Genomic DNA, 115,343 nt, shown 5'->3' on the forward strand with positions numbered 1-115,343 from the left:
CTATTTTTCCAGCCTTGGTTTACATCAACACGAATCGCGATATCATTTCCTACACGTTCACGTACAGCTTCAATTCGTTTTACATCTTCTTTTACATTCGTACCGACTTTCATTTTGAAAGATTGGTAACCTTTCTGAATCATAGAGGCAGCTTCTTCAGCCATATCTTCTGAATCGGCGATACTTAAGACGTGAGTGACAGGAAACTCTTCATGGTAGCGCCCGCCAATTAATTGATATACAGGTTGATTTAGTTTTTTGCCCATTATATCAAAACAAGCAATATCAATTGCAGCTTTCGCTGTTGGAACACCGTAAATTGTATTGTCCATCATGTCGTGTATTTTTTCGATATTCATTGGATTTTGCCCAATTAGAGCAGGAGCAAGTATATGTTTTAAAACGTGGAAAGTACTTTCCCATGATTCACCTGTAACGTGATCATCGGCAACGCCTTCGCCGTAACCGATAATACCTTCATCTGTTTCCATTTTGACGATAATAGAAGGCATATCAGAATAAGAACCATAACTAATAACAAACGGATCTCGAAGCGGTAAACGAATTGCGTAAAGATGAATAGCTGTAATTTTCATTGAATAAAGACCCCTTCCTGTTTACAATGGTTTTGTACATTTGATATAGTTGACGTTAAATAGTCGTTAATTAATGATAAGGAGTTAGAGAAAATGATGATAAAAATTGCAGTTGTCGGTTCAAAAGAGTTTATGGAGAATCTTTTACCTATTGCTCATAAACTAGAAGAGATAGAGATTGATCCATATATTTACCTTCACCCGGCAGAATCTTCTGAAATATTAAAACGTTTAAAACCTTGTGATGTTATCTTTTTCTCGGGTGCCCTACCTTATTATATGGCAAAAGAAATAAGAGAACAATTACGAATTCCAAGTACGTACTTACAGCAAGACGAGACAACTGTTGCATCTTCACTCCTTTCTATAATATATCATCAAAGTATTCAACCTCATAGAATTTCAATTGATTTAGTAGACCGTTCGTTTATTACAAATGTGTTCCATGATATCGGTCTGAAAGAAACGCCACAAGTGATGGATTATGAAAATATGTTATGGAGTAATGATGAAATTCAGAGAATCATTGATTTTCATTTAGCTAAATATCAATCTGGAGAGGTGGATTTAGCTTTAACGAGTATTCACGCTGTCTACGATGAACTTCAAAAAATAGGTATTCCTTCAGAGCGTATGATAGATCCGACGCAATCAATTATACATGGGTTAAAAGATGCAAAAATAAAAGCTGAGTTAGCAAAAAGCCATTCAGCTACTGTTGGTGCTTGTATGATTTCTTCTTTAGAACTACGAAAAGATTTAATTGAACAACTAGATGTTATTTCAAAAGAATTACGTGGTTCATTCAAACAAGTTGATGACATGACTTTTATTTTGTATACAACTCGTGGTGATATCGAATCGATTATAAAAACAAATATGATAGATAACGTATTTACAAGTGTAGAAGGAGCGGTATCTATTGGATTTGGTTACGGAAAAACAGTAAATGAAGCGGAACAAAATGCAAAAATCGCTCAAGGTTTCGCAAAAAATAATCCGATAGAACGCTGCTTTTATATACTAACAAGTGATAAAGAATTATTTGGTCCGTTCCCGAAAGAACAGAGAGTACAAAGTTTAAAAAACGATAATCCTGAATTAATGAAAATAGCAAAAGAAACGAAGCTTAGTCCTGCAAACTTGTCAAAAATTATTCAATTTAGTCAGTCGCATCCATCATTGAAATTTACAGCGGCCGATCTTTCTGAGTACTTACAAGTGACTCGGCGATCGACGGAAAGGCTGTTAAAGAAATTAGTTGATTATAGGTATGCCAATATTTGCGGCGAGGAAATGCCCTATCAACAAGGGCGCCCTCGTGCAATATATGAGCTGAATTTACCATTGTATTCGTTTCAAAAATTTTAAGCTTCTAGTTGAGCTTTTTGTTTTTTCAGTAGGTCTGCTTTTTCAATATCCGATAGCTTCGTAATTGTGAGACCAGTTATGCCGTAAATGATGGAGATAATAGGTACGATGAAATTCAATATAGCATAAGGAGCATATTCGAATGCGCCGACTCCAAGTGTTGCGAGTATAAATACACCACATGTATTCCAAGGTACGAAAACAGAAGTTAATGTTCCACCATCTTCTAACGCTCTGGATAAATTTTTAGAATGTAGTCCTTTTTCTGTGTACGCATTTGCATACATTCTTGAAGGAACAACAATCGAAATATATTGTTCAGAGCAAGTAAGGTTTGTTGCAAAGCAAGATGCGATAGTAGAAGCGATAAGTCCCTTTGCTGATGTCGCTAATTTTAAAATTTGATTTACAATTGAGCGAAGAATTCCAGTATGTTCTAATACTCCGCCGAAAGTCATAGCGACAATTGTCATAGAAACTGTATTCATCATCGAATCTAAGCCACCGCGGTTAAATAGTTCGTCTACTAGCTTGTTTCCAGTGTCTATGACAAATCCAGTTTGGAGTGCACCGACAGCGGCTGAGACAGAACCACCTTGAATAAAGACCTGGGATAGAAACCCTAAAATGATACCTACGAGAATAGCTGGTATAGCTGGTACTTTTTTAGCGACCAATACCATAACGACTACAGGTATGATTAATAGGAAGGGTGAAATAACAAAGTTTTGTTGCAATACTTGTAATGTTTGATCGATGCTTTTTGCATCAATATTGTTATCGCCGAAGCTTCTTCCTAAGAACGCATAGACGATAAGAGTAATAATTAAACCTGGGATTGTAGTAAATAACATATGACGGATATGCGCGAATAAATCTGTATTTGTTAATCCTGCGGCTAAGTTCGTCGTGTCTGAAAGCGGTGACATTTTATCGCCGAAATAAGAGCCTGAAATAATGGCACCAGCAACCATTGGAGCTGGGATTCCCATACTTAGGCCAATACCCATTCCAGCAACACCAATTGTTCCCATTGTAGACCAGGAGCTACCAATCGCTAACGCAACGATAGAACAAATCACGGTAATTGAAACTAAAAATAGTGATGGAGTTAAAAGTTCTAAACCGTAATAAATCATTGTTGCGACGATTCCACCGCCAATCCAAGCACCGATCGTTAAACCTACAAGAATAATGATAACGATAGCGGGTAATGCAAGACGAATTCCTTTATACATTGCTTCCTCAAGGTCATTCCATTTGTAGCCATAGCGCCAAGCGACGATAGAAGCAACGGTTGTACCGATAATAAGTGGGACGTGAGGGCTTTGTTTTAATACAACAATTGTAACCATCATAACTGCAACTGTAATGATAATAGGGATTATTGCTACTCCAAAAGGTATTTCTTTTTTCATAAACTGCCTCCTCATTATGTATGTTTGTATTTTTAGAATTGTCGCAAAATAGACGTTTATTAGGTTATAATAACTAAAAATATATGTAAGCGTCAACAAAAAACAGAAAATAACGAATGTTCTTTCTGTATAAAGTGAGTGGAAATGAGTTATTAATAGTGATTGAAAATAAATAATTGACTTTTTTCTTAAAATTCAATATGTTCATAAAAACATCTGTTTTTCATAAGTATAATTAACCTGAATGGTTTGTAATTTGGGAAGGAGAATGAAACGTTGAAAACATTAGAACTACAAGAGCGTTTAACGGAAATTTTTCAGCATTTACACGAAAACCCTGAAGTGAGTTGGAAAGAGTATGAAACGACAGCATATATTACTAATTTTTTAAAAGAAGAAGGAATTTCATATAAAATATTTGATGATTGCCCAGGCGTGATTGCTGAAATAGGAAGCGGTAATCCAGTTATCGCGATTCGTGCTGATATGGATGCACTTTGGCAAGAAGTAGACGGGGAGTTTAAAGCAAACCATTCGTGTGGTCACGATGCTCATATGACAATTGTGATGGGCCTTATTTTACAACTGAAAAATATGAGATGGGATAGCGGTACTGTTAGATTTATTTTTCAGCCGGCAGAGGAAAAAGGAAATGGTTCTTTAAAGATGGTAGAGAAGGGCGCCGTGGATGATGCAGATTTCTTATTTGGTGTTCATTTAAGGCCGATTGAAGAACTGCCTTTGAAACAAGCTGCACCATCTATTCGTCACGGAGCAGCAGGGTTTTTAGAAGGTATGATTCATGGAGATGATGCACACGGGGCACGCCCGCATCAAGGGATAAATGCAATTGATGTCATCTCGATGATTAATATTGGATTGAAAAATATATGGTTACCGCCTCAGACATCTTATTCTGTTAAGATGACGAGATGCCAAGCTGGTGGTGATAATCTAAATATTATTCCAGGTAACGGGCATTTTAGTTTAGATGTAAGAGCAGAAAATAACATATTACTAGATGAATTGAAGCAAAAAATAGAGCAAGTAATTCAGTCAGCTGAATCAATGGGATCTAAACTTTCTTATGAGTGGATCGATCTCGCACCAGGAGCAGAAGTGTCAGAAGAAGCAGAGCGTTACATGCGCAAAGGTATTATCGAAGTGTATGGAGAAGAGAGATGTACAGGGCCGCTCTATACGACAGGAAGCGATGATTTCCATTACTACACAGTGAAGAGACCACATTTAAAAGCTGTCATGCTTGGACTAGGGGCAAACTTACAACCTGGATTACACCATCCGTATATGAAGTTTGATCATAGTTGTATAATGGATGGAGTAGAAATATTGAAACAAACTGTATTGAAAGTGCTGGAAGACAGGGGCTAGAGAGCTCCTGTTTTTTTTGTAGGAATTTGTCGTTAAGTCGATATTCCTTGTCGAAACGTCGATATATTCGATTTTGCGACGATATATTTTCATTTTCGACAGTATAATTTCACGTACCAATTAATTTTATGTGAAATGAGCATTCAATACGTGGTGTATAATAATAGTAATATTTCTTAATAGGAGCAAACGAATGAACGAACAATATTACGATGCTGTATTAAATATAAAAACTGTCGGTGAGCAAAAAGGATTTAATAAGTCTATGCATTACCATCGTTATGAACCGACGCCGTATAGCGGGTTGGATGAGTTATTGAATCAATACGAAATTAAAAGTAGCGATCGAATTGTAGACTTTGGATGCGGAAAAGGCCGATTAAACTTTTACATGCATCATAAGTGCGGTGCTTCAGCAGTTGGAATTGAAATGAATGAAGAGTTTTATAAAGAAGCGATAGATAATCGTGATCGTTATGCACGAAAAGTAAGAGACGGTAAAGATAAAATTCAATTTGAGTGTTGTTTAGCGCAAGAATATGAGATTGATCCGAGTGATAACCGATTTTATTTCTTCAATCCATTTTCTGTCCAAGTGTTTATGAATGTAGTAAATAATATCTTACGTTCGGTAGAAGAGACGGAGAGAGAAGTGGATATTATTTTATACTACCCTTCTGAAGATTACATTTTCTTCTTAGAGAACCAGACTGCGTTTGAATTGAAGAGAGAAATTAGATTACCGGGTGCTTATGAGAAGAATGGGAATGAGAGATTTTTAGTTTATACGTTAGGATTATAAAAAAAACAGGTGCTAAGGCACCTGCTTTTTTTATAATTAGTTACGGATTAAGTAATCAAATGCACCTAAAGCTGCGTTTGCACCTGAACCCATAGAGATGATGATTTGTTTGTACGGATTATTTGTACAGTCACCTGCAGCAAACACTCCTGGTACATTTGTAGCGCCGTGCTTGTCTGTTACGATTTCACCGCGAACGCGTTCAACAGTTTCACCTAACCAGTCTGTGTTTGGCACAAGACCGATTTGAACGAATACACCTTGTAATTCAACGTGATGAACTTCTTCAGTTTCACGATCGATGTAAGAAATACCGTTTACTTTGTCAGTACCAGTAATTTCTTTCGTTTGAACGTTTTTCAGAACAGTTACATTTGGTAGGCTGTTAAGACGCTCTTGTAATACAGCATCAGCTTTTAATTCTGGCATGAATTCAAGAACAGTTACGTGATTAACAATACCTGCTAAGTCGATAGCTGCTTCAATACCAGAGTTACCTCCGCCAATAACCGCTACATCTTTTCCAATGAATAATGGACCGTCACAGTGTGGGCAGTATGCTACACCTTTGTTTTTGAACTCAGCTTCACCCGGTACGCCAACATTACGCCAGCGAGCACCTGTTGAAACGATTACGCTCTTACTTTTCAGAATAGCGCCGTTTTCAAGTTCCACTTCAATAAGTTCTTTTTTCTCTAAACGTTTCGCACGTTGTAGATTCATTACATCGATGTCGTATTCTTTTACGTGCTCTTCAAGGCTTGCTACTAGCTTAGGACCTTCAGTGCGTTTTACGCTGATGAAGTTCTCAATACCCATAGTATCCATTACTTGACCACCGAAGCGCTCAGCAACGATACCAGTGCGGATGCCTTTACGTGCTGCATAAATTGCTGCACTTGCACCAGCTGGGCCGCCACCAACAACAAGAACATCGTATGGATCTTTATCAGAAAGCTCTGATGCATCTGGACCGTTACCCATTTTAGCTAAAATTTCTTCAAGTGTCATACGACCGCTTCCGAAAGATTCGCCGTTTAGGTAAACAGTTGGTACTGCCATGATGTCTTTACTTTCTACTTCCTCTTTAAATGCAGCGCCATCAATCATAGTATGTGTAATACCAGAGTTTAGAACGCTCATTACGTTAAGAGCTTGTACAACATCAGGACAGTTATGACAACTTAGGCTGATATAAGATTCAAAATGATATTCGCCTTGAATGTTTTTAATTTGATCGATTAGTTTTTGTTCAACTTTTGGAGCACGTCCACTAACTTGTAGTAAAGCTAACACTAATGAAGTAAATTCGTGTCCTAATGGAATACCAGCGAATACTACACCAGTGTCTTCACCAGGGCGATTTACGCTAAAGCTTGGTGTTCTCTCTAGTTCAACTTTTTCTACTGTAATCTTAGATGACATAGTAGCTAATTCATCTACTAGAGATAACATATCTTTAGATACGTTATCGTCTCCTGCGCTTACTTTAAGTAAAATATCGTTCTCCATTAACTGAAGGTATTGGGATAGTTGTGTTTTTATATCTGCATCTAGTATCATTTTGATCGAACTCCTTAGATTTTGCCTACAAGGTCAAGGCTTGGTTTAAGTGTTGCAGAACCCTCTTGCCATTTAGCTGGGCAAACTTCACCTGGGTTGTTACGTACGTATTGAGCTGCTTTAATTTTGTTAACAAGAATGCTTGCGTCACGACCGATACCGTCAGCATTGATTTCCATAGATTGGATAACGCCGTCTGGATCGATGATGAATGTACCACGAGCAGCAAGACCTTCTTCTTCAATTAAAACGTTGAAGTTGCTAGTGATTGTGCGAGTTGGGTCACCAATCATAATGTATTCGATTTTGCCGATAGTTTCTGAGCTATCATGCCAAGCTTTGTGAGTGAAGTGAGTGTCTGTAGATACAGAATATACTTCAACACCTAAGTCTTTTAGAGTTGCATATTGGTTTTGTAAGTCTTCAAGTTCAGTTGGGCAAACGAATGTGAAGTCAGCTGGGTAGAAACAAACTACACTCCATTTTCCTTTTAAACTTTCGTCAGTAACTTGGATAAATTCTCCATTATGGTAAGCATTAGCTTTAAACGGTTTTACTTCTGTGCCGATTAATAACATATTAAAATTCCTCCTAAAGGTTGGTTTTGAGCATCGGAAATTAGTTTGCTCATAAAATATATTTTTTAATTAACTATAATAATTCTAATTCGATATTAATTATCATATAGAAGTGGTTATTTTGTCAAGAGAATAAACCAACTTTATACCAATTTAATTAATATTTATTCTCAATTAAGGCTGTTAGGGAATAGAAAGGTAATTTTCAAGTCATAAATTTTCAATGAGTGTTTGAAAGAGTAGTGTGTATGTTAGAGATATGGTGTAAGTATAAATTCTTAGGAAGGAAATATTTCTTAGAAGTTGTGGATTTGAAAAGGAACTGCTTATTTCTATTTTACAAAGAATTATGCGATAAATAAAACAAAATGAATCGGAATCTTTGTGAACAATTTTTGTCATCTCAAATATATAATTAAGAAGTATATATTTGAGATGATAATTAGAAACATTGACTCAAAGTACTAACAAGATATAATAAAACCTAGATATACCTTTCAAAAAGAAGAGTATATATTATAGGATAAAACATTTCATCTATTATTTTTTATAGCTTTTAGAAAACGCTTACAATTAGTGTGGAGGGGAAACCATGTCTAAGTTCACGAAGTATTTTTTAATGGAAGCTAATGATGTGATTGCATATGTGAAAGAGAAAGTGTCTAAGTTTGAACAGGCAAAGGGGTTAAAGTGTAAAGAAATAGGTGATGGCAATTTAAATTATGTGTTCCGCGTTTGGGATGAAAAGGAGAACATTTCCATCATTGTAAAGCAAGCTGGGGATACAGCACGTATTTCAGATGAGTTTAAGTTGTCGACGAATCGAATTCGTATAGAATCAGATGTTTTGCGATTAGAGGGAGAGTTAGCACCTGGACTTGTGCCAAATGTATATTTGTTTGATAGTGTGATGAATTGTTGCGTGATGGAAGATTTATCAGATCACACAATATTACGTACAGCACTCATAAATCATCAAATGTTTCCGAGGCTTGCTGATGATTTAACTACTTTTATGGTAAATACTCTTCTATTAACATCAGATGTTGTAATGAATCATAAAGAGAAGAAGGAACTCGTGAAGAATTATATAAATCCTGAGTTATGTGAGATTACAGAGGACCTCGTATATTCAGAGCCATTTACAAACCATAATAAACGCAACGAATTGTTTCAATTAAATGAAGGATGGATTAGGGAGCATATTTATAGTGATAAAGAGCTTCGTATGGAAGTAGCAAAACTTAAGTTTTCTTTTATGACGAATGCACAGGCGCTTCTTCACGGTGATTTGCATACTGGTTCTGTTTTTGTAAAAAATGATTCCACAAAGGTAATTGATCCTGAGTTTGCCTTTTATGGACCGATGGGATATGACGTTGGGAATGTAATGGCGAATTTCATGTTTGCTTGGGTAAATGCAGATGCGACTATGCCGTCTGGAGCTGAGAAAGATACGTATATGGATTGGTTACAATCCACAATGATAGATGTAATTGATTTATTTAAAAAGAAGTTTTTAAATGCTTGGGATATTCATGTGACAGAGATTATGGCGAAGGAAGAAGGCTTTAACGAAGTTTATTTACAATCTGTATTAGAAGATACAGCTGCAGTGACGGGCCTTGAGTTAATTCGCCGTATTGTTGGGTTAGCGAAAGTGAAGGATATTACTTGTATTGAGAATGATGCAGTGCGTGCTAGAGTGGAGCGAATTTGTCTTCAGGCCGCGAAGAAGTTTATTTTACAAGCGAATCAATATAAAACAGGTGGCAGTTTTGTAGAAACGTTAAAACAACAAATGCATAGTGCGAAGTAAGGGGAGAAGATGATGGCAGAGCAATTAATACCCATTCAGTGGAAAGATGATGCTTTAGTGTTATTAGATCAAACGGTATTACCGAACGAAGTAGTCTATGAATCTTTTAAAACAGCTGAGGGTGTTTGGGATGCGATTCAAGTAATGAAAGTACGAGGAGCACCGGCAATAGGTGTTTCAGCAGCCTACGGTGTGTATTTAGGGGTAAAGGAATTTGCTGAAAGTACGGTAGAGAGATTTATTGATGAAGTAAAAAAAGTCTGTGTATACTTAGCGACATCAAGACCGACGGCAGTAAATTTATTTTGGGCGCTTGAAAGAATGGAAAGTGTAGCGAAAGAGAATGCTCACTTATCAGTTGCGCAGTTGAAAGATAGATTATTAGAAGAAGCAAAAGAGATTCATAGAGAAGATGAAGAAATTAACCGTCAGATTGGAGAACATGCATTAACATTATTCCATGATGGCATGGGGGTATTGACGCATTGTAATGCAGGTGCTTTAGCAACGACTAAGTACGGTACTGCGACAGCTCCAATGTACTTAGCGAAGGAAAAGGGATGGGATTTAAAAATCTATTCAGATGAAACACGCCCTAGATTACAAGGTTCAACGTTAACAGCATTGGAACTGCAGCGAGCGGGAATTGATGTAACGGTCATTACAGATAATATGGCAGCAATGGTCATGTCACAAGGGAAAATTGATGCAGTAATCGTTGGATGTGATCGTGTAGCAGCAAACGGGGATGTAGCAAATAAAATTGGAACATTAGGTGTTTCGATTTTGGCTAAATATTACGACATTCCATTTTATGTAGCAGCACCAACGCCGACAATTGACTTAAAAACACCGACAGGAAAAGAAATTCCGATTGAGGAAAGAGATGCTTCTGAAGTAATCAATCGCTTTGGACAATATTCAGCTCCGAAAGAAAGTAAAGTATACAATCCGGCATTTGATGTTACGCCACATGAAAATGTAACAGCGATTATTACGGAAAAAGGGATTGTAAAAGCACCGTTTACGGAGAATTTAAAAAAGCTATTTTAGTAAGTAGATATATAGTCAGTCATCATAAGCTTCATACTTAGGGGGATATATATGTTATTACAAAAAGAAAGAGAAGAAATTGTAGCGTATGGAAAGAAAATGATTTCTAGTGGTTTAACAAAGGGGACTGGGGGAAATATTAGTATTTTCAATCGTGAACAAGGTCTTGTTGCAATTAGCCCAAGTGGTCTAGATTATTATGAAACAACGCCCGTGGATGTAGTTATATTGAATTTAGATGGTGAAGTGGTAGAGGGAGAGAGAAAAGCATCAAGTGAATTAGATATGCATCTTATCTATTATAGAAATCGTGAAGATATAAATGCGCTTGTGCATACACATTCTCCTTATGCGAAGACAATTGCATCATTAGGATGGGAGCTTCCTGCTGTTTCATATTTAATTGCTTTTGCAGGCCCGAATGTCCGCTGTGCACCGTATGAAACATTTGGTACGAAGCAATTAGCAGAGGCTGCTTTTGAAGGAATGATTGATCGTCGTGCAGTTTTACTTGCGAATCATGGTTTAATGGCTGGAGCGAATAATATAAAAATGGCGTTTACTATTGCGGAAGAGATTGAGTTTTGTGCTCAAATTTATTATCAAACGAAAAGTGTCGGAGAACCGAAGTTATTACCAGAGGACGAGATGGAGAATTTGGCGAAGAAGTTTGAAGGGTATGGGCAGCAGTAAAATGAAAACACCCTCAAGAAAAAATCTTGAGGGTGTTTCTCTACGCCTTTTTCAATAACAAATACATAAAGTAAGGTGCACCAATTAAAGCAACGACAATACCAGCTGGAATACCGCTAGGTTCGACGATATTTCGCCCGATTGTGTCCGCTAGTAGTAATAACCATCCGCCAATTAAAACGGCGATAGGCATGAATATTTGATGCCTTGGTCCTACTAAAGATTTGGCGATGTGAGGAGCCATTAGTCCGATAAAGCTAATTCCCCCTGTTACGGAAACTGCTGCGGCTGCTAGCGCAACGGCTGCAATTAATAAGTATCTGCGTTCTTTTTCAATTTCAATACCAACTCCGATTGCTACTGGTTCGTTTAATGCTAGTATATTTAATCGATTTGCTTTATAGAAGACAAATGGGATTAATACGATTAGCCATGGAAGCATTGCTAAAACAAATGTCCAGTCATCTCCCCAAATGTTTCCGGCAATCCATTTTGCGATAAAGTCCACTTTCATACGATCAGCGGATGAAATAAGGACAATCATCGCTCCAGATAGTGCAAATGAAAAACCGATGCCGGTTAATGTTAAGCGGATTGGCTGAAGTCCTTCTGTTTTACTGTATGAAAATACGTAAATTAGAACAGCTGTTAGAAAAGCACCGATAAATCCAACGACTGGTAGTAAATAAAGAAATGAACCTACGTCTATTGGGAAGTATAGAAAGAAAACAGCAACTGCGACACCAGCACCAGAGTTAATGCCGAGAATACCTGGTTCAGCTAAATCGTTTCGGGTAATACCTTGTAATATCGAACCTGATAAAGCAAGAGCCATACCAGCTAATAATGTAATGACAATTCTAGGTAGCCTTAAAGAGTATAAAACGAATTCTTCTTTAAACGTACCTTGTCCCATAAGTGTTGGGATTAATCTGTCATAGGAGAGAGCGGCAGAACCGAGTCCCATTCCAATTACAATTGTTGTGATGGTAAGTATAAGTAATGCAAGTATGATAAGGCGTTGTTTTTTTAGAATAGATTGCATCATGAGAAAGTTCTTCCTCCTTTACGTACAATGAATAGGAAGAATGGTAATCCTACAATTGCAACGATTGCAGCAACTGGTGTTTCATACGGAGCGTTAATTGTACGTCCGATTGTATCTGCGAGCAGCATAAAGGAGGCACCAGCGATCGCTGACATCGGTATAACAAAACGGTAGTCTGGTCCAACGATCGGACGGACCATATGAGGTACCATTAAGCCGATAAATGCCATGTTTCCGACAAGTGCTACGGAAGCACCTGCAAGCAAGATAATAATGATAAATAAGATTGTTTTAATGACGATAATTTTTTGACCGAGTCCAACAGCAACTTCTTCACTGAAACTAAGGACTGTCAATTTTCTCGCAAGTAAGATAGCGATAAATATACTTAATGAAATAACGGGAATAATAATTTTTAACTGGCTCCAAGTAGTTCCAATTACTCCCCCGGCAGTCCACATTGATACATCTTGTGAAATTTTAAAGTAAATGCCGACTCCTTCTGAAATTGCGAGTAGAAATGCTGAAACTGCAGCACCGGCTAATACAATTCGAAGAGGAGAAAGTCCGCCTTTTTTCACCATACCAATCCCAAATACCATAATAGCGCCAATTGCAGCACCGATAAAGCAAGCTAGCGTTAGGTAAAGGTAGCTTATAGAAGGATTGAAAGCAAGTGTTAGTGCAAGTGCAGCATTTGCGCCACCAGTTAAGCCTAGTAACCCAGGATCAGCAAGTGGATTGCGTGTTAATCCTTGCATGATTGCCCCAGAAACAGCAAGTCCAGCTCCGACAAATATGGCAGCCACTTCACGTGGCAAACGTATTTCACGGATAATAGATATTTTGTCTCCTTTAGCGGAGGAAGTAAGTGCTAACCATACATCGTTTATAGAAGTATCTGCAGCACCTAATACCATTGCCACCATAAAAATAAGAAAGAATGCAATTATGCTTAAAATTAGTTTGTATGTAAAAGCCATGGAATGTGGATTGCCGTGATCTTTTGTCATTCGTTTCACATCTTTTCTGTTCATAGAATAAAGGAAGAGGAATTCTTAAATTAAGAATTCCTCATGTTTGTATTATTGACCAAGAAAGCTCTTCTTGAAGAAGTCTAGTTGGAAATCTAAAGTAAGTGGATCATTGAAATAGAATTCCATCATGTTTGCTTCATATACACGATTATTTTTTACTGCTGGAATGTTTTTATATGATTCTGTCTCTTGGAATGAGTTATCAGTATCTTTGTTTTTACTTATGATTAAGTAATCACCAGCGAACTCAGGTAATACCTCAGTAGATAATGCGTAGTAACCTTCTTTTAATGCTTTTTCTTTTACTTTTTCAGGCATTTTTAATTTCATTTCTTGGTAAAGAATTTCTGTTCCACGGCCCCAGTTTTCGCCGTATACGTAAAGCTGTTTGTTGAAGTTTTCAACAACAGAGACTGTTGCATCTTCACCGATTTTTGCTTTAATTTCTTTTCCTGCTGTTTGGGCACGTTTCTTGAAGTCATCAACCCAAGTTTTTGCTTCTTTTTCTTTGTTTAATAACTTACCGATTTCTAAATGTTGTGTTAAGTAATCAACTTTTCCGTAAGTGTATGTTACAGTAGGAGCGATTTTCTTTAACTTATCGACATTTTTAACATTTGATAAACCAATAATTAAATCTGGATTTAGTTCAGCGATTTTTTCAATATTTTCATCTGATACTTCAGCGACATTTTTAAGTTTGCTATCGAAACGTGGGTTTTGTTTAGACCATGAATCTACCCCAACAAGATTTACACCTAATGACATTACGTTACCAGCGAATGATGATAGGACGACAACACGTTGTGGGTTTGCTGGAACTTCTACTTTACCATTTTCAGACTGGTATGTAATTGTTTCTGATTTGTTATCTTTTGCATCGCTCTTTTTGTCTGTAGAGCCATTGCTACAAGCACTCATAACAAGAACGAAAAGAACTGTTAGTGAAATAAATAACTTTTTCATCGTTTTTCTCCTTTAAATAGATGGTATGTGTATACAATAATTTGTTTAACTTTAATTCTTTTGAAAGATTAGTGGTAATGCAAAATGTTTATTAAAAATCTTGAATGTGAGATTTCACAATATAGTATTGACCATATTAATGAAAGAAAATGCAATCCCAAAATTGCTAATTATTAACAAACTGATAATGATTATCACTATTGATTCTTTAAATAATATAATTATATATAGGTGCATTGTCAATAGTAATTTTGATTGTAAATTTTGCGGAAACAGGTTATATTTTATTGAGAATGATAATCAATGATTAGTAGCTGAGGAGTGAGCATGAATGAATCAAGAAGAATTGTTTGATGTAACCGTGATAGGCGGAGGACCTGCGGGACTTTATTCAGCATTTTATAGTGGACTAAGAGAGATGAAAACGAAAATAATAGAATTTCAACCACAGTTAGGTGGTAAAATACATGTTTACCCAGAAAAAATGATTTGGGATATTGGCGGATTGTTACCGGTTACTGGTGAGAAGTTAATTGAGCAACTTGTACAGCAAGGATTAACATTTCAGCCTGAAGTTGTATTGAATACAAAAATAGAATCAATTATTCGTAATGAAGATGGTATTTTTACGTTGAAAACAAGCAATGGAGAAGAACATTTTTCAAAAACAGTGATCGTCGCAACTGGGAGTGGTATATTGAATCCACAAAAGTTGTCAATTGAAGGTGCAGAGAGATTCGAAGTCTCAAATTTAAATTATACAGTTAAATCGTTAAAACGTTTCAAAGATAAAACGGTGATTATTTCAGGCGGAGGGAACTCGGCAATTGATTGGGCAAATGAATTAGAATCGATTGCGAAAAAAGTTTATTTAACATATAGAAAAGAAGAATTATCTGGTCATGAAGCACAAGTCAAACAACTTATGAACAGTTCGGCAGAATGTTTCTTTAATACATCGATTACAAAATTAATTGCTGGTGCTAACCATGAAGCGATTGAATATGTAGAATTAACGAATCATGAAACGGGAGAGGTTTCTCAGTTATCTATCGATGAAGTTATTATTAATCATGGATATGAACGTGACATTACATTATTGGAAAATAGTGAGCTAGATGTCGCAATTGTAGATAATTACTTTATTGCAGGGAATGCAAATAGTGAGTCCTCGGTAGACGGATTATATGCCGCTGGAGATATTTTAAAGCATGACGGAAAATTACATTTAATTGCAGGGGCATTCCAAGATGCTGGAAACGCTGTGAATAAAGCGAAACAATTTATTCAACCAGATGCAAGTGAATACGGAATGGTTTCTTCCCATAATGAAGTATTTAAGAAGAGAAATCGAGAGTTAATTAAGCAGATGATGAAATAATAAAGTGAAACTTTAATCAGTGGGAGGCTATCCCCCACTGATTATTAGCCTTCACCAATCGGGCTTTTACGGGCAGTCCGGCTCCCACCTAACTCCCTCGCCTTCGCTGAATTTTGAGGTGGAAGTTTTACTGCCCACAAATAGCGGGATAAAGGAACAAGTATACCCCCATTTATTTCTCTATTCGTATGGACGAGAGAGGTAAATGGGGGTTTTCCTGTTTATTATATCTTCAATCATTATCATGACACCGGTTTCATTAGTTCATGTGACATGAACGTTTTATTTGTAATCTCTCGAGAAAACAATGAATCTAGGTTTGGCTTATGCTGTTCCTTTAGCCTGTTCATTAGGAAATGGCATATTTAGTATAGACGCAATGTATTGTTTTCCGTGTTTTCGAGCTAATGACTCTAATATTTGGCGAACGCGTTTTGTAAGATGACCTTGTTTTTTTATAGCCTCACAATATGCGTCATAGAAAACGTATTTAGCCCAAAGGAAATCATCTTGTTGGAATAAGAAATGATTTTTGTACCATTCGCCAATAGTATGATAGCAATTGCTTTCATGTACTGCTGCACTTTGTGAAAGAATACGATCGGATAAAGAATTAGATAGATGAGAAATTGTGTTTTCTGTTTCAACTCGTAATGTTTTTTCTAACATTGTAATGATGTGACGAGTAGCCATATGTTAACTCTCCTTTGTGTAAATGGGTAATACCATTCTATATTTAAAAAAATACTTACTATACTATTATACAATATATGGAATGCATCTACCTGCTTTTTAATTTGTATTTACAAAATCTTTTTTATTTGTTTACAAAAATAAAGTAAGATACAGTATATATATGAAAAAATAATAAAGGAATGAACACATTGTATATAACGATAGAAGAGGCTGCGGAGTATTTGAAATTACCAAAATCGTATGTTGAAGACTTAATTCAGCAAAAGAAAGTTCGTGCACTGTTTGATGGAGAGCAATATTTAATAAACAAGGAACAGTTTAATACACATTTAGAACAAATGGAGAAATATAAGCAGTTAGTGGAAGAAATATTAAACGAACCAATTCCAGAAGATATGGATGTTAAAGACGAAGATTAAATTTATGAAAAGATCCCGTAATAACGTATACAGGAATGTATCTTATTACGGGATCTTTGTGTATTAAGATATAAAAAATCACAAGAAACCTTAGGATTCACTTAAGCGAAGGAAGTTTTGTAGGTATTAGTACTACATGTTAAAAGCATATTTTTTCATAGCGGGGACAAACATAGCGAACATAACCTGTACAGATACATATACTATCAGTGCAAAAGCTTATAAATTAATGGAAGGGGTTTTCTCGTGAGTTTATTTAATTGGGATTTTTCGGAAGATTTAATTGGATCTTATGTAAGAGTAAACAGAGGTGGACCAGAATCTCAAAAAGGAACAATAGTATCAATAGGTGCGGACTACTTCGTATTACAGAATGAAAAAGGAGAGCACCATTACTACCAGCTTTGCCATCTGAAAAGCATTACAAAAAATACGAAAGATGGTGGAATAGGTGATTTTGAATGGTCGGAAGAAGACAGTGCAGAAGACTTTGAAACGCTACTTCAAAATTTCAAATATCGCTGGGTGAAAATTAATCGTGGTGGTCCAGAGAAAATTGAAGGTATTTTACAAGATGTTTCTAGCGATTATGTAACATTAATTATTAAAGAAGAAGTTGTATTAATTGCACTATCCCATATTAAGAGTGTTAATTATAATGCACCTGGAAGTGGAGAGAGCGATGAGAGTAGTGATGAGAGTAGCGATGAGAAAAGTAATGAAAGCAGCAATAATTCAAGTCGAGCTCGCGCACTAAGACAATCAAGTAGAGGAAGATAATACAGAAAGGAGGGTATGGATTTGAAGGGTGTAGTATGCTGTGAGCAAATCAAAGGTTTAGTAGGTGAGAACGTAAAAGTAAATCTTCGCGGACCGGAAAGTCGAGTAGGTATACTGTCATTGTTAGGAAAAGATTACCTTGCACTACAATTACCTCATGGAGAAGTAGTGTATTATCAGCTGAAACATGTGAAGAGTCTAGTCAGGAAAGTGAAAGAAGCACAAGGAGAGTATGGTTCATGTTTCTACGCTGATGAAGATACTTTTTTAGATGTATTAAATGACTTGAAGTATAAATGGATAAAGATTAATCGTGGTGGACCAGAGTGTTTGGAAGGTTTATTAGGTGATATACATGATGGAAGTATTACACTAGTAAACGGTGATGAAGTTATTTATGTAATTAATTCTCATATTAAGAGTGTAAGTCAAGTAGTTAAACCTAAAAAGAATGAAGAAGAATAATGTTTGATAAATAAGAGGGGCATTATGATTGAAAGTGAAGAACGATTTCATAGTTCGCTACAATTATTAGCGATATATGAAAAGGAATTTCTTACTATTAAAAGACAGAACATTGCCCCTGATTATTTTTTTGAAATGGAAGAGAGAAAAATACAATTTCATAGAAAGGAGGATATAGATGAATGAGTTAAACAAGAACATTGGGGAAAATATATACGTTAAATTAATCGGTGAAAAAAGGTTTAAAGGTGTATTAATTGATGTAGGGAATGACATTGTTGTTCTTTACAATGGACAAGACTATGTATATATATCTTCATACCATATCCAATATTATAAATTTTTAAGACCATATGATGAAGAAATATCAAAACCAGATGTAGATTCTATAATTAAGAGGGAATCACCTTCAATTTCTTTGAGAAAAGTATTAAGCACATCCAAAGGGATTTTTACAGAAATTTATGTGGCAGGAAATGCGCCAATACACGGTTATGTTACAAGTGTAATGAACGATTATATTGTTTTTTATAGCCCGGTTTATAAAACGGTATATATATCTTTAAAGCATTTGAAATGGTTAATTCCTTATAAAGAGAACCAAGTACCTTACGCCCTCAATAAAAATGAACTCCCCGTAAATCCATTAAATATTACGTTAGCTCGAACGTTTGAAGAACAACTTATTAAAATGGCTGGGAAAATTATGGTTTTTGATTTAGGTGAGGAATATAACAAAATCGGAAAGATGGCGAAAATTGATGAAGGACATATTGAAATACTAAAAGCACGTGACGCAAAAATGTATGTGAATATTCAACATGTAAAATCTGTCCATTGTCCGTAGACTAGTTAAAGGGGCTGGCTTTTTCTTTTATATATGCGGAAGAAAAGGTCGAGCCTATTTGTTTACCGCTATTTGGGTATGAGGGGGAAAGTGAATTGAATATATAAGTATGCTACTGTTTTTTTACTTATGAAGAGGTAATCTTGTACGAAATTATAAAAAATCTGTACGAGCTACCTTTTGTTGTATTCAATTCATTTTTTGAGGAAGTACTGCTCAACTAATCTATTAAAGGGGTTTTGTTTGTGGAGCAGTTTCCAAATGCGTTTTCTATTACATTACTTGGCAGTGCTGGTGGGGCAGCAAAAGCAGTGTTAGCAATTTTGAATCAAGCGGTAGTAAATGAAAAAGATCCAATTTATGAAGTTATAAAGAATGTGAACTTCCATTTGGTGGATATAAAACAAAAAGATAAAAGTTATTATGATGAGTTGTTTCCAAATCTGAAAGAGCAATTTTTTTTATATGAAATAAATCTTCAAGATGTAGTCAAATTTAAACAGCATTTAAAAGAAAAAAGAACGAAGGTTGTTATTGATGTTTCAGGTGCAGATACGATTAGGGTACTGAGTTGTTGTAATGACCTTGGCATTTGTTATATTAATTCGGCTTTGGAAAATGAGGCGGTAGATCAAGACGATAGTTTACTTGGTTTTCAGCTTACGGAAAGGTATATGAGGTTTGAGAAGGAGAAAGAAACATTTACAAATACAAGAGCAATTATAGGCTCAGGTATGAATCCAGGTGTTGTTCAATGGATGGTTGTTGAGCTTATGAAAGAACGTCCAAATGAAAAACCAAGAGCATGTTATATTGTAGAACATGATAATTCATTTTTGAATGATAAAGAGCTTATAAAACCTCATACACTTTATGCATCATGGGCAGTTGAGCGTTTTCTTGATGAAGCGATATGGAGTTATCCTATGTATATGAGTCATCATCGTTCACTTTACTTTTATGAGGATGTATATGCTTCAGAGTATAAAGTGAAGTTAGGAGAAAAAGAATTTTATGGTTGTTTAATGCCGCATGAGGAAGTCTTAATTTTAGGAAAAACTTTTAATATGGAAGTTGGTTTTCTTTATCGGATTAATGAATATACAACAAATTTAATTAGACAAAACTTAGATAAAGTAGAGGATTTATGGAATTGGAATCGTAAAGTATTTAATCCCGCAGAAGAAGAGATTACGGGAGAGGACTTAGTTGGTGTGTTACTCGTATATGAAAATAGCGAGACATACATGTATAATGTAATGAATAGTAGTCAAGTTTTTCAAAAGTATAAAACAAATGCAACTTACTTCCAAGTAGGATGTGGGATTTATGCGGGCTTGTGTAGTTTACTTTTAGATACCTTTGGACAAGGCGCTTATTATGTAGAAGAATTATTATTAAATACTGAAAGTAAGTATGGGGAATATTTAAATTTATATATGAAGGATTTTGTAATAGGGCATAATAATTTTACAGATGGATTGCTACATGATAGGGTAAAGTTTCTGTAAAATTTGACTGAAAAGGAAGGAGTTGTATCTCCTTCCTTTTATAGTATTAGAAGGTTACATATTGCTCTGAAAGCAATTTCATATTTATAATTTAAATAATATTTGAAATGTTTTTTGGGATTGATCAAGAGGAGTTTTTATATGAACAAATACAAGAGCTTGATTTATGAAGAAAGAGAAGCTTTAAAAGTATTTATATTATTATTCTATATTATATTCTTTCTATATGACGTTATCTATTATTTCGTTTATCCTGCTATAGATATTAATGAAGCAAGGATAGGGTGGCCAGAAGGTGGTATGGGAATAGGGGTATATATATTAGTAATATCTTTATTTCCTATTTCAATATATCTTCAAAAACAAGGCTATGTATATTTTGTAAAATATTTATTTTTAATTGGGTACATGCTTATTGATCTTATTAATAACTTAATGATTTATTTACACAGTGAACGTGTTTTTGAAAATGGAAACATGGTTGAAATATTGTTAATTTTATTTGCACCGATTTTCGTGAATAGAAAATATTTTTATTTAGTTTCCTGTAGTGTAATTGGAAAATATGTATTTTTTACGTTTATATTACAAGATGTAAAAGTTGTGATTCCGCTTGTTTTATGTTTATTCTTTTTTATTATTTCACATTCTTTGTTAAAACGATTTCAGTCTTATGTAAGGACAGTTGTTGAGATGATGAACAATATGAAAGAGACAGAAAATTTAGCAGTTAGTGGGACTATGGCTACAACAATTGCCCATGAAATTCGAAATCCATTAACGGCTTTAAAAGGATTTACACAAATCCAAAAAGAAAGAAATCCTGCAGATGCGATGAGTTATGAAATTATGTTACAAGAGATTGAGAGGATTAACGGATTCGTTAGTGAATTGATGTTATTGGGAAAACCGAAGCCAACAAATTATGAATGGTGTAATATAAAGGAAATCCTTTTATATGTTGTGCAGTTAATGGAAAGTTATGCAACTCAGTATAAGGTGAAATTTCATTTGCAAGTAGATGGGAATTTACCCGCTATAAATGGTGATGATAAGCAATTAAAACAAGTGTTGTTAAACATTATTAAAAATGGAATAGAATCGATGCAAGAAGGTGGAGACATTCATATTCGTGCATTCAAAAAAGCTGGAGATAATTTGTGTATTTCTGTTGAAGATCAAGGTTTTGGTATAGAGAATGAGAAAATAGAGAAAATCGGAAAGGCGTTTTATACAACAAAGGAGAATGGTACAGGCCTTGGGTTAATGATTACATACAAAATCATTGAGGAACATCAAGGGAGTATCGCGATTCAAAGTAGTATGGGCGTAGGAACGAAAGTGGAAATTTATTTACCAACAGTGTAGTACATTTGAAGAAATTATTTTTCAGAAAAGTGTTCTTGTTGTGTAAATATAAACATTTTATAAAATGTTTAAAGAAGGGTTTTTTTTATAAAACACTTCGTTTATAATGGAGGAAAATATCGACATGCAGCTTTTAGCTCGTGTAACGGTTCGGTAGTGTTATGAAAAGAAAAGAAGGGGTGCGGGGCGCATCCTTTTTTCTATGCAGATATGATGAAAGGGGTGGTATGATGGAATTAACATTAAATTCAACTGTATGTTTACACACGATTCAATTTCGAAAAGAGCAAAAGAATTATATTGTAAAAGATACGATTACAGGGGAGACATATGAAATGCCGCCACTTTGGATTGATGCACTAGCAATGATGCGTGACGGTTTTTTATTGAGAGAAATTGAGGAGAAATTAAAAGAAGAGTATCCGGCAGAAGAAGTAAATATGCTAGCATTCACGAGGCAACTGTTAGAACTAGAACTTGTCGGAATGGTAGATGGAGAAGAGATAGCTTGTACAAAGAAGAAAGATAAAGATTATTTAGCTTGGGTACGTCCAAGGGTGGAACAATTCTTTCTTAACTTAAATAAAAAATATAAAAGCAAAGGTCAAAAGTGATCTTTGCTTTTTTAGTGCAATACAAAATAGGTATTCACCCAAATAAAGATTTTCGCATATTGTAGCTTATGTAAGTAGAATGCTGCGAAGGAGTGAGTGCAGTGACAGGGAATGTATTGAATTATTATGCCGGTGGAAATACAGCTAGAGGATTTCACAACTTATACGAAGAGAATTTGAAGGGGCTAGACAGGTTGTTTATTTTAAAGGGAGGCCCAGGAACGGGAAAATCTTCTTTAATAAAGGCAATAGGGCGTGAATGGGTAGATAAAGGGTATAATATTGAATTTTTACATTGTTCTTCTGACAATAAATCAGTTGATGGTGTGATTATTCCAAAATTAAAAGTAGGGATTGTTGACGGTACATCACCGCACGTTATTGAGCCGAAAATGCCTGGAGTTGTTGAAGAGTATATAAATTTAGGCGTTGCTTGGGACTCCGATAAATTAAGAAAGCAAAAATTAGAAATTGAACGATTTGTTTCAGAGGCGAGTAAAGCCTTTCAAGCAGCTTACGGGTATTTTAAAGAGGCGCTGGTAATACATGATGAGTGGGAGAAAATATATATTAGTAACATTGATTTTAATAAAGCAAACGAATTAACAAATCAGCTTATACAGAAATTATTTACAGATAAAAGTGGAAAAAAATCGATTGTGAAACATCGATTCCTAGGAGCTGCTACACCGAAAGGAGCAGTTGATTTCGTTCCTAATTTAACGGAAGGGCTCCCGCATCGCTATTTTATAAAAGGGCGCCCAGGTTCTGGAAAATCAACGATGCTTAAAAAATTAGCAAAGGCAGCAGAAGAAAAAGGGTTTGAAGTAGAAGTATATCATTGTGGATTTGATCCGAATAGTCTCGATATGATTATCGTAAGAGAATTGGGATTTGCAATTTTTGATAGCACCGCACCGCATGAATACTTTCCAAGTCGCGAGGGTGACGAGGTTATTGATATGTATGATCTCATTGTTACACCAGGGACAGATGAGAAGTATGCTACGGAAATTCGTGACGTATCAATTCGGTATAAAACAAAAATGAATGAGGCGATGTCTTTCTTAGCAAAAGCGAAATCAGTCCGTGATAAATTAGAAAGAATTTATATTTCTGCTATGGATTATTCAAAAGTGGATGCATTTAAAGAGGAGATTCAAAAAGAGTTTGAACGCATTGCGGCTACTGTAATGGAAAAGAAAAAATAGGTGCTTTATTGAGCTGTCAGAAATTGTCTGACAGCTGTTTTAATATATAGTAAAATCAGTCGTATATTTGTCGAATTTCCAGGGGAATAATCAAAATATGGAGATGGTATGAAATGAGAGAGAAAATTGAATTAGAACTAGAACGAATTGAAAAAGAGAATGATGTAAAAATTTTATTTGCTGTGGAATCGGGAAGTCGGGCGTGGGGGTTTCCATCGAAAGATAGTGATTATGATGTTAGGTTTGTTTATATACACCCTGTAGAATGGTATTTATCAATCAATGATAAGCGTGATGTAATCGAATATCCAATTAGTGATGATTTAGATATAAGTGGTTGGGATATTAAAAAGGCATTGCAACTGTTTGCAAAGTCAAATCCAGCGTTACTTGAATGGATTCGATCGCCGATTTTTTATTCGAAAAACTCGAACCTTCCAGAACAGCTTCAGCAAATGAGTGAAGAGGATTTTGATCCGAAAGCAACAATATATCATTACTTACATATGGCTTCAAAAAACTATCGGGAATTTTTGCAAGGTGAGAATGTAAAGTTGAAAAAGTACTTTTATGTATTACGTCCTATTTTAGCTTGTAAATGGTTAGAGGAGAAATCGACTTTGCCTCCTGTAGAATTTGATCGATTGATTACAGAATTATCATTAGAACGTAGCGTATTAGATGAAATTAAAAAGTTGTTAATAAAGAAAAAGGCGGGTACTGAATTAGATATTGGTTTGAAAATTAATGTGTTGAATCAATTTTTAGAAGAACAAATTAATTATTATCAACAATATGTGAAAGGAATTGAAAAGGGATTAGGAATGGACATAGAGAACTTAAATACATTATTTCGAAATATGTTGTTTGAAGTATATGAAAAAGAGCACAAATAAGTTTGTGCTCTTCTTTATTTTTTACTCGTTATCAACTCGTTTCAATGGTTGATCTGCTGGACCTTCGATAACGTCTCCATCGATTGAAAAACGAGATCCGTGGCAAGGGCAATCCCACGTACAATCACCGTTATTCCATTCAACTTCACAGCCGAGGTGCGTACAAGTCGTGTCGACGATATGTAATTTTCCTTCTTTATCTTTATAGGCACCTGCTCGTTTACCGTTAACATGTACAACAGAGCCCTCGCCAACTTCAAGATCTTCTGGTTTACGTAATGCGGCTTCAATTTTCCCTTCAATTAAATGTTTGGCAACATCAATGTTTTGAGAAAGGAATGTTTTTATATCTGGATTTGCATGAAAGCGTGATGGTGCAAAAAGTTCTTTATATGGACTTTGGATTTTTAGAATGGAGTCCTTCAGTAAATGGGCTGCTGCGGTTCCAGTTGTCATTCCCCATTTGCGATATCCAGTTGCAACAAATATATTTGGATTTCTTTCGTTAATATGTCCGATATAAGGGAGCTTGTCTAGAGTAATCAAATCTTGCGCTGACCATCTATAGGGAACTTCATCTACTCCAAAAGTTGCTTCAGCAAAAGAATATAGTGCTTCATAATGAAGCATCGTATTTATTCCTTGTCCTGTTTTATGACTTTCTCCGCCAATTAAAATTAATTTTTCACCATTGCTTGTTATAGAGCGTATGGAGCGTTTTGGATCATCGATACTTAAATACATGCCCCCTGGATAATCTGTTTTTGCTTTTATTGCAAGAGCATAGGAGCGTTCTGCGTACATTCGCGTAAAGAAAAAGCTATTGGCATCATAAAAAGGGAAATGTGAACAAGAAACAACATATTCACAAGTGATGCGATGGCCCTCCTTTGTAATTACTTGTGGATAATCTCCCTTTTCCACATCCATAGCTGTTGTTTGTTCATAGACCTTTCCACCCATCTCCACAAACTTTTCTAAAAGTATTTTCAAATAAAGGAGGGGATGGAATTGTGCTTGATTTTTCATTACAAGTGCAGATTGTACGGGAATAGGAATCGATAGAGATTGAACATAGTCACAAGGTATATTTAATTTTTGATAAGCTTCATATTCTTTCGATAAATTTCTTAATCCGTTATCAGTAGTTGTATATAAATATGAATCTTCATTTGAAAAATTACAGTCGATTTTATATGTTTGCACAGTGTCATTTATGAATTGTAGAGCATGATTATTTGAATCGTAGTAAAGTCTGGCCTTTTCAACACCGAAATGATTTATTAATTCGTCGTAAATAAGATCATGTTGTGCTGTTACTTTCGCCGTTGTATGTCCAGTCGTCCCGTTTAAAATAAGGCCAGAATCAATTAACACAACGTCGATGCCTTCTTTCGCGAGTAAATAGGCAGTAGTAATACCTGTAATACCAGCACCGATAACAGCAACTTTCGTCTTTATATTTTCGGATAAACGAGGGAAAGTAGGAAACGGAGTAGAGTCAATCCAATAAGATAATGGCAATTGTGGAAATGTATCACTTGTCATTGCGGAAACCTCCTGATTTTAGAACAATTTTCCTTTTAATATTTCCATATTATATGGAATTCATGTATGTTGTTTTAGTAGCATCCTATTTTTATTAAAAGAAATATAAAATTATTTTAATATAATTATTTTGTTGGGGCAGTATGAGGAAGTAGGATTTATATAAAGCTAAATTTAAGTGATGCCATTTGTGGATTATATAGAGAGTTCTTGAATAAGATAGAGTCTATGGAGTTTAATTGGATGTATATGTATAGCGGATAAAGCCTTGTGAAATCTATACTTTTTCTTTAGTGCAATAAAGTGTAATTATAAAAATATAACCAACTTTTATTACTAGGTCATAAAAGTTGTTGACAATATAGAAATTCTATTGTTATGATTCATCATGTGGAAAGGTTGATAGAGAGTAAAAAGAGAAATGTTTTTCATTGATAATAAAAGCGAAAAATAAGTGACGGTAGAGTGAGTATATTTTCCTTATAATAAATGCTTTTTGGATCACCTAGTAAAATCAATCTGGAAGCAAGAATTAATATATGCAAGTTGCGCAGGGCGCGGCATAAGAAAGGGGCAAAAGGATGAAGGAGCTTCATACGTTTGGGTGGTATGCAGCACGTGTATCACCACATTTGCCGAAAAAAGCATTTAAACCAGTGCCTACTCGTTTATTTGGTGGACTGGCTTATTTACTTGTGGCATTAGCGGGGTTAATAGCGATTGGTGTATTTGAATTGAATGTGTGGGCAAATCTAGGAATTGCGATTGTTCTCGGATTATGTTTTGCTTCACTTGGGTTTTTAGGGCATGAAATTTTACATGGAACAGTTGTAAGAAAGGCATGGCTTCGTGATTTCTTAGGCGCGATAGCATTTATGCCATTATCAACTGGCCCAAAACTTTGGAGAAAGTGGCATAATGCAACGCATCATGTTCACACACAGCATGAAGAGAATGATCCAGATGCATGGCCAACATTTGAGAAAATGAAAAAGAGTAAGTTTTTGAGTTGGGTATATCGCATGCCTCTTCATGTACGTTCATTCTTCAGTTTTCTGTCATTAACAATTCAATTTACGTTACATTCGACTCGAATGTTCTTTCATTTTATAAAAGAATTTAAGTCATCCAATCAAAAATCTGTATGGCTACAACTTCTTTTGCCTTGGACAGTTTGGATTAGTTTATTGTTTATTATGGGACCTGCAAAGTGGTTCTTTGCATATGTGATTCCGTTGTTAATTGCTAACTTTATTGTAATGGCATATATCGCAACAAATCATCGCTTAAATCCAATTGTTCCAGTAAATGATCCGTTAGCAAACTGTTTATCAGTAACAGTGCCGCGCTGGGTAGACGTTTTACATTTCAATTTCTCATACCATACAGAACATCATCTGTTTCCTGCTATGAGTTCTAAATACTATCCATTAGTAAAAGATAAAATTAAAGAAATGTGGCCGGAACGCTATCACGAAATGCCGATGACAAAAGCATTGGCAGCGCTTTGGAATACACCACGTGTGTATTATCACGGAAGTGAATTAGTGGATCCGCATAGGGAGCATTTCTATGGTTCTTTAGGAAATGGACTAGATCCTCATAATATTTCATATCGTGAGGAACATATAGAGGAAAAAGAGAATATAAAAAAAGCAAATCAATAATAGATATATTTTACGATGAAAAAGCAAGCTCTCTTAGAGCTTGCTTTTTGTTATAAAGAAACTTCTTTCTTGTTCCTTGTCTTGACGTGGACAGAGTTGTTTTCTTTCCGTTGTAGTCGTTTTTCTAGAAGACTAACAAGATAAGTAAATAGAAGAACTAGTGCGAGATAGTATACACCAACAATGATATATGTATCTAATTGCTGGAAGTTACCTGCGGCAATTGATAAACCGGATCCCCATAATTCGGACATACCTACGTAAGCGACAAGTGAAGAATCTTTTAATCCAATAATAAATTGGTTCCCTAGAGGGGGAAGAGACAGACGAAATGCTTGTGGTAATATAATTCGGCGCATCGCTAAAGGGTAAGGCATCCCTAAAGAGCGAGCAGCTTCTAATTGTCCCCGGTCAACGGATTGAATGGACCCGCGGAAAATCTCAGTAATATATGCACCGTTATGGATTGCTAAAGCAATTGCTCCTGCCCAAAAAGGGGTGAAAACAATAACAGATGTAATACCGAAATAGAGAATTGCGATTTGAACAATTAAAGGTGTACCACGAATAATGGCGATATAGACATGAGCAATACTATTTAAAACCTTATTGTTAGAGATTCGAAAGAAAGCGACTAGTAATCCAATTAGTGAACCGAGTAATAGGGATGTTAATGTTAATTGTAATGTGACAATAGTAGCCTTTAAGAGTGTGGGATAGGTAGAGATAAAAATTTCAAACATATGTGTCACCTCATATTGTATGGATTTTATTAAGGAATGAAATGCCCCACATAAAGTGAAACTTTAATCAGTGGGGGAGATCCCCCCGCTGATTATTAGTCTTCACTAATCGGGCATGTACGGGCAGTTGAGCCCCTATCTAACTTCTTTGTTTTACAACCAAATTTTGGAGTTGAGGTTTTACTGCCCGCAAATAGCGGGGTGAAAAGTGGGGCATGATGTATGAAATTTTTGAATAGCTAACTTACTTTGTTTTTGCCTCGTCTCCAAGAATATTACGCCCAAACCATTTCTTACTAATCTTTTCATACGTGCCGTCTTTAATGATTTCATCTAGCGCTTTATTTACCTTTTCGACCATGTCTTTATTGTCTTTATGAATAGCAATTCCCATTTCATCAAGGTTTAACGGTTTTCCAGCTTCTTTTATATTTGATTTACCTTCTTTAATCATACGAAGACCAACCATTTGATCAGTAATAACTGCGTCTACACGTCCTGGTTCTAAGTCCATAAGTGCAGTAATATCACTATCATATTCTGTAATTTGATCTGTATATTTTGCAACAAGGGTTTTGAAAGTACTTGCTTTTACAACCCCTATTTTTTTACCTTTCAAGTCCTCTGGAGAAGAGATAGATGTATTCTTTTTAGCTACAAAAATTTGTGCACCAGAGCGATAATATGGATTTGAGAAATTCACGGCTTTTAATCGTTCTTCTGTAATTGCCATACTTCCTAATATCACATCATATTTTTTTGATTGTAGACCTTGAATCAATGTTTCCCAAGGATTTGTAACAGGAACAGGTTTCATTCCCATCTTTTTCGCAAGAGCTTCACCTATTTCTACATCAAAACCGACAAGTTTCCCGTCATTTTCTTTATAGTTAAAAGGTTTGTATAAACCACTCATCGCATAACGAAATTCTTTTTCACCATTAGATGAAGTGGTAGAGCTTTCCTTACTACAGGCTCCTAGTATGAAGGATGTACATAATGTAATGCTCGCAACAATGGTTAATAGTTTTCTTTTCATAAAACCCCTCCTATATATTGATCATACGGATTGTGTTCAATATGTTATGGAGATATTTTATTTGGACAATTAGTTGAGCCCCGTATGAATGCATTTCTTTACGTTTGAAACAGAAGTTACATTATAAAACGTTGCGTAAAAATTGCTTTGCCCGTTCATGCGATGGAGCGGAAAAGAATTGTTCTGGCGGAGCATCTTCCACAATTTTCCCGTCATCCATAAAGATGACGCGGTCAGCTACATCTCTTGCGAAATTCATTTCATGAGTAACAATAACCATTGTCATTCCTTCTTCAGCAAGTTCTTTCATAACTTGCAATACTTCTCCAACAAGTTCAGGGTCTAAGGCTGAGGTAGGTTCATCAAATAGCATAATTTTAGGATTCATGGCAAGAGCTCGTGCGATCGCAATACGCTGTTTTTGACCACCGGAAAGAAGGTGGGGAGTTACATCTGCTTTATCTTGTAGGCCGACTTTTTGTAGGAGTTGATTTCCAATCTCCTTTGCATTTGCTGTCTCCAATTTTTTTACGTGAATAGGTGCTTCTATGATGTTTTCTAGTGAGGTCATATGAGGAAAGAGGTTAAAGTGCTGAAAAACCATACCGACATTTTCACGGACTTTGTTTAAATTTGAATGCTTTGGATCAATTCGCTCACTTTGTAAGTGAATTTCACCTTCATCGTACATTTCTAAAAAGTTAAGACAGCGAAGTAATGTACTTTTGCCGGAACCACTGGCACCGATTAAAACAACAACTTCTTTTTCTTTTACTTCTAAATCAATTCCTTTTAAAACATCAAGTGAGCCGAATGATTTTACTAGATTTCGAACTTGAATCATACAAAACCCCCAGTCAAAAATATATTTACAAATGTTGCCCCTTATTTCTGTTATTAGTCATAAATTGTCAGAATCCTCTATTTTTTTCACGGGATTTGATATTTAAGGAAATAATGGTTTTAAAAATCTCTATATCTTTCTATAGCGAAAATATGGATAATAATATATAGGTAGTACATATATTGGTTATAAAAAGGGGGAAAAAGAGATGGAAAAAGAAAGGAAAACATTTTCCTTTGGTTTACGTACACAACTTATGCTATTTACTACAGTTTTAGCTTTCATTACATATTCAACAAGTTTATTTTTTATTTACGTTATATACGATTATTTTCAAAGTTATGTAAGTCAGACTGTTTATAATATTATCGTTATGCTGTCAGGTGTAATATGGTCGGGCATTTTAGCGTATGGGGCAGCAATTTATTTAATTAAACCACTTAGGAAGTTGGAAGAAGCTGCAAGAAAAGCGGCTGAGGGTGATATTCGTGAAGATGTACCATTGCCAAAGACAGATGATGAAATTAAATCTTTAAGTGTTGCATTTAATATGATGCTAGGGAATTTAAGAGGTATGGTAAAAAATATTGATACTACATTTTCTTATACAAATAATCAAGTTCAGCAAATTAGAAAACAAACAGAGGAAGCGACCAAGCAAGCGCAAGGTGTGTCCGAAACTCTTGCAGAGATTTCTTCCGGCGCTGAGCAATCAGCGGCGTCAATCCAGGCGATTGTTTCTGCCGTTGATACGACAACTTCTATTGCGAGTGAAGTAGAAGAAAAAGCAAAACAATCTGATGAGTTGTCTTCAGAAATGGTTCAAGCTTTAGGACAAAGTACTCGTGTCTTTACTTCTTTAATTCAAGGTATTCAAACATTGGCGAAAGAAAATGAAGATTCAATGCAAAATGTACAGAAGTTAGAAGAAAGAATGAAACAAGTAGAACATATTGTGTCTGTTGTGAGTGAGATTGCTAGCCAAACTAATTTATTAGCACTAAATGCTTCCATTGAGGCAGCTCGTGCAGGAGAGCATGGAAGAGGTTTTGCAGTTGTGGCAGAAGAAGTTCGTAAGCTTGCTGATGAAAGTGATCATTCTGCCAGAAACATAGCGCAATTATTACGGAATATGCAAGATGAAGTGCAACAAGTCGCGATGAAAATGACTGAGCAAGTAAAGACAGCTAAAGAAGAGGCGAAACGCGGAGAAGCTACAGAATTAATTTTAAAAGAAATGTCATCAAGTATTATGGAAGTCGCCGATGCAACTCAGCAAATTAGTAGTTATATGAATGAACAAGTGGGTCACATTCATCAAACAGGAGCACAAACAAAGGCTGTAGCGGCAATTGCTGAGGAAACATCAGCTGGTTCACAAGAAGTGGCACGTGTGACGATGCAACAGTCTAAAAATATGGTAGTAATTGATCAATTATTAAAGGATTTAGAGAAGCAATCAGCCGATTTAAAACAAACAATTGAGAGATTTTCAATGTAAAAGGGAAGAACAGTATTCTGTTCTTCCTTTTTACGTATGAAAAGGAGGGATGCTTTGTTGAAAATGAAAAACATTGCATGGATCATATAAGGTCTTCACCTTACGTAGTCTTTGAAAATTAGAACCATAATAACTAATTTGCCAATTTTTGATGTCGATATCGGGCCAGTTGACATAGTCACCTAGTGTATAAGGATCTAAGCTTTCTCGTAAATCTTTAACCCAGCGTATATTTTTATTTTCTGCATCGTCGCATTTCCAAGAAGTAATATATTCTTGCGCAATAATCGCTTTACGATGGAAATAAGCTGTTTCAGTGGGCGGAATATTTTCAACAGCACCTACAAGTGATTGATGCCAAATACTCGCATCTTTATTTGGGGTATGAGAAAGAAAGTGCTGCATAATTTGAATACCTTTCAGGGGAATAGGTTTATATACGTAGGAACCAGAGCGCTTGAAATTTTCAGGGATATTACCGCTATTAAAAAATTGAACAGCCTCTATATAAGGAACTTCATCTATAAAGAGAGAGGGATTACCAGTTTCAAGAAGAGGAGATAATAGAGGGTAGAGTTCAGAAGGAGGCCCAACAAACTCACCTTTTACTTCGATTTTATTGCGTTGTTTGGAGAATAATTCAATTGATGAAGTGAGACGTTCATCTATATAAGGTGCCCAGTTTTGCCAAGCTTGAAATGCAGCAATAAAGTCATCCCATTCCCATGTAAGCGAGAAAATTGATACATTTTTTATAGGATGGACTCGAAAAGTTAAGGAAGTAACAATTCCAAAGTTTCCACCACCACCACCGCGGCATGCCCAAAACAGGTTAGGGTTTTCCTTTTCATTGGCACGAATGGTTTTTGCACTAAACTTTCCACATGCTTGTACCATTTCGACTTCTAGCAATTGATCACATGTTAGTCCAAATAAGCGTGAAAGCATGCCGATGCCGCCGCCAAGTGTTAATCCAACAATTCCAACACTTGCACTTGTACCAGCTGGTATTGTAACGCCATGTTTCCAAAGTTCCTTATAAACAGCGCCTAAATTTGCACCAGCTTCAATTGTTGCTGTTAATTTCCCTGTATGAACAGTAATTCTATTCATTTCACTTACATCAATAATAAGTCCACCATTTAAAAGAGAGAAATTTTCGTAACTATGACGTCCACTTCTTAAGCGAAATGGTATATGACGTTCGCGTGCCCATTTTAAGGCGTTACACACATCATTTTTATTTTGGCAAAAAACAATAATACAAGGGAGTTTTGGAATACTTAAATTTAAATTCATTCGGGCTACGTCATAGTCAGGGTCTGAGGGCACAACGATACGACCTGTTAATTTTGTTTGTTTCAATTTAACACTCCTTTCTAAAATAATCAGAGCTTTGTATTAATGTATGAGAAGTGTATGTAACGTGCGTGGACAAGAGCAGGTACAGAATGAGATTTCCCTTTGTGAGAAATAAAGTGAAACTTTAATCAGTGGGGGGGTTTTGTTCCTCCCCCACTGATTATCAGCCCTCACCAATCGGACTTTTAGGGGCAGCCCGACCCCCACCGAACTTTTTTGCTTTCGCTGAATTTTGAGATAGGGTTCTTACTGCCCGGCCAATAGCGGGATAAAGCATAAGAATAAGGAATCTACATAGAGTTCAATGAAAACAGTTGCAAACTATTCATATTTTGTTATGATAGTGTTACGAAAACGTTTGCATAAAAATTCCGGTGGGATGCAAAAGGAGAGAATGGTTATGAATAAGACATGGTGGAAAGAAGCGGTTGCTTATCAAATTTATCCACGTAGCTTTATGGATTCAAATGGTGATGGTATTGGAGATTTACAAGGTATTATTGCAAAACTGGATTATTTAAAAGATTTAGGTATAGATGTAATTTGGATTTGTCCAATGTATAAGTCACCTAATGATGATAATGGTTATGATATTAGTGATTATCAAGATATTATGGATGAGTTTGGTACAATGGCAGATTTTGATGCTTTACTAGATGAAGTTCATAAGCGTGATATGAAGCTTATTATTGATTTAGTTATTAATCATACGAGTGATGAACATCCATGGTTTATTGAATCTCGTTCATCTAAAGACAATCCGAAGCGTGATTGGTATATTTGGCATGATGGTAAAGACGGCGTAGAACCAAACAACTGGGAAAGTATTTTTAATGGATCGGCATGGGAATACGATGAAGTAACAGGTCAATATTATTTACATTTATTCTCGCGTAAACAACCAGATTTGAACTGGGAGAATAAAGAAGTTCGCGAAATATTATACGATACGGTTAATTGGTGGCTTGATAAAGGTATCGATGGTTTCCGTGTTGATGCGATCAGCCATATTAAAAAAGAAGAAGGCCTCAAGGATATGCCAAATCCAAAAGAGTTAAAATATGTGCCATCTTTTGATAAGCATATGAATGTAAATGGTATTCAACCTTTATTAGAAGAGTTAAAAGAAAATACATTTTCTAAGTACGACATTATGACTGTTGGTGAAGCTAACGGCGTTAAGATTGAAGATGCTGAGCTTTGGGTTGGAGAAGAAAAAGGTAAATTCAATATGGTATTCCAGTTTGAACATTTAAGCTTATGGGATGCAGAAAAGAAGAAAGACCTTGATGTTGTAGCATTGAAAAAGGTATTAACGAAATGGCAAAAAGGATTAGAAAATAAAGGATGGAATGCTTTATATATCGAGAATCACGATAAGCCACGTATCGTTTCAACGTGGGGAGATGATAAACAATTTTGGCGTGAAAGTGCAACAGCTTTAGGTGCGATGTATTTCTTTATGCACGGTACACCGTTTATTTATCAAGGACAAGAAATTGGTATGACAAATGTTCAATTCCCAAATATTGAAGATTATGATGATGTAGCAATTAAAAATTTATATCGTGAGAAAATTGCAGAAGGAGTATCGCATCAAGATATGATGGAAATTATATGGGCTTCTTGCCGCGATAATTCACGTACACCTATGCAGTGGAATGCTGAAAGTAATGCTGGCTTTACAAAGGGAACACCTTGGTTTGGCATGAATCCAAATTATGAAGAAATTAATGTTGAAAAGCAGAAAAATGAAGAGGGATCGATTTTCAATTTCTACAAGAAGATGATTGCCTTGAAAAAAGAGCACGATGTATTAAATTATGGTACGTATGATTTACTTTTAGAAGATGATCCGCAAATTTACGCATATACTCGTACATTAAACGATGAAAAAATCATTGTTATTAGTAATATCTCGAAAGAGGAAGCAGTGTATAATGAGGGTATATTTACATTAGAACGCAAACGTTTGCTTTTAAATAACTATGAAGTTGCAGAAAATGAACAAGTAACTTCAATCACGTTAAAACCTTATGAAACAAGGGTTTATCGCATTTCATAATAAAAAAGGATGCTCTTTGAGCATCTTTTTTTATGAAAAAAAATAAATTTCTATTGCAATGTGAAAACGCTTTTATTAAAATAGATTTATGAAAACGGTTGCGTAAAGGGAAAAGTAATATAAGGAATCGTTTTCATAAGAAAAACAGAAATTATAATTTAAATCATTATGTTGTTATAAATAAAGGGGAGGAAGAACAGATGAAAATTACGTCTTTTGATTTTTGGCAAAAGTTCGGGAAAGCATTATTAGTTGTTGTAGCTGTAATGCCAGCAGCTGGTTTAATGATTTCTATCGGTAAGTTAATTGGGATGTCTGCTGGGGATATTAACGCAGTTCATACCATTGCTCGAGTAATGGAAGACATCGGTTGGGCAATTATTACAAATCTTCATATTTTATTCGCAGTAGCAATTGGGGGATCTTGGGCGAAGGATCGCGCAGGTGGTGCATTTGCAGCACTGTTAGCATTCGTCTTAACAAACAGAATTACAGGAGCTATCTTTGGCGTAAACGCCCAAATGTTAGCGGATTCAAAAGCGACAGTTTCTTCATCATTAGCAGGTGATTTACTTGTAAAAGATTATTTCACTTCTGTACTTGGTGCACCAGCATTAAACATGGGAGTTTTCGTAGGGATTATCACAGGTTTCTTAGGAGCTACTTTATATAACAAATACTACAATTATAATAAACTGCCACAGGCATTAGCATTCTTTAATGGAAAACGATTCGTACCATTCGTTGTAATTGTTTGGTCTACAGTCACTGCGATTGTATTATCACTTTTATGGCCATTTATCCAAAGTGGATTAAATGAATTTGGTCGCTGGATTGCAGCATCTAAAGATAGCGCACCAGTTGTTGCACCATTTGTATACGGAACGTTAGAACGTTTATTATTACCGTTTGGATTACATCATATGTTAACGATTCCGATGAACTACACAGAGCTAGGCGGAACATATACGATGTTAACTGGCTCAAAAGTTGGACAAATTGTAGCAGGACAAGATCCATTATGGCTTGCATGGATTACAGATTTAAATAACTTATTAGCAAATGGAGATATGAAAGCATATAACGATTTATTAAATAACGTTGTACCAGCTCGTTTCAAAGCTGGACAAGTTATTGGTTCATCAGCAGCTTTAATGGGGATTGCGTTTGCGATGTTCCGTAATGTTGATAAAGAAAAACGTGCAAAATATAAACCAATGTTCTTATCAGCTGCATTAGCAGTATTCTTAACAGGTGTAACAGAACCAATTGAATTCATGTTCATGTTTATTGCGCCAGTATTATATGTTGTGTATGCAATTACAACAGGTCTTGCATTCGCATTAGCAGATTTAATTCATTTACGTGTTCATGCATTCGGATTTATTGAGTTAATTACTCGTACACCAATGATGGTCAATGCAGGATTAACAAGAGATTTAATTAACTTTGTCATTGTCTCACTAGTGTTCTTCGGTCTTAACTTTACATTATTCAATTTCTTAATTAAAAAATTCAATTTACCAACACCAGGACGTGCAGGTAACTACATTGATAATGAAGATGAGTCATCAGAAGGAACAGGAAACGTACAAGATGGTTCATTAGCAACAAAAGTTATTGATTTATTGGGCGGAAAAGATAATATTGCTGACGTAGATGCTTGTATGACACGTTTACGTGTAACAGTAAAAGATTTAGATGTTGTTGCACCAGAAGCAAAATGGAAACAAAATGGTGCTTTAGGACTTATTGTAAAAGATAAAGGTGTACAAGCAGTATATGGCCCGAAAGCTGACGTATTAAAGTCAGACATTCAAGATATGTTAGGTGCGTAATAATATGAAATTGCTAACTTTAAATTGTCACTCTTGGCAAGAAGAGAATCAAATGGAAAAGATTAAATATCTTGCTAAAGTAATTCAAGAAGAAGAGTATGATGTAATCGCATTGCAAGAAGTTAGTCAGTCGATACAGGCTAAAATTGTATGCGGTAACAAGAAAGAAGATAATTTTGGACTTTTACTATTAGAAGAGTTGAAAGCGTTATATGTAAAAGATTACAATATTACTTGGGATTTCTCTCATATTGGTTATGATGTGTACGAAGAAGGATTAGCGATTATAACAAAGCATAATATTATAAAAGAAGATACGTTCTTTGTATCAGAAAACAAGGATACAACGTATTGGAAAACACGCAAAATTGTAAGTACAACAATTGCTTATAATGGTAAGAATATAACGTTTTACTCTTGCCATCTCGGTTGGTGGAATGATGAAGAAGAATCATTCAAAGGTCAAGTCGATCGTTTGATTGAGCGTGTAGATAGCAATGAACTTGCCTTCTTAATGGGTGATTTTAATAACAATGCTCGTTTGGAAGGCGAGGGTTATGAGTATATGATGCAAAAAGGTTTGTATGACACATACGAACTAGCAATAGAGAAGGATGAAGGAACAACTGTCCAAGGCGAGATTGCTGGTTGGGATGAAAATAAACATAATTTGCGAATTGATTTAATATTGTGTAACCAAAGTAAAACCGTTCGTTCTTCAAAAGTCATTTTTAATGGTACAAATCGAAATGTAATTTCAGATCATTTCGGTGTAGAAGTTCAATTAGATATATAATAGAAGAAATCCTCACAGATATAAAAAAAGCTGTGAGGATTTTTTAGGAATACAAGTATTTCCAAGAGAAAATACTTGTATTTTTTATGACATTTCCTATATATTTGTTATTACTGAATGTAAAACCGATTTGGTCATTTTGTATTCATATTTTCACTTACTTCGTTATATAATAAAGTAAGTGAAATATTTAATAGGGAAAATAGTGCATTTTCGTTTAATCCACGATGTAGAAAGTGATATAATTGCAAAATGTGTGCATCATTTTCTAAAGAAGGAAAAATATATAATTAGGTGATAACTTATATGAAACAAATTTGGCGTATTTATAAGACAGACTTACGGAATGTGGCCAAACATTGGGCTGCAATTGTTATTGTTTTAGGATTAATGGTTCTACCATCGTTATATGCGTGGTTTAACATTAAAGCTTCTTGGGATCCTTACGGAAATACGAAAGGAATCCAGATTGCAGTTTCTAACCAAGATGTTGGGTCAAATTTAAGAGGGAAAGATATTAACATTGGGGAAGAAATTGTAGATTCACTTAAGAAGGATAAAAATTTCGGGTGGAAGTTTGTCGATGAAAAGCAAGCAATTTATGGAGTAGAGCGTGGAGATTATTCCGCGAGTATTACTATTCCAAAAGATTTTTCTGAAAAGATTGCAACAGTCTTGAATGAAAATCCACAGAAACCGGAAATTGATTATTACGTAAATGAAAAAGTGAATGCCATTGCACCGAAGATTACAGCTAAAGGTGCATCGGGTCTTACAGAAGAGGTTAGTAAAAACTTTGTTAAAACAGCAAACGGTGAGATTTTTAAAATCTTCAATGACCTTGGAATCGATTTAGAAACAAACTTACCAAGTATTGAAAAGGTAAAGGATCTTGTATTTAAGTTAGAAGCGCAGTTCCCAGAAATGAATACACTTGTGGATAAGGCATTAGATGATGCGACTCAAGCAGAAGACATTGTGAAAGTAGCACAAAAAGATCTACCTGTTGTAGAGAGTGTAATAAATGATGGGCAGGAAGCGTTGGCAAATTTAGACAAGTTCTTTGCGAATCAAGATCAAACGTTGAAAAATGCTCCAGCAACAATAAGAAATGATTTAGTAGCAGCAAAAGGCGTTATGGATAGTGCAGCTGCATTTACTGACTTTTTAATGAATCCGGGTGTGGATTTAGCTATTCCTGATTTGTCTGGAATGAATGGATTGCCTGAATTCCCAGCGAGACCGGACCTTTCTAAGTTGAATAGTGATGGTTATAAGGGTATAGCGCAAAGTATTAATCAAACAGTAAATAATGTTTTAAGTTCATCACGTGCAGGAACAGCTTATGGGAAAAGTGTTTTAAATGGATTACAAAATGGGAAATTTGATCCAGAACAAGCAAAGAAAGATTTAAATGCCGTATCAGATCACTTGCAAACTGGTACAGATGGTATTTCATATCTTATTAATTTATTTACTGAACTTCAAAACTCAGTGACGACTGATTTTGGAAAAAGCTTTTTCAAAGGACGAGTGGATCACTTAACCAATCTTAAAAGCAGTATGGAAAATGCAAACAACGGTATTAAAGACATTGTAAATGCTGTCGGTACAGGACAAGAAGTAAAGAAAGATGTAACAGATGTAGCTAATCAAAAATTAGATGCAGCAAATGCATTAATTGATAAAGCTGAAAAAGACTACAATGAAACATTTGTAGCAGATTATCAAAAAGCAGTTAGTACAGTAGATCAAGCTAAAGTTGATGCAAATACAGCATATGATAATGCAAAAGCAGATTACGATAAAGCGAAAAATGGCCTTGAAGGTGCTAAAGCAGATTTACAAAAAGCAAAAGAAGATATACAAAATAAAGGTGTTAACGGTTTAGATTCAACGAAAGTAGCTTTAAATAGCTTAAATAGTCAATTCCAATCTGGAATCGGTTTAATTAATGATATGATCCCAGTTTTAGAAAGTACAAATAAGGTTTTAGCAGATGTGAATAGTGATAAAAACCTTAATAATGGAATTACAAAGTTAAATAAAGCGAAAAGTAGTTTACAAAAAGGTGTAGAGGCAACGAATAAGGGAATTACACTTATTAATAATGGGCAGAAGCCTACAAAAGATGTAATTGAGAGTATTAACAACGCTGCGAAAGGCGGATCAGCTCAATTAACAGATGTATTATCGACGTATGATGCAGAAATTGTACCAGGCTTCAATACAGCAATTGCTCGTACAAAAGAGATGTCTAAAAATACAACTCAAATTTTAAATGATGCAAACAAAAAGCTTCCAGATGTTAAGAAGTTACTAGAAGATTCATCAAAAGGATTAGTAGACGGTAGAAAGAAATTAGCAGATATTAAAGCTGAAATGCCAGCTACTGAGAAAAAGATTAAAGAATTAGCAAATAAAATTCGTGATTTTGAATCAGAAGAGGATATAAAAGACATCATACGCTTATTGAAAAATGATGTTGAAAAGCAAAGTGATTACTTCGCAAATCCAGTAAATTTAAAAGAGAATAAATTATTTGCGATGCCGAACTACGGTTCAGCGATGTCACCATTCTATACAGTGCTTGCATTATGGGTAGGCGCACTATTAATGGTTTCGTTATTAACGGTAGAAGTACATGAAGAGGGCGCTAAGTATAAGAGCCATGAAATATACTTTGGACGTTTATTAACATTCTTAACGATAGGTATTTCACAGGCGTTTATCGTATCGATGGGGGATATATTCTTACTCGGTACGTACGTAGTCGATAAATTCTGGTTTGTGTTATTTAGTTTATTTATTGGGGGAGTATTTGTTTGTATCGTGTACTCACTCGTTTCTATTTTCGGAAACGTTGGGAAATCGATGGCGATCATTTTACTTGTACTGCAAGTAGCAGGATCGGGTGGTACATTCCCAATTGAAATGACACCACCGTTCTTCCAAATGATTTATCCATTCTTGCCATTCACGTACGCAATTAGCGCAATTCGTGAAACTGTAGGTGGAATGCTTTGGGATATAGTAACTAGAGATTTACTCGTGCTAACTGCTTTTGTAGTTATCATAGTTGTGGCGGCATTAGTACTGAAAAAGCCAATTAACAAATCAAGTGAAAAGTTTGTTGAGAACGCAAAAGGAAGTAAAATCATTCATTAAAATAAAAGGATCCTACCGAGAGTGGTAGGATCCTTTTCGTTTACTCAAATTTTAAGTTATTTATTGGTTCTTCTTCTTTTTATCGGTGAACACCTCTTATATAGAATAATTTCTCTCTATATTGTGCTCCAGATTTACTGTGACACCTCAAAGTAATATGTGGTTGATAGTGCGGCGGTCTAAACAAGATTTCCTTTTTCATACTAATCGCACATCTTCTGTAGGGTGATAGTATCATTGTGTTCAAGATGTAAAGGTTCATTGTACACGTGTTATATTTTTTGCACCAGAACCATTAGTCCACCCATTTCACTAAATTGGGAGTAGGATCTAATATGGAGTCATATTGTTCCTTCCATCCATATATGGCATCAGGATCTAGCTTTTTATAGCGTTCATATTTCCTTTGACGGTCATTTTCTTGAGCCCATCCATAATGTTTTAATCTGGATGAATGGCATGTATAAGGAAATTGCAAAATAGTATTAGGAAATCTTCCACAATGTAAAGGGGTATTGTTCCAACTATACGTTAATTCATCACGATATCTTATTAAAAATGGACGGTAATAACGATGGGCTTGCCAGTAATCGTCATCTCTATAGTGGGTCTCTGACCACATATCATATAGCCGAAAGTAAACCGCGTCATAGTGACTATGAGTTAAAATATTTCCTATTTCTTGTTCGAAACCAGATTCGAAAATTTCGTCTGCATCTAAATTTAAAATCCATTCAGGTTTCAATTTTACAGCTTCGTCCCATTGTTTTTGACGAAGTTGAACCTCATTTGTAAACATAGAATTTTCATTTTCTATAAGTGTATAAGGGGTATTTTTTAATAGTTTTTTACATAACTCTATCGTCCCATCTGTGCTCGCATCGTCAACAATCACCACATGGTCCACAAATGGCAAGTGATGTTCTAACGCTCTCTGCAGATAACGATTTTCTTCGTTTTTAACTACCATACTTAGAAGAAGTCTAGGTTTTGTAATCACTTGAATCTCCTCTTTCCGTTTTAGTTCATATTTCTTCTGTTACTGTTCAAAGAACTTAATAGGCTGTAGCATATTTATCTATGTTTTTCTACGATTAGTATAGATATTCCAAGGTTACTTACACCTATAATATGTATGCGGTTCGGAATGTTAACTAAAGTCTTTTTACAAAAAGGCATATTAATATGCCTTCCAGGTCTTTAACAAATATATATAAACTGCTAAAAAGAAATGACATTATTTTTGTTCATATCTAGAATTTGCTGGAATGTATCATTTTTCGACAGAATACTTTTTCTTTAAAAATATTGAATTGTGAAACGCCCATTTTAAGTGAGGTAGTGATACGATTCGTGATCTAATCCATCCGATTATAAATGATTGTTCTCTGTTTTGAATGTACTCATTTCTTTGAAGGATATTGTTAGCTGTAACCTAATTTATAGGTTATTTTCTGCATCAGAACCATATACATTATAAAAAACAATGATTTATTGTGATACCAAGGAGGATTACAATGAAAAACAGAATAATAATTGGAAGCCCTATTCATCAATACCCTTCTATTTTGAATGAATTTCTCTTTTCATTAACAGAATTAAACACCGAAAACTGTGTTGTGCATTATATCTTTTTTGATGACAATGAAGACCTAGTGTCCAAAAACATATTGAATCAATTTTGTAGCAATCGTACAGACGTTACAATTTTACAAGACCAAAAATCCCCTCCAGAATCTTATTATAAGGATGAAAACACTCATTACTGGCCCACAAATCAAGTTTGGAAAGTAGCTGCAATGAAGGATAAAATAATTGATTATGCAAAAGAAAATCAGTATGATTATTTATTTTTAATCGATTCTGATTTGGTTCTTCATCCAGACACTTTACAGCAATTGATTAAATCAAAAAAGGATATTATTTCAAATATTTTTTGGACTAAATGGGCAGCTAATAGTAGAGAACTGCCGCAAGTTTGGATGATGGATACATATACTTTTTATAAAAAAGATGAAAAAACAATATTAACTGGAGAAGAAGAAATAGCAAAAACTGAAGGGTTTTTGAATATGTTAAGACAGCCAGGGGTGTATAACGTAGGGGGACTTGGAGCATGCACCTTAATTAGCCAAAAAGCAATGAAATCTGGTGTGTGTTTTAAAGAGATTCCTAATATTTCATTTTGGGGGGAAGATCGACATTTTTGCATACGTGCCATGGCCATGGGATTAGAATTATATGTGGATACACATTATCCAGCTTATCATATTTACCGTCAATCAGATCTAATTGGATTGAAAAATTATAAAGAAGATAACGGGTTGACTGTGCGAAAAGAATAATGTGTTACTATCAATCCCTTGAAATTCTGGTGTGAAAAACGCTATATGTCAAAAAAATTATGATCGTTTTTGGAACTAGACCTGAAGCTATTAAAATAATATACATAAATAAACTTAATAACTTGTTTAACAGCACAACATGGAGAAATGGTCGATCAAATATTAACCTATTTTAATATTAATCCTGACTATGATTTAAAAGCAGGATCAGAATTTGGAAGGTATCGAAATTTAGAGCAGGTGAAGCAAGTCGCAGAGAATTCAGCAGAAGCACTTGAAATACTGTTAAAACAAGTGGAGATCATGAAGTAATCTTATATTACGAACATAGTTGATACAGCTATAAAAGCCTGTTTTTTTATAAAAATTTCACACTTCACTAGAAGGCTTGACTCCATTTTGATTAAACTTTATTCAAAATGGAGTTTTTTTATTGGATGCTTAATTAGATTGTGCGACTTCGTTTTTATTAAACTTAATACAAACCCTACATAAATCACTTTCCAAATGAGGTTTATAGAGAGAATAAGAAATTAAGACAAGAAGTAGAGATACTTAAACAAGCTATGTCAATTATGACTGCCAAATAGAAGGTGATCCTTACTGTTCTTCTTGAAAACTGTGGTATATTAAACGGTATATAGTTAGTAAAGGAGTTTGAATAAATGGTAAAGAGTTTAGTAATTGCTGAGAAACCATCAGTTGCACGTGATATAGCAAAAGTATTAAAGTGTACAAAAAAAGGTAATGGATTTTTAGAAGGTGACAAATACATTGTGACTTGGGCTCTCGGTCATTTGGTGACGCTTGCAGATCCTGAGGTTTATGATAATAAGTATAAAACATGGAATCTTGAAGATCTTCCAATGCTTCCAGAACGTATGAAATTAGTTGTTATAAAGCAAACGGGAAAACAGTTTAATGCTGTGAAACATCAACTTAGCCGAAATGATGTTAATGAGGTGGTTGTGGCTACAGACGCTGGAAGAGAGGGAGAATTAGTTGCACGTTGGATAATTGAAAAAGCAAAAGTGAATAAACCAATTAAACGTTTATGGATTTCTTCTGTAACAGACAAAGCAATTAAAGATGGTTTTAATAATTTGAAACCAGGTAAAGCATATGATAATTTATACGCTTCAGCTGTCGCACGTTCAGAGGCTGACTGGTATATCGGTCTTAATGCGACTCGAGCTTTAACAACTCGCTTTAATGCTCAGCTAAATTGTGGTCGTGTACAAACACCTACTGTAGCTATGATCGCTAGTCGTGAAGATGAAATAAAAAACTTCAAAGCTCAAACTTACTACGGTATCGAAGCTCAAACAACTGATAAGTTAAAACTAACTTGGCAAGATGCAAACGGTAATAGCCGTAGTTTTAATAAAGAAAAAATTGATGGTATTGTAAAAAATCTAGATAAACAAAATGCCACTGTTGTGGAAATTGATAAAAAACAGAAGAAGTCATTCTCTCCTGGTCTTTACGATTTAACTGAATTGCAACGTGATGCAAATAAAAAGTTTGGTTACTCTGCTAAAGAAACATTAAACATTATGCAGAAATTATATGAACAACATAAAGTACTAACGTATCCTCGTACAGATTCACGCTACATTTCATCTGATATCGTTGGAACACTTCCAGAACGTCTAAAAGCGTGCGGCGTCGGAGAATATCGTCCTTTAGCACATAAAGTACTACAAAAGCCAATCAAACCTAATAAATCATTTGTTGATGATAGTAAAGTAAGCGATCATCACGCAATTATTCCGACAGAAGGATATGTTAACTTCTCAGCCTTCACAGATAAAGAGCGTAAAATTTATGATTTAGTTGTAAAACGTTTCTTAGCTGTTTTATTCCCAGCATTCGAATACGAGCAACTAACGTTACGTACAAATGTTGGTAATGAAACATTCATTGCACGCGGAAAAACGGTTTTACATGCCGGTTGGAAAGAAGTATATGAAAATCGCTTTGAAGATGATGATGTAACTGATGACGTAAAAGAGCAACTTCTACCTCACATTGAGAAAGGCGATACATTAACTGTAAAGTTAATTATGCAAACATCAGGTCAAACAAAAGCACCTGCACGATTTAACGAAGCGACTTTACTTTCAGCAATGGAGAATCCTACAAAATATATGGATACGCAAAATAAACAACTTGCTGATACGTTAAAATCGACTGGTGGATTAGGTACTGTAGCGACACGCGCTGATATTATCGACAAGCTATTCAATTCATTCTTAATTGAAAAACGTGGCAAAGATATTCATATTACTTCTAAAGGTCGTCAGTTACTTGATTTAGTACCAGAAGAACTAAAATCTCCTACACTAACTGGTGAATGGGAACAAAAACTTGAGGCTATCGCAAAAGGTAAACTGAAAAAAGAAGCATTCATTTCTGAAATGAAGAACTATACAAAAGAAATTGTTTCTGAAATTAAATCGAGTGATAAAAAATATAAACATGACAATATTTCAACGAAGTCTTGTCCAGACTGTGGTAAACCAATGCTAGAAGTAAACGGCAAAAAAGGAAAAATGCTCGTATGCCAAGACCGTGAATGTGGTCACCGTAAAAATGTATCACGAACTACAAACGCGCGCTGTCCACAATGTAAGAAAAAACTAGAACTACGCGGTGAAGGCGCTGGCCAAATCTTTGCATGTAAATGTGGCTATCGTGAGAAATTATCGACATTCCAAGAGAGACGTAAAAAAGAGTCTGGAAACAAAGCTGATAAACGCGATGTTCAAAAGTATATGAAACAACAGAACAAAGAAGAAGAACCATTAAATAATCCATTCGCAGAGGCATTAAAGAAACTAAAATTTGATTAAATTAACCAACATGGATACTTATCTGTTTCTATTAATTTTTCGAGTTTTTTGCTGTTTTCTCGTTTTTAGACTGTTGTGTAGAACTATTTTTAATAGTAGTTGTTGGTTTGAAATAAAGTCATGATATTTTAAAAAACTTTGTGAAGTTTTACCCCTTTGGATATTTTTGTCTGAAGGGGTGTTTTTATGACTAAATGAAAAAGAACATCCGAACAAAAGGTGGATTAAGAAATTATTGATTGATTACAACGCTTTTTGATGAAATGAAGCAGTAAGATTTACAAATATAAATAAAAGATTGATATAAATGTCAGGTTTTGAGGTATATACGTTGACATCGCAAATGAATTTCATTATCATTAAGGTGGGTTACCAAAATATTGCCAAAATAAATGTCAGAAAGTTAGATTTTACAGAAAAATAAAGTTTTTCATTGATAATGAATTTCATTCTCTGTATATGAAGGCGAAGAATGGTTGAACTAGGAGAGTTATGATCTCTATCATTCTATAAATAGACGAGGGGGAAAGATGATAGGATTATAATCTGTTTGAAATCAAGTGATGGCGACAGAACATAATCTGCACCATGATAGGACTATGAAAAAAAGATACTTATTTATTGCGCTTATTGTTTTATCAGTTGCTTCTATTTTCATTGGTGTAAAAGATGTTAGCCTGAATGATATTTTGCATTGGGATCAAGATAAAATGCAAATCATATTTTTAAGTAGGCTACCTCGTTTAATTAGTATCGTTGTTGCGGGTGTTAGCTTAAGTATAAGTGGCTTAATTATGCAGCAATTAAGTAGAAATAAATTTGTATCGCCGACAACAGCCGGTACGATGGATAGTGCAAAATTAGGGGTGCTTGTATCATTAATGTTGTTTACAACAGCAAGTCCTCTTGAAAAAATGTTAATTGCATTCGTTTTTGCACTAGCAGGTACATTTCTATTTATGGAAATTTTAAAGCGAATTAAGTTTAAGGATGTAATATTTATCCCGCTAGTTGGGATTATGTTTGGGAACATTATTAGTTCCATTACAACATTCTTTGCTTATAAATATGACTTAATTCAAAATATCAATTCATGGCTACAAGGTGACTTTTCAATGATTATGAAAGGGAGATATGAAATTTTATATTTCAGTATTCCACTTGTAATTATCGCATTTTTATATGCGAATCGTTTTACCGTTGCTGGAATGGGAGAGGATTTTGCAGCAAATTTAGGAATGAATTATAAGAGAGTACTAAATATTGGACTCGTGATTGTTTCTTTAATTTCTGCATTAGTTGTTTTAACTGTTGGAATGATTCCGTTTTTAGGACTTATTATTCCAAATATCGTTTCCATCTATCGCGGAGACAATTTGAAAAATAGTTTGCCTCATACTGCATTGCTAGGAGCAGTTTTTGTACTAGCTTGCGATATACTCGGTAGGGTCGTCATTTATCCGTACGAGATTTCTATTGGTTTAACAGTAGGAGTAATCGGAAGCGGAATCTTCCTTTATTTATTGATGAGGAGAAACGCATATGCAGCATAGAAAACCGAAGAATTATAAGTTGATGTTGGTAATACTTGCAGTTTTAGCTGTAGTGTCCGTTGGAATCTTTTTGTTCATTAACTTAAATATGAACACATTAGAGTATGCGTTACCAAGAAGAGCGAAGAAAGTACTAGCAATGGTAATAACGGGCGGAGCAATTGCATTTTCGTCTATGCTTTTCCAAACAGTTAGTAATAACCGGATCTTAACACCGAGTGTTATCGGTTTAGATTCACTTTATATGTTCGTACAAACTGTTGTTGTATTTGTATTTGGATCGCAACATTTTGCAATGATGAATACGAATGTAAATTTTCTTATATCGGTAAGTGCAATGGTGATTTTTTCACTATTTCTCTATAAATTTCTATTTAAAAGAGAAGGAAGTAATATATATTTCTTACTCTTAATCGGATTAATATTTGGGACATTCTTTCAAAGTTTATCGTCCTTTATGCAAGTGCTTATTGATCCAAATGAGTTTCAAATTGTGCAAGGAAAGATGTTTGCAAGCGTCAATAACGTGAAAACAGAGTTACTTACAGTGTCTATTATTGGGATTGTATTAGTTATTGCCTACATATATAAAGAGTTGAAATTACTAGATGTATTATCGCTCGGAAGAGAAGAGGCAATTAACCTAGGCGTAGATTATGACAAAGTCGTGAAAAAACTTTTAATTGCAATCGCAATTTTAGTTTCTATTTCTACGGCCTTAGTTGGACCAATTACGTTTTTAGGATTATTGGTAGTCAATGTTGCACGTGAATTCTTGTATACATATAAGCACAAATATTTAATTATAGGTTCTATCCTTATTAGTATCATTGCCTTAGTAGGTGGACAATTGATTGTTGAGAGAGTGTTCGAATTTAACACAACTTTAAGTGTCATTGTTAACTTCGTCGGCGGTGTGTACTTCATTTATCTTCTATTAAAGGAGAGCAAGTCATGGTAGAAGTAAGAAATGTATCAAAGCAATATGGTAATAAAAATGTTGTTGAAGATGTTTCTATTAAAATAGCAAAAGGAAAGATTACATCTTTTATTGGACCGAATGGTGCTGGGAAAAGTACAGTTCTTTCTATGATTAGTAGGTTACTAAAAAAGGATGCTGGTGAAATTTATATTGAAGATAAAGAAATTGGTGAGTGGAATAGTAATGATCTAGCTAAAAAAATCTCTATTTTAAAGCAAACGAATCATATTAATTTAAGACTTACTATTCGAGAATTAGTTAGCTTTGGTAGATTTCCTTACTCACAAGGGAATTTAACACCAGAAGATTGGCAACATATTGAGGAAGCTATTCGCTATATGGAGCTTGAAGATATTGAACATAAATATTTAGATCAACTAAGTGGTGGGCAGAGGCAAAGAGCTTATATTGCGATGGTAATTGCTCAAAATACTGAGTACATTTTGTTAGATGAACCACTTAATAACTTGGATATGAAGCACTCCGTACAAATTATGAAAGTGCTAAGGCGCCTTGTTGAGGAACTTGGAAAAACAGTTATTATCGTAATTCATGATATAAATTTTGCTTCTTGTTATTCAGACCGTATTGTCGCTTTAAAGGACGGGAAGGTCATGAAAGAAGGTCCAACAAATGAAATTATTGATAAAGCTGTTTTAAAAGATATTTATGATATGGACATCCATATAGAAGAGATATCTGGAAATAACATTTGTATTTACTTTTCATAAGAGAAAGTTATTTTTGATAGTGTAAATGCACTATCGATTTAAATAATTTAAAAAAATTTATTGAGGTGATTGAAGTGAAAAAATTAGCGATGCTACTATTAACTTTCATGCTTGCTATCGTCGCTGTGGCATGTAGCAATAATGCTTCTACTGACAAAAAGACAGAAGCTAGTGAAAGTAAAACGAAAGAGATTACAATTAAACACAAATTAGGTGAAACGAAAGTTAAAACAAACCCTAAAAACGTTGTAGTATTTGACTTCGGTTCATTAGATACATTAGACAAATTAGGTGTAGAAGTAGCTGGTGTTCCACAAAAAAATGTTCCTGAATACCTTTCTAAATACAAAGATAAAAAGTATACAAACGTTGGGGGCTTGAAAGAGCCAGATTTTGAAAAAATTAATGAAATGAACCCAGAATTAATTATCATTTCTGGAAGACAATCAGATTCATATAAAGAATTTGAAAAGATTGCTCCAACTATTTATGTAGAACAAGATACAAAAGATTACATGAAATCATTTAAAGAAAACACAGAAATGTTAGCAAAAATCTTCGATAAAGAAGATGCAGCGAAAAAAGAAATTGCAGCAGTTGAAAAAGATGTTAAAGCATTAAATGAAAAAGCTACGAAAAGCGATAAAAAAGGTTTAATCCTTCTTGCGAATGATGGTCAAGTAAGTGCATACGGTCCGCAATCTCGTTTCGGTATTATTCACGATGTATTTGGTGTAAAACCTGTTGACACAGAACTTAAAGCAGATACACATGGTAATAAAGTTTCATTCGAATATATTCTTGAGAAAAACCCAGATTACATCTTTGTAGTAGATAGAGGCGCTGTTGTTGGCGGAAAATCTTCTGCAAAACAAGTTGTTGAAAACGAAATCGTTAGCAAAACAAATGCTGCGAAAAACGGTAATGTAGTTTACCTTGATGCAAACTACTGGTACCTATCTGGTGGCGGACTTGAGTCTGTATCAGAAATGGTTAAAGAAGTATCAAAAGGTCTAAAATAATTATAAAAAGAGTGATAGGATGAGTTTCCTATCACTCTTTTTATCTCGCTATTTGCGGGAAGTAAAACTCCCACCTCAAAATTCAGCTGGAGCAAAGAAGTTAGGTGGGAGTCTGGCTGCCCGTAACGCCCGATTGGTGAAGGCTAATAATGAACAAAACCCCCACTGATTAAAGTTTCACTTTATATGGAAAAGTAAAGAACTTGTTATTTTACTAGAATAAGAGTAGACTTTGAAGTAGATGAATAATAAACACATGGGAGTTTGTGGATGCAAACTGAGAGTATGACTAATCCGTCATTGACCATTTGAACCTGTTGGATAATGCCAGCGTAGGGAGAGTGTAAAAGCACATGTTCAGGCACTTTGCGTACGCAAAGTGCCTTTTTGTGTATCTCCCATCATTATAGTTAGGAGATGAATTGAATGAATGTACAAGAAATTAGTAAAGTCGTGGAATTGGTGAGAGAGTCTAATCCACTCGTGCATAATATTACAAATATTGTTGTAACGAATTTTACAGCAAACGGATTGTTAGCATTAGGAGCATCGCCTGTAATGGCGTATGCAAAAGAAGAAGTAGCAGAAATGGCTAGCATTGCAGGAGCTCTTGTTTTAAATATGGGTACACTTCGTCCTGAAGAGGTAGAAGCGATGTTACTTGCTGGTAAATCAGCAAATACGAATGATGTACCAGTATTGTTTGATCCAGTTGGGGCAGGAGCAACTTCTTATCGAACAGAAGTTGCGAGATATATTCCAGCTGAAATCGATTTAGCTGTTATCCGCGGAAATGCAGCTGAAATTGCTAATGTTATTAATGAGAAATGGGAAATTAAAGGTGTAGACGTTGGTACTGGAAATGGTAATGTTGTAAATATTGCAAAACAGGCAGCGGATGAATTAAATACAGTTGCGGTAATTACTGGAGAAGAAGATGTTGTTACAGATGGAGAGCGAACTATTCTTATTCGAAATGGCCATCCTATTTTAACGAAAGTTACTGGAACAGGTTGTTTACTAACTTCTGTAATAGGAGCATTTGTAGCGGTAGAAAAGGATTATGTAAAGGCAACAGTAGCCGCATTAACATTCTATGGAGTAGCAGCAGAAATAGCGGCTTCGAAAACAGTAGAGAATGGACCAGGAAGCTTCCAAATTGAATTTTTAAATCAGTTAGCGAATACAACTTCAGATGATATTGAGAAGTATGGAAAGATTGAAGTTATACAGTAAGGAGGGGAACTAGATGTCGCGTATTACAATGGATGAAATGTCTAGGTTATTACCAGTATATTTTATTATGGGAAGTAACAATTGTACGAAGGAGCCACTACAAGTATTGAGAGATGCACTAGAAGGTGGTATAACAATTTTTCAATTTCGTGAAAAGGGAGAAGGGGCTTTAACGGGAGAGAAACGTATTGATTTTGCGAAAGAACTACAATCGCTTTGCAAGGAGTATGGTGTATCATTCATCGTAAATGATGATGTAGAACTAGCTCTCGAGTTAGATGCAGATGGCGTGCATGTTGGACAAGATGATGAAGGAATTACATCTGTTCGTAAAAAAATGGGAGATAAAATTATTGGAGTATCTACACATACAATTGAAGAAGCACGCTGGGCGATTGAAAATGGAGCCGATTATTTAGGAGTTGGTCCAATCTTCCCGACGAGTACGAAAAAAGATACGAAAGCGGTTCAAGGAACGAAAGGTCTAAAGTATTTTAGGGAACAAGAGATTACAATACCGATCGTTGGGATTGGTGGTATTACAATTGAAAATACAGCGTCGGTTATAGAAGCGGGTGCGGATGGTGTTTCAGTTATTTCAGCGATTAGCTTAGCGGAATCTGCGTATGAAAGTACGAAGAAATTAGCTGAGGAAGTAAATAAGAGCTTGTAGAGGCGCAAAATGAGTTATTTCGTTTATCCCGCTATTTACGGGCAGCCCGATTGGTGAGGGCTAATAATCAGTGGGGGATGAACAAAACTCCCACTGATTAAAGTTTCACTTTATTTAAACAAACGTTTGATTAAAAAAGCACAAACCCTTTTAAATTGTAGGTTTGTGCTTTTATTTAAAACATAATTGAAATTAAGAGCATTCCAATTCCGATAGAAGTAAAGGTTGCAATCAGGCCAGGAATCATAAAGCTATGATTTAAAACATATTTACCAATTCCTGTTGTACCAGTGCGATCAAAATTAATTGCAGCAACGATTGTCCCGTAGTTTGGAATGAAGAAGTATCCATTTACTGCAGGGAACATTGCAATAAGTAATGCCGGCGGAATACCAAGTGATAGTCCAAGTGGCACTAAAGCACGAACTGTTGCTGCTTGGCTATACAGTAAAATAGATAGAATGAATAGTGCGATAGCAAATAGCCATGGTGCACTTGTCACTAAGTGTTGAATTGATCCTTGAATTATATTTAAGTTTCCATTGAAGAAAGTATCTCCCATCCAGGCGATACCAAAAATAGCAACAACTGCTGTTGCGCCTGCTTTAAAGACGTTACCAGTTACAATGCTTTCCACATTTGGTTTACAGAAAATAATAATAAGAGCAGCAATGGTTAACATGACCATTTCAATTGTGTTTGGCATTGACAGACGAACTAATTTCCCATCAACCATCCATCCTGGACGAAGTGTTTCAAATGAACCGAGAAGTACAACAAGGAAAGTTGCGACTAGGAAAAGAATAACTGATAATTTTGCGCCTTTTGAACCTACAAATTCTTTTTTCTCTTCAAGTTTAGGGATCATTCCCTCTTTTAATCGCTTCAAGTATTCAGGGTCTTCATTTAATTCTTTTCCCATTTTACTAGCAACGAATGCAGCTACCATACAAGCGATGAAAGTAGAAGGGATACTGACTTTTAAAATATCTAACAAAGTGATTTTATAGTCGGCTAACATTGCTAAAAGCGCAACTGTTGCAGCCGATATTGGACTAGCTGTAATTGCCTGCTGGGAAGCGATAACGGCAATTGACATTGGTCGTTCAGGTCTAATTCCTGATTCGCGAGATACTTCGGCGATAACGGGAAGTACAGAATAAGCGACATGACCAGTTCCCGCGCACAGCGTGAATAAATAAGTAACAATAGGAGCAAAAAATGTAATGCGCTTTGGGTTTTTTCGTAATGCTTTCTCAGCAAGGTGGACAAGATAATCCATTCCTCCAGCAGCTTGCAAAGCACCAGCAGCAGTGATTACCGCTAAAATCATAAGCATTACATCGATAGGAGGAGCGGTTGGTTGTAAGTGGAAGACAAAAACGAGTATTGCCATACCAACTCCACCCATTACTCCTAAACCAACTCCGCCTAGGCGTGCACCAATAAAAATGCAGAGTAATAAGGTAAGAAATTGTAGCCAAAACATGATAAACTACCTCCGAAATTCATAAGTTAAGATATATCCGAATAATTTAATTTGAGTGAAAATTAAATAGGTATCCGAAAGAATCCTTGATTTTTCTACATTTTTTATTATATAACACAAAAAAAGTAACATTCATGTATTTTTTGAAAGTATTTCGAAAAAATAACACATTGGAATTTTATATTTATATCTCTAAATAAGTAGACATTTTAATCCGTATGTTGTAATCTTTGAAAGAGAATAATTTAATTCTCATAGAACTCCCATATCGTTCAACTCGTTCAGCGAGAAAGGCAAACTGATGGAAACATGAGGACGCAAAACTACAGGGGCTAAGGTCGAAAGGCTATGCTAGCCAGTTACCGGACGGATAGGGTTGGTCTTGACCAATGCTTTTTTCATTGGTCTTTTTTTTATTTGTAAACAATTGAGAAACATTATCAGTTATTAAGTGTTTATATTTTGATAGTTTTACTTGATATTAAGTTAATTAAGAAAGGTGATGTTAATGAAAAAATATTGGCATAAGCTATCTTTTCTTCAAAAAAATGTATTGTTAACGGTATTAGTTATTTTGACGCTTGTTGGTACTATGGGAGCGTTAAGTTTTAACATGTTTCAAAATAGTATGATGTCTATATTTGAAAGGCATTCTTTTGAAACAGGAGATACGGTATTACATAAATTAGACGAAGAGATAGTGAGAGATGTTGCAAAAGACCCAGCGGCAGAAAGAGAAAAGAGAGAGAAGTTAACAGAGAAATTAGATGAATCAACGGAAGAATTGAACAGTGTTGGACAAACGTATATTGTGGGAGCAAAAGAAAATGAAAAAGGTGAGTTACAAATCGTCGGCTTGTCTACAGGCTTAGCAAATGTTGTTGAAGTAAAGCCGGGAGACTATTATAAACAACCAGATCTTTGGATGAAAGCATATGATAAGGTAATGAGCACGAAAAAAGCAAACATGACAGTAGTATATGAAGACGCATTAGGATCATGGGTAACGATATTAGAGCCAATTAAAGATGGAGACGATAATATTGTGGCAATTGTTGCCGCTGATGTAGATGCTTCTATTGTTCCTAGTACAAAGAAAAAATTTATTATACAAGGTGTAATGTTTATTTGTATTTCTGTTTTAATTGCAACTGTTATTCAATTCTTAATTGTACGTAATGCACTTGCTCCATTGCGAGATTTACGTGAAGGATTGCGCAAAGTCGGTGAAGGTGATTTAAGTATTAAATTAGAGGAAAGACCAGATGATATTGGTATTATTAATGCGTATTTTAATAATACCATCGAGAAGTTTAAAGGAATTGTAGATAAAGTGAAGCAGACAGCAGAACAGGTTTCCTCATCTTCACAAGAATTGTCAGCGAGTACAGCGGAGAATAGTATGACAGTTCAAGAGATTGCGGGTTCTATGGTGGGATTAAGAGCTGGTGTTCAGTCGCAAGAAACTTCTGTACAACAATGTTTATGGATTGTACATGAAATGGAAAATAAGATGGAAGAAATAACAGGGGCTGCGAAACAAGTTTCCACTACCTCAGAATGTATGGAGCAACATTCGGTGGAGGGTAATGGAGTTATTGAACAAATTATTAATCAAATGAGTTTAATTCAAAAAGCAGTACAAGATCTATCTTCTATCATTTATTCGTTGGAAACAAGATCAAAAGAAATAAGTGACATTGTAACTGTAATTACAGGTATTTCAAATCAAACGAACTTACTAGCTTTAAATGCTTCTATTGAGGCTTCACGTGCTGGAGCAGCTGGAAGAGGATTTGCTGTTGTCGCAGATGAAGTGCGTGAATTAGCGGAGAAAACGGAAGCATCGGCAAAAGATATAGCTAAATTAATAGGAGAGACACAGGCTGAAGCAGAAGAGGCTGTAGTTTCAATGCAGAAAGGTTCAAAAGAAGTGGAATCTGGAATTACCCTTGTTCAAAGTAGCGGTGCTTTCTTTGAGAAAATTTCAAAATCAGCACAATCTGTTACAAAGCAAGTTAGAGTCGTTTCTAGCAATTCAAATGATATTTGGCAAAATAGCCAAAAGATAGTTCAAGTTGTAAATGAACTATCTCATATTGCAAATACGTATGCAAATAGTAGCAATAATGTTGAAGCGAGTATGAAGGAGCAAGAAATGTCTGTACAAGATATAGCAGAATTAGCTACTTCTTTAAGTTGGCTTTCACAGGAGCTACAAGAGTTAATAGGAGAATTTAAAAGTTAATAACATAATATAAGACACCTTCTAATGAAGCTGAAGAAAGAATAGCAAAAGCTTGGATTGATGTATTAGGAATCTCAAAGATTGGTGTACATGATGATTTCTTTACAATTGGTGGACATTCATTAAAAGTATTGGGAGTTTTAGCATTATTAAAAGAAGGTTTTTCACATTTAATAATTCAAGATTGCTTTAACGAGAGAACGATATACGGATTAGTTCGAATTGAGTAGGAAATAAAAGTATAGAAGGAAGAAGTTGGATGTTTTCCGGAAATAATGAAATGATATGTACGCTTTTGTTTGTTCAATAAAATAAATCATGCTACAATGAAAACGAATTAAGAACCGGGGAGCCAATTGGCTGAGAGGATGTAAGTATACATCGACCCTCAACCTGATCTGGATAATGCCAGCGTAGGGAGTTACTTTAAAGTGATGTAGCATAAGTTATTATAGAATAACTTGTATACAAGGCTTTCCTACATGGTAGGAAAGCCTTTTCTTTTTTTGAAAACTTATTTTTAAGGGGGATTTTATTATGTCACAACAAGTTACGATGTCATTTTCAGTAGTACCACAAGCGAAGAACAAAGATGTGTATTCCGTTGTTGATAAAGCAATTGAAGTTGTACAACAGTCGGGAGTTCGTTATGAAGTAGGAGCAATGGAAACAACGTTGGAAGGAGAATTAGATGTACTTCTTGATGTCGTTAAACGTGCACAGCAAGCATGCGTCGATGCTGGAGCAGAAGAAGTGATTACGTCGATTAAAATCCATTATCGTCCAAGCACTGGTGTAACGATAGATGAAAAAGTTTGGAAGTACCGTGATGAATATGCAAAACCAGAAGCAATCTAAAATAATTACAACAATTTGGCTTATCCTTCTCATTGTGATATGGGAAGGATCTGTTTCATTATTTAAAATCGAACCGTGGATTTTACCAAAGCCTTCCGCGATTGTTCAAGAATTAATTGGAATGAAAGACCTATTACTACCGAATCTGGCACAAACGTTACAGGAAGTAATAATTGGCTTGTTTTTTGCGATTTTACTTGGAACGAGTATTGCAATTCTTATGGACGTTATCCCTTTATTTCGTATTTTAATAAACCCGTTGCTCGTTATTTCGCAAACAATTCCAATCGTTGTACTTGCACCGTTATTTATTATTTGGTTTGGATATGGGATGTTGCCGAAAGTAATGGTAGTCATACTCGTTTGTTTCTTCCCAATTGCGCTTAGCATTTTAGAAGGTTTTCAAACAGTAGATAAAAATATGCTGAAGTTGTTACAAACGATGAAGGCAACGAAGTGGCAAATTTATCAGAAAGTAAAATTTCCAGCAGTACTTCCATACTTTTTCTCAGGTTTAAAAATTGCAGTTACATATAGCGTAATGGGGGCAATTATCGGAGAATGGCTCGGTGCAAGTGAAGGGTTAGGGGTTATGCTTACGAGAGCAACAAAATCCTTTTTAACTGCCCGAGTATTTGGTGTTGCAGCGATTATCGTCATGGTGACATTATGCCTGTATTTTATCGTGGAGTTTATGGCAAGAATAACAGCACCATGGATATATAGAAAGGACGGCAGAAAATGAAAAAGGGTTTAAAAGTTATGTTAGCTGCTTTATTAGCAGTAGGTGTGGCTGGATGTAATCCGGCGAAGAAAGAAGAAAGTGCAAGTAAAGATGAAAAAGTAAAAGTAGTATTAGATTGGTTTCCAAATACGAATCATACTGGCTTATATGTAGCGCAAACGAAAGATTATTATAAAAAGCAAGGATTAGATGTAGAAATTATCCAACCAGGTGACAATGTAACAGCGGAGCAAATGATAGCTTCAGGAAAAGCGGATTTCGCAATAAGCGCACAAGAAAATGTAACGTTAGCTCGTGTGGAAGGTATTCCTGTTGTGTCTGTAGGAGCGATTATTCAGCATAACACTTCAGCTTTTGCATCGCTTAAAAAAGATAATATGACGTCACCCAAAGATTTTGAAGGTAAACGTTACGGAGGCTGGGGAGGACCAGCAGAAGAAGCGACGTTAAAGACGATTATGGATAAACATCAAGCGGATTTTAATAAAGTTGAAAAAATTATTCTTGGACAAACAGATTTCTTTAAATCAATCGGTCGTGATGCAGACTTTGAATGGATTTATTATGGATGGGATGGAATTGAAGCGAAGCGTCAAGGAAAAGAGTTAAATACAATTATGGTGAAAGACTTAGATCCGGCACTTGATTTCTATAGTCCAGTTATTATTACGAGTGAAAAACATACGAAGCAAGATAAAGACTTTGTGAAAAAGTTTATGACTGCAACGACAGAAGGTTATAATTTTGCAATTAAAGAACCGAAAGAAGCTGCTGATATTTTAATTAAAGCCGTTCCAGATATAAATAAAGATTTAGTACAAGAAAGTCAAAAGTGGTTAAGTACGAAGTATCAAGATGATGCAAAAGCATGGGGAGTACAGAAGGAAGAGGTTTGGACAAATTACACGAATTTCTTATATGACAACAAAGTTATTAAAAAGAAAATTGATGTAAAAGATGCCTTTACAAATGAATTCCTTCCAAGTGAAAAATGAGTGGATTACAAATAAAAGATATTGTAAAAGCTTTCGATGGAAAGAATGTATTAGCAAATATTAGTGCTGCTATACAAGAGGGAGAGTTTGTCTCTTTTGTAGGTCCGAGTGGTTGTGGAAAAAGTACATTATTAAATATGATTGCAAGTGTCGAACAACCAACGAGTGGAGAAGTGTTTTATAACGAGGAGTATGTAAAGAAACAAGATGTTGTTAGTTATATGCCGCAACAAGATTTATTACTACCGTGGCGATCGGCTTTGCAAAATATAGTTCTTCCATTGGAAATCGAAGGAAAGCCTAAAAAACAAAGGCTGACAGAAGGAATGGAAGCCTTAAAGCAGTTTGAGCTAGATGAATATGCAGACCATTATCCAGATGAGTTATCAGGTGGAATGCGTCAAAGAATTAGTTTCCTTCGCACATATTTATGTGAAAAGCCAATTATGCTACTTGATGAGCCTTTTGGAAAATTAGATGCATTTACAAAAATGGAAGTACATAGTTGGCTTTTGAATTCTTGGCACCAAGAAAAGCAAACAATTGTTATGGTCACACATGACTTAGATGAAGCAATTTTGCTTTCTGATCGCGTATTTATTTTATCTCAAAGACCAGCATCAATAGTTGGTGAGGTGCAAGTGAAACTACCTCGTCCTCGAACGATGGATATGTTAACATCGCTTGAGTTAAAGAAGGATAAGGAAGAAATTTTAAGAGTATTAGCTCCGTATATGAAAAAATAGAAAAAAGTCTTTTAACAGTTTTTGGTATAATTGCTGTTAAGAGGCTTTTTTATATAGGAGGAGAAAGATGAAATCTATAGGGGAAATAGTGGATTCATTACACCAGATAATCTTGAAGAAGGAACAAAAGAAAAAATAGAGAATAGAATATAACAGAGTTGTTTATACTCGTAATATAACAAATGTTAAAGGAGTGAAAGGATAAAATGACTTTATCAACTGTTCTTCAAATGGTTTTAGCTTGATACGGGAGAAGTCTGCCCATTTTTAAAGATTAAGCTAAATTGAAGACAGCAGGTAAAGAACCTTAATCCTTTTTTACGATAATATGTAATGGGTAAGGTGTATTCACCTTACCCATTTTTTATATACACAATTAAATAAGGCTTTATACTGTGAGTCTCTCTATTTAGCTTATGGATGATAAGTAAAGGAGAGAGAAAAATGAGTATATTAACAGTAGAAAATGTAAGTCATTCGTATGGTGAGAAAACCATCTTATATAATGCATGTTTTCGACTATTAAAGGGAGAACATGTTGGGTTAGTTGGAGAAAATGGCATTGGAAAGTCAACGCTGTTACGTCTGTTAACAGGAGAAATTATACATGATGATGGAAACATTGAATGGTTTCCGCATGTGAAGGTAGGATTTTTACAGCAACATATAGATTTACAAGAAGGCATAACAATTGAAGAATACTTGCAAAGTGCATTTTCTAATTTATATGCGATTGAATGTGAAATGTTAAAACTTGCAGAAGAAATGGCGGAAGCAGAAGAAGTAACAAAATTGTTAGTAAGGTATGGAGAATTACAAACGATATTGGAGAGTTCTAATTTTTATCAAATTCATACAGAAATTGAAGAAGTGGCAACAGGCTTAGGGTTGCTTGAAGTAGGGATGAAGAAGGATGTTTCAAAATTAAGCGGAGGGCAGCGGACAAAGTTGTTACTTGGAAAGCTTCTTTTAGAAAAAGCTGATGTTTTATTGTTAGATGAGCCAACAAACTATTTAGATACGGCACATATAGAATGGTTGCAATCATATTTACAAATGTATGAAAAAGCTTATATCATCATTTCGCATGATGAAGTATTTTTAAACAATATTACGAACGTTATTTATCATCTAGAAGAACGACAGGTTAAGCGTTATGTAGGTGGTTATAGAAGTTTTGTACAGAATTATGAACTGCAAAAGAAACAATTACAAGTAGCGTATGCGAAGCAACAAAAAGAAATTGCCCAGTTAGAAACATTTATTCAAAAAAATAAAATTCGAAAAGCGAAACAGGCAAAGAGCCGAGAAAAAGTATTGAAGAAAATGCAAAGGGTTGAAAAAGTTACTAATGTGCCACGGTCCCGTTTTGATTTTACTGTTTATAATGAGCCGGTAAGTCGTATATTGCAGGCTGAAAAACTAAGGATAGGCTATAGGGATCCTTTATTTCCAGAATTGGATTTGCAAGTGAAAAAAGGAGAAAAGATAGCCATCGTTGGTCATAATGGTATTGGAAAAACGACAATGTTAAAAACGTTATTAGGCCAAATAAAGCCATTAGGCGGTTCAATTTCTGTTGGGGAACGAGTAAATCCTGCTTATTTTGCACAGGAAGAGTTTGCTTCAGAAACAACACCATTAGAGAAAGTTTGGGCAGAACGACCTGATATGACAAAGAAAGAAGTACGTCAAGCATTGGCGAAGTGTGGATTGAAAGAAGAACATGTATTAAAGCCGCTTTGTTTATTAAGCGGAGGAGAACAAACAAAGGTACGACTTTGTGAACTTATCGTAACGAAAAGTAATGTTTTAATTTTAGATGAGCCGACTAATCATTTGGATATAGAAACTAAGAAGGCTTTGCAGGAAGCGTTACAACGATATAAAGGAACGGTCTTAATTGTTTCACATGAGCCTTCTTTCTATGAATCGTGGATAACGAAAATATGGAATATAGAAGAATGGCATGTTGAACAATATGAATAAAGAAAAGGCATTAGCTTTATGAGCTAATGCCTTTTCTTTGTGATTAACATGATTTTCGAGAACTCTTACATGAGAAGTGTATGAAGAAACACTCTTATGGTGCGCTTATAAGCGTGCTTTTTCTTTTGTTATGTTTATATTTGTAATAATACTAGATGCCTTTCCCTAATAGGCTACTATCTTTCTTTATATATATAGATAGTTTGAAATGGAATAAAAATAATTCCTATATATAAAGGATAATGTGATTAGTATAGGAAGACAATAGAAGTAAAAGGAAATTCATGTAAAATTCAGATGAACTTCACATAAACTTCATATTAGAAATTGAATATAATTATAATAGGTTATTATAATGTTTACTATAATTCCTCTGACTTCGTCCTTGATTGTAATGGGTTTATCAGAAGGAATATCTCCCTTTTTATGCAATAGTAGTTTTATATAGTTAAAAAAACTGTATGGAGTCAATCTTGAATGGCGTAGCAAGATAATGAAATTTCATGTAAAATAATAGTAAAAATATGTAAGGGAGGGAGTAATGTGGATGTGTTTTTGAATATTGCCGAAGAAAAAATTCGACAAGCAATACGGAACGGTGACCTCGATCATATTCCGGGAAAAGGCAAACCACTACAATTAGAAGATCTTTCAATGGTACCTCCAGAACTTAGAATGAGTTATAAAATCTTAAAAAATGCAGGTATGATTCCACCAGAAATGGAACTACAAAAAGATATACTAAAAATAGAGGATTTAATCGCTTGCTGTTATGATGAAGAAGAGAGAAAGAAATTACGAGAAGAGTTAACAATAAAAACGTTACGTTTTCAGCAGTTAATGGAAAAAAGAAAAATGAAAGATAGTTCAGCATTTCGTATGTATCAAGATAGAGTATTTCATAAATTGCGTTAAGAGGGATAAGATGCATAAATTTAAAACGATAGAAGAATTAGCGACATATATTGAAGAACAACAAGTAGTACTTCTGTTTATTAAAACGGAAAATTGCGGCGTTTGTGATGTTATGTTACGGAAAGTAAATTACGTATTAGAGAATTATGATTACGTAGAGAAAGTAGAGATATTACTTCAAGACATGCAAGAGGTTGCAGGACGATATGCAGTATTTACAGGGCCAACAATTTTATTATTTTATAATGGAAAAGAGGTTCTTCGTGAATCACGCTTTATTTCACTTGAAAATTTAGAGAGAACGATTCAACTATTAGAGAATTAAGGGAGGTTTTTATATGGGGTTCGTTATAGCTGGATTACTATTTTGTGTTTTAATTTGGATGATTGCAGCATCAGTTAGATCAAATAAACGAAGAGTAAATCTTACTAAAGAGAGTAATACACATAGTACGTCTAACAGCTCATCACCATTATTTTTCTTTGCTGGATCGGATAGTGATAGTTCACATGATGGCGGTTCGCATGATTGCGGAGGATCTTTTGGCGGAGATAGTGGAGGTAGCTGCGGTGGTGGCGGGGATTGATGAGAATACGCCTTATATGGGCGTATTTCTTTTTAAACAAACGTTTGATTAGTTGGTTTACATATGCATACAATCAGTTAAACAAACGTTTGATTAATATTTTTAACATACTAAGGTGAATGGAACTGAAAATAAAAAACAAAGGGAAAGCAGCATTATTTTTATTAGTTGCGGGAGGCGTATTTCTTGTTAAATTAGGATTTAAATTTGGAACAATACATATGATTCGAACGTGGTTTGAAAGTGTGTTTTCTTAAATAAGGAATACAGCCTCTTGCAATTGAGGTTTTTTATTTGTTAATATTAGACTGAACGGTCGGTTTAAAGAGGTGTGAATATGAGAAAAAGCGCAGAAGAGATAAAGAAGGAAATCGCATATAAAGCAGAAAGTCTTTTTTCACAAAAGGGTTATGCAGCCACATCTATGGAAGATATTTGTGAAATTACAGGGCGAAGTAAGGGAAGTATTTATTACCACTTTAAGAGTAAAGAAGAATTATTTTTATTTGTAGTGAAACAGCATACGTATGATTGGCTTGAAAAATGGAATGAAAAAGAGAAGTTGTATAGTACTAGTACTGAGAAATTATATGGCCTCGCAGAATATTATGTAGAGGATATACAACAACCTATTTCGAATGCAATAGAGGAATTTTCTATGAGCCAAGTTGTAAGTAAAGAGATTCTAGATGAACTGTTAGATTTAACTAGAGAATCATATGTTATGGTTGAGCGATTAATCGAAACAGGCATACAGTCTGGAGAGTTTTGTGAAGAAAATACGCGCGATTTGATGTATATTGTAAATGGCTTATTATCAGGGCTTGGAGTGCTTTACTATGAGCTAGATTATAGTGAGCTAAAACGTATTTATAAAAAGGCAATAGATGTATTGTTAAAAGGGATGGCAGCTGAATAATAAATCAGCAGCTTTTCTTATAAAACAAATTAGACCGAACGGTCGGTTTATAAAAAGGAGGATGAGCATGAAAGCTTTATTTAAAAATCGAGCATTTATGCTCGTTATGACATCTGATATTTTACAGCAATTTGCAATTTGGATTAGAAATATGGCTCTATTGTATTTCATAATGGAACGGACGAATAATGATCCGGTTTCAGTGTCACTATTATCGGTCATGGAATATGCACCTATTTTCATTTTTTCGTTTATTGGTGGTGCGTTAGCAGATCGCTGGAATCCAAAAAGAACAATGTTTGCTGGAGATCTATTAAGTGTACTGTCTATTATAGGAATTGTTTTGTTGTTAAAAGTGGATTACTGGCAGGCAATATTTTTTGCGACACTCGTTTCCGCAATTGTAGGTCAGTTTTCTCAGCCGTCATCTTCACGTATATTTAAGCGCTATGTAAAGGAAGAACAGGTAGCAAATGCGATTGCATTTAACCAAACATTACAGTCATTATTTATGATTTTTGGACCAGTGGTAGGATCGCTTGTGTATACACAACTGGGTTTATTTACGTCACTATATAGCTTAATCATTTTATTTTTGTTATCTGCTATCGCCCTTTCATTTTTACCAAAATGGGTTGAACAAGAGCAAGTGGCAAGAGGTTCATTAAAAAATGATATAAAAGAAGGTTGGAAATATGTTCTTCATACGAAAAATTTACGTATGATTACGATCACTTTTACCATTATGGGCTTAGCTGTTGGATTAACAAATTCATTAGAGGTGTTTCTTGTAATAGAACGCCTTGGAATGGAAAAGGAAGCAGTTCAATATTTAGCCGCAGCTGATGGAATAGGTATGTTAATCGGTGGTATTGTTGCTGCAGTTTTCGCTTCAAAAGTGAATCCGAAAAAGATGTTTGTATTCGGTATGAGCATATTAGCGATGTCATTTTTAGTAGAAGGGCTATCTACATCATTTTGGATTACTAGTTTCATGAGGTTTGGAACAGGTATTTGTTTAGCTTGTGTTAATATCGTTGTCGGTACGCTTATGATTCAACTTGTACCAGAGGATATGATTGGAAGAGTAAATGGGACAATTTTACCACTGTTTATGGGAGCTATGCTAATTGGTACTGCTTTAGCTGGAGGATTAAAGGAAATGACTTCACTAGTTATTGTGTTTTGTATAGCAATGTCACTTATTTTATTAGCGATAGGTCCGGTTTTACGTATGCAAATAAATAAAGAAGATGTCGCTAATAAAGAGGAACTAACAAATTCGTTATCTTCGAAATAACTATTGTAAGGGAGCGTGTTTGCTCCCTTTTTCTATGGGAATCTTTTGACAATGAAATGTACCAACTATATACTGATGTTGTAAAAATAATTTTACAGGTTAGGAGAAAGATGTGAAAAATCAAATCTATGAATTACGCACTGAAAATAATATTTCACAAGGTGCATTAGCTGATAAGTGTAACGTATCAAGACAGACGATAAATGCAATTGAGAATAATAAGTATGATCCAAGCTTAGCGCTAGCATTCCGGTTAGCAGAAGTATTAGGAACAACTGTCGATAAACTATTTTTGTACAAGCTTTAGAGGGAGAAGTTATTGGGGAAAGAGAAAGAACCTCTTCTCGTTTGAAGAGGTTCTTTCTCTTATATTGTTTTAGTTTTCGGATTAGGTGGTGTAACGGACGTATCATTTTCAGGAACTCTAGTTAATAAGAATCCACCGATAATAAATAGGACAATAATACTAAGGACACCAGCGTTTGTTTTTCCTGTTAATTGTGTTGTGACACCTACTAATACTGGCCCCATAATTGCCGCGAATTTACCAAAGATATTATAAAATCCGAAGAATTCATTTGCAGATTCTTTCGGTACTAGTTTTGCGAAATAAGAACGGCTAAGTGCTTGAATACCGCCCTGAGAAGTAGCAACCAACATTGCTAAAATCCAGAAATCAAGTGTCGTTTTTAAGAAATAAGCATATGTGCAAATAATGATATAAATGATAATACCGACATATAGCATTTTTTTACCGGTAAATGTTTCTGATAGTTTTCCGTATAATAAAGCGAATGGACAAGCGACAATTTGTGTTACAAATAAGATGATCAATAGATTAGTTGCACTAATACCGAGATCTGTTCCGTAAGCAGTAGACATAGTAATAATTGTATCGACCCCGTCAATGTAGAAAAAGTAAGCTATTAGGAACATAAATACAGTTTTATATTCTTTAATATTTTTAAAAGTATCAGCAAGGCGCTTGAAGCTCATTGCAATTGGTCTTGGATGACGTTCAATATAGTGTGTTTGTTCTACGTTTTTTAGCATTGGAATTGTAAATAACCCCCACCAAAGAGCTGTTATTGCGAAAGAAATTTGACTAGCAATGCCGACTGATAAGGGGATAGTTCCTTTTTGAGCAAGAATGATAAGAGCAATACAACCGATAAAAGGAATTGTGCTCCCAATATAACCTAATGCAAAGCCTCTTGTAGAAATTCGGTCCATTCTATCTTTAGAGGTAACATCTACTAAAAATGCATCATAAAAAATATTTGCTCCAGCAAATCCGACTAATGCGAGCATATAGCATCCTAGTAATAAGTACCACTGGGATGTTGGAACAACTGCTAGCATACTCGTAAACACGATGCCGAGTCCAAAGAAAAATGTGAAAAATCGTTTTTTAAATCCTTTATAATCAGCAACTGTGCCGAGAATAGGAGCAAGTATAGAAATTAAAAGTGTAGCGAACGAGTTTGCATATCCCCAATAGGCTGTTGAAGTTGCACCAGATAATCCAGCTTCTTTTGCAGCTGCTTTAAAGTAAATTGGAAATAATGCAGTTGTAATGACGAGCGAATATACCGAGTTCGCCCAATCATATAATATCCAGCTTTTTTCCTGTCTGGACATTTTTTTCATATAATGTTCCCCCTTAAATTTGTTCTACTAACAGTGTACAAAAATAAAAATTATAAAAAGAGAAACAGTGATGATTTTTACATAACTTTTACATATATACACAGTTCTTTACAATTGGAGTAAATCCTCTACAATTGATCCGTCTGTTTCACCTAAGTGCAAACCGAGTAGTCTAGCGATAGTTGGACCTTCATCAATCAGTCTCATATACGGGATGGTAACGCCACTTTTTATACCTTTCCCAGTAGCGATAAAAATTGTTTCGTAGTTAGGTTTTGTTGGAGAGTATCCATGAGTTCCAAATGTATATTTTTTACTAGGCGTCACATCTTGTTTAGTAATTTCTTTTATAAAATCTCCTGTATAGTTTTCAGTGAAATAATACCCTTCTTGTGCTTCTAACATGAATAAACAATTACTGTCCGCACCGCATTCTTTCGCATCCTCATCATGAAGTATAAATTCAATTCCGTTTTGTTTATTTTGAAGCAGTTCTTCAAGGAGTAGTTGTACTTCTCGAATTGTATCCGTATCGTTTTTGTCTCTCACATATACATAGGCAGACCCGTCGCAACTTTGGCAATAGGCCTTCCAGTCTACTAATTTTCCTTTTGAATTTATAGATATAAGCCCTTTTTGATGAAATAGCACATTTAATTGAATGGCTTTGTTTTCACTTAAAGCACTATGGTCACCAAGAGCAATAATTGTACTTTCTTCGTATAGGCCACTTTCTTTTAAAGCTTGAATAATTTTCCCTAGCCGTTCATCATGTCTATGAATTGCAGCTATTGTTTCTTTGGATTCAAAACCATGATAGTGCCTCTGGGTGTCTAAATCAGTGAAATGTACGAACATAACATTAGGCTTTTTCGTATGGATCGTATGTACGGCAGAAGCAAGGACGAAATCATCAAGTTCAGGCTGTGACAATCCATTTCGTATATGACCGAAACGTCGATTTAAATCTAATTGGTATAGCGGGCTACCGCTAAATAATGAAACTAAAACTTGATTTTGCCATGGTCTATTTGGAAAAATTTCCGGTAAATTGTAATCAATGTTTGCTCTTCCAGTAACAGGCCAAAGAAGGGCTGCTGTCGTTAAATTTGCTTTGCGTGCTTCATCATATAATGTTGTTCCTTTTATCGATTTTCGGTACCAATGCCAATCAGGTGATTCACGCCCTGGTTGAAGTAACGTATTGCTAACAACACCATGCTTATTAGGGTAATTACCGGTTACGATTGTTGAGTGGCTTGGATATGTTACAGAAGGATAAATTGGTTCTACTTTTTCGACAACCGTGCCCTTTTTTATTAGAGATTGGAAATGAGGTAATTTTTGTAGTATAGGAAAATCTAAAGCTGATAAACAGTCGAATGATAAAATAATGACACGATTCGTTAATGCTTTATCCATAAAGTAATCCTCCTAATTATATAAAACCTATTCTTATATATTACTATTAATACCTGGTAATAAAAAATATATTTTTGAATAAAATTCTATTGTTTATTTTCAGAAAAATTAAACATATAATAAGTATAAGGGAATGTATGGAAGGAGGGAATAGTATGGACTGGTTAGATGGATTCGGTATATTTTACATCATTGGTGGAATCACAATTTTCCTTGTATTTGCTATTTCATATTTACTAAAGAAACGTTTTCCAGACAAACAGTTTGATATTATATTTGCACTTATTTTAATACTTCTTTGCTTAGCATCCTTTCCTGTTACAATGATGGTTATTGGTGGATGGGAAGGAATGGGATACGGATTTATTGGTTTCTTCGTTTTAATTGGTACACTTATTGGTATGGTTGCTCATCAACTTGTAAAAATAGTTCGGAAAAGTTATGTATAAAACAGTAAGAATTGAAAAGAATGTATAAAAAAAAGAAAATTCACTCTTGTTTTGGAGTGGAATTTATATTATGATATTCAACAAATTTATTTCGTTATAACGATGAAAAAGGACTAGTACATGTCTTACCTTTTTGCAGAGAGAGAATCCTTTTGGCTGGAAGATTCTTAAAAAGGCGATATGGAACCTACCTTTGAGTTCTGCATATGCAGCGGGAAATTCCCGTTATCAAAAAGAGAGCATACTCAATTTTTTTTGTGTATGAATCAGGGTGGTAACGCCGGCAAAGCTCGGTCCCTATTTAGGGACGCGGGCTTTTTGGTATTTTCAAAAGGAGGAAGACTGACTATGGCAAAAGAACAAGTACAAGCTATTACGAAGATGGAAGAAGATTTTGCACAGTGGTACACCGATATTGTAAAAAAAGCAGAACTTGTTGATTATTCAAGTGTGAAAGGGTGTATGATTCTACGTCCGTACGGTTATGCCTTATGGGAAAATATGCAGAAAGTGATGGATGAAAAGTTAAAAGAAACTGGTCATGAGAATGTGTATATGCCAATGTTTATCCCAGAGAGTTTATTGCAAAAAGAGAAGGATCATGTTGAAGGATTTGCTCCTGAAGTAGCATGGGTTACGCACGGTGGTGATGAAAAGTTAACGGAAAGGCTTTGTGTACGTCCTACATCTGAAACTTTATTCTGTGAGCATTTCTCAAAGATTGTGCAATCATATAATGATTTGCCAAAGCTATATAATCAGTGGTGTTCAGTAGTTCGTTGGGAGAAGACAACGAGACCATTCCTTCGTACAACTGAATTTTTATGGCAAGAAGGTCATACGATTCATGAAACGGCAGAAGAATCGCAAGCTGAAACGTTAAATATTTTAAATCTATATGCTTCTTTCTGTGAAGAATACTTAGCGATACCAGTAATTAAAGGGCAAAAAACAGAAAAAGAAAAGTTTGCGGGAGCAAAGGCAACTTATACGATTGAAAGCTTAATGCATGATGGAAAAGCTCTTCAAACAGGAACCTCTCATAACTTTGGAACAAATTTCTCTGAAGCATTTGATATTAAATTTTTGGATCGTAACGGTAAGTGGCAATATGTACACCAAACATCTTGGGGTGTATCAACAAGAATGATAGGTGGACTTATTATGGTTCATAGTGATAACAATGGGCTTGTAATGCCTCCAAAAGTAGCACCAGTACAAGTTGTTATCGTACCAATTGCTCAGCATAAAGAAGGTGTGTTAGAAAAAGCAACAGAGTTACAAGGACGTATTCAGAAGGTTGCGCGTATAAAAATAGATGCTAGCAATAAAACACCTGGTTGGAAATTTAATGAGTATGAAATGAAGGGAATTCCAATTCGATTAGAAGTTGGTCCAAAGGATATTGAAAAGAATCAAGTTGTACTTGTAAGAAGAGATACGAAAGAAAAAGAATTTATATCAATGGATCAATTAGAAGAACGCATTCCATCATTACTTGAGGAAATTCATCATTCTTTATTTAATAAAGCAAAAGTATTTCGCGATGAGAATACGTATAGTGTGATGAATTTCGAAGAGATGAAAAAAGCAGCTGATGAAAAGCAAGGGTTTATTAAGGCGATGTGGTGTGGAGAACTAGCTTGTGAAGAGAAACTAAAAGAAGAAGTTGGAGTATCTTCACGCTGTATGCCTTTTGAACAAGAACATTTAGCTGACGAATGTATTTGCTGTAATACAGAAGCGAAGCACATGGTCTATTGGGGAAAAGCATATTAATACTCTTTCTGATAGATGCCAAAAGGACTTTGGATTGCATAATAAACTGCAATCCAAAGTCCTTTTTAGTTTTATCCCGCATTAACGGGCAGTAAAACTCCCACCTCAAAATTCGGCTGGAGCAAAGAAGCTAGGTAGGAGATCAACTGCCCGTAAACGCCCGATTGGTGAGGGCTGATAATCAGTGGGGGATGAACAAAACCTCCACTGATTAAAGTTTCACTTTATAATTGGTTTCATGTGTTTTTTAGATGGAAGGATGTTGGTCTTTATTTTGCGTTTTTACGGCGAATAAACAATAACATACCAATTAGGAACGTTGAAAGTCCCATTAAAATAGATGCAGGATAGTGCGCTGCAGTATTAGGTAACTTATCACCTTGTTTTGTCGCATTATCTTTTACGTTACCATCTTGCGAACTGCTATCGCCTTCAACACGGTTGCCTCCCTGAGAGCCATTGCCCCCTTGAGAGCCATTGCCATCTTGCGAACTGCTATCGCCTTTAACACGGTTGCCTCCCTGAGAGCCATTGCCCCCTTGAGAACCACTGCCGCCAGAACCATTGCCGCCAGAACCATTGCCACCAGAACCGCTGCCGTCAGAACCACTGCCGCCAGAGCCGTTGCCACCAGAGCCGTTGCCACCAGAGCCGTTGCCACCAGAACCGTTGCCACCAGAACCACTGTCGCCAGAACCGTTGCCGCCAGAGCCGCTGCCGTCAGAACCGTTGCCACCAGAACCATTGCCGCCAGAGCCGTTGCCACCAGAGCCATTGCCACCAGAGCCATTGCCACCAGAACCACTGCCGCCAGAGCCGTTGCCACCAGAACCGTTGCCACCAGAACCACTGTCGCCAGAACCGTTGCCACCAGAACCACTGCCGCCAGAGCCGTTGCCACCAGAACCGTTGCCACCAGAACCGCTACCGTCAGAACCACTGCCACCAGAGCCGTTGCCACCAGAGCCGTTGCCACCAGAGCCGTTGCCACCAGAACCACTGCCGCCAGAACCATTGCCGCCAGAACCGTTGCCACCAGAACCGTTGCCACCAGAACCGTTGCCACCAGAACCACTGTCGCCAGAACCGTTGCCACCAGAACCGCTACCGTCAGAACCACTGCCACCAGAGCCATTGCCACCAGAGCCGTTGCCACCAGAGCCACTGTCGCCAGAACCGTTGCCACCAGAACCGCTACCGTCAGAACCACTGCCACCAGAGCCATTGCCACCAGAACCGTTGCCGTCAGAACCACTATCGTCCTGAGAACCATTGTTTCCTGGAGGTTTATTATTATCTTTTGAATTACCTTCTGCTAAATTATCGCTATTTTGCACAATAGCGTTTGTTATTGGATGGAAGTTTTCAGTTGCAGCATTACCAATATTTAAGCCGCTAAAAAAAGATAAAGAAAGTGTTGATGCTAAAATGAAGATTTTTGTCATTGTTTTCCTCCTGAAGAAAAAATTATTGTTCCATCTAAAATACATCCCTTTGTAATATTTCATAGGAAAAAGAGTTTTATGCAAAAAAAACTATATATAGAAAAAGGTGGTGTATTTCTAAAGGGAGAAAAGAGTTAATGTAAATTCCCTACAAATAGTAGAGTGATGGAGAATTTACACTCATAACAGTAGAGGAAGTGGCAACGGATGAAAGAATATATTGCATTTGATATTGGTGGTACGCAAATTAAATATGGAATTGTTTCAGAAATAGGGGCAGTACTAATGCATAAAAAGGTCCCAACAGAAATTTACTTGGGCGGGGAACAGATTGTTCAAAAGCTTATATATTTATCAAAAAAGTTAATGACTGAACATACTATTTCCGGAATTGGTATTAGTACAGCGGGAATTGTTGATATTGATAAAGGAGTTATAACGGGAGGTGTGGATCACATTCCGCGTTATGCTAATATTTCCATTGTTGAGAGATTACAAGAAGTATTAAAAGTCCCTGTATCTATTGAAAATGATGTTAATTGTGCAGCCTTAGGGGAGAAATGGAAAGGTACTGGGAGGGGAGAAAGCGATTTTATTATGCTCACGCTTGGAACGGGCATTGGTGGAGCAATTGTTATAAATGGGGAGTTATACCGTGGACATTCGTTTGGCGCTGGGGAATGGGGGAATATGTTAATAGAAGGGAAAAGTTTTGAGGAGGTTGCCTCAATTTCGGGATTAATTCATCTTGTACGAAAATATAAAGGTGAAGAGGAGTGGGATGGTAAAACAATTTTTGAATTATATGATAAGGGTGATAGCGGTGTTACTCAAGCTGTGAAGATTTTCTTTAAACATTTGGCGATAGGAATTAGTAACCTTACTTATATTTTTAATCCGAAAATGATTATTATTGGTGGGGGAATTACTGAAAGAGGAGCTGATTTCTTAAATGAAGTGAAGGAAGAGATAGGAACATACTTAAATCAAGAGATTTATAGTAATTGTGAGATTAAACTTGCACAAAGCGGCAATTGTGCAGGAATGATTGGTTCTATTTACCACTTATTACATCAGTATAAATAAATATAGTATCTGTTTTCATATAATTGAGAATTTATCCTTTTTCTCATTAGATAAATAATGCTACAATATAAGAGGAGAATACAATGTTTTTCGATTTGGAAAATGCTTTGTAGAAAGGAAGAAACTTCATGCCTATTATTTTAGAAAAAGGACAAAAGATTGATTTAACGAAAGGACAACCGAGAGTAGCGAAACTGCAGGTTGGCTTAGGCTGGGATCCAATTGGGCAATCAGGTGGGTTTCTGTCTTCTTTATTCGGAAGTAAACCAAGTGTAGATTGTGATGCATCTGTTGTTATGTTAGAAGGAGATCGTTTTTTAAACAAAAATGATCTAGTTTACTTCGGCAACAAACTTTCTACTTGTGGTAGTATCATTCATTCAGGAGATAATTTAACAGGTGAAGGTGCTGGTGACGACGAAACAATTTTCGTAGAATTACATAAAGTTCCGAGCCGTATTAATCGTTTAGTATTCGTTGTAAACATCTATGACTGTGTAAATCGTCGTCAAGATTTTGGGATGATTCGCAATGCATATATTCGTATTCAAAACCCACAAACAGGTGAAGAATTAGCACGTTATAACTTGTCAGATAATTACGCTGGCAAAATGACTTTAATTGCAGGGGAAATGTATCGAGACGGAAACGAATGGAAGTTTTCAGCAGTTGGAGATGGAACACAAGATAAAAACTTAAGTGAGATTGTATCACGTTACCAATAAGATAAACCAAGGAGGAATTGTATATGGCATCAATTTCATTGAAAAAAGGACAAAAGGTAGACTTAACAAAAACAAATCCAGGTCTTTCAAAAGTTCTTGTAGGACTTGGTTGGGATACGAATCGTTATGACGGACAAAACGATTTCGATTTAGATGTTAGTATCTTCTTAGTAGGTGCTAACGGTAAAGTTTCAGGAGCAGAGGATTTCGTCTTCTATAATAATCCAAAAGGTGCGAATGGTGCTGTAGAGCATTTAGGAGATAACCGTACAGGTGCAGGTGAAGGCGACGATGAAACAATTAAAATAGACTTAAAAAATGTTCCTGCTCACATTGAGCGTATTTGTTTCACAATTACAATTTATGATGGAGAAGGCCGTAGCCAAAACTTCGGACAAGTTTCTAACTCTTTCGTACGTATTCTGGATGAAGAAAAGAATGCAGAATTAATTCGTTACGATTTAGGAGAAGATTTCTCTATTGAAACAGCTGTAGTAGTAAGCGAACTATACCGTCACGCAGGTGAATGGAAATTCAATGCAATCGGAAGTGGATTCCAAGGTGGATTAGGTTCTCTATGTAATAATTTTGGTTTAGATGTAGAGTAATAGCTTTATATATCCATCAGTAAACATATATTTACTGATGGATATATTTTTTGAAATTAAAATATAGAGGTGAATATATATGGTTATTCAATTGCAAAAAGGACAGAAAATAGATTTAGCTAAAACAAGCCCAGGTTTATCAAGAGCAGTAATTGGTCTTGGATGGGATATTAAATCTTATGATGGTGGATCTGATTTCGATTTGGATGCATCTGCCTTTTTATTAGATGCGAACGGGAAATGTACGAAGGAAACTGATTTTATTTTCTATAATAATTTACAGTCTCCTTGTGAATCAGTTTTACATACAGGAGATAACCGTACAGGTGCAGGTGACGGTGATGATGAGCAACTTGTTGTCGATTTGAAAAAGGTTCCAGCAGATGTTCATAAAATTGCTATTACAGTTACAATTTATGATGGAGAAGGCCGTAATCAAAACTTTGGACAGGTTGCAAATGCATTCGTTCGTTTAGCAAATGAAGAAACAAACGAAGAAGTTCTTCGTTTTGATTTAGGGGAAGATTTCTCCATTGAAACAGCAGTTGTCTTTTGTGAGTTATACCGTCATAATGGACAGTGGAAGTTTAGTGCAGTAGGAAGCGGATTCCAAGGTGGATTAGGTGCGCTTGTAAGAGCGTATGGCTTGGATGCATAAGAAGGGAAACGGCATTCGTTTCCTTTTTTGACCTTTCTATAAATCTAGCAAAGAATAGGGGATAAAGGTAAGATGAGTATTTTGCAAGGAATCCTTGATACGTATGCTCAGTTTTTCGACTTGGACATGTGGATTAGAGTGTTACAAGATCCAGTATCTTGGGGGTTAATAGGTACACTTGTTGTACTTGAAGGGTTATTATCTGCTGACAATGCACTTGTGTTAGCGGTAATGGTAAAACACCTTCCGGAAGAGAAACGTAAAAAAGCATTATTCTATGGACTTATTGGAGCTTATGTATTCCGATTTATTGCAATCGGAATCGGAATGTTCTTAATTAAATTATGGTGGGTAAAAGTGTTAGGTGCACTTTACTTAGCTTGGCTTTCAATTAAATACTTCATTGATAAACGAAAAGGTAATGCAGAAGAAGAGGAAGCTCATGGTATGAACCAAAATAGTATTCTCTTCAGAATGTTTGGTGTCTTCTGGGGAACGGTTGCGATGGTTGAATTAATGGATATTGCGTTCTCTGTAGATAGCGTACTTGCTGCATTTGGTGTATCGAATGAAGTTTGGATTCTACTATTAGGTGGAATGCTCGGTATTTTAATGATGCGCGGTATCGCTGGCGTATTCTTAAAATTGTTAGAGCGTATTCCAGAACTTGAAACGACAGCATATATTTTAATCTTAATTATTGCGGCAAAAATGCTGTTATCTGTCATTCGTATTGAAGTAAGTCATACAGTGTTCTTTATTGTTTTAGTTGTAGCGTTTGGAATAACATTTATAATTCACTACATGAAGAATAGTGGACAAGCACGAGAAGAAGTTGCAGCTACTAAAAATGAACATAAATAATTGAAATGGGTTTGCTCGTTATGCGAGCGCCCATTTTTTATAACTAAAAATAGTTTATAATAGAAGAGAGACTTGAGAAAAAACGTAAATGTTTTTGGAGGTGAACTGTTGTGTTTTCACGTTTTACACTTCAACCATGTGCATTAAAAGATGAATCAGATTTAAAGCAATTTGAAGCGCTTTTAGAAAAACGCCCACAATATGAACTGACAGAGAATGAAATGAAATTTAGTTATATAGCAAGTCGCATTCTTGGTGTCCCTAATGATGTAGATGAATATTTCAATGAGCTATTTGATTATAGTGAAGCAAAAGGGATCGAGGTTTTGCATGAACAAAATTTAAATAAGGTGATTGATCCCGAAAAACTGCGCCATATTCAAGAAGTTTTTGCATTACATCAAGAAGCACCGAATGGTTTGACGGTAAATAGACTTGTAGCACATTTATCTGGGAAACAACTTTTACCGAAAGTAGACAATCCTGATTTACAACATTACATACATGCAACGTTTATTTCTGTATTGAAATTGTATGAGAAACAGCATAATCAATCTTTAAAAACAGAAGGGTTCCGGCGTTTCTTAATCGATATGATTAAATTAAGTGAAAATTACGTAGCGAAGTGGTTCTCTACGATTAATTATAAGAAACAAATGCCGCGTATCGTTTGGTACGGTGATGCGACGGAGAGTCGTATATATTTCTTATACTTTCTTATTATGCTCGGCTGCGATGTGCTTTATTATCACCCAGAAGGAAAAGATGGATTTGAGTGTGTAGATGAGGAAGGAAAGACCTTTGTCGTATCTCATTCGGGCCGTATTTCATTGGAACCATTTCCTGATCGGCGTCGTGAACGCGTCGCAACAGTAGCTTATCAAGCTTCAAAAGAAATCGAGCAAGTACTCCACCACGATAATTCATTATTATACAAACCGTGGCAATTCCGTTCGTATACACCTGTAGCCCGTACGCTCAAAACGACGTACGATGAACTCTTTTTAATTACGAAAGAAAAGGCATTTGTACGTCCAACATTCTTTGTTGAAAATAAGCATATTTATATTCCTTCTTTATTTGCAAAAATATCAGGTGTTTCAAAAAATGATAAAGAATATTTTCAGCGATTAAAGGCTGTTACATCATTTGATAACAGCTTCTTGATTAATACATTCCCGTTTACGAAAGAACAAAAAGCGAATTTCCAATATCATTATCGAGATGCATTGGACCGCGGGGGGAAGTTACATCCGGATTTAATTATGAACAGCCATTGGTGGCCACATAAGCGTTTACCAGAAGGATTACAACATGGTATTGCAGAAGCAATCATCCATACGTGTGAAAGTGAAATGTGTAAACCAATTGCGAAAGAGGCGAAACAAGATGTAGCACTGTATGTTTTCGCACAACTCTCTCAAATACCACCGAACATTTTAGAGCAGCTTGAGAAATTTGATTATTCGCAAGAAGTACCGAAAATTGTTATATTTAATAATGAGAAGAGCGGAGAATTAAGTCGTTCTGATGCTGTGTTATTACTATTTTTAAATCAAATTGGAGTAGATGTATTCCACTTTAATCCAACGGGGAGAAACGATATTGAACCATATATTGAATCAGGAGCATTTGATTCACATTGGCTTGAAGAAGTTAATTTCGATCTTGAATTTCATGGTTCATCAGCCTATAAAAATTTATCACAAACAATAAAAGGACTATTTCGTCCATTTTTATAAGGAAAGGGAGAATATCATATGAATAACCCAGTCGTACTAGATTCGAAAACAGAATTGAATGAGCAAACCGCACAAGATGTACGCTTGCAACTTAGACAAGATGCTGAAGTACAACGTATTTATAATGCAGTAGACATTAAAGACCAATTAGAATTAATCGAGCTTGGAAAAGAGCCTTCTATGGAGATTTCACGTTTCGCTGATCAAATTTTACATACAATGTCTTTATCGAAAATAGAAGATTCTGGTGAATTATTAAAACAGCTTGGTAAAATTATGGACAGATTTGATAGTAAAGACTTTGCGGAAGAGAAAAGTGGTTTCTTCTCACGTATGTTCAAAAAAGCAGATAAAATGATTGAACAAATCTTTAGTAAGTATCAGACGATGGGTCGCGAAATGGATAAAGTATACGTAGAAATTACGAAGTATCAAGATGAAATGAAAAAATCAATTGGTACGTTAGATGGTTTATATGAGCAAAACTTAAAGTATTATTTAGACTTAGAAAAATACGTAGTAGCAGGGGAAATGTTATTAGAGCGTTTAAATACAGAGTTAGTTCCGATGTACGAAGAGCGCATACGTAATAATGATCAGTTAGCAGGTATTGAATTAGAATCGCTTAAAAACTCTGTTGAAATTTTAGAACAACGTATTGATGATTTAGAAAAAGCACGTATGGTTGCGTTACTTACAGCGCCACAAATTCGTATGATTCAACGCGGTAACAATAAATTAATCGGTAAAATCAATACAGCATTTATTACAACGATTCCTATCTTTAAAAATGGTATCATTCAAGCGGTAAATGCGAAACGTCAAAAGCTCGTTGCAGACTCTATGGCTGAACTTGATCGCCGTACAAATGAATTACTTAAGAAAAATGCACAAAATATTGCAACTCAAAGTGTGGAAGTAGCGAGGATATCAGGTTCTTCTAGTATTAAGATGGAAACACTAGAAGAGACTTGGAACATTATTTCAAGAGGTATGCAAGAAACGCAACAAATTGAAGAGCAAAATAAACGTGAGCGTGAAGAAAGCCGTAAGCGTATGGCTACATTAACAGAGAACATAAAAAAAGAATTACAAGGATAAAGTGAAACTTTAATCAGTGGGGGTGTTCATCTCTCGCTGATTATCAGCCCTCACCAATCGGGCGTTTATGGGCAGCAGGGCTTCCACCTAACTTCTTTGCTCCAGCCGGATTTTGAGGTGGGAGTCTTACTGCCCGCAAATAGCGGGGTAAACAAAAAGGCAATGAGGAATATTCCTCATTGCCTTTTATTTTCTCTTAAATAATTTAATAATTTCATTCACAACAAGCGGAATGATACTTAATAAGAGAACGAATCCCCAATCTCGCATTGTTAATGCATGCACACCAAATATATTGGCAAGAGGAGGAATGGAGATAATACAAACTTGCATAAGAACACCGATAAGAAGTGAGAAGACTAAATATTTATTTGTAAATATTCCAATTGAAAAAATTGATTTCGTTCTTGAACGTAAGTTAAATGAATGAACGAGCTGAGAAAAACTAAGAACGACAAATGCCATCGTTTGAGCGTGTAATAGAGCGTCTTCATCAATTTGTTCTGGGAAGAGAGGAAATAAATTTGTATCTCCTGTATAGAGCTTTGCTCCAACGATAAAGGCTGTTAAAGTAAGAAGTCCAATTACAACCCCATTGAAAATAAGAAAAGGAACGCTGCCGCTAAATAAGCTTTCTTTCGCATGTCGTGGTCTTTCCTTCATTACATCTGGATCTTCAGGATCAACACCGAGTGATAATGCAGGCAGTGTATCTGTAATTAAATTTACCCACAAAATGTGAATAGGGCGTAGTGGTGTTGCCCAGCCGAGTAAAATAGCTAAAAAGAGAGCTATAATTTCGCCGAAATTACAAGAAAGTAGGAAAAGAATAGACTTTTTAATATTACGATAAATATTTCTTCCTTCTTCAACAGCTTTCACAATAGATGAGAAGTTATCATCTGTTAAAACTACATCTGCTGCGCCTTTTGCGACATCTGTTCCTGTAATTCCCATTGCTACTCCAACATCTGCTTGCTTTAAAGAAGGAGCATCATTTACACCGTCACCAGTCATAGAAACGATATTTCCTTCAGCACGTAATGCTTTTACAATCTTCACTTTATGTTCTGGAGAGACCCTAGCAAAGACATTTAAGTGATTAATTTTATTTGCTAGTTCTGTATCTGAAATGTTATCTAATTCAGTTCCAATCATAATTTCAGATTTTTCTTCAGCAATACCAAGTTCTTTGGCAATTGCAAAGGCAGTATCCTTATGATCACCAGTAATCATAACTGTGCGAATACCAGCTTTTTTACATTCTGTAATTGAATCTTTTACCTCTGTGCGTGGTGGATCAATCATACCGACAAGACCGATAAAGATGAGGTTTTCTTCGAGATGATTTATATCCACATCGTTTAAATCGTATCGTTTATATGCGAATGAAAGTACTCTTAAGGCTTCTTGCGACATTGCCCCGGCAGCTTCTAATATTTGATTTTTATCAGAATCCGTTAAGACCTCAATTTTATTATTTATAAAGATATGGGTACAGTGAGGTAAAAGTTTATCAATAGCACCTTTAGTCATGCTATAGTAGCTTTCATCGTACGTATGTACAGTTGACATCATTTTACGATCAGACTCGAAAGGCAATTCGTTAACACGTTCATGTGTATTTTCTAAATGATCTTTTTGAATGTTAAAAGAGCTTCCGGCAACAAGAAGGGCAATTTCTGTAGGATCCCCTGTTTGTGAGTCGGCACTGTAAGAGGCATCGTTGCATAAAACCATATTTTCTAATAGTAGACGGTGTACATCATTATTTACATTCAAATTTTCTAGCTGGTCGTATGTGCGATCACTATAAAAGTGAGTAACGGTCATTTTATTTTGAGTTAATGTACCTGTTTTATCTGAACAAATAATCGTGACAGAACCGAGAGCTTCAACAGCTGGTAGTTTACGAATGATAACGTTTTGTTTAATCATACGCTGAACACCAATTGCAAGAACGATGGAAACGATAGCTGGTAAGCCTTCTGGAATGGCTGCAACAGCTAAACTAATTGCAGTCATAAACATTTCCAAAGTATCTCTTCCTTGTAAAAAACCGATGAGAAACATAATGACGCAAATAGCTACAGCGACAAATCCTAAATATTTTCCTACTTGTGCTAAGCTTTTTTGAAGTGGTGTCATATCATCTTCAGCTTCATGTAAAAGAGTTGCGATTTTCCCAATTTGTGATTTCATTCCAGTTTCAACAGCGACACCGACGCCGCGCCCGTATGTTACTAGCGTTGACATAAAGGCCATGTTTTTTTGATCGCCTAGTGGTACTTGCTCATCACTTTGCATGGAAGGGTGATAGATTGCATCTTTATCGACAGGGACAGATTCACCAGTTAGAGCAGATTCTTCAACTTTTAAATTCGCAGTTTCAATGAGCCGTAAATCACATGGTATATATCGCCCGGCATCAAGCATAACGATATCACCTGGAACAACGTGCTCAGATGGAATCTCTTTTAGTTCACCATTTCGTTTTACTATAGCTTTAGGTGTTGCCATCTTTTTCAATGCTTCTAAAGCTTGTTCTGCTTTAGACTCTTGGATTACGCCGATAACAGCATTTAAAATTACAACGAGTGCAATAATACTTGCATCGGCCCATTCACCTACAAAGGCGGAAATAAGGGCAGCTATAATAAGGACGTATACGAGGACGTCATTAATTTGGGCGAAAATACGTTGCCATAAAGTACGTTTTTGTTTTGTAGCTAATTCATTAGGGCCATATTGCTTTAAACGTTCATTTACGATTTCATCGGTTAAACCGTACTGTGCATTTGTTTCTAAATCGATTAATGTTTGATCTTTCGTCTTACTGTACCAATTGCTCATAAGTCAGCACCTCCAGTAAAAACAGTTAGCAATGGTAGTGTTGCTATTATTTGTGAGTAGTATGTATGGAGAAAAAATCTAAGATGAGGTTCTACTTCCATTGTACAGTATTTTATGGAAGAAGGAGGAAGAGAGAAGAGTTGTCATGAATTTGTTGAAATTAAAAAGAGCCTCGAATACGTGAGGCTCTTTGTTATTTTTTAATTAATGTACCTAATTCCTCAGTAATAGCTTGCATTTCACTAATACTGAATGTTTCACGTTTCATAACGTGCTCATAAATGTCACGTAAGTCCTCGTACATTTCTTCATTAAAACTAGCAGCTCTCATTGCTCCAGCATTAACCATGCGTAATTTTTCTTTAATAGCTTCTACCATATATTCAACGTTTGCTTCTGATTTTACGGATAAATCCACCGAAGTGTCCCCCTTTAAAATAACATAAGGTTATCTTAACATTTTTTTATCATTTTCGTTAATGAAACTTTTCAATCCTATTAAATTAGTAGGGATTTCCTTTATAATTAATAATTGGTTGTTTATACTATAAGTATATATAAAGAAATGCACGAAGAAGGGAATAAACAAAAATATGGTTCAAGTATTGTTTGTTTGTCTTGGGAACATTTGCCGTTCTCCGATGGCAGAAGCGATTTTTCGAAATCTTGTCGTAAAAGAGGGACTCGAAGAGAAAATTGTCATTGATTCTGCAGGAACTGGAGATTGGCATATTGGTCATCTGCCACATAAAGGGACACAAAAAATTTTAAAAGAAAATGCAGTCACTTTTGAAGGAATTAAAGCAAGGCAAGTAGAAAATGAAGACTTAACAAAGTTTGATTATATTATTGCCATGGACAACAAGAATATAGCGGATTTAAAAAGTTTTGGTAAAACTGGAGGCTATATTGGTAGACTGTCCGATTTTGTTCCAGACGGTGGCTGGGCAGACGTTCCTGACCCTTACTTTACAGGGAACTTCCAAGAAGTGTATGACCTTGTAACAGAAGGGTGTGTAAAGCTACTAGCTTTCATTCGAAATGAACAAGGAATATGAGGAAGCTTAGAAAGTAATACTTTCTAATATAAGAAATGAAAGGGTGAAGGAATATGGCAAAGAAAAATAATATTGCTCGAAACATTGCGATTGGTGTAGCTGCAGGTGTAGCTGTATCTATGTTAAAGAAAGAAAACCGTGAAAAAGTAAAAAATACGGCAGAAAAAGCAAAAACAAAGATGATTGAAATTGGTGAAAATGCGAAGATAAAAGAAAAAGTGCAAACTGTTACAGATAAAGGACGCGAACTTGCTGATTTCAATGTAGTGAAAGCGAAAGTAGCAGAAATTAAAAAATTGACGCCGTCTGTTGTAGAAACGTTAAAAGAAACGAAAGAAATTTTTAGTAAGAAAAAAATTGTGCCAGTAGAAAAGCCGGAAACGATTGAAATTCAAGCTGTATCTCCAAAGGTAGATGAGCTTAAAGCAGAAGAAGAGCCAGTGGTAGCTGAAGATGGTGGTATGAAAGAAGCGCGTGAATTATTTATGAAAGACTCAAATGCAGAGGAAAAAAAAACTGAAGCATACATTGAGCTAAAGCAAAATAAAGAAGAGAAGAAAAGCGTCTAAAAAATATGAGAAAATTTCTAGAAAAAGCAAAAAGACATCGTACTTTTTCGTTTGGGAAAGATTTATATGACCGGACGATGCGCGATGATGTAGCGGGCTTATCAGCACAGCTCGCTTATTTCTTCTTGCTTGCGATTTTCCCTGGGCTTGTTTTCTTAATTACGCTTCTTGGCTTTATTGACCTTCAAACAGAAAGTGTGCTCAATTTATTAGAACCGTATGTACCAGAAGATGCGATGAACTTAATTGAAGTAAACGTAGATAAAGTTGTAAACGAACAAAATGGTGGTTTATTATCATTCGGTTTACTATCGATGTTATGGTTTGCTTCAAACGGGGTGAATGCGGTTATGAACGCCTTTAACCGCGCTTATGATGTAACAGAAACCCGTTCCTTTATTAAAACAAGAGCTTTATCTATCGTGTTCACGTTAGCGATAATTTTTATGATTGTGTTTGCACTAATCGTCCCAGTATTTGGACAAGTGATTGGGGCAGCCGTGTTTAAAGCAATTGGTTTATCGGATAGTTTTTCTTATGTTTGGAGTATTACGCGTTTAGTAGCAAGTTTCTTTGTCTTGTTCGCTTTGTTTAGCTTTTTATATACGTTTGCGCCTGATCGGAAATTAAAGAGAAGAGAAGTGATATCGGGGGCAATATTTGCTACTGTAGGATGGATTGTGGTATCGTACTCATTTGCCTATTATGTAGATAAATTTGCAAATTACGCTAATACATATGGTGGTCTCGGTGGTATCATTATTTTAATGTTATGGTTTTACTTAACTGCGTGGGTAATTTTACTTGGCGGTGAAATTAATGGTTTACTCCATCATTATAGAACGGCTGACAATAATTCCCGTAATGAAAAATGAGCTCTTGTTCCATAATAAAAGGGACAGGGGGGATATTTCATGAGTAATAATAAAAAGAACCACAATAATAAAAGCAACAATAAACAAAAGAGCAGTTCGCATCCAAAGCATAAAACGAGCAGCAGTGCGAACGGTCATAATAGCTACCATTAAAAAAACGGGTCCTTCATCAGGGACCCGTTATTTATTTCCTTTTAATAATCGTAAGCCATTCAAAATTACAAGAATGGTACTTCCTTCATGTCCAATAACACCGAAGGGAAGAGCTAAAAACTGTAAAAAGTTTGAACAAATCAGCATTGCAATAACAGCTAAAGAAAAGATAACGTTTTGCTTCACAATGCGATTCATTCGTTTTGATAAACGAATTGCTTGGGAAAGTCGAGATAGTTCATTTTTCATAAGAACAACGTCTGCAGTCTCTAACGCTACGTCTGTTCCTTCACCCATTGCAACACCAATGCTAGCGGTAGCAAGTGCAGGTGCATCGTTTATACCATCTCCAACCATGGCAACTATACCGTACTTTTCTTTTAACTGTTTTATCGTTTCAACTTTCGTTTCTGGCAGACATGATGCATAATACTCTTTTATATTACTTTCAGCAGCAATTGCTTTTGCAGTTTCTTCATTATCACCGGTAATCATGATAGCTGTCACGCCAATACTTTGTAAATCGCGAATAGCAGCTATTGTTTCTTGGCGAAGTGTATCTTTTAAAGCAATAAGTCCAAGAATACCATCTTCATCACTAATATAAACGACAGTTTTACCCTCTTTTTCAAGTGAGGTAGAAATGCCATTATGAAATGTCTTTGTTTCTTCACCGATAAAATCAGCTTTACCAATTTTATAAGCGTTGTTTTCTAATATTCCTTTTAATCCAAAACCAGTTACATCTTCAACGTTTTCTGGTTTTTTTATCGTAATGTCGTAAGCATGTTTTGCATATTTAACAATCGATTCTGCTAAAGGATGTGTAGAGTGACTTTCAATCGCTGCTGTAATAGAAAGTACTTCACTTTCTGTTACGCCTTCTCGAACATATACATCTGTTACAGTAGGTTTTCCTTGTGTTAATGTTCCAGTTTTATCAAAGGCAATCGCTTTTACTGAAGCTAGACGTTCTAAATGAATACCACCTTTAAAGAGAATACCATTTCTCGCCCCGTTAGAAATTGCTGATAAAGTTGCCGGTGTAATGGCTGCAACTAGCGCACAAGGAGAAGCGACTACAAGTAAGATCATAGCGCGATAAAATGTTTCATTCCAACTCCAATCAAGTAAGAAGTGAGGAACGAACATCATAAGTGCGACAGCGAGTAGTACACCTTTTACATATGTTCCTTCAAATTTTTCAATGAATAGTTGTGATGGTGATTTTTCGCTTTGTGCACTTTGAACGAGACGGATAATTTTTTGGAACAAAGTTTGATCGCTATGTTTCGTGATTCGCACTTCAATAGCACCACGTAAGTTTACTGTGCCGGCAAATACTTCATCGCCAAATTTTTTCTCATTTGGAATAGGTTCGCCGGTAATCGCAGCTTCATCAATATTTGTTTCACCATTATGAATTGTGCCATCAGCAGGAACACGCTCACCCGGCTTAATTAAAATAATATCATTAATTTGTAATTGTCCAACTGGAATACGTTCTTCTGCGCCATTAGAAATACGCAAAGCTTCTTCAGGTTGTAAGTCAAGAAGGGCTGAAATTTCTTTTTGGCTTTTGCTAAGTGTATAAGATTCCATTGCTCCACTTAATGCAAAGATAAAAATTAAAATAGCACCTTCTGCCCAGTAGCCAATAATTGCAGCACCGATAGCTGCAAAGAGCATGAGCATTTCAACATTTAGCTCTTTCTCTTCAATTGTGTCTGCAATACCTTCTTTTGCTTTTGCAAATCCTCCAATTACATAAGCAAGGATATAGAAAGTAATCCCTGCACTTATTGCCTCATTTGTTGTAAATAACCAGCCAGCTAAAATGAAAATGCCAGATATGATTGCAAATATAAGTTCATAGTGTTTTTTTAGTGTTTGAATCCAAGATGGATTAGGTACGTTTTGTTTTGATGGTAATGTTTTTGCTTCCAAGTTCATTATTACTCGCCCCTTTCAAATTCTTATTGAGAAAAAGAATCAAAATCGAAACCCCTATAAAACGACGAAAGCTGCCATCCGTAAGGATAGCAGCATTTCTGTTGAATCTGATTTTAATGGTTATCATGTTGTAATTATTCTATAGTATAGCATATGTTTTTCTTAGATGATATGTTTTTGTTTTAGTATAAAGTGAAACTTTAATTAGTGGGGTTTTGTTCATCTCCCACTGATTATTAGGCTTCACCAATCGGGCTTTTACGGGCAGTGGATCTCCCACCTAACTTCTTTGCCCCAGCCGAACTTTGAGGTGGGAGTTTTGCTGCCCACAAATAGCGGGATAAACTGAAAACTTGTGTTTTCGCATTTCCTTTGGTATATATGAATATTGTTCGTAAAAAGGTCGGAAAGGAAGACATCAAGTTGAAGACAGAGAAATTTTTTACCCATCCGATTGGCGTGTTTATTGCTGCAATAGTAGCAACATTTTTATGGGGAAGCGCATTTCCCTTTATTAAATTAAGCTATGCTGAACTTGGAATTCAGCCACAAGAAGTCGGGGAACAAATATTATTTGCTGGCTATCGCTTTTTCTTATCTGGTGTAATGCTCTTATTATTTTTTAAAGCGTTAGGAAAAGATATGAAGTTCAAAAAAGGAACAGGAAAGCAGTTAGTTCAAATTGGCTTGTTTCAAACTTTTCTTCAATATATATGTTTTTATATTGGAATGAGTTACAGCTCAGGAATTGAAGGAGCGATTATTTCAGGAACATCATCATTCTTTCAAATTTTACTCGCACACTTTTTATATAAAGATGATGCTCTAAATAGGAGAAAAGTAATTGGAGTAGCTATCGGTTTTTGCGGTGTGATTTTAGTGAATGTACCGAGTGATGGAAGTTTATCATTTCATTTTGGAATAGGTAGCGTATTACTTCTTGGGGCAGCGATGATGTATTCATATGGAAACATATTAGCGAAAGAAGGTAGTAAAACGTTAGATATTGGGTATATGACAGCATATCAGATGATTTTTGGATCAATTGGGTTGCTATGTATAGGTGCATTTCAAGTTGGAATGATGCCATTCACATTTAATCTACATGCAATACTTATGCTCATATATTTATCGTTCTTATCAGCAGCGGGATTCTGTATATGGAATACAATTATGAAGTATAACAAAGTAGGGAAAGTCTCGATGTATATGTTCTTTATACCAGTGTTTGGTGTGCTCCTATCAAGTCTGATTTTAGGGGAAGCTATTCATTCCTTTGTACTATTTGGTTTAGCATGTGTCGCAACGGGAATTATTGTAGTAAATCGAAACCCGGTTAAAAAGAAAGTTGAGCAAAAAAAACAAGTAGCATAGAGAACAGAAAAACGATTAAAATGGAAGAACAGTATTGTTCTTCTTTTTTTACATAGAAAAAGGAGAACGGGCTATATATAACGAAAAAAAGATAGAATAAAGCATTTATTGAGGAGAACATATTATGAATGTACTTTACATTGTGTTAGTCGGGCAAATTATTCTTTTTTTAATGGGAGCAATTTATGCAATAGGACAGACGAAAAGAACGAGAAATAATATGCCGTTACCTTTAGCGGTTCGTCTTATTCTTAGTTTTTCTTTAACAGGAAGTGCAATTTGGATATGGTTACAAGATCCATCGGTTGAGTACAGTACGTGGGTTGCACTTGGTATGACTTTGTCAACTTTAGGGGATTTATTTATGGCAGGATTAATTCCAATTGGTCATCGATTAATTGGAGGAATGGTTACTTTCGCTCTTGCACATTGTTTTTATGTGAAAGCATTTTTACAAACAGGTATTTCATGGAGTGGTTTTTGGATTGGTTTACTCGTATACGGACTCTTTCTAATTATAGGTTGGTTTTTCTTTATTCGAAATGAAAAACAAGACAAACTTTTTACAATAGGGGCTCTAATTTACGGTTTGTGGGTTGGAGGAATGGCATGTTTTGCATTCGCCTTATATTACGAGAATACAGGAATATGGTGGATACCAGCGTTTGGTGGTTTACTGTTTGTGATTTCTGATTTTATTATAGGCGTGACAGATATCGGAGGGCGTAAACTGAAGTATGAGCCACTGTGGATTTGGTTTACATATGTCGCAGCGCAGATGTGTATCGTATATGTAGGATTATAAAAAGATACTCTCAAAAATAGTAGATAGACTATTTTGAGAGTATCTTTTTTTATTGCTATGCTACTATATTTGTTTGTTTAATTTGTGCAGTATTTTATATTTTCTAAGCGCGAATGTTATAGAAAAATTCCTGCTTAATAGATGGAAAGATAGTATATAAGAATAGAAAATCTATGGAGATTACTATTTTTATATTTGTAATATTTCGATTTTATAATTCAGAATTTTGTGGAAATTAATCAGTCAGAGTACTTATAATAAAATAAAAAGATGATGAGATGGTGGAATGATGCAAAATAAAAAACGTTTGCGTGAATTCTTTGAAATAATTGCAATTGCATGTTTATTGGTGTTTTTGGCAAAAATCTTTTTGTTTTTTCCTACGACTGTAAAAGGAGCATCGATGAGGCCGACGTTACAAGATGGAGATAAAGTAATCATTAATAAACTTGCAAAGAGATTTGAAAGTTATGAGAGAGAGGATATTATTGTCGTGAAGACAGATAATTTCTACGTGAAGAGAGTTATTGGATTGCCAGGAGATGTGATTGAGATGAAGAATGATCAATTATATGTTAATCATCAAGTGAAAAACGAAGAGTATTTAAAACATAATAAAAAACAGGCAGAAAAATTACTTATCAATTTAACTGAAGATTTTGGACCGATTACAATTCCTAAAAATAAAATTTTTGTGATGGGAGATAATCGTTTAATTAGTAGGGATAGTAGGAACGGCTTAGGACTCATTGATAGAACAGAAGTATTAGGAAAGCTCATGGCGATATATTATCCATTTGAGCATGTGAAAATTGTAAATTGAAGATAAGAAAAACCAAGCAAATTAGTTGCTTGGTTTTTCTTATTTAAACAGTTGGTGTTTTATTTATTGTTTCTTGTGAAGCGATAGTTTCATTATTTCGGTCAATATGTAACATGAATTTTTTTTGTAACAATTGCAATTTAAATAGTGTTAAAGGATCATGATAAGTTTCTGGATTTGTTCTTAGCTTTGTTAATGTTTGCTCATCTTCTTGTATTTCAAGTTGGGCTGCTTCTACAGTTTGTTTCAATATGCTAAGAGGGTCTTTAAAGAACATCATGATATCACGTTCTAGCGCACCTTCAAATACTTCAAATTGAAGGAAGAATTGTTTTGAAATCATCTGAGCAACTTCTGTATAATCTTCAGTTTCAATATATTGTTTATATTTATTTGATAGCATAGATTGATTTTTTTGCATATTACCGAATAATTTCCCTGCACTCTTTAAGAAAAATTGTGTCGGTGTAAAGCGTAATAAAATATTGATGTTAGCTACTGTAATTCTATTCGTCATTCTTGCAACATCTCTATCCCAGTCATCTAGTAATTTGAAATCACAAGGAAGTTTAATACGCTCTTCCTCATAGAGCTTATTGAAGGTATCGCCCATTTCATCTAAATAAGCCTGAGCTTGAATGAATTCATTATGAGCAGTTTCAATCCATTCTTGAATAGACCCAGTAAATTTAGGAAGAAGCACTTGCTCTACATGTTTTTGAATTCTTTCATTCATTGCTACATTTAGTTCTTCATGGACCAATTTGAAATCACTATCTTCTTGAACAAGATCAGAGCAACTTTGCAACAATTCAGGGATTTGAGAATGTATATCCTGCGTAATCTCTTCTTTCGTTAAGAGATAAGATTCTGTAATAGAACGAATTTTATCTTTTTGGATGGCAGTAAGATTATTAATAAAACCATCAAGTTTTACTAAAATATGTTTATTCCAGCGGACGGATTTCACTAACGTATTTTCTAATTCCACACGTTCATTTACAAGGTATGCGATTGTTTTTTGGATAAACCATAATAATTTTTCAATGCGTTCTTTTTCCACGTTACGCTGAGTAAGGTTAGAGAGAATAGAATCTGTTACGTTACCTAGCTGTTCACTACTCTCTTGTGAAGGAGAGTAAGGTGAAAATTGTGCTTCTGGGAAATGTACGAGTATTTTCTTTTTAATGTTGTTCTTGATGTTTTCACTAGTATTCGTATCAATTGTTTGTAAGACGAATTGAATTGGTAAATTTGGTACTTGCTCACGAATATATAATAATGTATTGAGCTCTTCATCATGTAATGGTGAAGCTGAATTTAGTACATAGATGAGACTATCTGCTGCCTGTAAGTATTCAAAGTGAGAGCTGTTTTTATCAAGTTGTCCATGCACAGTAGGTGTGACAAGGAATGAAAACTTATTTTTTCGTAAAAATCTACTCGGTAATTTAACTTCAATACATTTTTTTTCTAGTTCTGACTGAGAAGGTACTGCTAGTATGTTATGAAGTTCGTCAAAGTTAGGTATATTTCGTATATCTAGTTCTGTAAGCTCAGTTATTTTAGTTTGACTATCATCTTTAAATGTAATTGAAGTTGTTATAGCCTCATTTAATATATTTTCTCCTAGTATAGAGTTAATAAAGGCTGATTTATCATAATCGCTAGCGCCTGCTACTAGAAGTTGTGTAACAGTTAAATCGTATAACTCACGAACAAGTAGTGTGAATTGATGACCTAAATCTACATCATTCTTCTCTGCCCATACAGCAATCGTTTCAAATAATGCCGATACGTCTGCCATATCAACATTTGCATGAGCTGATGCATTTGAAAGTAAGGCACCTGCGCTCTTTACGAGTAATGATTCTAGCGTTGTCGGTGAAACTTCATTCCATGCTAATACTGCTGCGGAGACAAGTAAAGAATCTTCCGCTCTCGTTAAACTAAACCAATTTGTTAATAAATCTGGTACAAGTCCTTGTAATTCGTGCATGAAATGTTGTCCAGTAATCAATTCGAAGTACGTCTCTTGATAGCGAGTAGAAATTTCATTCCAATCGTCATGAGCATCTACTTCAATATGTAAGAATAGGTGGTTTATTGTTTGAATCCAAGGTAGATGGAATGATTCATTTTCATAGCTGTTCCAAAGTGAGATAACAAGCTCTTTAAATTGAACTTGATCAATTGTATATAAGGCTTTTAAAGATTCATAGAAATACTCAGGTTTAATTTTTTTAGTAAAGCCTCTGTTCACATAATTGATTAAAGTATCGAACCATTGTAATGATTTTGTTCGAATTCCTTCTTGAACAGCGAGTTCAATAGCGTTATTCCAATCTTCTTGTTTTTCATAGAACGATCGAGCGATTGCAGTAATATTTGGATAGTCTGGTTGAAATGCAACAGCTTCGCTAATCGTCTTAAATGCTAGTCCTAAACGATTTTGCTCTATATAAAGAGAAAGAAGTTGTAGGGAAACTTCCATCGTAAGAGTTGTATCTTCTGTTTGGATAGATGTATAAATTTCTTCTGCTTTTGGTAAGAAATCTAATTCGAAATAAGCATCTGCAATATTCTTCATAGCCCAGAGAGCAAGTTCATTATTTACTTTCTCCCATTTGAATATTGCGGCTTCAAAGTCGTTAGTTTGAAAATAAACTTCACCTTGTGCGAAGCGAATATTAGATATATTGGAGAATTCATTTTTTGATTCATTTATATATGCTTCACCGAGTACTTCCGCTACCGGAATGGAAGAGTCTTCTGTTAAAAATGTTTTATAGTAAATCTTTTGGATAAATTGTTTTTCAATGGTCATGTTCGTTCCCCCCTGTATAATTTAGAAAAATGATGTTGTATGTAAAAGGGTGCATGTTACTCTAATAGGTAGAAGTTGCATTATATAGACCAAACTATGTTTTTGCTAGATATATCATTTTTCCTGAGAGTTAAGCCGTTGCAAAAAGTAACTTTCCTTTATTGTAACAAAAAAATAAGCCTATGAATTTTTATTTTTTACTCCCGATTGATGCAGGCTAATAATCAATCGGGATGGATAAAAAAACCACTGCTTAAATCTCTGTTTAAGGAATGGAATAGAAGTAGAGTTCATTATAAAAACAATGTATAGTGAATATGTATACCATGTTTGTCTTAAAGATAGAATGGGCACAATATGGAATAACGATCGTGTATAGGATGTGTCTTCCGAATGGAACAACATATTGGCGAGTTAATCGCACATTATGGGTATTTTGGAATTATTATAGCTTTAGCTGGCGGGATTGTTGGATTACCTATACCGGATGAGTTTTTATTGACTTTTATTGGCTATAACATTTCAAAAGGAGTTATGTCAGGAACAGCTGCTTTTTTAAGTGGAATGGCAGGTGCAATGCTTGGCATTACATTAAGTTACATATTAGGTTTAAAACTTGGGCTCCCTGTTTTAAAAAAATATGGTCCGAAAGTTAGAATTAAGGAACATCATATTGAAAAAACACATATTTTATTTGAAAAATATGGTCCATTTCTTTTAATGATTGGTTACTTTATACCGGGAGTACGTCATTTAACAGCATATTTTGCTGGAGTTTCAAATTTAACATTGTGGCGATTTTGTTTGTATGCTTACGGTGGTGCACTAATTTGGATAAGTGTTTTTATTGGCCTAGGTTGGAAACTGGGAGAGAAGTGGCGCTTTGTTGAATATAGTTTACATCATTATGGAATATGGATTTTATTAGTTTCGGCAATTGTAACATTGATTGTGTGGATTTACATAAGGAAAAGACAAAACCGCTAATAATAGCGGTTTTTTAGCTGAAAGCAATAAATAATACACCAGCTGTAATAAAGACTACACCAATACCAGTCATAAAGTTTAACTTTTCACCTAATATAATCATAGCGAGAATAATGGAAAATACTACACTTAATTTATCGATAGGTGCTACTTGTGAAACTTTTCCTGTTTTTAATGCAAGAAAATAAAATAGCCATGACGAAGCACCAGCGATTCCACTTAATGTGATAAATAGCAGTGCTTTTTTATTTAGGAGGACATCACCGATATTTTGAAATTTACCTTGTATAATAATAACTCCTACCATAAATAATGCCATAATAATAGAGCGAATCGTTGTTGCAACGTTGGCATCGATTCCATCTAAGCCGATCTTTCCAAAAATAGATACGAGGGCAGCAGCAATTGCTGATAATAGTGCGAATAATAGCCATGAACTCATAGTGACATTCCTCCAATCTTACATTATTATACATGAAAATCATTCTCATGTATAAAGTGAAGGCCGTTTACGGGCAACAGGGCTCCCACCTAACTTCCTTGCTCCAGCTGAATTTTGAGGTAGGAGTTTTACTGCCCGCAAATAGCGGGATAAATAACGAAATAAACCCCCGCCCTATATTTTTAATAAGGTGGGGGTTTATTATACTACTCTGCGATTTCTTCATATAAAAAGTACGTTACATTATAAATATGTTCTACTTCATCATCCGTCATAAATAATAATTCGTCACGTTCAATCCCTTTTTTCTTTTCAATAAACTCAATCATGTTTTTTCGTTCTTCTCTTTTCATCAATTTTATTTCCCCTCTCAATCTGTTTTAATACAGTTTATTTAAGTTACTGCTATTATATAACAGAATCTTTAGAAAGTTCCACCTATTTTATTATTTTTTTCAGAAGAACCTTTCGACAAAACAAGCCCACCTAAGGGGGCTTGTTTTATTTTATAGTCGTAAAAACTCGGGCTCAGTCGCACCAGCACTATCGATGTAATAAATTGTATCTGGATTGATTTTTATCAGCACGTAATTAGGGTCTTCGGCACCAAGTAACCAGCGTTTTAAGCTATTATTCCAAAACTTGTTTTTTAATGTTGAGTCTTCTTCAATTGAAGCTAAGCCTTCAACTTCTATATAATCTTCATCTAATTTTTTTCCTTCTCGTCCGAGTAGTACATGTACATTTGGATTATTTTCAATATCTGTTATCTTTTTTGATTTTCGATCTGTTGCAACGTATAGTACAAAATCTTCATGGAAAAACATCATAAAGGCACTATGCGGCTTCTCGTTACGTACAGTAGATAACACACCAGTTCTTTGTCCTTGAATAATCGTTGCGATTTTTTCTTTTAAGTGCATATTTTTAACCTCTTTTCATAATTTATAATTCTCTCTGCTCAAACAAGATGATTTCAATATCTTTTATACTGTTTTCTTCATTCCAATTTTTTAAACGTAATTGTGATGAAATCGGACAAGTTAGGAGATGAATAATAATAATATCGAGGAGAAATACATACGATGGAAGGATGAAAAGCATGTTTAATAAAATATTTCTTATAGTAGCGCTTATAGGTGTACCACTTTCTGTAATCGGAAAAACACTTCATTGGCCACAAACCATTATGTTTGCTGTATACTGCATTACTATTATCGCATTAGCTGGTTTTATGGGGAGGGCGACAGAAAGTTTAGCAATCGTTTCTGGGCCTCGGATAGGTGGTTTATTAAATGCAACTTTCGGTAATGCGGTTGAACTTATCATTTCAATTTTTGCACTTCAGGCAGGATTAACAGAAGTTGTTTTAGCTTCCTTAACTGGTTCTGTACTTGGAAACTTATTACTGGTAGGAGGGTTATCCTTCTTTATAGGTGGCCTTAAGTATAAAAGACAAAGTTTCAATGTTTATGATGCAAGACATAATTCAGCTTTATTAATATTTGCTGTTGTCGTAGCCTTTGTTATTCCGGAGATTTTTTCAATGAAGATGGATGCTGGAAAGACGTATCAATTAAGTATTGGTGTTTCTATCATCATGATTATTATGTACCTTGCTGCATTGCTATTTAAATTAATTACGCACCGTGGTGTATATCAACATAAAAGTGATGAAGTAGCGCATGAAGAAGAGCCAGAGTGGTCGAAAGGAAAAGCACTTCTTATTTTAGCGATAGCAACAATTGCAGTAGCTTATGTGTCAGAGGCTCTCGTGCATACCTTTGAGACGGTTGCGAAGTCGTTTGGCTGGTCAGAGTTATTTATAGGGGTTATTATCGTTGCAATTGTTGGAAATGCAGCGGAACATGCATCTGCAATTATTATGGCTTATAAAAATAAAGTAAATATTGCAGTTGAAATTGCAGTAGGTTCTACATTACAAATTGCGATGTTTGTTGCTCCTGTATTAGTATTGCTTTCCATGTTCTTTGCACAAAGGATGCCTTTAGTGTTTACAATACCAGAACTTGTTTCCATGATTACAGCTGTTTTCTTAACGATTGCTATTTCAAATGATGGGGATACAAACTGGTTTGAAGGAGGCACTTTATTAGCCGCGTATGTCATTATGGGAATTGGTTTTTATTTATTATGAAAAATAGGAATAACAATGCTTCAGAGGGAAAACAATAAAGTGAAACTTTAATTAGTGGGGGGGGGTTCACCCCCCACTAATTATTAGCTGAACCAATCGGGCTTTAACGGGCAGTTGATTTCCAAACTGATTTCTTTGTTTAATCGGAATATTAAGTTGGAAATCTTACTGCCCGTTAATGCGGGATAAATACAGTAATTTATATACCTTTACATAGGAAGGAGCCAGACAGGTGAAACGAGTATACAGCATATGTCTTTCAACCATGGTCTCGTTTATTTTATTATTTCCTAACAGTAGTTTTGCAAAGACAACGGTAGAAATAAAAATGCCTTCATCTGTTTTAAATATTTCAAAAGATAATACGTTTCCAAATGATGCACAAGATTTGCCGCGCTTGCAGCCAAGTAAGTTTGCTCAGGAACTATTGAAAACAGCAAATATCAAAATTGAAAATCCCGATTTAATTCGAATGTTTAATGAAACAACAATTTCGAATGCACCGCTTGCGGTAGGGTACCGGGCGAAAATTTATTTAGGTCAATGGGCATTAAATTATGAATCAATAGATACATCGATTAATTGGGAATATAAACAAGTGAATCGAAATGTGTACGATAATCGCGGAGGAGATCGCTTATATCCACTTCGCTATAAACAAGAAACTCAAAAGACAATCGAAGGCGATTTAACTGCAGATATGAAAGATGCTACAGATGTGAAAAAAATGATGCTGCTAAAAGCACTTGAAAAAGTACAGTTGCCACTTTCATTTAAAACAACCATTGGTTATGGTACTGGACATGAGCGAGTATATAATATTAGTCCAAGTCAACTAGGATATTTATACGCTTATACGCCAGCAGTAAATGAAAAAGGAAAAGTAACGTTTGGAGAAGTGTACCTTGTTTTAAAAGGAAATCAAAAAAGGCTTGTTATAAAAAATGTTACCTCTCAAGGAATTGGGGCAGCTATTCCAATTCATGATCATTTGTTTTTTAAATTTATTTCCTCGTCGCATTCACAATGAAATTAAAAAACGTCAGCCCATATAAGCTGACGTTTTTATTTATAACATAAGGTTTGATTTTTTTGATAAGAAATCTTCTGTTGGATAGTAGCTGTTTTTTACAAGAACATTCGGTCCAAGACATTTCACAGCAGGGCAATGACAGCTTAATGATTTTGCTGTTTTTGAAGCGCTCCATTTTTCATATGCTTCTTGTAATGTGTGTGTTTGTATGTTTCCTAGAAGTGGAACATCACCAAAGTCCGTCACAATAATATTTCCATCGAAAATGTTTACATTTAAACGAGAACGGCCATCTGGATCATTACGTACAGTTACATTTTTACTTTCATGTAATTTCTTAAATGTAGCTAAATCGCGTTCATCATCACTACATGCATAGAAAGGTAATGTTCCAAATAACATCCATACATTTTCATCACGAATTTCTAATAAATGTTCAATTGCTTTTCGAATTTCGTCTTTTGTTAAAATTTCAAGTGTGCTAGCGAAGTCACTTGGATACATCGGATGCACTTCATGACGTTTACAACCCATTTCTTCAACGATTTGACGATGAATATGCTCGATATGTGGTAGAGTTCGTTTATTTAGCATCGTTTCAGCTGATACGAGTACACCTGCATCTGATAGAGCTTTACTATTTGTAATCATTCGTTCGAATAATTTTGCACGTTGTTCATACGTAGGTTTGCGCTCCATCATTGCAAATCCGCCTTCAACGAAGTCATCAATTGTTCCCCAGTTATGTGAAATATGCAATACATCTAAGTAGGGAATAATTTGTTCGTAACGTGCTAAATCTATAGTTAAGTTTGAGTTAATTTGAGTGCGAACGCCTCGTTCATGGGCATATTTTAAGAGTGGTGTTACATAGTTGTCGACGGATTTCTTTGAAAGCATAGGTTCTCCGCCAGTAATACTTAAAGAACGTAAATGAGGAATCTCATCTAATCGTTTTAATAAAAGCTCCATCGGAAGCGGATTTGGATCTTTCGGCTGTAATGTGTAACCAACAGCGCAATGCTCGCAACGCATATTGCATAATGTCGTCGTTGTAAACTCAACGTTTGTTAATAGTAGTTTGCCGTACTCTTCAAGGTCCATATACGCTTCCCATGGATCGTAAGAAGGAGTAATCGGCTTCATTTTTTGTGATATCGTCATATGAAATACTCCTTTGACTATTGAAATAACAATTTGTCCATTCTCTATAATAGAAGAATATGTACTTTTTATAAAGTGAAACTTTTTGGCGGAAAAAGAGAGAGGGCTTATATTATAGCGGATGACCGTGACAAAATTGATGAAATTTCATGCCCATAGCAATCATTTTTGCGGTATAATAAAAGCAACTCGAATTAAAAGGAGAGTGCCTTCATGGGAAAAGCAATTCAAGATAAAGATACACAATTAGTATATTTAAAAGAGCGTTTAAATATGTTCATTGAAGTAATTGATACAATTGAACCTGAAGAAGTAGAGTTAGAAGATGTAGATCGTCTTCTTGCAATGTTAGATGAATTAGAATTAAAATGTGAGCAATTTAAAAAAGACGAATAATATATTAAAAAGGCTGCCAATACAAAATTGGTAGCCTTTTTCTGTACGGATAATAGAAGGAATATAGAAAAAAAGGTATAATCAAGTTGTGAAAAATTTCATTTATACTTTAATAGCGTGATAAATAAAAAGCTGAAGAGCATAACGATGGAATTTTCATCTCATAACGTTTTGGTAGCGTTCACAATTGAGGGGGAAGTAACAATGGAAAAGCTTCAAGAAAGCATGTATCAACTAGTTGTTGAAACGTCAACGAACTTACCGAAAGATGTTCGTCGTGCGATTCAACAAGCGAAAGAGCGAGAAAACGCAGGGACTCGTTCAGCGATGGCACTTGGCACAATTACGAATAACATTAAAATGGCAGATGATAATATCTCGCCGATTTGCCAAGATACAGGGATGCCAACGTTTAAAATTTATACACCGGTTGGTGTGAATCAATTAAAACTGAAGGAAGCTATCTATAGTGCGCTTGAGCGGGCGACAAAAGATGGTAAACTCCGTCCTAACTCTGTTGACTCTCTTTTTGGAGATAATAGCGGAAACAATTTAGGTCCAGGTACACCAGTTATTAAGTTTGAGCAATGGGAAAAAGATTATATTGATGCACGTTTAATTCTAAAGGGCGGCGGCTGTGAGAATAAAAATATTCAGTATAGCTTACCGTGTGAATTAGAAGGACTTGGACGCGCAGGTCGTGATTTAGAAGGAATTCGTAAATGCCTTCTTCATGCAGTATATCAAGCGCAAGGTCAAGGATGTAGTGCAGGTGTAATTGGTGTTGGTATCGGGGGAGACCGCACATCAGGTTACGAATTAGCAAAAAATCAATTATTCCGTACATTAGATGATGTTAATCCAGTACCAGAGTTACAAAAACTTGAAGAGTACGTATTAGAAAATGCGAATAAGCTTGGCATTGGTACGATGGGATTTGGCGGAGAAACAACTTTACTTGGTTGTAAAATTGGCGTATATAATCGTTTGCCAGCTAGCTTTTACGTATCTGTTGCGTATAATTGCTGGGCATATCGCCGTCTTGGTGTGAAAATCCATCCTGAAACAGGAGAAATTATGGATTGGCTATATCAAGAAGGTGACGATACACTTCAGCACGAAGTACAAGAAAAAACAGAGCAACGTGAGATTGTATTGCAAGCACCAATTACAGAAGAACAAATTCGTGAACTTCGTGTTGGTGATGTTGTAACAATTAATGGCATGATGTATACAGGCCGTGACGCAATCCATAAGCATTTAATGGATAATGATTGCCCAGTAGACTTAAATGGACAAATTATTTATCACTGTGGTCCAGTTGTAGTAAAAGATGAGAATGACAATTGGCAAATTAAAGCGGCAGGTCCAACGACAAGTATTCGTGAAGAACCATACCAAGGCGATATTATGAAAAAGTTCGGTATCCGTGCTGTAATTGGTAAAGGTGGAATGGGTGCGAAAACATTAGCTGCTTTAGAAGAACACGGTGGTGTGTACTTAAATGCAATTGGCGGTGCAGCGCAATATTATGCGGAATGTATTAAAGAAGTGCAGGATGTTGACTTCTTACAATTTGGTATTCCAGAAGCAATGTGGCACTTACGTATTGAAGGATTTAAAGCAGTTGTAACGATGGACTCTCATGGTAATAGTTTGCATGCTGATGTTGATAAAACATCACTTGAAAAATTAGCGAGCTTTAAAGAGCCAGTATTTAAGTAAACAAAAATGCACCTCGAATCATTCGAGGTGCATTTTTTTGGTATATATAGAAAAACATGTTTAGCATGAAAGAATGCACAGCAACAGAAACTACAGGTACGATTATATATGGAAAGGAGACTATTTATGAAATATAAATGGTTATATATAGGTCTCATTTTTTCAATTATGATGGCACTTGTTCCAGTTTCAACATTGGCTTATACAAATACTCCACATAACTGGGGGATTCCGCGTCCTAAAAATGAAACAGTACCAGATGCAGGGAAACTATATACGGATTTACTACAAAAAAATGGTGGGTTTTATTTAGGGGACACGAAGAAAAAAGATATTTATTTAACATTCGATAATGGATATGAGAATGGATATACAGGGAAAATCTTAGATGTATTAAAAGAGAAAAAAGTACCGGCAACTTTCTTTGTAACAGGGCATTATATTAAAACACAAAAAGATTTGCTATTAAGAATGAAGGATGAAGGACATATTATTGGAAATCATTCGTGGAGTCACCCTGATTTTACAACAGTCAATGATGCAAAACTTCGTGAAGAATTAACGAGTGTGACAGAGGAAATAAAAAAAGTAACTGGGCAAAAAGAAGTGAAATATGTACGTCCTCCGCGCGGCGTATTTAGTGAAAGAACATTAGCTCTTACGAAAGAAATGGGCTACTATAATGTATTTTGGTCACTTGCATTTCTTGATTGGAAAGTGGATCAGCAAAGAGGATGGCAATATGCGCATAACAATGTAATGACGATGATTCATCCAGGATCTGTTTTATTACTTCATGCAATATCAAAAGATAATGCAGAAGCACTTGCAAAAATCATTGATGATTTGCGCGAGAAAGGGTATCATTTTAAAAGTCTAGATGACTTAGTAAAAGGCAATCAACCGTAAGCATGTATGCTTGCGGTTTTCTCATGCTATAATGATGTGTAAAAAGGATGGGGAAACGTATGTGGAGCGAACATGTTACGTTAGAGTATCCGTATCATTTTGGAGAAGTATTAAAACGTTTATCTTTTGATCCTCTAAACGTCATTCAATTAGAAGAGCAAGTTATTTATGTCCCGCTTTTTATAGACGAGGAACAGATTGTTGTTCGCTTGCAGGGAATTGGTACTGTTCAGAATCCACAGTTTTGGATTTCTAGTCAGACAGGAGATCCAGAGAAAGTAATGAAACGAATGAGGTTCATTTTTCATTGGAATGATTCGTTTCAAGATATACAAAATCATTTTTTAAACACATCATTACGTCCACTATTTGAAATGTATGCCTATACTCCAATTATTTTAGAATTCGATTATTTCGCTTGTCTTCTTCGCTGTATCATTCATCAACAAATAAATTTGAAATTTGCTACTGTGTTAACAGAACAATTTGTAAAACGATATGGAACGGAGAAGAACGGTGTATTCTTTTTCCCCACTCCGGAAATAGTAGCAAATATTTCAATAGAAGAATTGAGAGAGCAGAAGTTTAGTCAGCGGAAGGCTGAATATATAGTAGGTTTAGCAAAAAGTATTGCCTGCGGTAAATTAGATTTAGCGAGTATAGAAACCAGGGCGGAAGAAGAGGTTTCGGCACAATTGTTACCAATTAGGGGGATTGGTGCATGGACAGTGCAAAACTTTTTAATGTTTGGGCTTGGACGAAAAAATATGTTTCCAAAAGCAGACATAGGAATTCAGCGCGCAGTGCAAGGTGTATTTCAATTAGATGATAAACCTGATGATGCATTTTTAGAAAACGTGAAACAAGAGTGTGAACCATACTGCAGTTATGCAGCGTTATATTTATGGAAAAGTATAGAGTAGAGGTGTAATAATGATACAAAAGCAACATGAGAGTAAGTTAGAAGTTGGTCAAACGTTCCCTGTGACAATTAAACGTCTTGGGATTAACGGAGAAGGCGTTGGTTATTTTAAGAGACAAGTTGTTTTCATTCCAGGGGCATTACCAGGAGAAGAAGTTGTTGCTGAAGCAACGAAAATTCAGCGTGGCTTCGCTGAAGCAAAAGTGAAAAAAGTTCGTAAATCATCACCACATCGTGTGAAAGCACCATGTTCAGTATATGAGGAGTGTGGTGGCTGTCAGTTACAACATTTAGATTATAAAGAACAATTAAATCAAAAGCGTGATATCGTTGTACAGGCATTCGAGAAGTACATGAATAACAGCCTGGAAGAGAAAATTCGTCCGACACTTGGTATGGAAAATCCATGGCACTATCGTAATAAGAGTCAATTACAAGTGGGGCGTAAAGACGAAAAGGTTATTACAGGATTATATAAACAAAACTCACATCAGTTAATTGATATTTCTCATTGTATGATTCAACATAAAGCAACGAATGAAGCGACAAAAGTTGTAAGACGTATATTAGAAAAATTAAATGTTTCTATTTACAATGAGAAAAAACAAAAAGGTTTAGTACGCACAATTGTGACACGTACGGCAGTTCAAACAGGGGAAGTACAAGTTACACTTATTACAACAAAAGAAGAATTACCAAATAAAGAACAGTTTATCGCAGAAGTACAAAAACAGATGCCAGCTGTTAAATCAATTATGCAAAACGTAAACTGGCGTAAAACATCTGTTATTTTCGGTGATAAAACATTTAAATTAGCAGGAAAAGAAGTAATTCAAGAAACACTTGGCGATTTATCATTTGAATTATCAGCACGTGCATTCTTCCAGTTGAATCCGGAGCAAACGGTTGTTTTATATGATGAAGCGAAAAAAGCAGCGGCTTTAACAGGAAATGAGAAAATTGTAGACGCTTATTGTGGTGTCGGTACGATTGGACTTTGGCTTGCGAATGATGCAGCAGAAGTGCGCGGTATGGATGTAATTCCAGAAGCAATTGAAGATGCAAAGAAAAATGCAAAACGCCACGGATTTACAAATACGAAATATGAAGCTGGTAAAGCGGAACAATGGTTACCAAAGTGGGTAAAAGAAGGATGGCGTCCAGATGTAATTGTTGTCGATCCACCACGTACAGGTTGCGATGATAAATTACTGGAAACGATTTTAAAAGTGAAACCGAAACAAGTTGTTTACGTGTCTTGTAACCCATCATCGTTAGCACGTGATGTGAACGCATTAATGAAGAGTTATGAAGTGGAATATGTACAACCAGTTGATATGTTCCCACATACAGCTCATGTGGAGAATGTAGTTAGATTAAAGTTGAAATAAGAAGGATTAAAAATGTTGATGTAGTTAACTGCATCAACATTTTTTGTTATATTAGCAGCTAGATTCAAGGTAATTACTTATCACGTTACATAATCAATATACATATTTTCTGTAGAGAGTATATGAGTTTTTCTTTCTAAATTCGAAATGAGTTTGTAAAAATATACAGTATTAAGATTGTATAGACCACTACGCTTTAATAAATTACAATATGTATGTATTATAGCGATTTTGCTATAGAAAATAAGCTAAAAGGGAGAAGATTTATGAAAAAATGGTTGGCATTATTTGTTTTTGGAATCGTTTCTTTATTCGCAACTTCTGCGTATGCGGAATCGTATGAAACAACAAAAACATTAAAAGTGTATGAAAGCCGCAGCTTTAATTCACCTGTGAAAAAAGAACTTCAGCCAGGAGAAAGAGTTTATGTTACAAATCGACATCCTAGTGGATGGTGGAGGTTTAGTGGAGGATTTATTGCACCTGAGGGTGCTCAAGTAGAAATTAATCGGACTTTTGAAGCTTTTGATTGGATTAATATGGACAGTGCGAAGCACATATTTGGTCCTCAAACTGTTATTGCACGTGATGGTACACTGAGAGGTGAAATTCTAATTGATACATATTTGGGGCAGAAGTGGACAAGTGTAAATGGAATGCCGCAAATAATGCAGCAGAATTTCGCAGCATACAGTAGCCCGGAAGCTAAAAACCCAGATGTTTGGTTCGCTCCACAAACAGTTAATATTTTGCAGACAAAAGAAAACGGTTGGTCTTTAATTAATACGTATTTAGGACCAAAGTGGATTGTTCGTTATCCACATGTGGAACATATTAATCGTGATTTTTATGGATACAATGAACCTAAGTACATGCATCACGGTGTGAAATTTTCAGCTCAATCTGTAAGAGTACTTCAACAAGGAGAAAATGGTTGGAAGAAAATCAAGGCTGATGTTGGAGAAAAATGGATTGCACCACAAGGGTCTTATTACTATGTACCAAATGTCTTTACAGCATTTGATCAACCTTTAGGTAGATCGATTGGAAGTTTTACACCACAAACGGTATTTGTAGTTGAAGAATCTACAACGTCATTTGGGTGGTTAAAGATTCGAACTTATTTAGGAGATTCTTGGATTCGTACGAATAGAAACTAGTAAATAGATTACTGTATTCCTTTTGGAATGAAGTAACAATATGTTATAGTTCCCTCATATGGCAAAGCTGTATGAGGGATTATATTTTTAGCCTATTAAAGGCAAGGAGAATACAATGAACAATTATAAATTAACAATTCAGTATGACGGTGCGCGTTATAAAGGGTGGCAGCGTCTTGGTAATAACGACAATACGATTCAAGGGAAAATCGAAAGCGTAATATCTGAAATGATCGGAAAAGAAATTGAAATTATCGGTTGCAGCAGAACAGATGCTGGTGTACATGCTTTAAATCAAGTAGCTAACTTTAAAAGTGATGAGAAGTTAGTAGAACATAAAGTGAAAAAGTATTTAAATCAATATTTACCAAATGATATTAGTATTACGAATGTAGAAGAAGTTTCAGATCGTTTCCATGCTCGTTACAACTCTAAGGCGAAAACATATCTTTATAAGATTTGGAATGAAGAGCATACGAACCCATTTATGCGTAAACACAGCATGCACGTGAATAAAAAATTAAATGTGGAAAGCATGAAAGAAGCTGCGAAACATTTAGTTGGTTCACATGACTTTACTGCTTTTTCAAATGCGAAATCAAAGAAAAAGTCTATGGTTCGAGAAGTATATACGCTTGAGGTTTTCGAAGAGGCAGGATTTGTACAAATTAGAGTAAGTGGTAATGGATTCCTTCATAATATGGTGCGGAAAATTGTTGGAGCATTAATTGAAGTTGGATTAGGACAATTAGATGCTGAAGCAATTCCAAACATTTTAGAGGAAAAACAACGTAATCAAATTAATTGCCTTGCTGAGGCGAGCGGATTGTATTTGGAGAGTGTTGAGTTTTAATAATAAGTAAAAAATCGAGCTGATTAGGCTCGATTTTTTTATCATTTTGGAATTAAGAAGATTTCTCTTTCTTCATACGTAGCTTTAAATTCCAAAAAGCAGCAAGCATAATAGCTGCAAAGGAGCCGCTAATTGTACCTAAGAGCTTTGCATAAGGTAAGCTGCTCATATCAGCATTAATGAATAACATCATACATAGAACGGCTGGGAGAAGGTATAAGTATTGTAATAACTTTAACTTAGTATCATTACTCATATATATAGCCCCTTTCTAGCATGTTACATGTATATTTTAATATATTCTTCCAAATAATTATTTGCACTTGGAGAAAGATTCATTTCATATGTGTAAATGCAATTTTTTAATTCGATATTGTAAGTTTTGTCTGCTCAATCCTAAAAATTTTGCGGCTTGTGAGATATTACCTTTATTTTCTTTAAGAATTTGATGGATATATTTCTTTTCCATTTCTTCGATTAAACGTTTTAAAGTTTGTGGCGTATCAGTATTGTGACTAGTTAGCGAAGTCTGCATATTGAGTTCCTTTTTTGCTAGTTCGCGAAAGTGCGTTGGCATATGGAACGCTGTTATGATATCTTCATCTTCTATTAAGTTCATGGAGCCTTCAATTATATGTTCTAGTTCTCTCACATTACCAGGCCAATCATATTTATAGAAGAAGTTATTTACGTTTAAATCTACATCTTTTACGCTAAGATTAAATTGGATATTGTATTTTTCAATAAAGTGTTGAACAAGATATGCAATATCTTCTTTTCGTTCCCGTAAAGGTGGAAGACATAGAGTAACAACGCTTAATCGGTAATATAAGTCTTGTCTTAAACGATTGTGTGCTATGGCTTCAAGAGGATCTTCATTAATAGTTGCTATAATACGAACATCAATTTCTTTTTCTTGTGTGCCTCCAATTCTTCGTATTGTTTTTTCTTGTATAGCCCGCAGCAATTTAGCTTGAAGTGTTGGACTTAATGAGTTGATCTCATCTAACAACAAAGTCCCACCGTTTGCTTCTTCAAATAAACCAGTTTTATCTATTGCTCCTGTAAAAGCACCTCGATTTGTACCAAATAGTAGACTTTCCATTAAGGTTTCTGGTATAGCGGCACAGTTTTGCGAAATAAATGGTTTTGTTGAACGCTGGCTTTCATTATGGATGCTTTGCGCAAATAGCTCTTTACCGGTCCCTGTTTCCCCGATGATAAGTATGGAGGATGGCGTACGTATTACCCTTCTTGCTTCTGTAATGACCGATTGAATCGCTTTAGAATCACCAATTATGTGATCAAAGGTAAACTTAGTATTTTGTTTGCGAGAAAGGTTCGTTTTCATTGTTTGCTTTAAATGACTAATCTCTTTTGAAATTTCAATAGCGCCTTTAATTTTTCCATTTTCTATTATAGGAAAAGTATCGTTAATCGTCGTAATTTCTTGCCCTTTATTGTTAAAATACGTTTGTTTTATATTTTTGTTTGTTTTTCCAAGTTTTAATGCCTCTATAAGAGTACTATTTTTATTTTCTTCAAATGCAAATACGTCTAAAGGACTTTTATATAGCACATCTAAGCGGTCCATTGATTCAATTTCCATCATTTTACGGTTATAGATAATCGTTTTACTTTCCTCATTAATAATATGAATCCCGATATCGAGTTCATTGAGTAAAGTTTCATATAACATATTCATTTCAATAATTTGCTTAAAATTAATTTCTTCTGTATGCATGTATCATCTTCTCCTCGTTTTACCCTATGAAGACTGACTCTTTATAATTTTATTAAAATTCCAACAAAATCGCAAAATTTTTTTGCTATTTTTCTTTTAAAACTTTTAAAACGATAGAAAAATTTTGCGGTTATGTAGATTTTTTTGTACGAAATCTTAATTTTCACATAGATATTGGGATTGGTACGTATCTTGCATAAATAGTAATTGAAATCTCTAAATTGAAGGGGTGGGTGGATTAGAACTTTTCATAGGGTATGCGACATTTCAGTGCAAATTAATTAAGAGGAGGAATTTATCAAGTGAAGACGGTTATAGAAGGCGTGTATAGTCCTTGTTACGGGAAAGTAGAGAAATTATTTGTTACTGAAAGTTCTTACGTATATGAGTGGGAGAAATTAGCGTTAATTGAAACAATAGATAAACAGAAAGTAGAAATTAAGGTAGGAATCAGTGGTTATATCGAATCGTTAGAAGTGATAGAAGGACAAGCTATCGCTGATCAAAAACTATTAATAACAGTAAGGGACGACCTTTTGATAACAGGTAGTGATTAATGTAAGTGATATGTATTTTGCTCTTTTAAATCATTATTTTTTACTACAAAAATAAAAACGCTTACATTAAATGGGTTTACAAAGTGAAAAGGGGGGATTTATATGATGGATCAAAATCAAGGATTAAAAAGGGAATTGAAAAGCAGGCACATATTTATGATTGCACTTGGAGGAGTTATTGGTACTGGTCTTTTTTTAGGATCTGGTTATACAATTCATGAAGCTGGGCCTGGAGGAGCGATTGTAGCATATCTTGTCGGAGGATTTGTTATGTATTTAACGATGCTCTGTCTAGGGGAGTTAGCAGTTGCGATGCCTGATGCAGGGTCTTATCAAACATATGCTACAAAGCACATTTCTCCTGCAGCGGGTTATGTAGTAGGGTGGATGTCTTGGTTAAACTGGTCCGCTACGATAGGTATTGAATTAATTGCAGTTAGTATTTTAATGAAACGCTGGTTTCCAGACGTATCATCATGGATTTGGTGCGTAGTGTTTGCGGCGTTACTTTTTGCTATTAATGCATTATCTTCGAAAAGTTTTGCGGAAGTTGAATTCTGGTTTGCAAGTATTAAAGTAATTACAATTATTGCATTTATTATTTTGGGCGGGGCAGCAATGTTTGGCTTTCTAGATATGAAAGGAAATGAACCAGCACCGATGTTTTCTAGTTTTACTGATTATGGTGGGTTGTTTCCAAATGGATTATCAGCAATTTTAATTACAATGATTGCAGTTAATTTTTCCTTCCAAGGAACAGAACTAGTTGGAATTGCAGCTGGTGAGAGTGAAAATCCAGAGAAAACTATCCCGAAGGCAATTAATAATACAGTTTGGCGCATACTCGTTTTCTTCGTACTATCTATTTTTATTCTTGCGGGACTATTTCCTTGGCAGCAAGCAGGCGTGATAGAAAGCCCATTCGTAGTCGTATTTGATAAAATTGGTATTCCTTATGCGGCTGATATTATAAATTTTGTTATTATTACAGCGGTACTATCAGTTGCAAATTCAGGATTATATGCAACTTCCCGTATGCTATGGTCCATGTCTAATCAAGGAATGATTAGTCCGATTTTTGGTAAGTTATCTAAAAACGGTGTTCCTATTTATGGGTTGATTGTAAGCACAATTGTCGGGTGTCTCTCATTACTATCAGGTATTTATGCGGAAGATACAGTTTATTTATGGCTGCTTTCAATTGCAGGGTTCGGAGCAATATTAGTTTGGGCATCTATTGCTCTTTCTAATTTATTAGCTAGAAGGACATATTTGAAGCAGGGCGGGGATATTAAGGACTTAAAATTTAAAACACCATTGTATCCCTATGTTCCACTTCTTGCGTTAGTATTAAATTTAACAGTAATTGTTGGCATGGCTTTTATTCCGGAACAAAGAATGGCGTTGTATTGTGGTATTCCATTTATGATTGTTTGTTTACTGTTTTACCGTGCTACAAAAAATAAGAGAAACAAAATAGAATATGTTGAAAAGGTAAATACAACAGAAGCAGAAAGCTTATAACTATATTCGAAACTTATGTTGAATTTAGAGACTGTATAATTGTAAACAGTCTCTTTTTTTGTGAAAATAAAGCTGGAAACATACTGTATGCAAAGGGGAGTTATTGATGAATCCAGAAGTTTCACAGTTGTTAAAACAAATAGATTCAAGGAAAGAAGAATTACTAGAACTTACAAAAACATTAATTCGTTTTGAAACACCAGCACCACCAGCGAGAAATACCAATGAAGCGCAAGAATTTGTTGCAGAGTTTCTAAAAAAACGAAATTTTAGTATTGATAAATGGGATGTATATCCGAATGATCCGAATGTTGTTGGAGTCAAAAAAGGAGTAGAAAGTGAGTCCTACAAAAGTTTAATTATTAATGGCCATATGGATGTAGCTGAAGTATCGGTAGATGAGGTGTGGGAAACAAATCCGTTTGAGCCGTTTATAAAAGACGGTTGGTTAGTTGGGAGAGGCGCGGCAGATATGAAAGGTGGACTAGCTGGAGCGTTATTTGCTATTCAGCTTTTACAAGAAGCTGGCATTGGATTACCTGGAGATTTAATATTTCAATCGGTAATTGGGGAAGAAGTTGGGGAAGCTGGTACACTTCAATGCTGCAAAAGAGGTTATGATGCTGATTTTGCGGTAGTAGTGGATACGAGTGATTTACATATGCAAGGACAGGGTGGCGTAATTACTGGATGGATTACTGTGAAAAGCCCGCAAACGTTTCATGATGCAACACGTAGACAAATGATACATGCTGGAGGGCGTCTATTTGGAGCTAGTGCAATTGAAAAAATGATGAAAATTGTTCAAAGCTTACAAGAATTAGAGCGTCATTGGGCAGTCATGAAAACATATGAAGGCTATCCATCTGGAACAACAACAATTAATCCTGCTGTCATTGAAGGAGGGCGTCATGCGGCATTTATTGCGGATGAATGCAGGTTATGGATTACGGTTCACTTTTATCCAAATGAAACGCATGAACAAATAATAGAAGAAATAGAAGAGTATTTAGGAAAAGTGGCAGCAGCAGATCCATGGTTAAGCGAGAACCCACCACAATTTAAGTGGGGCGGAGAATCAATGATTGTTGATCGAGGTGAGATTTTTCCTTCTTTAGAAGTAGATAGTAATCATACAGCTATTCAGAAGCTAAGTTCTGTACATGAATCTATATTACAGAAAATCGCAATTTTAGATATGTCTGCTACAGTAACTGATGGTGGCTGGTTTAGTGAGTTTAACATTCCAGCTGTTATTTACGGACCAGGTACATTAGAAGAAGCTCATTCAATAAATGAGAAAGTTGAAGTTGAACAGTTAATTGAATTTACAAAAGTAATAACAGCGTTCATATATGAATGGTGTCATACGAAAAAATAAGAAAATAGTTTGATTGTTGAATCGTGCGAGTAAGTATGCTTGTACGATTTTTTTGTAACTATTTCAGAGGTGGATAAATTCAATATCTGAAATAGCTTGTTATGCTTTTTATGTTCTTCGTTTGACTTTAATTAATTTCTCTTTAGCTAATTCAACGGCAATTGCATCATCTAAATAGCCAATCGGAAAAAGATAATCGGGGATAATGTCTGTTGATAAAATGAAATATAGTAAGGCACCCCCAATAATTGCACGTTCTTCGTTTGAAATGGTTTCTGTACAAAATTGTTGGTACATACTTGTTAATTGTTCAATGAAAGGGCCGGCACTATCAATTTGTTCTAGTTTACTTTTGAAACTCTCGTGAATACGTTTTTCGCCTTCAGTAGTTTGGGCATAGCGCTCGTAATTTTCAAGTTCTTGTTTCACACGAGTTGTTGTGTACTCGAAGTCGAATAGGTTAGAGGATTGTAATGTTTGCTGAATTGTATCGAGAGATGTGTACATATCTGCTTTTTCCTTATTTATGTGTGGAGAGTCAGGGTACATTTCATCAAGTAATAATTGCGGTGGAACTTGTAGACATTTTGCGAATTTTTGTAAATGGTTTTGCTTCGGTTGTTGTTTGCCATTAATTATTCTTGAAATTGTTGCGGGATCAATATTTGTCAGTGTTCCTAGTTGGCGCATAGATAGAGCGCGCTCCTTTACCAGTTTCTTTATTAATTTACCGAGCCTCTCATTTGGATTTTCATTGGGCATAATGTAGGCACTCCTTTTCTATTGTCTATCGTTGAAAAAATGTTGAGCATTTATTACAAGTATATGAAACAGACAGGCACAGTTGCTCAACATTTTCATAATATGCATTGAAAAGTGAGAAAAGGGGTGACTGTACGATGAGCACGGCAAGTTTATTTTCAATTTTTTTAATCGGAATTGCGTCTAATTTAGATAATGCAGGTGTTGGGATTGCGTATGGTATTCGTAAAATTCGAATTTCGTGGTTTAACAATTTTATCATCGCATTTTTTGGATTTTCATTTACTTTACTAGCTGGATTTTTTGGGAATTGGATTGCATTATATATTTCGGAGTTTACAGCAAACCTTGTTGGGGCAATTGTTTTAGGGATAATCGGGGTGTTTATTTTATGTCAGCCTTTCTTGAGTCAAAAAGACACCTTAGGATCTAAAGATGGTAGTGTACTTATGGGGATTTTGCGTGATCCAGAAAAAGCAGATTTTGATGGTTCTAAAACAATTAGTTTTTCTGAAGCAATTGTATTAGGAGTTGCATTATCCATAAATAATATTGCAGGTGGATTTGATGCGGGAGTAACAAATTTAAACCTTTGGCTTACGGCATGTATTTCTGGGGTGTTTAGTTTTATTTGTATTAGTGGTTTTGCGTATGTGGGAAAACGATTTTTAGCTGAATACTTAGGGAAATGGGCGACGATAATTGCAGGAGTGTTATTAATTCTTATTGGGATCGATCAGTTGTTGTAAGGAGAATAGAAAACAAGATTCGAGTATTTCCTTGGAAATACAGCAAGGGGTTGCATATATCGACGTACTTTTTTCCATACTAATACGGATTTCTTTTAAAGAAAGGGGGGGATCCGTATGGGACGCGGGAAAGCATTTGATCATAAGAAAAAAGGGCATGATCATCAACCACCTAAAGGTGCGTTCATTCATAAAGATGTAAATGAACATACTTTAGAAGAGGAAGAGCTACCAGTAAATATTGAAACGTATAAAAATAGTTTGAAAAAACATTAAAAGCACCTATATAGGTGCTTTTTAGCGTATATCTTCAATTAATTGTTCCGATTCTTCATGCATACTGTATTCACTTAACACTTGGATGCAAAGCCATTTTAATTCCTCGATAGTATGCTCAAGTTCTTCAGGAAGCACATGATGAATGTCTTCAAGTCCCATCCCGAAATGAATAAGTTCAAGTACTTGATCATCGATGTTCCGATCCATTAATAGTTCAAGTACTTCTAAGTTGAATATGTATCGGTGAGCTTCGTCGAGTGAAACAACTTTTAGCTTTAAGCTTTCTACAATACTCAATATAAAAAGAAGAATTGTTTTTTCAAGAACAGGTTGTTTCGCCATTTGAAATATGAGTTTCATCTTTTACACCTCCACATATAGCGCTAGGTTGTACTATATTATTCAGGGAGGGGGAGCAAATATGCATAATAAAGAGAAACTTTCAGTACTGTTTTTATAAGGTTCTTGATGAGCAGTAATAATGAATTTTTCGTAAAAAAAATCCTGCTATATTAGCAGGAGAACACTCAATTAAAAAATGCTCCAACCTTCTTGCGCAGAAAGAAGTTCAAGAATTTTAAAACCAGCGATACTATTTCCGTTTGCGTCTAAAGCCGGTCCGAAAATGCCAATCCCCATCTCGCCTTTTACGCAGCCAAAAATACCACCAGCTACACCACTTTTTGCAGGGATTCCAACACGAATTGCAAATTCACCAGATTCATTATACATCCCGCAAGTAACCATAAATGTTTTACAGATTTTCGTAATATGTTTAGGGATGATCTGTTTCTTTTTATATGGATCATATCCATCCATTGCAAAAATTAAGCCAATACGTGCTAAATCGATACAGTTTACTTCAACTGCACATTGGCGAGTGTATAAATCCATAAGTTCTTCAATATCACAATCGATAATTCCGTTTTGTTTCATATAGTAACAAAGTGAACGGTTTAAGTAAGCAGTCTCTAATTCTGAATTGGCAACTTTAGAAGAATAATTAATAGTAGGATTATCTGTTATTTCACGTACAAAATGAAGTATATGATCCATTTTTTCTTCGTTATCTTTTCCTGCTAACATGCTTGTAATAGCTAGTGCTCCTGCATTAATCATTGGATTAAGAGGTTTGGAAGGACTTGTAGTTTCTAACTTAATAATAGAATTGAAAGGGTCACCAGTTGGCTCCATTCCAACTTTAGAAAATACATATTCTTCACCACGATCTAAAAGTGCAAGTGCAAGTGTAATTACTTTGGAAATACTTTGAAGAGTAAATAGTGTTTGTGAGTTGCCAGCATGGATATATTCTGTTTCTTTATGGAAAATGGCAATCCCTAAATCATCTGGATCTGCATTTCCTAGTTCGGGGATATAAGTAGCAAGTTTTCCTTTTTTCGTATATGGTTTTACTTGTTCTAACAACTGCTGTAAGTTGTTTGTTTCAATGCACTGCATAGTACCAACGCTCCTATTTCGAATTAACTAAGTTTACTTTTCCCGATATGCTCGGAAATAAATAATAACATGAAAAAGTGGAATGATAAAACGAAAGTTACATGTTCTATAGTGAGTCGTTCGTTCAGATTATACTGTATTGAAAAAGGAGAATTTTCCTTTTATATAACAGTTTGGAAATAGAAAACTTATCCATAAAAAGTTCGGAAATAAAAACTACACATCTATACAACTATATGTTATTATGGTTATGTAATGGAAAGCGTTTTCTAAAGCGTACTTATAATGATAACGATTTCATAAATTTGATAGGGGGAATTAAAATGTTGCAGTTTTTACAACGTATTGGTAAAGCGTTAATGCTTCCAATCGCAGTACTACCAGCAGCAGGATTATTGCTTCGTTTAGGACAAGAAGATGTATTTAATATTCCTGTTATGGCACAGGCCGGTGCAGCAATTTTTGATAATTTAGCACTTATTTTTGCAATTGGTGTTGCAATCGGTTTGTCTATTGATGGTAGTGGAGCAGCAGGACTTGCTGGGGCAATCGGATATCTTGTTTTACAAAATACAACGAACGCTCTAAGTAAGGCATATTCAGCAGCAGAGCTGAATGATAAATTAAAAAGTGTTCAGGATTTAGTCGGTTCAGCAGATCCAACTAAATTAGCAGATACAATGACAAAAGTTTCAAAAGCAGCGGCGTTAACACCAAAAATAAATATGGCCATACTTGGTGGTATTATTGCTGGGGTTGTTGCCGGATTACTATATAACAAATTCCATAAGATCAAATTACCAGAATGGTTAGGTTTCTTTGCAGGGAAACGTTTCGTACCAATCATTACTTCTATTGTAATGCTTCTTTTAGGATTAGTATTCGGTCAAATTTGGCCAACAATTCAAAGTGGTATTGATGCGGTAGCACACGGCATCGTGAACTTAGGTTCAGTTGGTGCTGGTTTATTCGGATTATTAAACCGTTTATTAATTCCAATCGGTTTACACCATGTAATGAACACATACTTCTGGTTTGTACTTGGTGACTTTACAAACGCAGCTGGTGATATCGTTCATGGTGATATTGCACGCTTCTTTGCAAAAGATCCATCAGCAGGTATGTTTATGACTGGTTTCTTCCCAATTATGATGTTCGGTTTACCAGCAGCATGTTTCGCAATGATTGCAGCTGCTAAACCAGAAAAACGTAAAATGGTTACAGGTATGTTAGGTGGTCTAGCATTAACTTCATTCTTAACTGGTATTACAGAACCGATTGAATTCTCATTCATGTTCTTATCTCCAGTACTATATGGTATTCATGCTGTATTAACTGGTCTTTCTTTATTCATTACAACAACACTTGGCATTCATGATGGTTTCTCATTTAGTGCCGGTGCAATCGATTACGTTTTAAACTTTGGTATTGCAACAAAACCAGTATTGCTAGCGGGAATAGGTTTAATTTACGCAGCAATTTACTTTGTAGTATTCTACTTCTTAATTAAGAAGTTCGACTTGAAAACTCCTGGTCGTGAAGATGACGATGAGTTAGCTGAAGAGGGTGATGCACCAGTTGCAGGTTCAATTGGTGAAACTTACGTAGCAGCTTTAGGTGGAAAAGAAAACTTAACAGTTATTG

The 115,343-nt window shown here is 35.3% G+C and carries 107 protein-coding genes, 2 pseudogenes, 3 riboswitches and 1 other annotated feature (2 of these 113 running past the window's edge); of the genes and pseudogenes, 78 read left to right on the plus strand and 31 right to left on the minus strand.

Translation table 11 applies throughout. From position 1 onward, the window contains the following. Nucleotides 1–596, minus strand: partial view of a mandelate racemase/muconate lactonizing enzyme family protein gene (locus tag QUF93_RS04335; RefSeq protein WP_088057362.1) — the 5' portion only. The gene continues 514 nt to the left of window position 1, outside the view; only the first 596 of its 1,110 coding nucleotides appear in the window; the start codon lies at nucleotides 594–596; its stop codon lies beyond the left edge, outside the window. Between the two features lie 93 nt (nucleotides 597–689). On the opposite strand from QUF93_RS04335, the gene QUF93_RS04340 reads away from it, so the two are divergent. Continuing rightward, the gene (locus tag QUF93_RS04340; RefSeq protein WP_289357968.1) at nucleotides 690–1,967 is read left to right on the plus strand and encodes a transcriptional regulator; all 1,278 of its coding nucleotides are present in this window, start codon (nucleotides 690–692) and stop codon (nucleotides 1,965–1,967) included. Here the strand turns inward: QUF93_RS04340 and nhaC are convergent. Further along, complete coding sequence (nhaC, locus tag QUF93_RS04345) at nucleotides 1,964–3,385, minus strand: Na+/H+ antiporter NhaC (RefSeq protein WP_002115700.1); 1,422 nt, start codon at nucleotides 3,383–3,385, stop codon at nucleotides 1,964–1,966. The two genes, QUF93_RS04340 and nhaC, sit on opposite strands and share 4 nt — an antisense overlap. Nucleotides 3,386–3,661: 276 nt before the next feature. Between nhaC and QUF93_RS04350 the strand changes: the two genes are divergently transcribed. Further along, entirely contained in the window at nucleotides 3,662–4,777 is a 1,116-nt protein-coding gene (locus QUF93_RS04350; RefSeq protein WP_002115703.1) for a M20 peptidase aminoacylase family protein, read from the plus strand. 193 nt (nucleotides 4,778–4,970) lie between these two features. Then, nucleotides 4,971–5,579, plus strand: coding sequence for an SAM-dependent methyltransferase (locus QUF93_RS04355; RefSeq protein ID WP_289357969.1), 609 nt, complete (start codon nucleotides 4,971–4,973; stop codon nucleotides 5,577–5,579). Nucleotides 5,580–5,615: 36 nt separating this feature from the next. On the opposite strand, the gene ahpF is transcribed toward QUF93_RS04355, so the two are convergent. Together ahpF and ahpC are read right to left on the minus strand one after the other, a co-directional pair. Then, a complete protein-coding gene (gene ahpF / locus QUF93_RS04360) occupies nucleotides 5,616–7,142 on the minus strand; it encodes an alkyl hydroperoxide reductase subunit F (protein WP_088057366.1) in 1,527 nt (508 codons plus the stop codon). 14 nt (nucleotides 7,143–7,156) lie between these two features. Then, nucleotides 7,157–7,720, minus strand: a complete 564-nt coding sequence (ahpC, locus tag QUF93_RS04365; RefSeq protein ID WP_002115711.1) for an alkyl hydroperoxide reductase subunit C — start codon at nucleotides 7,718–7,720, stop codon at nucleotides 7,157–7,159. A gap of 592 nt (nucleotides 7,721–8,312) precedes the next feature. Between ahpC and mtnK the strand changes: the two genes are divergently transcribed. Genes mtnK through QUF93_RS04380 form a run of 3 tightly spaced genes read left to right on the plus strand, consistent with a single transcriptional unit; the run spans nucleotide 8,313 to nucleotide 11,285 of the window. Next, nucleotides 8,313–9,539: an S-methyl-5-thioribose kinase gene (mtnK, locus tag QUF93_RS04370; RefSeq protein ID WP_289357970.1), complete on the plus strand. Its 1,227-nt coding sequence runs from the start codon at nucleotides 8,313–8,315 to the stop codon at nucleotides 9,537–9,539. 12 nt (nucleotides 9,540–9,551) lie between these two features. Next, the gene (gene mtnA / locus QUF93_RS04375; RefSeq protein WP_002115715.1) at nucleotides 9,552–10,592 is read left to right on the plus strand and encodes an S-methyl-5-thioribose-1-phosphate isomerase; all 1,041 of its coding nucleotides are present in this window, start codon (nucleotides 9,552–9,554) and stop codon (nucleotides 10,590–10,592) included. 51 nt (nucleotides 10,593–10,643) lie between these two features. After that, nucleotides 10,644–11,285 carry an L-fuculose-phosphate aldolase gene (locus QUF93_RS04380; RefSeq protein WP_289357971.1) on the plus strand — a complete coding sequence of 214 codons (642 nt, stop codon included), beginning with the start codon at nucleotides 10,644–10,646 and terminating at the stop codon, nucleotides 11,283–11,285. A gap of 40 nt (nucleotides 11,286–11,325) precedes the next feature. On the opposite strand, the gene QUF93_RS04385 is transcribed toward QUF93_RS04380, so the two are convergent. Genes QUF93_RS04385 through QUF93_RS04395 form a run of 3 tightly spaced genes read right to left on the minus strand, consistent with a single transcriptional unit; the run spans nucleotide 11,326 to nucleotide 14,336 of the window. Next, nucleotides 11,326–12,333 (minus strand): FecCD family ABC transporter permease, encoded by a 1,008-nt coding sequence (locus tag QUF93_RS04385; RefSeq protein WP_289357972.1) that lies wholly within the window; start codon nucleotides 12,331–12,333, stop codon nucleotides 11,326–11,328. Beyond that, nucleotides 12,330–13,370: a FecCD family ABC transporter permease gene (locus tag QUF93_RS04390; RefSeq protein WP_289357973.1), complete on the minus strand. Its 1,041-nt coding sequence runs from the start codon at nucleotides 13,368–13,370 to the stop codon at nucleotides 12,330–12,332. The genes QUF93_RS04385 and QUF93_RS04390 overlap by 4 nt, the downstream gene beginning before the upstream one ends. A gap of 48 nt (nucleotides 13,371–13,418) precedes the next feature. Next, nucleotides 13,419–14,336 (minus strand): iron-hydroxamate ABC transporter substrate-binding protein, encoded by a 918-nt coding sequence (locus QUF93_RS04395; RefSeq protein ID WP_289357974.1) that lies wholly within the window; start codon nucleotides 14,334–14,336, stop codon nucleotides 13,419–13,421. Between the two features lie 331 nt (nucleotides 14,337–14,667). On the opposite strand from QUF93_RS04395, the gene QUF93_RS04400 reads away from it, so the two are divergent. Then, nucleotides 14,668–15,717, plus strand: a complete 1,050-nt coding sequence (locus QUF93_RS04400; RefSeq protein ID WP_289357975.1) for an NAD(P)/FAD-dependent oxidoreductase — start codon at nucleotides 14,668–14,670, stop codon at nucleotides 15,715–15,717. A gap of 324 nt (nucleotides 15,718–16,041) precedes the next feature. Here QUF93_RS04400 and QUF93_RS04405 read toward each other — a convergent pair whose 3' ends face one another. Further along, complete coding sequence (locus tag QUF93_RS04405; RefSeq protein ID WP_212934775.1) at nucleotides 16,042–16,410, minus strand: hypothetical protein; 369 nt, start codon at nucleotides 16,408–16,410, stop codon at nucleotides 16,042–16,044. Nucleotides 16,411–16,592: 182 nt separating this feature from the next. On the opposite strand from QUF93_RS04405, the gene QUF93_RS04410 reads away from it, so the two are divergent. The 10 genes from QUF93_RS04410 (at nucleotide 16,593) to QUF93_RS04455 (ending at nucleotide 24,524) form a co-directional block, all read left to right on the plus strand. Continuing rightward, nucleotides 16,593–16,832, plus strand: coding sequence for a helix-turn-helix domain-containing protein (locus QUF93_RS04410; protein ID WP_002010190.1), 240 nt, complete (start codon nucleotides 16,593–16,595; stop codon nucleotides 16,830–16,832). A 246-nt stretch (nucleotides 16,833–17,078) separates the two neighbouring features. Then, entirely contained in the window at nucleotides 17,079–17,612 is a 534-nt protein-coding gene (locus QUF93_RS04415; RefSeq protein WP_289357976.1) for an LSm family protein, read from the plus strand. Between the two features lie 21 nt (nucleotides 17,613–17,633). After that, nucleotides 17,634–18,077 carry a hypothetical protein gene (locus tag QUF93_RS04420; RefSeq protein WP_002115735.1) on the plus strand — a complete coding sequence of 148 codons (444 nt, stop codon included), beginning with the start codon at nucleotides 17,634–17,636 and terminating at the stop codon, nucleotides 18,075–18,077. A 24-nt stretch (nucleotides 18,078–18,101) separates the two neighbouring features. Further along, nucleotides 18,102–18,263, plus strand: a complete 162-nt coding sequence (locus QUF93_RS04425) for a hypothetical protein (RefSeq protein ID WP_289357977.1) — start codon at nucleotides 18,102–18,104, stop codon at nucleotides 18,261–18,263. Next, nucleotides 18,256–18,924 carry a YwrJ family protein gene (locus tag QUF93_RS04430; RefSeq protein ID WP_289357978.1) on the plus strand — a complete coding sequence of 223 codons (669 nt, stop codon included), beginning with the start codon at nucleotides 18,256–18,258 and terminating at the stop codon, nucleotides 18,922–18,924. The genes QUF93_RS04425 and QUF93_RS04430 overlap by 8 nt, the downstream gene beginning before the upstream one ends. Before the next feature lie 245 nt (nucleotides 18,925–19,169). After that, on the plus strand, nucleotides 19,170–20,435 hold the full coding sequence (locus QUF93_RS04435; RefSeq protein ID WP_289357979.1) for an S-adenosylmethionine decarboxylase related protein: 1,266 nt from the start codon (nucleotides 19,170–19,172) through the stop codon (nucleotides 20,433–20,435). 141 nt (nucleotides 20,436–20,576) lie between these two features. Continuing rightward, entirely contained in the window at nucleotides 20,577–21,803 is a 1,227-nt protein-coding gene (locus QUF93_RS04440) for an ATP-binding protein (protein WP_289375211.1), read from the plus strand. A gap of 230 nt (nucleotides 21,804–22,033) precedes the next feature. Next, nucleotides 22,034–22,417 carry a hypothetical protein gene (locus QUF93_RS04445; RefSeq protein WP_128282646.1) on the plus strand — a complete coding sequence of 128 codons (384 nt, stop codon included), beginning with the start codon at nucleotides 22,034–22,036 and terminating at the stop codon, nucleotides 22,415–22,417. Nucleotides 22,418–22,518: 101 nt separating this feature from the next. Next, nucleotides 22,519–23,628 (plus strand): PRK06851 family protein, encoded by a 1,110-nt coding sequence (locus QUF93_RS04450; protein ID WP_289357981.1) that lies wholly within the window; start codon nucleotides 22,519–22,521, stop codon nucleotides 23,626–23,628. Between the two features lie 113 nt (nucleotides 23,629–23,741). Then, nucleotides 23,742–24,524: a nucleotidyltransferase domain-containing protein gene (locus tag QUF93_RS04455; RefSeq protein ID WP_289357982.1), complete on the plus strand. Its 783-nt coding sequence runs from the start codon at nucleotides 23,742–23,744 to the stop codon at nucleotides 24,522–24,524. Between the two features lie 21 nt (nucleotides 24,525–24,545). On the opposite strand, the gene QUF93_RS04460 is transcribed toward QUF93_RS04455, so the two are convergent. Next, nucleotides 24,546–26,072 (minus strand): FAD-dependent oxidoreductase, encoded by a 1,527-nt coding sequence (locus QUF93_RS04460; protein ID WP_289357983.1) that lies wholly within the window; start codon nucleotides 26,070–26,072, stop codon nucleotides 24,546–24,548. Between the two features lie 581 nt (nucleotides 26,073–26,653). Between QUF93_RS04460 and desB the strand changes: the two genes are divergently transcribed. Then, nucleotides 26,654–27,739, plus strand: coding sequence for a Delta(10) desaturase DesB (gene desB / locus QUF93_RS04465; protein WP_289357984.1), 1,086 nt, complete (start codon nucleotides 26,654–26,656; stop codon nucleotides 27,737–27,739). Between the two features lie 50 nt (nucleotides 27,740–27,789). On the opposite strand, the gene QUF93_RS04470 is transcribed toward desB, so the two are convergent. The 3 genes from QUF93_RS04470 to QUF93_RS04480 all read right to left on the minus strand — a co-directional run bounded on the left by QUF93_RS04470 (nucleotide 27,790) and on the right by QUF93_RS04480 (nucleotide 30,365). Then, nucleotides 27,790–28,482: an amino acid ABC transporter permease gene (locus QUF93_RS04470; protein WP_002115750.1), complete on the minus strand. Its 693-nt coding sequence runs from the start codon at nucleotides 28,480–28,482 to the stop codon at nucleotides 27,790–27,792. Nucleotides 28,483–28,726: 244 nt separating this feature from the next. After that, nucleotides 28,727–29,521 carry an ABC transporter substrate-binding protein gene (locus QUF93_RS04475; RefSeq protein WP_002115753.1) on the minus strand — a complete coding sequence of 265 codons (795 nt, stop codon included), beginning with the start codon at nucleotides 29,519–29,521 and terminating at the stop codon, nucleotides 28,727–28,729. A gap of 121 nt (nucleotides 29,522–29,642) precedes the next feature. Then, nucleotides 29,643–30,365 carry an amino acid ABC transporter ATP-binding protein gene (locus QUF93_RS04480; RefSeq protein WP_289357985.1) on the minus strand — a complete coding sequence of 241 codons (723 nt, stop codon included), beginning with the start codon at nucleotides 30,363–30,365 and terminating at the stop codon, nucleotides 29,643–29,645. Between the two features lie 373 nt (nucleotides 30,366–30,738). Here QUF93_RS04480 and QUF93_RS28985 point away from each other — a divergent pair. Then, nucleotides 30,739–30,876, plus strand: a pseudogene (locus QUF93_RS28985) (HAMP domain-containing protein); the annotation flags it as partial. A 63-nt stretch (nucleotides 30,877–30,939) separates the two neighbouring features. Beyond that, nucleotides 30,940–31,866, plus strand: a complete 927-nt coding sequence (locus QUF93_RS04485; RefSeq protein WP_434476088.1) for a methyl-accepting chemotaxis protein — start codon at nucleotides 30,940–30,942, stop codon at nucleotides 31,864–31,866. Nucleotides 31,867–31,896: 30 nt separating this feature from the next. On the opposite strand, the gene QUF93_RS04490 is transcribed toward QUF93_RS04485, so the two are convergent. Beyond that, complete coding sequence (locus QUF93_RS04490) at nucleotides 31,897–33,231, minus strand: FAD-binding oxidoreductase (protein WP_289357987.1); 1,335 nt, start codon at nucleotides 33,229–33,231, stop codon at nucleotides 31,897–31,899. A gap of 397 nt (nucleotides 33,232–33,628) precedes the next feature. On the opposite strand from QUF93_RS04490, the gene QUF93_RS04495 reads away from it, so the two are divergent. From QUF93_RS04495 to QUF93_RS04510, 4 genes are all read left to right on the plus strand, one after another. Then, entirely contained in the window at nucleotides 33,629–35,293 is a 1,665-nt protein-coding gene (locus QUF93_RS04495; protein WP_289357988.1) for a glycoside hydrolase family 13 protein, read from the plus strand. A 200-nt stretch (nucleotides 35,294–35,493) separates the two neighbouring features. Continuing rightward, complete coding sequence (locus tag QUF93_RS04500) at nucleotides 35,494–37,131, plus strand: PTS transporter subunit IIBC (protein WP_002115763.1); 1,638 nt, start codon at nucleotides 35,494–35,496, stop codon at nucleotides 37,129–37,131. 4 nt (nucleotides 37,132–37,135) lie between these two features. Next, on the plus strand, nucleotides 37,136–37,927 hold the full coding sequence (locus tag QUF93_RS04505) for an endonuclease/exonuclease/phosphatase family protein (RefSeq protein WP_289357989.1): 792 nt from the start codon (nucleotides 37,136–37,138) through the stop codon (nucleotides 37,925–37,927). Between the two features lie 306 nt (nucleotides 37,928–38,233). Next, the gene (locus QUF93_RS04510; RefSeq protein ID WP_289357990.1) at nucleotides 38,234–41,095 is read left to right on the plus strand and encodes a YhgE/Pip domain-containing protein; all 2,862 of its coding nucleotides are present in this window, start codon (nucleotides 38,234–38,236) and stop codon (nucleotides 41,093–41,095) included. 295 nt (nucleotides 41,096–41,390) lie between these two features. On the opposite strand, the gene QUF93_RS04515 is transcribed toward QUF93_RS04510, so the two are convergent. Continuing rightward, nucleotides 41,391–42,095: a glycosyltransferase gene (locus tag QUF93_RS04515; RefSeq protein WP_289357991.1), complete on the minus strand. Its 705-nt coding sequence runs from the start codon at nucleotides 42,093–42,095 to the stop codon at nucleotides 41,391–41,393. A 517-nt stretch (nucleotides 42,096–42,612) separates the two neighbouring features. Between QUF93_RS04515 and QUF93_RS04520 the strand changes: the two genes are divergently transcribed. The 9 genes from QUF93_RS04520 (at nucleotide 42,613) to thiE (ending at nucleotide 52,492) form a co-directional block, all read left to right on the plus strand. Further along, the gene (locus tag QUF93_RS04520; RefSeq protein WP_289357992.1) at nucleotides 42,613–43,440 is read left to right on the plus strand and encodes a glycosyltransferase family 2 protein; all 828 of its coding nucleotides are present in this window, start codon (nucleotides 42,613–42,615) and stop codon (nucleotides 43,438–43,440) included. Between the two features lie 147 nt (nucleotides 43,441–43,587). Beyond that, a complete protein-coding gene (locus QUF93_RS04525) occupies nucleotides 43,588–43,752 on the plus strand; it encodes a hypothetical protein (protein WP_289357993.1) in 165 nt (54 codons plus the stop codon). Between the two features lie 353 nt (nucleotides 43,753–44,105). Beyond that, nucleotides 44,106–46,295 carry a DNA topoisomerase III gene (gene topB / locus QUF93_RS04530; RefSeq protein WP_289375212.1) on the plus strand — a complete coding sequence of 730 codons (2,190 nt, stop codon included), beginning with the start codon at nucleotides 44,106–44,108 and terminating at the stop codon, nucleotides 46,293–46,295. 599 nt (nucleotides 46,296–46,894) lie between these two features. Next, entirely contained in the window at nucleotides 46,895–47,848 is a 954-nt protein-coding gene (locus QUF93_RS04535; protein WP_289357995.1) for an ABC transporter permease, read from the plus strand. Beyond that, nucleotides 47,838–48,809, plus strand: a complete 972-nt coding sequence (locus QUF93_RS04540; protein WP_289357996.1) for an iron chelate uptake ABC transporter family permease subunit — start codon at nucleotides 47,838–47,840, stop codon at nucleotides 48,807–48,809. The genes QUF93_RS04535 and QUF93_RS04540 overlap by 11 nt, the downstream gene beginning before the upstream one ends. Beyond that, complete coding sequence (locus tag QUF93_RS04545) at nucleotides 48,803–49,561, plus strand: iron ABC transporter ATP-binding protein (RefSeq protein WP_289357997.1); 759 nt, start codon at nucleotides 48,803–48,805, stop codon at nucleotides 49,559–49,561. The genes QUF93_RS04540 and QUF93_RS04545 overlap by 7 nt, the downstream gene beginning before the upstream one ends. Nucleotides 49,562–49,635: 74 nt before the next feature. Then, nucleotides 49,636–50,583 carry a siderophore ABC transporter substrate-binding protein gene (locus QUF93_RS04550; protein ID WP_289357998.1) on the plus strand — a complete coding sequence of 316 codons (948 nt, stop codon included), beginning with the start codon at nucleotides 49,636–49,638 and terminating at the stop codon, nucleotides 50,581–50,583. A 246-nt stretch (nucleotides 50,584–50,829) separates the two neighbouring features. Beyond that, nucleotides 50,830–50,939: riboswitch (TPP riboswitch) on the plus strand. A gap of 70 nt (nucleotides 50,940–51,009) precedes the next feature. After that, a complete protein-coding gene (gene thiM / locus QUF93_RS04555; RefSeq protein WP_289357999.1) occupies nucleotides 51,010–51,819 on the plus strand; it encodes a hydroxyethylthiazole kinase in 810 nt (269 codons plus the stop codon). A gap of 13 nt (nucleotides 51,820–51,832) precedes the next feature. Further along, nucleotides 51,833–52,492: a thiamine phosphate synthase gene (thiE, locus tag QUF93_RS04560; protein WP_289358000.1), complete on the plus strand. Its 660-nt coding sequence runs from the start codon at nucleotides 51,833–51,835 to the stop codon at nucleotides 52,490–52,492. 175 nt (nucleotides 52,493–52,667) lie between these two features. Here thiE and QUF93_RS04565 read toward each other — a convergent pair whose 3' ends face one another. Continuing rightward, a complete protein-coding gene (locus QUF93_RS04565; protein WP_002113643.1) occupies nucleotides 52,668–53,981 on the minus strand; it encodes an anaerobic C4-dicarboxylate transporter family protein in 1,314 nt (437 codons plus the stop codon). Between the two features lie 282 nt (nucleotides 53,982–54,263). Beyond that, nucleotides 54,264–54,348, plus strand: a riboswitch (cyclic di-GMP riboswitch). Between the two features lie 141 nt (nucleotides 54,349–54,489). On the opposite strand from QUF93_RS04565, the gene QUF93_RS04570 reads away from it, so the two are divergent. The 14 genes and pseudogenes from QUF93_RS04570 (at nucleotide 54,490) to QUF93_RS04635 (ending at nucleotide 65,590) form a co-directional block, all read left to right on the plus strand. Then, nucleotides 54,490–56,229, plus strand: a complete 1,740-nt coding sequence (locus QUF93_RS04570; RefSeq protein ID WP_289358001.1) for a methyl-accepting chemotaxis protein — start codon at nucleotides 54,490–54,492, stop codon at nucleotides 56,227–56,229. Nucleotides 56,230–56,237: 8 nt separating this feature from the next. Further along, nucleotides 56,238–56,456 (plus strand): annotated as a pseudogene (locus QUF93_RS04575) (phosphopantetheine-binding protein); the annotation flags it as partial. Nucleotides 56,457–56,564: 108 nt separating this feature from the next. Next, a riboswitch (TPP riboswitch) is annotated at nucleotides 56,565–56,666 on the plus strand. 100 nt (nucleotides 56,667–56,766) lie between these two features. After that, complete coding sequence (locus QUF93_RS04580; RefSeq protein ID WP_088231771.1) at nucleotides 56,767–57,087, plus strand: MTH1187 family thiamine-binding protein; 321 nt, start codon at nucleotides 56,767–56,769, stop codon at nucleotides 57,085–57,087. Further along, nucleotides 57,059–57,832, plus strand: a complete 774-nt coding sequence (locus QUF93_RS04585; protein ID WP_097904920.1) for an ABC transporter permease — start codon at nucleotides 57,059–57,061, stop codon at nucleotides 57,830–57,832. Before QUF93_RS04580 ends, QUF93_RS04585 begins: the two co-directional genes overlap by 29 nt. After that, the gene (locus QUF93_RS04590) at nucleotides 57,829–58,827 is read left to right on the plus strand and encodes an ABC transporter substrate-binding protein (protein WP_002115791.1); all 999 of its coding nucleotides are present in this window, start codon (nucleotides 57,829–57,831) and stop codon (nucleotides 58,825–58,827) included. The genes QUF93_RS04585 and QUF93_RS04590 overlap by 4 nt, the downstream gene beginning before the upstream one ends. After that, entirely contained in the window at nucleotides 58,824–59,573 is a 750-nt protein-coding gene (locus QUF93_RS04595; RefSeq protein ID WP_002115794.1) for an ABC transporter ATP-binding protein, read from the plus strand. Before QUF93_RS04590 ends, QUF93_RS04595 begins: the two co-directional genes overlap by 4 nt. A 444-nt stretch (nucleotides 59,574–60,017) precedes the next feature. Beyond that, a complete protein-coding gene (locus QUF93_RS04600) occupies nucleotides 60,018–61,562 on the plus strand; it encodes an ABC-F family ATP-binding cassette domain-containing protein (RefSeq protein ID WP_289358002.1) in 1,545 nt (514 codons plus the stop codon). Between the two features lie 543 nt (nucleotides 61,563–62,105). Further along, on the plus strand, nucleotides 62,106–62,477 hold the full coding sequence (locus QUF93_RS04605; protein WP_002115800.1) for a DnaJ family domain-containing protein: 372 nt from the start codon (nucleotides 62,106–62,108) through the stop codon (nucleotides 62,475–62,477). 10 nt (nucleotides 62,478–62,487) lie between these two features. Continuing rightward, on the plus strand, nucleotides 62,488–62,802 hold the full coding sequence (locus tag QUF93_RS04610) for a thioredoxin family protein (RefSeq protein ID WP_289358003.1): 315 nt from the start codon (nucleotides 62,488–62,490) through the stop codon (nucleotides 62,800–62,802). A 13-nt stretch (nucleotides 62,803–62,815) separates the two neighbouring features. Next, complete coding sequence (locus QUF93_RS04615) at nucleotides 62,816–63,064, plus strand: hypothetical protein (RefSeq protein WP_088057393.1); 249 nt, start codon at nucleotides 62,816–62,818, stop codon at nucleotides 63,062–63,064. 119 nt (nucleotides 63,065–63,183) lie between these two features. Then, nucleotides 63,184–63,321 carry a histidine kinase gene (locus QUF93_RS04620; protein WP_098269665.1) on the plus strand — a complete coding sequence of 46 codons (138 nt, stop codon included), beginning with the start codon at nucleotides 63,184–63,186 and terminating at the stop codon, nucleotides 63,319–63,321. 80 nt (nucleotides 63,322–63,401) lie between these two features. Beyond that, nucleotides 63,402–63,983 carry a TetR/AcrR family transcriptional regulator gene (locus QUF93_RS04625; protein ID WP_097904912.1) on the plus strand — a complete coding sequence of 194 codons (582 nt, stop codon included), beginning with the start codon at nucleotides 63,402–63,404 and terminating at the stop codon, nucleotides 63,981–63,983. A gap of 67 nt (nucleotides 63,984–64,050) precedes the next feature. Then, entirely contained in the window at nucleotides 64,051–65,283 is a 1,233-nt protein-coding gene (locus QUF93_RS04630) for an MFS transporter (RefSeq protein WP_289375215.1), read from the plus strand. 112 nt (nucleotides 65,284–65,395) lie between these two features. Next, on the plus strand, nucleotides 65,396–65,590 hold the full coding sequence (locus tag QUF93_RS04635; RefSeq protein WP_000795763.1) for a helix-turn-helix transcriptional regulator: 195 nt from the start codon (nucleotides 65,396–65,398) through the stop codon (nucleotides 65,588–65,590). 59 nt (nucleotides 65,591–65,649) lie between these two features. Here QUF93_RS04635 and QUF93_RS04640 read toward each other — a convergent pair whose 3' ends face one another. Continuing rightward, nucleotides 65,650–66,933, minus strand: a complete 1,284-nt coding sequence (locus QUF93_RS04640) for an MFS transporter (RefSeq protein ID WP_212936612.1) — start codon at nucleotides 66,931–66,933, stop codon at nucleotides 65,650–65,652. A gap of 108 nt (nucleotides 66,934–67,041) precedes the next feature. Further along, nucleotides 67,042–68,355 (minus strand): alkaline phosphatase family protein, encoded by a 1,314-nt coding sequence (locus QUF93_RS04645; RefSeq protein ID WP_289358005.1) that lies wholly within the window; start codon nucleotides 68,353–68,355, stop codon nucleotides 67,042–67,044. 155 nt (nucleotides 68,356–68,510) lie between these two features. Here QUF93_RS04645 and QUF93_RS04650 point away from each other — a divergent pair, with 155 nt between their 5' ends. Together QUF93_RS04650 and proS are read left to right on the plus strand one after the other, a co-directional pair. Further along, complete coding sequence (locus QUF93_RS04650; RefSeq protein WP_002115823.1) at nucleotides 68,511–68,804, plus strand: YesK-like family protein; 294 nt, start codon at nucleotides 68,511–68,513, stop codon at nucleotides 68,802–68,804. 93 nt (nucleotides 68,805–68,897) lie between these two features. Further along, nucleotides 68,898–69,106, plus strand: a binding site (T-box leader). A gap of 46 nt (nucleotides 69,107–69,152) precedes the next feature. Continuing rightward, a complete protein-coding gene (gene proS, locus QUF93_RS04655; RefSeq protein WP_289358006.1) occupies nucleotides 69,153–70,583 on the plus strand; it encodes a proline--tRNA ligase in 1,431 nt (476 codons plus the stop codon). Nucleotides 70,584–70,852: 269 nt separating this feature from the next. On the opposite strand, the gene QUF93_RS04660 is transcribed toward proS, so the two are convergent. Beyond that, complete coding sequence (locus QUF93_RS04660; RefSeq protein WP_289360957.1) at nucleotides 70,853–72,028, minus strand: cell wall anchor protein; 1,176 nt, start codon at nucleotides 72,026–72,028, stop codon at nucleotides 70,853–70,855. Nucleotides 72,029–72,235: 207 nt separating this feature from the next. On the opposite strand from QUF93_RS04660, the gene QUF93_RS04665 reads away from it, so the two are divergent. From QUF93_RS04665 to QUF93_RS04695, 7 genes are all read left to right on the plus strand, one after another. Beyond that, nucleotides 72,236–73,114 carry an ROK family protein gene (locus QUF93_RS04665; RefSeq protein ID WP_289358007.1) on the plus strand — a complete coding sequence of 293 codons (879 nt, stop codon included), beginning with the start codon at nucleotides 72,236–72,238 and terminating at the stop codon, nucleotides 73,112–73,114. A gap of 128 nt (nucleotides 73,115–73,242) precedes the next feature. After that, nucleotides 73,243–73,839, plus strand: coding sequence for a TerD family protein (locus QUF93_RS04670; RefSeq protein ID WP_002115831.1), 597 nt, complete (start codon nucleotides 73,243–73,245; stop codon nucleotides 73,837–73,839). 23 nt (nucleotides 73,840–73,862) lie between these two features. After that, the gene (locus tag QUF93_RS04675) at nucleotides 73,863–74,447 is read left to right on the plus strand and encodes a TerD family protein (protein WP_002115834.1); all 585 of its coding nucleotides are present in this window, start codon (nucleotides 73,863–73,865) and stop codon (nucleotides 74,445–74,447) included. A gap of 79 nt (nucleotides 74,448–74,526) precedes the next feature. Continuing rightward, nucleotides 74,527–75,105 carry a TerD family protein gene (locus QUF93_RS04680; RefSeq protein WP_002010227.1) on the plus strand — a complete coding sequence of 193 codons (579 nt, stop codon included), beginning with the start codon at nucleotides 74,527–74,529 and terminating at the stop codon, nucleotides 75,103–75,105. A gap of 72 nt (nucleotides 75,106–75,177) precedes the next feature. Further along, nucleotides 75,178–75,969: a MeeY/MeeF family manganese export membrane protein gene (locus QUF93_RS04685; RefSeq protein WP_289358008.1), complete on the plus strand. Its 792-nt coding sequence runs from the start codon at nucleotides 75,178–75,180 to the stop codon at nucleotides 75,967–75,969. Between the two features lie 110 nt (nucleotides 75,970–76,079). Beyond that, the gene (locus QUF93_RS04690; protein ID WP_289358009.1) at nucleotides 76,080–77,711 is read left to right on the plus strand and encodes a YceG family protein; all 1,632 of its coding nucleotides are present in this window, start codon (nucleotides 76,080–76,082) and stop codon (nucleotides 77,709–77,711) included. An 18-nt stretch (nucleotides 77,712–77,729) separates the two neighbouring features. Then, the gene (locus QUF93_RS04695; protein ID WP_002115838.1) at nucleotides 77,730–78,812 is read left to right on the plus strand and encodes a toxic anion resistance protein; all 1,083 of its coding nucleotides are present in this window, start codon (nucleotides 77,730–77,732) and stop codon (nucleotides 78,810–78,812) included. Nucleotides 78,813–78,998: 186 nt separating this feature from the next. On the opposite strand, the gene QUF93_RS04700 is transcribed toward QUF93_RS04695, so the two are convergent. Both QUF93_RS04700 and QUF93_RS04705 read right to left on the minus strand, forming a co-directional pair. Beyond that, entirely contained in the window at nucleotides 78,999–81,665 is a 2,667-nt protein-coding gene (locus tag QUF93_RS04700; protein ID WP_289358010.1) for a cation-translocating P-type ATPase, read from the minus strand. Between the two features lie 193 nt (nucleotides 81,666–81,858). Then, nucleotides 81,859–82,083 carry a DUF1128 domain-containing protein gene (locus QUF93_RS04705; protein ID WP_002010236.1) on the minus strand — a complete coding sequence of 75 codons (225 nt, stop codon included), beginning with the start codon at nucleotides 82,081–82,083 and terminating at the stop codon, nucleotides 81,859–81,861. A 175-nt stretch (nucleotides 82,084–82,258) separates the two neighbouring features. On the opposite strand from QUF93_RS04705, the gene QUF93_RS04710 reads away from it, so the two are divergent. From QUF93_RS04710 to QUF93_RS04720, 3 genes are read left to right on the plus strand one after another with little or no spacing between them, the layout of a single operon-like run. Then, nucleotides 82,259–82,723: a low molecular weight protein-tyrosine-phosphatase gene (locus tag QUF93_RS04710; RefSeq protein WP_289358011.1), complete on the plus strand. Its 465-nt coding sequence runs from the start codon at nucleotides 82,259–82,261 to the stop codon at nucleotides 82,721–82,723. Nucleotides 82,724–82,776: 53 nt separating this feature from the next. After that, nucleotides 82,777–83,292, plus strand: coding sequence for a DUF4075 domain-containing protein (locus tag QUF93_RS04715; protein WP_002115844.1), 516 nt, complete (start codon nucleotides 82,777–82,779; stop codon nucleotides 83,290–83,292). 5 nt (nucleotides 83,293–83,297) lie between these two features. After that, nucleotides 83,298–84,167: a YihY/virulence factor BrkB family protein gene (locus tag QUF93_RS04720; RefSeq protein ID WP_002115846.1), complete on the plus strand. Its 870-nt coding sequence runs from the start codon at nucleotides 83,298–83,300 to the stop codon at nucleotides 84,165–84,167. 180 nt (nucleotides 84,168–84,347) lie between these two features. On the opposite strand, the gene QUF93_RS04725 is transcribed toward QUF93_RS04720, so the two are convergent. Further along, nucleotides 84,348–86,273 (minus strand): heavy metal translocating P-type ATPase, encoded by a 1,926-nt coding sequence (locus QUF93_RS04725; protein ID WP_289358012.1) that lies wholly within the window; start codon nucleotides 86,271–86,273, stop codon nucleotides 84,348–84,350. A gap of 423 nt (nucleotides 86,274–86,696) precedes the next feature. Between QUF93_RS04725 and QUF93_RS04730 the strand changes: the two genes are divergently transcribed. From QUF93_RS04730 to lepB, 3 genes are all read left to right on the plus strand, one after another. After that, complete coding sequence (locus QUF93_RS04730) at nucleotides 86,697–87,647, plus strand: DMT family transporter (RefSeq protein WP_289358013.1); 951 nt, start codon at nucleotides 86,697–86,699, stop codon at nucleotides 87,645–87,647. A 124-nt stretch (nucleotides 87,648–87,771) separates the two neighbouring features. Further along, nucleotides 87,772–88,452, plus strand: a complete 681-nt coding sequence (locus QUF93_RS04735; protein WP_002115858.1) for a lysoplasmalogenase — start codon at nucleotides 87,772–87,774, stop codon at nucleotides 88,450–88,452. A gap of 286 nt (nucleotides 88,453–88,738) precedes the next feature. Beyond that, the gene (gene lepB / locus QUF93_RS04740; RefSeq protein ID WP_289358014.1) at nucleotides 88,739–89,275 is read left to right on the plus strand and encodes a signal peptidase I; all 537 of its coding nucleotides are present in this window, start codon (nucleotides 88,739–88,741) and stop codon (nucleotides 89,273–89,275) included. 43 nt (nucleotides 89,276–89,318) lie between these two features. Here lepB and QUF93_RS04745 read toward each other — a convergent pair whose 3' ends face one another. After that, nucleotides 89,319–92,102: a tetratricopeptide repeat protein gene (locus tag QUF93_RS04745; protein ID WP_289358015.1), complete on the minus strand. Its 2,784-nt coding sequence runs from the start codon at nucleotides 92,100–92,102 to the stop codon at nucleotides 89,319–89,321. 393 nt (nucleotides 92,103–92,495) lie between these two features. Here QUF93_RS04745 and QUF93_RS04750 point away from each other — a divergent pair, with 393 nt between their 5' ends. Continuing rightward, the gene (locus QUF93_RS04750; RefSeq protein WP_002115865.1) at nucleotides 92,496–93,089 is read left to right on the plus strand and encodes a DedA family protein; all 594 of its coding nucleotides are present in this window, start codon (nucleotides 92,496–92,498) and stop codon (nucleotides 93,087–93,089) included. Nucleotides 93,090–93,102: 13 nt separating this feature from the next. On the opposite strand, the gene QUF93_RS04755 is transcribed toward QUF93_RS04750, so the two are convergent. The 3 genes from QUF93_RS04755 to QUF93_RS04765 all read right to left on the minus strand — a co-directional run bounded on the left by QUF93_RS04755 (nucleotide 93,103) and on the right by QUF93_RS04765 (nucleotide 94,454). Next, the gene (locus QUF93_RS04755) at nucleotides 93,103–93,531 is read right to left on the minus strand and encodes an EamA family transporter (RefSeq protein WP_002115869.1); all 429 of its coding nucleotides are present in this window, start codon (nucleotides 93,529–93,531) and stop codon (nucleotides 93,103–93,105) included. A gap of 206 nt (nucleotides 93,532–93,737) precedes the next feature. Next, on the minus strand, nucleotides 93,738–93,884 hold the full coding sequence (locus QUF93_RS04760; RefSeq protein WP_000817786.1) for a BH0509 family protein: 147 nt from the start codon (nucleotides 93,882–93,884) through the stop codon (nucleotides 93,738–93,740). A 153-nt stretch (nucleotides 93,885–94,037) separates the two neighbouring features. Then, complete coding sequence (locus QUF93_RS04765) at nucleotides 94,038–94,454, minus strand: pyridoxamine 5'-phosphate oxidase family protein (RefSeq protein WP_088057414.1); 417 nt, start codon at nucleotides 94,452–94,454, stop codon at nucleotides 94,038–94,040. 179 nt (nucleotides 94,455–94,633) lie between these two features. Here QUF93_RS04765 and cax point away from each other — a divergent pair, with 179 nt between their 5' ends. Next, nucleotides 94,634–95,689 carry a calcium/proton exchanger gene (cax, locus tag QUF93_RS04770; protein WP_289375217.1) on the plus strand — a complete coding sequence of 352 codons (1,056 nt, stop codon included), beginning with the start codon at nucleotides 94,634–94,636 and terminating at the stop codon, nucleotides 95,687–95,689. Between the two features lie 232 nt (nucleotides 95,690–95,921). Beyond that, on the plus strand, nucleotides 95,922–96,719 hold the full coding sequence (locus QUF93_RS04775) for a YfkD famly protein (protein ID WP_289358016.1): 798 nt from the start codon (nucleotides 95,922–95,924) through the stop codon (nucleotides 96,717–96,719). Between the two features lie 39 nt (nucleotides 96,720–96,758). Here the strand turns inward: QUF93_RS04775 and yfkAB are convergent, their stop codons facing one another. Beyond that, nucleotides 96,759–97,886 (minus strand): radical SAM/CxCxxxxC motif protein YfkAB, encoded by a 1,128-nt coding sequence (yfkAB, locus tag QUF93_RS04780; protein WP_002115879.1) that lies wholly within the window; start codon nucleotides 97,884–97,886, stop codon nucleotides 96,759–96,761. Nucleotides 97,887–98,099: 213 nt separating this feature from the next. Between yfkAB and QUF93_RS04785 the strand changes: the two genes are divergently transcribed. From QUF93_RS04785 to truA, 7 genes are all read left to right on the plus strand, one after another. Then, complete coding sequence (locus QUF93_RS04785) at nucleotides 98,100–98,282, plus strand: SE1561 family protein (RefSeq protein ID WP_000513558.1); 183 nt, start codon at nucleotides 98,100–98,102, stop codon at nucleotides 98,280–98,282. A 204-nt stretch (nucleotides 98,283–98,486) separates the two neighbouring features. After that, on the plus strand, nucleotides 98,487–100,007 hold the full coding sequence (gene fumA / locus QUF93_RS04790; protein ID WP_289358017.1) for a class I fumarate hydratase: 1,521 nt from the start codon (nucleotides 98,487–98,489) through the stop codon (nucleotides 100,005–100,007). Nucleotides 100,008–100,133: 126 nt separating this feature from the next. Further along, nucleotides 100,134–100,916: a delta-lactam-biosynthetic de-N-acetylase gene (gene pdaA / locus QUF93_RS04795; protein WP_289358018.1), complete on the plus strand. Its 783-nt coding sequence runs from the start codon at nucleotides 100,134–100,136 to the stop codon at nucleotides 100,914–100,916. A 59-nt stretch (nucleotides 100,917–100,975) separates the two neighbouring features. Next, on the plus strand, nucleotides 100,976–101,839 hold the full coding sequence (locus QUF93_RS04800; protein ID WP_289358019.1) for a DNA-3-methyladenine glycosylase family protein: 864 nt from the start codon (nucleotides 100,976–100,978) through the stop codon (nucleotides 101,837–101,839). Between the two features lie 10 nt (nucleotides 101,840–101,849). Then, nucleotides 101,850–103,229, plus strand: coding sequence for a 23S rRNA (uracil(1939)-C(5))-methyltransferase RlmD (gene rlmD / locus QUF93_RS04805; RefSeq protein WP_097811638.1), 1,380 nt, complete (start codon nucleotides 101,850–101,852; stop codon nucleotides 103,227–103,229). A gap of 266 nt (nucleotides 103,230–103,495) precedes the next feature. Next, nucleotides 103,496–104,389: an S-layer protein gene (locus tag QUF93_RS04810; protein ID WP_289358020.1), complete on the plus strand. Its 894-nt coding sequence runs from the start codon at nucleotides 103,496–103,498 to the stop codon at nucleotides 104,387–104,389. A 115-nt stretch (nucleotides 104,390–104,504) separates the two neighbouring features. Further along, a complete protein-coding gene (gene truA / locus QUF93_RS04815) occupies nucleotides 104,505–105,242 on the plus strand; it encodes a tRNA pseudouridine(38-40) synthase TruA (RefSeq protein ID WP_289358021.1) in 738 nt (245 codons plus the stop codon). A 52-nt stretch (nucleotides 105,243–105,294) separates the two neighbouring features. Here the strand turns inward: truA and QUF93_RS04820 are convergent, their stop codons facing one another. Then, a complete protein-coding gene (locus QUF93_RS04820) occupies nucleotides 105,295–105,498 on the minus strand; it encodes a hypothetical protein (RefSeq protein ID WP_289358022.1) in 204 nt (67 codons plus the stop codon). 84 nt (nucleotides 105,499–105,582) lie between these two features. Next, on the minus strand, nucleotides 105,583–106,986 hold the full coding sequence (locus QUF93_RS04825; protein WP_289375218.1) for a sigma-54 interaction domain-containing protein: 1,404 nt from the start codon (nucleotides 106,984–106,986) through the stop codon (nucleotides 105,583–105,585). A 302-nt stretch (nucleotides 106,987–107,288) separates the two neighbouring features. Between QUF93_RS04825 and QUF93_RS04830 the strand changes: the two genes are divergently transcribed. The 3 genes from QUF93_RS04830 to QUF93_RS04840 all read left to right on the plus strand — a co-directional run bounded on the left by QUF93_RS04830 (nucleotide 107,289) and on the right by QUF93_RS04840 (nucleotide 110,448). After that, nucleotides 107,289–107,543 carry a biotin/lipoyl attachment domain-containing protein gene (locus tag QUF93_RS04830; protein WP_000859491.1) on the plus strand — a complete coding sequence of 85 codons (255 nt, stop codon included), beginning with the start codon at nucleotides 107,289–107,291 and terminating at the stop codon, nucleotides 107,541–107,543. Nucleotides 107,544–107,645: 102 nt separating this feature from the next. After that, the gene (locus tag QUF93_RS04835; protein WP_289358024.1) at nucleotides 107,646–109,067 is read left to right on the plus strand and encodes an amino acid permease; all 1,422 of its coding nucleotides are present in this window, start codon (nucleotides 107,646–107,648) and stop codon (nucleotides 109,065–109,067) included. Nucleotides 109,068–109,173: 106 nt separating this feature from the next. Further along, entirely contained in the window at nucleotides 109,174–110,448 is a 1,275-nt protein-coding gene (locus tag QUF93_RS04840) for an acetylornithine deacetylase (RefSeq protein ID WP_289358025.1), read from the plus strand. A 108-nt stretch (nucleotides 110,449–110,556) separates the two neighbouring features. Here the strand turns inward: QUF93_RS04840 and QUF93_RS04845 are convergent, their stop codons facing one another. Next, entirely contained in the window at nucleotides 110,557–111,210 is a 654-nt protein-coding gene (locus QUF93_RS04845) for a helix-turn-helix domain-containing protein (RefSeq protein ID WP_002115910.1), read from the minus strand. Nucleotides 111,211–111,347: 137 nt separating this feature from the next. Here QUF93_RS04845 and QUF93_RS04850 point away from each other — a divergent pair, with 137 nt between their 5' ends. Together QUF93_RS04850 and QUF93_RS04855 are read left to right on the plus strand one after the other, a co-directional pair. Beyond that, nucleotides 111,348–111,959, plus strand: coding sequence for a manganese efflux pump (locus QUF93_RS04850; RefSeq protein WP_002115912.1), 612 nt, complete (start codon nucleotides 111,348–111,350; stop codon nucleotides 111,957–111,959). A gap of 117 nt (nucleotides 111,960–112,076) precedes the next feature. After that, nucleotides 112,077–112,235, plus strand: a complete 159-nt coding sequence (locus QUF93_RS04855) for a hypothetical protein (protein ID WP_000532411.1) — start codon at nucleotides 112,077–112,079, stop codon at nucleotides 112,233–112,235. Nucleotides 112,236–112,256: 21 nt separating this feature from the next. On the opposite strand, the gene QUF93_RS04860 is transcribed toward QUF93_RS04855, so the two are convergent. Both QUF93_RS04860 and glsA read right to left on the minus strand, forming a co-directional pair. Further along, a complete protein-coding gene (locus QUF93_RS04860) occupies nucleotides 112,257–112,598 on the minus strand; it encodes a DUF3969 family protein (protein ID WP_002115915.1) in 342 nt (113 codons plus the stop codon). 171 nt (nucleotides 112,599–112,769) lie between these two features. Further along, nucleotides 112,770–113,699, minus strand: coding sequence for a glutaminase A (gene glsA, locus QUF93_RS04865; RefSeq protein ID WP_088057426.1), 930 nt, complete (start codon nucleotides 113,697–113,699; stop codon nucleotides 112,770–112,772). A gap of 323 nt (nucleotides 113,700–114,022) precedes the next feature. On the opposite strand from glsA, the gene nagE reads away from it, so the two are divergent. Continuing rightward, nucleotides 114,023–115,343 carry the 5' portion of an N-acetylglucosamine-specific PTS transporter subunit IIBC gene (gene nagE, locus QUF93_RS04870; RefSeq protein ID WP_289358026.1) on the plus strand. Its footprint extends 173 nt past the window's final position, so only the first 1,321 of its 1,494 coding nucleotides appear in the window; the start codon lies at nucleotides 114,023–114,025; its stop codon lies off the right edge, out of view.

Source organism: Bacillus hominis (assembly GCF_030348325.1).
GTDB classification, from domain to species: Bacteria; Bacillota; Bacilli; order Bacillales; family Bacillaceae_G; genus Bacillus_A; species Bacillus_A hominis.

Excerpts from the sequence above, each read along its gene's own strand:
- yfkAB (WP_002115879.1), bottom strand. The coding sequence starts at position 97,886 with ATGACGATATCACAAAAAATGAAGCCGATTACTCCTTCTTACGATCCA.
- QUF93_RS04425 (WP_289357977.1), top strand. The coding sequence starts at position 18,102 with ATGATTGAAAGTGAAGAACGATTTCATAGTTCGCTACAATTATTAGCG.
- QUF93_RS04565 (WP_002113643.1), bottom strand. The coding sequence starts at position 53,981 with ATGTTTTGGCTACAATTTCTTACCTTATTACTCTGCATTTTTATTGGT.
- QUF93_RS04675 (WP_002115834.1), top strand. The coding sequence starts at position 73,863 with ATGGCATCAATTTCATTGAAAAAAGGACAAAAGGTAGACTTAACAAAA.
- QUF93_RS04785 (WP_000513558.1), top strand. The coding sequence starts at position 98,100 with ATGGGAAAAGCAATTCAAGATAAAGATACACAATTAGTATATTTAAAA.
- QUF93_RS04750 (WP_002115865.1), top strand. The coding sequence starts at position 92,496 with ATGGAACAACATATTGGCGAGTTAATCGCACATTATGGGTATTTTGGA.
- QUF93_RS04755 (WP_002115869.1), bottom strand. The coding sequence starts at position 93,531 with ATGAGTTCATGGCTATTATTCGCACTATTATCAGCAATTGCTGCTGCC.
- QUF93_RS04625 (WP_097904912.1), top strand. The coding sequence starts at position 63,402 with ATGAGAAAAAGCGCAGAAGAGATAAAGAAGGAAATCGCATATAAAGCA.
- QUF93_RS04520 (WP_289357992.1), top strand. The coding sequence starts at position 42,613 with ATGAAAAACAGAATAATAATTGGAAGCCCTATTCATCAATACCCTTCT.
- mtnK (WP_289357970.1), top strand. The coding sequence starts at position 8,313 with ATGTCTAAGTTCACGAAGTATTTTTTAATGGAAGCTAATGATGTGATT.
- QUF93_RS04820 (WP_289358022.1), bottom strand. The coding sequence starts at position 105,498 with ATGAGTAATGATACTAAGTTAAAGTTATTACAATACTTATACCTTCTC.
- QUF93_RS04835 (WP_289358024.1), top strand. The coding sequence starts at position 107,646 with ATGATGGATCAAAATCAAGGATTAAAAAGGGAATTGAAAAGCAGGCAC.
- QUF93_RS04825 (WP_289375218.1), bottom strand. The coding sequence starts at position 106,986 with ATGCATACAGAAGAAATTAATTTTAAGCAAATTATTGAAATGAATATG.
- QUF93_RS04645 (WP_289358005.1), bottom strand. The coding sequence starts at position 68,355 with ATGGATAAAGCATTAACGAATCGTGTCATTATTTTATCATTCGACTGT.
- QUF93_RS04595 (WP_002115794.1), top strand. The coding sequence starts at position 58,824 with ATGAGTGGATTACAAATAAAAGATATTGTAAAAGCTTTCGATGGAAAG.
- desB (WP_289357984.1), top strand. The coding sequence starts at position 26,654 with ATGAAGGAGCTTCATACGTTTGGGTGGTATGCAGCACGTGTATCACCA.
- cax (WP_289375217.1), top strand. The coding sequence starts at position 94,634 with ATGTTTAATAAAATATTTCTTATAGTAGCGCTTATAGGTGTACCACTT.
- pdaA (WP_289358018.1), top strand. The coding sequence starts at position 100,134 with ATGAAATATAAATGGTTATATATAGGTCTCATTTTTTCAATTATGATG.
- QUF93_RS04715 (WP_002115844.1), top strand. The coding sequence starts at position 82,777 with ATGGCAAAGAAAAATAATATTGCTCGAAACATTGCGATTGGTGTAGCT.
- thiM (WP_289357999.1), top strand. The coding sequence starts at position 51,010 with ATGAATGTACAAGAAATTAGTAAAGTCGTGGAATTGGTGAGAGAGTCT.
- QUF93_RS04505 (WP_289357989.1), top strand. The coding sequence starts at position 37,136 with ATGAAATTGCTAACTTTAAATTGTCACTCTTGGCAAGAAGAGAATCAA.
- QUF93_RS04665 (WP_289358007.1), top strand. The coding sequence starts at position 72,236 with ATGAAAGAATATATTGCATTTGATATTGGTGGTACGCAAATTAAATAT.
- QUF93_RS04720 (WP_002115846.1), top strand. The coding sequence starts at position 83,298 with ATGAGAAAATTTCTAGAAAAAGCAAAAAGACATCGTACTTTTTCGTTT.
- QUF93_RS04480 (WP_289357985.1), bottom strand. The coding sequence starts at position 30,365 with ATGATTCAAGTTCGAAATCTAGTAAAATCATTCGGCTCACTTGATGTT.
- QUF93_RS04855 (WP_000532411.1), top strand. The coding sequence starts at position 112,077 with ATGGGACGCGGGAAAGCATTTGATCATAAGAAAAAAGGGCATGATCAT.
- QUF93_RS04840 (WP_289358025.1), top strand. The coding sequence starts at position 109,174 with ATGAATCCAGAAGTTTCACAGTTGTTAAAACAAATAGATTCAAGGAAA.
- QUF93_RS04700 (WP_289358010.1), bottom strand. The coding sequence starts at position 81,665 with ATGAGCAATTGGTACAGTAAGACGAAAGATCAAACATTAATCGATTTA.
- proS (WP_289358006.1), top strand. The coding sequence starts at position 69,153 with ATGGCAAAAGAACAAGTACAAGCTATTACGAAGATGGAAGAAGATTTT.
- truA (WP_289358021.1), top strand. The coding sequence starts at position 104,505 with ATGAACAATTATAAATTAACAATTCAGTATGACGGTGCGCGTTATAAA.
- QUF93_RS04485 (WP_434476088.1), top strand. The coding sequence starts at position 30,940 with ATGGTAAAAAATATTGATACTACATTTTCTTATACAAATAATCAAGTT.
- QUF93_RS04460 (WP_289357983.1), bottom strand. The coding sequence starts at position 26,072 with ATGACAAGTGATACATTTCCACAATTGCCATTATCTTATTGGATTGAC.
- QUF93_RS04640 (WP_212936612.1), bottom strand. The coding sequence starts at position 66,933 with ATGAAAAAAATGTCCAGACAGGAAAAAAGCTGGATATTATATGATTGG.
- QUF93_RS04630 (WP_289375215.1), top strand. The coding sequence starts at position 64,051 with ATGAAAGCTTTATTTAAAAATCGAGCATTTATGCTCGTTATGACATCT.
- QUF93_RS04725 (WP_289358012.1), bottom strand. The coding sequence starts at position 86,273 with ATGAACTTGGAAGCAAAAACATTACCATCAAAACAAAACGTACCTAAT.
- QUF93_RS04380 (WP_289357971.1), top strand. The coding sequence starts at position 10,644 with ATGTTATTACAAAAAGAAAGAGAAGAAATTGTAGCGTATGGAAAGAAA.
- QUF93_RS04405 (WP_212934775.1), bottom strand. The coding sequence starts at position 16,410 with ATGGCTACTCGTCACATCATTACAATGTTAGAAAAAACATTACGAGTT.
- QUF93_RS04400 (WP_289357975.1), top strand. The coding sequence starts at position 14,668 with ATGAATCAAGAAGAATTGTTTGATGTAACCGTGATAGGCGGAGGACCT.
- lepB (WP_289358014.1), top strand. The coding sequence starts at position 88,739 with ATGATGCAAAATAAAAAACGTTTGCGTGAATTCTTTGAAATAATTGCA.
- QUF93_RS04410 (WP_002010190.1), top strand. The coding sequence starts at position 16,593 with ATGAACACATTGTATATAACGATAGAAGAGGCTGCGGAGTATTTGAAA.
- topB (WP_289375212.1), top strand. The coding sequence starts at position 44,106 with ATGGTAAAGAGTTTAGTAATTGCTGAGAAACCATCAGTTGCACGTGAT.
- QUF93_RS04620 (WP_098269665.1), top strand. The coding sequence starts at position 63,184 with ATGGAACTGAAAATAAAAAACAAAGGGAAAGCAGCATTATTTTTATTA.
- QUF93_RS04430 (WP_289357978.1), top strand. The coding sequence starts at position 18,256 with ATGAATGAGTTAAACAAGAACATTGGGGAAAATATATACGTTAAATTA.
- QUF93_RS04340 (WP_289357968.1), top strand. The coding sequence starts at position 690 with ATGATGATAAAAATTGCAGTTGTCGGTTCAAAAGAGTTTATGGAGAAT.
- QUF93_RS04610 (WP_289358003.1), top strand. The coding sequence starts at position 62,488 with ATGCATAAATTTAAAACGATAGAAGAATTAGCGACATATATTGAAGAA.
- QUF93_RS04745 (WP_289358015.1), bottom strand. The coding sequence starts at position 92,102 with ATGACCATTGAAAAACAATTTATCCAAAAGATTTACTATAAAACATTT.
- QUF93_RS04445 (WP_128282646.1), top strand. The coding sequence starts at position 22,034 with ATGGAATTAACATTAAATTCAACTGTATGTTTACACACGATTCAATTT.
- QUF93_RS04385 (WP_289357972.1), bottom strand. The coding sequence starts at position 12,333 with ATGATGCAATCTATTCTAAAAAAACAACGCCTTATCATACTTGCATTA.
- QUF93_RS04600 (WP_289358002.1), top strand. The coding sequence starts at position 60,018 with ATGAGTATATTAACAGTAGAAAATGTAAGTCATTCGTATGGTGAGAAA.
- QUF93_RS04685 (WP_289358008.1), top strand. The coding sequence starts at position 75,178 with ATGAGTATTTTGCAAGGAATCCTTGATACGTATGCTCAGTTTTTCGAC.
- QUF93_RS04585 (WP_097904920.1), top strand. The coding sequence starts at position 57,059 with ATGAATATGCAAAACCAGAAGCAATCTAAAATAATTACAACAATTTGG.
- QUF93_RS04355 (WP_289357969.1), top strand. The coding sequence starts at position 4,971 with ATGAACGAACAATATTACGATGCTGTATTAAATATAAAAACTGTCGGT.
- QUF93_RS04540 (WP_289357996.1), top strand. The coding sequence starts at position 47,838 with ATGCAGCATAGAAAACCGAAGAATTATAAGTTGATGTTGGTAATACTT.
- QUF93_RS04510 (WP_289357990.1), top strand. The coding sequence starts at position 38,234 with ATGAAACAAATTTGGCGTATTTATAAGACAGACTTACGGAATGTGGCC.
- QUF93_RS04590 (WP_002115791.1), top strand. The coding sequence starts at position 57,829 with ATGAAAAAGGGTTTAAAAGTTATGTTAGCTGCTTTATTAGCAGTAGGT.
- QUF93_RS04570 (WP_289358001.1), top strand. The coding sequence starts at position 54,490 with ATGAAAAAATATTGGCATAAGCTATCTTTTCTTCAAAAAAATGTATTG.
- glsA (WP_088057426.1), bottom strand. The coding sequence starts at position 113,699 with ATGCAGTGCATTGAAACAAACAACTTACAGCAGTTGTTAGAACAAGTA.
- nhaC (WP_002115700.1), bottom strand. The coding sequence starts at position 3,385 with ATGAAAAAAGAAATACCTTTTGGAGTAGCAATAATCCCTATTATCATT.
- QUF93_RS04860 (WP_002115915.1), bottom strand. The coding sequence starts at position 112,598 with ATGAAACTCATATTTCAAATGGCGAAACAACCTGTTCTTGAAAAAACA.
- fumA (WP_289358017.1), top strand. The coding sequence starts at position 98,487 with ATGGAAAAGCTTCAAGAAAGCATGTATCAACTAGTTGTTGAAACGTCA.
- QUF93_RS04680 (WP_002010227.1), top strand. The coding sequence starts at position 74,527 with ATGGTTATTCAATTGCAAAAAGGACAGAAAATAGATTTAGCTAAAACA.
- QUF93_RS04500 (WP_002115763.1), top strand. The coding sequence starts at position 35,494 with ATGAAAATTACGTCTTTTGATTTTTGGCAAAAGTTCGGGAAAGCATTA.
- QUF93_RS04475 (WP_002115753.1), bottom strand. The coding sequence starts at position 29,521 with ATGAAAAGAAAACTATTAACCATTGTTGCGAGCATTACATTATGTACA.
- QUF93_RS04545 (WP_289357997.1), top strand. The coding sequence starts at position 48,803 with ATGGTAGAAGTAAGAAATGTATCAAAGCAATATGGTAATAAAAATGTT.
- QUF93_RS04695 (WP_002115838.1), top strand. The coding sequence starts at position 77,730 with ATGAATAACCCAGTCGTACTAGATTCGAAAACAGAATTGAATGAGCAA.
- ahpF (WP_088057366.1), bottom strand. The coding sequence starts at position 7,142 with ATGATACTAGATGCAGATATAAAAACACAACTATCCCAATACCTTCAG.
- QUF93_RS04760 (WP_000817786.1), bottom strand. The coding sequence starts at position 93,884 with ATGAAAAGAGAAGAACGAAAAAACATGATTGAGTTTATTGAAAAGAAA.
- QUF93_RS04615 (WP_088057393.1), top strand. The coding sequence starts at position 62,816 with ATGGGGTTCGTTATAGCTGGATTACTATTTTGTGTTTTAATTTGGATG.
- QUF93_RS04455 (WP_289357982.1), top strand. The coding sequence starts at position 23,742 with ATGAGAGAGAAAATTGAATTAGAACTAGAACGAATTGAAAAAGAGAAT.
- QUF93_RS04850 (WP_002115912.1), top strand. The coding sequence starts at position 111,348 with ATGAGCACGGCAAGTTTATTTTCAATTTTTTTAATCGGAATTGCGTCT.
- QUF93_RS04670 (WP_002115831.1), top strand. The coding sequence starts at position 73,243 with ATGCCTATTATTTTAGAAAAAGGACAAAAGATTGATTTAACGAAAGGA.
- QUF93_RS04650 (WP_002115823.1), top strand. The coding sequence starts at position 68,511 with ATGGACTGGTTAGATGGATTCGGTATATTTTACATCATTGGTGGAATC.
- QUF93_RS04765 (WP_088057414.1), bottom strand. The coding sequence starts at position 94,454 with ATGCACTTAAAAGAAAAAATCGCAACGATTATTCAAGGACAAAGAACT.
- QUF93_RS04535 (WP_289357995.1), top strand. The coding sequence starts at position 46,895 with ATGAAAAAAAGATACTTATTTATTGCGCTTATTGTTTTATCAGTTGCT.
- QUF93_RS04810 (WP_289358020.1), top strand. The coding sequence starts at position 103,496 with ATGAAAAAATGGTTGGCATTATTTGTTTTTGGAATCGTTTCTTTATTC.
- QUF93_RS04495 (WP_289357988.1), top strand. The coding sequence starts at position 33,629 with ATGAATAAGACATGGTGGAAAGAAGCGGTTGCTTATCAAATTTATCCA.
- QUF93_RS04710 (WP_289358011.1), top strand. The coding sequence starts at position 82,259 with ATGGTTCAAGTATTGTTTGTTTGTCTTGGGAACATTTGCCGTTCTCCG.
- QUF93_RS04525 (WP_289357993.1), top strand. The coding sequence starts at position 43,588 with ATGGTCGATCAAATATTAACCTATTTTAATATTAATCCTGACTATGAT.
- QUF93_RS04800 (WP_289358019.1), top strand. The coding sequence starts at position 100,976 with ATGTGGAGCGAACATGTTACGTTAGAGTATCCGTATCATTTTGGAGAA.
- QUF93_RS04390 (WP_289357973.1), bottom strand. The coding sequence starts at position 13,370 with ATGAACAGAAAAGATGTGAAACGAATGACAAAAGATCACGGCAATCCA.
- mtnA (WP_002115715.1), top strand. The coding sequence starts at position 9,552 with ATGGCAGAGCAATTAATACCCATTCAGTGGAAAGATGATGCTTTAGTG.
- QUF93_RS04395 (WP_289357974.1), bottom strand. The coding sequence starts at position 14,336 with ATGAAAAAGTTATTTATTTCACTAACAGTTCTTTTCGTTCTTGTTATG.
- QUF93_RS04660 (WP_289360957.1), bottom strand. The coding sequence starts at position 72,028 with ATGACAAAAATCTTCATTTTAGCATCAACACTTTCTTTATCTTTTTTT.
- QUF93_RS04440 (WP_289375211.1), top strand. The coding sequence starts at position 20,577 with ATGAACAAATACAAGAGCTTGATTTATGAAGAAAGAGAAGCTTTAAAA.
- rlmD (WP_097811638.1), top strand. The coding sequence starts at position 101,850 with ATGATACAAAAGCAACATGAGAGTAAGTTAGAAGTTGGTCAAACGTTC.
- QUF93_RS04735 (WP_002115858.1), top strand. The coding sequence starts at position 87,772 with ATGAATGTACTTTACATTGTGTTAGTCGGGCAAATTATTCTTTTTTTA.
- QUF93_RS04470 (WP_002115750.1), bottom strand. The coding sequence starts at position 28,482 with ATGTTTGAAATTTTTATCTCTACCTATCCCACACTCTTAAAGGCTACT.
- QUF93_RS04580 (WP_088231771.1), top strand. The coding sequence starts at position 56,767 with ATGTCACAACAAGTTACGATGTCATTTTCAGTAGTACCACAAGCGAAG.
- thiE (WP_289358000.1), top strand. The coding sequence starts at position 51,833 with ATGTCGCGTATTACAATGGATGAAATGTCTAGGTTATTACCAGTATAT.
- ahpC (WP_002115711.1), bottom strand. The coding sequence starts at position 7,720 with ATGTTATTAATCGGCACAGAAGTAAAACCGTTTAAAGCTAATGCTTAC.
- QUF93_RS04845 (WP_002115910.1), bottom strand. The coding sequence starts at position 111,210 with ATGCCCAATGAAAATCCAAATGAGAGGCTCGGTAAATTAATAAAGAAA.